Source organism: Streptomyces sp. NPDC046860 (assembly GCF_040645115.1).
Taxonomy (GTDB): Bacteria; Actinomycetota; Actinomycetes; order Streptomycetales; family Streptomycetaceae; genus Streptomyces.
The window spans coordinates 1-113283 of record NZ_JBEYXQ010000010.1 but is presented as its reverse complement, the minus strand read 5'-3'; the positions used below and the strand labels follow the sequence as shown (position 1 = coordinate 113283).

General features: G+C 72.7%; 101 protein-coding genes, 5 pseudogenes and 1 riboswitch (1 of these 107 only partly in view). Of the genes and pseudogenes, 61 read left to right on the top strand and 45 right to left on the bottom strand.

Annotation, left to right across the window (positions count from 1 at the left end):
- On the bottom strand, positions 1–514 hold the 5' portion of the coding sequence (locus tag ABZ898_RS16870; protein WP_361658688.1) for a C40 family peptidase. 587 nt of this gene lie to the left of the window's left edge; the window shows 514 of its 1101 coding nt (coding positions 1–514); its start codon is at positions 512–514; its stop codon lies beyond the left edge, outside the window.
- 435 nt (positions 515–949) lie between these two features.
- On the opposite strand from ABZ898_RS16870, the gene ABZ898_RS16865 reads away from it, so the two are divergent.
- On the top strand, positions 950–1303 hold the full coding sequence (locus tag ABZ898_RS16865; protein WP_361658685.1) for a hypothetical protein: 354 nt from the start codon (positions 950–952) through the stop codon (positions 1301–1303).
- Here the strand turns inward: ABZ898_RS16865 and ABZ898_RS16860 are convergent.
- Positions 1281–2288 (bottom strand): hypothetical protein, encoded by a 1008-nt coding sequence (locus tag ABZ898_RS16860; protein ID WP_361658682.1) that lies wholly within the window; start codon positions 2286–2288, stop codon positions 1281–1283. The genes ABZ898_RS16865 and ABZ898_RS16860 overlap by 23 nt on opposite strands.
- 350 nt (positions 2289–2638) lie before the next feature.
- On the opposite strand from ABZ898_RS16860, the gene pcrA reads away from it, so the two are divergent.
- Positions 2639–5119, top strand: a complete 2481-nt coding sequence (gene pcrA, locus ABZ898_RS16855) for a DNA helicase PcrA (RefSeq protein ID WP_361658679.1) — start codon at positions 2639–2641, stop codon at positions 5117–5119.
- A gap of 57 nt (positions 5120–5176) precedes the next feature.
- On the opposite strand, the gene ABZ898_RS16850 is transcribed toward pcrA, so the two are convergent.
- Together ABZ898_RS16850 and ABZ898_RS16845 are read right to left on the bottom strand one after the other, a co-directional pair.
- The gene (locus ABZ898_RS16850) at positions 5177–6652 is read right to left on the bottom strand and encodes a peptidoglycan DD-metalloendopeptidase family protein (RefSeq protein ID WP_361658677.1); all 1476 of its coding nucleotides are present in this window, start codon (positions 6650–6652) and stop codon (positions 5177–5179) included.
- A gap of 479 nt (positions 6653–7131) precedes the next feature.
- Positions 7132–7986, bottom strand: a complete 855-nt coding sequence (locus tag ABZ898_RS16845) for an alpha/beta fold hydrolase (RefSeq protein ID WP_361658675.1) — start codon at positions 7984–7986, stop codon at positions 7132–7134.
- 239 nt (positions 7987–8225) lie between these two features.
- Here ABZ898_RS16845 and ABZ898_RS16840 point away from each other — a divergent pair, with 239 nt between their 5' ends.
- Complete coding sequence (locus tag ABZ898_RS16840) at positions 8226–8645, top strand: cobalamin B12-binding domain-containing protein (RefSeq protein WP_361658672.1); 420 nt, start codon at positions 8226–8228, stop codon at positions 8643–8645.
- 6 nt (positions 8646–8651) lie between these two features.
- On the opposite strand, the gene ABZ898_RS16835 is transcribed toward ABZ898_RS16840, so the two are convergent.
- Complete coding sequence (locus ABZ898_RS16835) at positions 8652–10274, bottom strand: DUF5691 domain-containing protein (protein ID WP_361658669.1); 1623 nt, start codon at positions 10272–10274, stop codon at positions 8652–8654.
- Between the two features lie 47 nt (positions 10275–10321).
- Positions 10322–11677: an SWIM zinc finger family protein gene (locus ABZ898_RS16830; RefSeq protein WP_361658667.1), complete on the bottom strand. Its 1356-nt coding sequence runs from the start codon at positions 11675–11677 to the stop codon at positions 10322–10324.
- 132 nt (positions 11678–11809) lie between these two features.
- On the opposite strand from ABZ898_RS16830, the gene ABZ898_RS16825 reads away from it, so the two are divergent.
- The 5 genes from ABZ898_RS16825 (at position 11810) to sucD (ending at position 18859) form a co-directional block, all read left to right on the top strand.
- Positions 11810–12940 carry an AAA family ATPase gene (locus ABZ898_RS16825; protein WP_361658664.1) on the top strand — a complete coding sequence of 377 codons (1131 nt, stop codon included), beginning with the start codon at positions 11810–11812 and terminating at the stop codon, positions 12938–12940.
- Positions 12937–15291 carry a DUF5682 family protein gene (locus ABZ898_RS16820; protein WP_361658661.1) on the top strand — a complete coding sequence of 785 codons (2355 nt, stop codon included), beginning with the start codon at positions 12937–12939 and terminating at the stop codon, positions 15289–15291. Before ABZ898_RS16825 ends, ABZ898_RS16820 begins: the two co-directional genes overlap by 4 nt.
- On the top strand, positions 15288–16466 hold the full coding sequence (locus ABZ898_RS16815; RefSeq protein WP_361658658.1) for a VWA domain-containing protein: 1179 nt from the start codon (positions 15288–15290) through the stop codon (positions 16464–16466). Before ABZ898_RS16820 ends, ABZ898_RS16815 begins: the two co-directional genes overlap by 4 nt.
- 265 nt (positions 16467–16731) lie before the next feature.
- Positions 16732–17913, top strand: coding sequence for an ADP-forming succinate--CoA ligase subunit beta (gene sucC, locus ABZ898_RS16810; protein WP_361658655.1), 1182 nt, complete (start codon positions 16732–16734; stop codon positions 17911–17913).
- 28 nt (positions 17914–17941) lie between these two features.
- Entirely contained in the window at positions 17942–18859 is a 918-nt protein-coding gene (sucD, locus tag ABZ898_RS16805) for a succinate--CoA ligase subunit alpha (protein ID WP_361658651.1), read from the top strand.
- 81 nt (positions 18860–18940) lie between these two features.
- Here the strand turns inward: sucD and ABZ898_RS16800 are convergent.
- Positions 18941–19741, bottom strand: a pseudogene (locus ABZ898_RS16800) (RNA polymerase subunit sigma-24); the annotation flags it as partial.
- A 189-nt stretch (positions 19742–19930) separates the two neighbouring features.
- Between ABZ898_RS16800 and ABZ898_RS16795 the strand changes: the two are divergent.
- Entirely contained in the window at positions 19931–21640 is a 1710-nt protein-coding gene (locus ABZ898_RS16795) for a DUF6350 family protein (RefSeq protein WP_361658648.1), read from the top strand.
- 28 nt (positions 21641–21668) lie between these two features.
- Here the strand turns inward: ABZ898_RS16795 and ABZ898_RS16790 are convergent, their stop codons facing one another.
- On the bottom strand, positions 21669–22424 hold the full coding sequence (locus tag ABZ898_RS16790; protein WP_361658646.1) for a hypothetical protein: 756 nt from the start codon (positions 22422–22424) through the stop codon (positions 21669–21671).
- 282 nt (positions 22425–22706) lie between these two features.
- Between ABZ898_RS16790 and purN the strand changes: the two genes are divergently transcribed.
- Together purN and purH are read left to right on the top strand one after the other, a co-directional pair.
- The gene (gene purN, locus ABZ898_RS16785; RefSeq protein WP_361658643.1) at positions 22707–23345 is read left to right on the top strand and encodes a phosphoribosylglycinamide formyltransferase; all 639 of its coding nucleotides are present in this window, start codon (positions 22707–22709) and stop codon (positions 23343–23345) included.
- Positions 23342–24913: a bifunctional phosphoribosylaminoimidazolecarboxamide formyltransferase/IMP cyclohydrolase gene (gene purH, locus ABZ898_RS16780; protein ID WP_361658641.1), complete on the top strand. Its 1572-nt coding sequence runs from the start codon at positions 23342–23344 to the stop codon at positions 24911–24913. The genes purN and purH overlap by 4 nt, the downstream gene beginning before the upstream one ends.
- A 69-nt stretch (positions 24914–24982) precedes the next feature.
- Here purH and ABZ898_RS16775 read toward each other — a convergent pair whose 3' ends face one another.
- Positions 24983–25579, bottom strand: a complete 597-nt coding sequence (locus tag ABZ898_RS16775; protein ID WP_361658638.1) for an RDD family protein — start codon at positions 25577–25579, stop codon at positions 24983–24985.
- A gap of 262 nt (positions 25580–25841) precedes the next feature.
- Here ABZ898_RS16775 and ABZ898_RS16770 point away from each other — a divergent pair, with 262 nt between their 5' ends.
- From ABZ898_RS16770 to ABZ898_RS16755, 4 genes are all read left to right on the top strand, one after another.
- Positions 25842–26696, top strand: a complete 855-nt coding sequence (locus ABZ898_RS16770) for a bifunctional methylenetetrahydrofolate dehydrogenase/methenyltetrahydrofolate cyclohydrolase (RefSeq protein ID WP_161191042.1) — start codon at positions 25842–25844, stop codon at positions 26694–26696.
- Positions 26686–27150 (top strand): DUF3017 domain-containing protein, encoded by a 465-nt coding sequence (locus ABZ898_RS16765; protein WP_361658635.1) that lies wholly within the window; start codon positions 26686–26688, stop codon positions 27148–27150. Before ABZ898_RS16770 ends, ABZ898_RS16765 begins: the two co-directional genes overlap by 11 nt.
- Positions 27151–27460: 310 nt before the next feature.
- Positions 27461–28501 carry a DUF2690 domain-containing protein gene (locus ABZ898_RS16760; protein WP_361658632.1) on the top strand — a complete coding sequence of 347 codons (1041 nt, stop codon included), beginning with the start codon at positions 27461–27463 and terminating at the stop codon, positions 28499–28501.
- A gap of 312 nt (positions 28502–28813) precedes the next feature.
- A complete protein-coding gene (locus ABZ898_RS16755) occupies positions 28814–29803 on the top strand; it encodes a malate dehydrogenase (protein ID WP_361658629.1) in 990 nt (329 codons plus the stop codon).
- Between the two features lie 66 nt (positions 29804–29869).
- Here ABZ898_RS16755 and ABZ898_RS16750 read toward each other — a convergent pair whose 3' ends face one another.
- Positions 29870–30556 carry a siderophore-interacting protein gene (locus ABZ898_RS16750; protein ID WP_361658626.1) on the bottom strand — a complete coding sequence of 229 codons (687 nt, stop codon included), beginning with the start codon at positions 30554–30556 and terminating at the stop codon, positions 29870–29872.
- Between the two features lie 221 nt (positions 30557–30777).
- Between ABZ898_RS16750 and ABZ898_RS16745 the strand changes: the two genes are divergently transcribed.
- The 8 genes from ABZ898_RS16745 (at position 30778) to ABZ898_RS16710 (ending at position 41527) form a co-directional block, all read left to right on the top strand.
- Positions 30778–32493, top strand: coding sequence for a hypothetical protein (locus ABZ898_RS16745; protein ID WP_361658623.1), 1716 nt, complete (start codon positions 30778–30780; stop codon positions 32491–32493).
- Position 32494: 1 nt separating this feature from the next.
- The gene (locus ABZ898_RS16740; RefSeq protein ID WP_361658620.1) at positions 32495–32854 is read left to right on the top strand and encodes a hypothetical protein; all 360 of its coding nucleotides are present in this window, start codon (positions 32495–32497) and stop codon (positions 32852–32854) included.
- Positions 32855–32879: 25 nt separating this feature from the next.
- On the top strand, positions 32880–34145 hold the full coding sequence (locus ABZ898_RS16735; RefSeq protein ID WP_361658615.1) for a hypothetical protein: 1266 nt from the start codon (positions 32880–32882) through the stop codon (positions 34143–34145).
- 222 nt (positions 34146–34367) lie between these two features.
- On the top strand, positions 34368–35888 hold the full coding sequence (locus ABZ898_RS16730; RefSeq protein ID WP_361658612.1) for an aldehyde dehydrogenase family protein: 1521 nt from the start codon (positions 34368–34370) through the stop codon (positions 35886–35888).
- A 54-nt stretch (positions 35889–35942) separates the two neighbouring features.
- A complete protein-coding gene (locus tag ABZ898_RS16725; RefSeq protein WP_361658610.1) occupies positions 35943–37475 on the top strand; it encodes a GMC oxidoreductase in 1533 nt (510 codons plus the stop codon).
- Positions 37472–38617: a glycine betaine/L-proline ABC transporter ATP-binding protein gene (locus tag ABZ898_RS16720; protein WP_361658607.1), complete on the top strand. Its 1146-nt coding sequence runs from the start codon at positions 37472–37474 to the stop codon at positions 38615–38617. The genes ABZ898_RS16725 and ABZ898_RS16720 overlap by 4 nt, the downstream gene beginning before the upstream one ends.
- On the top strand, positions 38617–40563 hold the full coding sequence (locus ABZ898_RS16715) for an ABC transporter permease subunit (protein ID WP_361658605.1): 1947 nt from the start codon (positions 38617–38619) through the stop codon (positions 40561–40563). Before ABZ898_RS16720 ends, ABZ898_RS16715 begins: the two co-directional genes overlap by 1 nt.
- Before the next feature lies 1 nt (position 40564).
- A complete protein-coding gene (locus tag ABZ898_RS16710) occupies positions 40565–41527 on the top strand; it encodes an ABC transporter substrate-binding protein (protein WP_361658602.1) in 963 nt (320 codons plus the stop codon).
- A 71-nt stretch (positions 41528–41598) separates the two neighbouring features.
- Here ABZ898_RS16710 and ABZ898_RS16705 read toward each other — a convergent pair whose 3' ends face one another.
- Positions 41599–42099, bottom strand: a complete 501-nt coding sequence (locus tag ABZ898_RS16705; RefSeq protein WP_361658599.1) for a carboxymuconolactone decarboxylase family protein — start codon at positions 42097–42099, stop codon at positions 41599–41601.
- 46 nt (positions 42100–42145) lie between these two features.
- Here ABZ898_RS16705 and ABZ898_RS16700 point away from each other — a divergent pair, with 46 nt between their 5' ends.
- The 6 genes from ABZ898_RS16700 (at position 42146) to ABZ898_RS16675 (ending at position 48648) form a co-directional block, all read left to right on the top strand.
- A complete protein-coding gene (locus tag ABZ898_RS16700; protein WP_361658596.1) occupies positions 42146–43540 on the top strand; it encodes a PLP-dependent aminotransferase family protein in 1395 nt (464 codons plus the stop codon).
- Positions 43541–43623: 83 nt separating this feature from the next.
- Positions 43624–43980: a hypothetical protein gene (locus ABZ898_RS16695; RefSeq protein WP_361658593.1), complete on the top strand. Its 357-nt coding sequence runs from the start codon at positions 43624–43626 to the stop codon at positions 43978–43980.
- A 20-nt stretch (positions 43981–44000) separates the two neighbouring features.
- A complete protein-coding gene (locus tag ABZ898_RS16690; RefSeq protein WP_361658590.1) occupies positions 44001–45188 on the top strand; it encodes a glutathionylspermidine synthase family protein in 1188 nt (395 codons plus the stop codon).
- Between the two features lie 37 nt (positions 45189–45225).
- A riboswitch (ZMP/ZTP riboswitch) is annotated at positions 45226–45312 on the top strand.
- A 36-nt stretch (positions 45313–45348) separates the two neighbouring features.
- Positions 45349–46806, top strand: a complete 1458-nt coding sequence (locus ABZ898_RS16685) for a glycine hydroxymethyltransferase (protein ID WP_361658587.1) — start codon at positions 45349–45351, stop codon at positions 46804–46806.
- 66 nt (positions 46807–46872) lie between these two features.
- Positions 46873–47886: a tryptophan--tRNA ligase gene (gene trpS / locus ABZ898_RS16680; protein ID WP_361658584.1), complete on the top strand. Its 1014-nt coding sequence runs from the start codon at positions 46873–46875 to the stop codon at positions 47884–47886.
- A gap of 183 nt (positions 47887–48069) precedes the next feature.
- Positions 48070–48648: a 2'-5' RNA ligase family protein gene (locus ABZ898_RS16675; RefSeq protein ID WP_361658581.1), complete on the top strand. Its 579-nt coding sequence runs from the start codon at positions 48070–48072 to the stop codon at positions 48646–48648.
- 10 nt (positions 48649–48658) lie between these two features.
- On the opposite strand, the gene ABZ898_RS16670 is transcribed toward ABZ898_RS16675, so the two are convergent.
- The gene (locus ABZ898_RS16670; protein ID WP_361658579.1) at positions 48659–49414 is read right to left on the bottom strand and encodes a decaprenylphospho-beta-D-erythro-pentofuranosid-2-ulose 2-reductase; all 756 of its coding nucleotides are present in this window, start codon (positions 49412–49414) and stop codon (positions 48659–48661) included.
- Positions 49415–49575: 161 nt separating this feature from the next.
- On the opposite strand from ABZ898_RS16670, the gene ABZ898_RS16665 reads away from it, so the two are divergent.
- Positions 49576–50484 (top strand): YihY/virulence factor BrkB family protein, encoded by a 909-nt coding sequence (locus tag ABZ898_RS16665; protein WP_361658576.1) that lies wholly within the window; start codon positions 49576–49578, stop codon positions 50482–50484.
- Here ABZ898_RS16665 and ABZ898_RS16660 read toward each other — a convergent pair.
- Positions 50432–51718: a D-alanyl-D-alanine carboxypeptidase gene (locus ABZ898_RS16660; protein WP_361658574.1), complete on the bottom strand. Its 1287-nt coding sequence runs from the start codon at positions 51716–51718 to the stop codon at positions 50432–50434. The two genes, ABZ898_RS16665 and ABZ898_RS16660, sit on opposite strands and share 53 nt — an antisense overlap.
- A 91-nt stretch (positions 51719–51809) precedes the next feature.
- Between ABZ898_RS16660 and ABZ898_RS16655 the strand changes: the two genes are divergently transcribed.
- Both ABZ898_RS16655 and ABZ898_RS16650 read left to right on the top strand, forming a co-directional pair.
- Positions 51810–52049, top strand: a complete 240-nt coding sequence (locus ABZ898_RS16655) for a hypothetical protein (RefSeq protein ID WP_361658572.1) — start codon at positions 51810–51812, stop codon at positions 52047–52049.
- A gap of 13 nt (positions 52050–52062) precedes the next feature.
- Positions 52063–53337 (top strand): metallophosphoesterase, encoded by a 1275-nt coding sequence (locus ABZ898_RS16650; RefSeq protein WP_361658570.1) that lies wholly within the window; start codon positions 52063–52065, stop codon positions 53335–53337.
- A gap of 14 nt (positions 53338–53351) precedes the next feature.
- Here ABZ898_RS16650 and ABZ898_RS16645 read toward each other — a convergent pair whose 3' ends face one another.
- Positions 53352–54185: a PIG-L family deacetylase gene (locus tag ABZ898_RS16645; RefSeq protein ID WP_361658567.1), complete on the bottom strand. Its 834-nt coding sequence runs from the start codon at positions 54183–54185 to the stop codon at positions 53352–53354.
- Between the two features lie 171 nt (positions 54186–54356).
- Positions 54357–55136, bottom strand: coding sequence for a VOC family protein (locus ABZ898_RS16640; RefSeq protein ID WP_361658565.1), 780 nt, complete (start codon positions 55134–55136; stop codon positions 54357–54359).
- Between the two features lie 127 nt (positions 55137–55263).
- Between ABZ898_RS16640 and ABZ898_RS16635 the strand changes: the two genes are divergently transcribed.
- The gene (locus tag ABZ898_RS16635) at positions 55264–55941 is read left to right on the top strand and encodes an alpha/beta hydrolase (protein ID WP_361658562.1); all 678 of its coding nucleotides are present in this window, start codon (positions 55264–55266) and stop codon (positions 55939–55941) included.
- 164 nt (positions 55942–56105) lie between these two features.
- Here the strand turns inward: ABZ898_RS16635 and ABZ898_RS16630 are convergent, their stop codons facing one another.
- The 11 genes and pseudogenes from ABZ898_RS16630 to ABZ898_RS16580 form a co-directional block, all read right to left on the bottom strand.
- A complete protein-coding gene (locus ABZ898_RS16630) occupies positions 56106–56597 on the bottom strand; it encodes a hemerythrin domain-containing protein (protein WP_361658559.1) in 492 nt (163 codons plus the stop codon).
- Between the two features lie 85 nt (positions 56598–56682).
- Positions 56683–57411 carry a TetR family transcriptional regulator gene (locus ABZ898_RS16625; RefSeq protein WP_361658556.1) on the bottom strand — a complete coding sequence of 243 codons (729 nt, stop codon included), beginning with the start codon at positions 57409–57411 and terminating at the stop codon, positions 56683–56685.
- Positions 57412–57422: 11 nt separating this feature from the next.
- Positions 57423–57911, bottom strand: coding sequence for a DUF393 domain-containing protein (locus ABZ898_RS16620; protein WP_361658993.1), 489 nt, complete (start codon positions 57909–57911; stop codon positions 57423–57425).
- Between the two features lie 5 nt (positions 57912–57916).
- Positions 57917–58324: a hypothetical protein gene (locus ABZ898_RS16615; RefSeq protein ID WP_361658554.1), complete on the bottom strand. Its 408-nt coding sequence runs from the start codon at positions 58322–58324 to the stop codon at positions 57917–57919.
- Positions 58325–58419: 95 nt separating this feature from the next.
- Positions 58420–58830, bottom strand: a complete 411-nt coding sequence (locus ABZ898_RS16610) for a VOC family protein (protein ID WP_361658551.1) — start codon at positions 58828–58830, stop codon at positions 58420–58422.
- A 9-nt stretch (positions 58831–58839) separates the two neighbouring features.
- A pseudogene (locus ABZ898_RS16605) lies at positions 58840–58956 on the bottom strand (Uma2 family endonuclease); the annotation flags it as partial.
- Between the two features lie 88 nt (positions 58957–59044).
- Entirely contained in the window at positions 59045–59806 is a 762-nt protein-coding gene (locus ABZ898_RS16600) for a succinate dehydrogenase iron-sulfur subunit (protein WP_361658549.1), read from the bottom strand.
- Positions 59806–61560, bottom strand: coding sequence for a succinate dehydrogenase flavoprotein subunit (sdhA, locus tag ABZ898_RS16595; RefSeq protein ID WP_361658546.1), 1755 nt, complete (start codon positions 61558–61560; stop codon positions 59806–59808). The genes ABZ898_RS16600 and sdhA overlap by 1 nt, the downstream gene beginning before the upstream one ends.
- Before the next feature lie 19 nt (positions 61561–61579).
- Positions 61580–61960 (bottom strand): annotated as a pseudogene (locus tag ABZ898_RS16590) (succinate dehydrogenase hydrophobic membrane anchor subunit); the annotation flags it as partial.
- Between the two features lie 98 nt (positions 61961–62058).
- On the bottom strand, positions 62059–62439 hold the full coding sequence (gene sdhC / locus ABZ898_RS16585) for a succinate dehydrogenase, cytochrome b556 subunit (protein WP_037774792.1): 381 nt from the start codon (positions 62437–62439) through the stop codon (positions 62059–62061).
- 188 nt (positions 62440–62627) lie between these two features.
- Positions 62628–63176 carry a 2-oxo-4-hydroxy-4-carboxy-5-ureidoimidazoline decarboxylase gene (locus ABZ898_RS16580; RefSeq protein ID WP_361658543.1) on the bottom strand — a complete coding sequence of 183 codons (549 nt, stop codon included), beginning with the start codon at positions 63174–63176 and terminating at the stop codon, positions 62628–62630.
- A 229-nt stretch (positions 63177–63405) separates the two neighbouring features.
- Here ABZ898_RS16580 and ABZ898_RS16575 point away from each other — a divergent pair, with 229 nt between their 5' ends.
- From ABZ898_RS16575 to ABZ898_RS16550, 6 genes are all read left to right on the top strand, one after another.
- The gene (locus ABZ898_RS16575; protein WP_361658990.1) at positions 63406–64980 is read left to right on the top strand and encodes a glycoside hydrolase family 20 protein; all 1575 of its coding nucleotides are present in this window, start codon (positions 63406–63408) and stop codon (positions 64978–64980) included.
- A gap of 115 nt (positions 64981–65095) precedes the next feature.
- Positions 65096–65764: a DUF4328 domain-containing protein gene (locus ABZ898_RS16570; RefSeq protein ID WP_361658540.1), complete on the top strand. Its 669-nt coding sequence runs from the start codon at positions 65096–65098 to the stop codon at positions 65762–65764.
- A gap of 92 nt (positions 65765–65856) precedes the next feature.
- The gene (locus tag ABZ898_RS16565; RefSeq protein ID WP_361658537.1) at positions 65857–66459 is read left to right on the top strand and encodes a hypothetical protein; all 603 of its coding nucleotides are present in this window, start codon (positions 65857–65859) and stop codon (positions 66457–66459) included.
- Positions 66460–66598: 139 nt separating this feature from the next.
- Complete coding sequence (locus ABZ898_RS16560) at positions 66599–67015, top strand: hypothetical protein (protein WP_361658535.1); 417 nt, start codon at positions 66599–66601, stop codon at positions 67013–67015.
- Positions 67016–67315: 300 nt separating this feature from the next.
- Positions 67316–67978 carry an RNA polymerase sigma factor gene (locus ABZ898_RS16555; protein ID WP_361658532.1) on the top strand — a complete coding sequence of 221 codons (663 nt, stop codon included), beginning with the start codon at positions 67316–67318 and terminating at the stop codon, positions 67976–67978.
- Entirely contained in the window at positions 67978–69105 is a 1128-nt protein-coding gene (locus ABZ898_RS16550) for a hypothetical protein (protein WP_361658529.1), read from the top strand. The genes ABZ898_RS16555 and ABZ898_RS16550 overlap by 1 nt, the downstream gene beginning before the upstream one ends.
- Before the next feature lie 99 nt (positions 69106–69204).
- Here ABZ898_RS16550 and ABZ898_RS16545 read toward each other — a convergent pair whose 3' ends face one another.
- Entirely contained in the window at positions 69205–69996 is a 792-nt protein-coding gene (locus ABZ898_RS16545; RefSeq protein ID WP_361658526.1) for a L,D-transpeptidase family protein, read from the bottom strand.
- Positions 69997–70079: 83 nt separating this feature from the next.
- Here ABZ898_RS16545 and ABZ898_RS16540 point away from each other — a divergent pair, with 83 nt between their 5' ends.
- On the top strand, positions 70080–71660 hold the full coding sequence (locus ABZ898_RS16540) for a methylmalonyl-CoA mutase family protein (protein WP_361658523.1): 1581 nt from the start codon (positions 70080–70082) through the stop codon (positions 71658–71660).
- Here the strand turns inward: ABZ898_RS16540 and ABZ898_RS16535 are convergent.
- Positions 71639–74638: a COR domain-containing protein gene (locus ABZ898_RS16535; RefSeq protein ID WP_361658520.1), complete on the bottom strand. Its 3000-nt coding sequence runs from the start codon at positions 74636–74638 to the stop codon at positions 71639–71641. The genes ABZ898_RS16540 and ABZ898_RS16535 overlap by 22 nt on opposite strands.
- Positions 74639–74768: 130 nt before the next feature.
- On the opposite strand from ABZ898_RS16535, the gene leuE reads away from it, so the two are divergent.
- Positions 74769–75419: a leucine efflux protein LeuE gene (leuE, locus tag ABZ898_RS16530; protein ID WP_361658517.1), complete on the top strand. Its 651-nt coding sequence runs from the start codon at positions 74769–74771 to the stop codon at positions 75417–75419.
- 1 nt (position 75420) lies between these two features.
- On the opposite strand, the gene ABZ898_RS16525 is transcribed toward leuE, so the two are convergent.
- Positions 75421–76803 (bottom strand): FAD-dependent oxidoreductase, encoded by a 1383-nt coding sequence (locus tag ABZ898_RS16525; RefSeq protein WP_361658514.1) that lies wholly within the window; start codon positions 76801–76803, stop codon positions 75421–75423.
- 71 nt (positions 76804–76874) lie between these two features.
- Between ABZ898_RS16525 and ABZ898_RS16520 the strand changes: the two genes are divergently transcribed.
- Positions 76875–77525, top strand: coding sequence for a TetR/AcrR family transcriptional regulator C-terminal domain-containing protein (locus ABZ898_RS16520; RefSeq protein WP_361658512.1), 651 nt, complete (start codon positions 76875–76877; stop codon positions 77523–77525).
- 2 nt (positions 77526–77527) lie between these two features.
- Here the strand turns inward: ABZ898_RS16520 and ABZ898_RS16515 are convergent, their stop codons facing one another.
- From ABZ898_RS16515 to ABZ898_RS16505, 3 genes are read right to left on the bottom strand one after another with little or no spacing between them, the layout of a single operon-like run.
- A complete protein-coding gene (locus ABZ898_RS16515) occupies positions 77528–78640 on the bottom strand; it encodes an acyltransferase (RefSeq protein ID WP_361658508.1) in 1113 nt (370 codons plus the stop codon).
- A gap of 40 nt (positions 78641–78680) precedes the next feature.
- The gene (locus ABZ898_RS16510; RefSeq protein ID WP_361658505.1) at positions 78681–80015 is read right to left on the bottom strand and encodes an alpha-2,8-polysialyltransferase family protein; all 1335 of its coding nucleotides are present in this window, start codon (positions 80013–80015) and stop codon (positions 78681–78683) included.
- A complete protein-coding gene (locus ABZ898_RS16505; protein WP_361658502.1) occupies positions 80012–80989 on the bottom strand; it encodes a glycosyltransferase family 2 protein in 978 nt (325 codons plus the stop codon). Before ABZ898_RS16505 ends, ABZ898_RS16510 begins: the two co-directional genes overlap by 4 nt.
- A gap of 198 nt (positions 80990–81187) precedes the next feature.
- On the opposite strand from ABZ898_RS16505, the gene ABZ898_RS16500 reads away from it, so the two are divergent.
- From ABZ898_RS16500 to ABZ898_RS16485, 4 genes are read left to right on the top strand one after another with little or no spacing between them, the layout of a single operon-like run.
- Positions 81188–82498, top strand: a complete 1311-nt coding sequence (locus tag ABZ898_RS16500) for a DUF6716 putative glycosyltransferase (protein ID WP_361658499.1) — start codon at positions 81188–81190, stop codon at positions 82496–82498.
- Between the two features lie 35 nt (positions 82499–82533).
- On the top strand, positions 82534–83814 hold the full coding sequence (locus ABZ898_RS16495) for an N-acylneuraminate cytidylyltransferase (protein ID WP_361658496.1): 1281 nt from the start codon (positions 82534–82536) through the stop codon (positions 83812–83814).
- 11 nt (positions 83815–83825) lie between these two features.
- Complete coding sequence (locus ABZ898_RS16490) at positions 83826–84764, top strand: N-acetylneuraminate synthase family protein (RefSeq protein ID WP_361658493.1); 939 nt, start codon at positions 83826–83828, stop codon at positions 84762–84764.
- Positions 84765–84807: 43 nt separating this feature from the next.
- Positions 84808–85899 carry a hypothetical protein gene (locus tag ABZ898_RS16485; protein ID WP_361658490.1) on the top strand — a complete coding sequence of 364 codons (1092 nt, stop codon included), beginning with the start codon at positions 84808–84810 and terminating at the stop codon, positions 85897–85899.
- Between the two features lie 32 nt (positions 85900–85931).
- Here ABZ898_RS16485 and ABZ898_RS16480 read toward each other — a convergent pair whose 3' ends face one another.
- On the bottom strand, positions 85932–86582 hold the full coding sequence (locus ABZ898_RS16480; RefSeq protein ID WP_361658487.1) for a class I SAM-dependent methyltransferase: 651 nt from the start codon (positions 86580–86582) through the stop codon (positions 85932–85934).
- 233 nt (positions 86583–86815) lie between these two features.
- Between ABZ898_RS16480 and ABZ898_RS16475 the strand changes: the two genes are divergently transcribed.
- The 9 genes from ABZ898_RS16475 to ABZ898_RS16435 all read left to right on the top strand — a co-directional run bounded on the left by ABZ898_RS16475 (position 86816) and on the right by ABZ898_RS16435 (position 96356).
- A complete protein-coding gene (locus tag ABZ898_RS16475; protein ID WP_361658485.1) occupies positions 86816–88042 on the top strand; it encodes a M20 family metallopeptidase in 1227 nt (408 codons plus the stop codon).
- Between the two features lie 297 nt (positions 88043–88339).
- Positions 88340–89392, top strand: a complete 1053-nt coding sequence (locus tag ABZ898_RS16470) for a BMP family ABC transporter substrate-binding protein (protein WP_361658482.1) — start codon at positions 88340–88342, stop codon at positions 89390–89392.
- 149 nt (positions 89393–89541) lie between these two features.
- Entirely contained in the window at positions 89542–91128 is a 1587-nt protein-coding gene (locus ABZ898_RS16465; RefSeq protein WP_361658987.1) for an ABC transporter ATP-binding protein, read from the top strand.
- Positions 91125–92252 carry an ABC transporter permease gene (locus tag ABZ898_RS16460; protein ID WP_361658479.1) on the top strand — a complete coding sequence of 376 codons (1128 nt, stop codon included), beginning with the start codon at positions 91125–91127 and terminating at the stop codon, positions 92250–92252. The genes ABZ898_RS16465 and ABZ898_RS16460 overlap by 4 nt, the downstream gene beginning before the upstream one ends.
- Positions 92252–93538, top strand: a complete 1287-nt coding sequence (locus tag ABZ898_RS16455) for an ABC transporter permease (protein WP_361658476.1) — start codon at positions 92252–92254, stop codon at positions 93536–93538. Before ABZ898_RS16460 ends, ABZ898_RS16455 begins: the two co-directional genes overlap by 1 nt.
- The gene (locus ABZ898_RS16450; RefSeq protein WP_361658473.1) at positions 93535–93930 is read left to right on the top strand and encodes a cytidine deaminase; all 396 of its coding nucleotides are present in this window, start codon (positions 93535–93537) and stop codon (positions 93928–93930) included. Before ABZ898_RS16455 ends, ABZ898_RS16450 begins: the two co-directional genes overlap by 4 nt.
- Before the next feature lie 70 nt (positions 93931–94000).
- On the top strand, positions 94001–95284 hold the full coding sequence (locus ABZ898_RS16445) for a thymidine phosphorylase (protein WP_361658984.1): 1284 nt from the start codon (positions 94001–94003) through the stop codon (positions 95282–95284).
- 96 nt (positions 95285–95380) lie between these two features.
- Positions 95381–95965 carry a Uma2 family endonuclease gene (locus tag ABZ898_RS16440; RefSeq protein ID WP_361658470.1) on the top strand — a complete coding sequence of 195 codons (585 nt, stop codon included), beginning with the start codon at positions 95381–95383 and terminating at the stop codon, positions 95963–95965.
- A 10-nt stretch (positions 95966–95975) separates the two neighbouring features.
- Complete coding sequence (locus ABZ898_RS16435) at positions 95976–96356, top strand: STAS domain-containing protein (protein WP_361658467.1); 381 nt, start codon at positions 95976–95978, stop codon at positions 96354–96356.
- Here ABZ898_RS16435 and ABZ898_RS16430 read toward each other — a convergent pair.
- On the bottom strand, positions 96240–97253 hold the full coding sequence (locus tag ABZ898_RS16430; RefSeq protein ID WP_361658464.1) for a sigma-70 family RNA polymerase sigma factor: 1014 nt from the start codon (positions 97251–97253) through the stop codon (positions 96240–96242). The two genes, ABZ898_RS16435 and ABZ898_RS16430, sit on opposite strands and share 117 nt — an antisense overlap.
- 130 nt (positions 97254–97383) lie before the next feature.
- A complete protein-coding gene (locus tag ABZ898_RS16425) occupies positions 97384–98712 on the bottom strand; it encodes an MFS transporter (protein ID WP_361658461.1) in 1329 nt (442 codons plus the stop codon).
- Positions 98713–98775: 63 nt separating this feature from the next.
- Between ABZ898_RS16425 and ABZ898_RS16420 the strand changes: the two genes are divergently transcribed.
- The gene (locus ABZ898_RS16420; RefSeq protein ID WP_361658459.1) at positions 98776–99729 is read left to right on the top strand and encodes a LysR family transcriptional regulator; all 954 of its coding nucleotides are present in this window, start codon (positions 98776–98778) and stop codon (positions 99727–99729) included.
- Positions 99730–99735: 6 nt separating this feature from the next.
- Here the strand turns inward: ABZ898_RS16420 and ABZ898_RS16415 are convergent, their stop codons facing one another.
- The gene (locus ABZ898_RS16415) at positions 99736–100497 is read right to left on the bottom strand and encodes an alpha/beta hydrolase (protein WP_361658456.1); all 762 of its coding nucleotides are present in this window, start codon (positions 100495–100497) and stop codon (positions 99736–99738) included.
- 466 nt (positions 100498–100963) lie between these two features.
- Here ABZ898_RS16415 and ABZ898_RS16410 point away from each other — a divergent pair, with 466 nt between their 5' ends.
- A complete protein-coding gene (locus ABZ898_RS16410) occupies positions 100964–101317 on the top strand; it encodes an ATP-binding protein (protein WP_361658453.1) in 354 nt (117 codons plus the stop codon).
- A 102-nt stretch (positions 101318–101419) separates the two neighbouring features.
- Here the strand turns inward: ABZ898_RS16410 and ABZ898_RS16405 are convergent, their stop codons facing one another.
- The 5 genes and pseudogenes from ABZ898_RS16405 to afsQ1 all read right to left on the bottom strand — a co-directional run bounded on the left by ABZ898_RS16405 (position 101420) and on the right by afsQ1 (position 105443).
- Positions 101420–101623: a PspC domain-containing protein gene (locus ABZ898_RS16405; protein WP_217461068.1), complete on the bottom strand. Its 204-nt coding sequence runs from the start codon at positions 101621–101623 to the stop codon at positions 101420–101422.
- A gap of 398 nt (positions 101624–102021) precedes the next feature.
- Positions 102022–102483, bottom strand: a pseudogene (locus ABZ898_RS16400) (VanZ family protein); the annotation flags it as partial.
- 94 nt (positions 102484–102577) lie between these two features.
- Positions 102578–103189 (bottom strand): hypothetical protein, encoded by a 612-nt coding sequence (locus tag ABZ898_RS16395; protein ID WP_361658450.1) that lies wholly within the window; start codon positions 103187–103189, stop codon positions 102578–102580.
- Entirely contained in the window at positions 103186–104769 is a 1584-nt protein-coding gene (locus ABZ898_RS16390) for a HAMP domain-containing sensor histidine kinase (protein WP_361658447.1), read from the bottom strand. Before ABZ898_RS16390 ends, ABZ898_RS16395 begins: the two co-directional genes overlap by 4 nt.
- On the bottom strand, positions 104766–105443 hold the full coding sequence (gene afsQ1, locus ABZ898_RS16385; protein ID WP_217461065.1) for a two-component system response regulator AfsQ1: 678 nt from the start codon (positions 105441–105443) through the stop codon (positions 104766–104768). The genes ABZ898_RS16390 and afsQ1 overlap by 4 nt, the downstream gene beginning before the upstream one ends.
- 260 nt (positions 105444–105703) lie before the next feature.
- Between afsQ1 and ABZ898_RS16380 the strand changes: the two genes are divergently transcribed.
- Positions 105704–106483, top strand: a complete 780-nt coding sequence (locus ABZ898_RS16380) for a SigE family RNA polymerase sigma factor (protein ID WP_361658445.1) — start codon at positions 105704–105706, stop codon at positions 106481–106483.
- A 243-nt stretch (positions 106484–106726) separates the two neighbouring features.
- Here the strand turns inward: ABZ898_RS16380 and ABZ898_RS16375 are convergent, their stop codons facing one another.
- Positions 106727–107362 (bottom strand): uridine kinase, encoded by a 636-nt coding sequence (locus tag ABZ898_RS16375; protein WP_361658442.1) that lies wholly within the window; start codon positions 107360–107362, stop codon positions 106727–106729.
- 146 nt (positions 107363–107508) lie between these two features.
- Between ABZ898_RS16375 and ABZ898_RS16370 the strand changes: the two are divergent.
- Positions 107509–108448, top strand: a pseudogene (locus ABZ898_RS16370) (transposase).
- Positions 108449–108523: 75 nt separating this feature from the next.
- On the top strand, positions 108524–108946 hold the full coding sequence (locus ABZ898_RS16365; protein WP_361658439.1) for a hypothetical protein: 423 nt from the start codon (positions 108524–108526) through the stop codon (positions 108944–108946).
- 58 nt (positions 108947–109004) lie between these two features.
- Here the strand turns inward: ABZ898_RS16365 and ABZ898_RS16360 are convergent, their stop codons facing one another.
- From ABZ898_RS16360 to deoC, 3 genes are read right to left on the bottom strand one after another with little or no spacing between them, the layout of a single operon-like run.
- On the bottom strand, positions 109005–109889 hold the full coding sequence (locus ABZ898_RS16360) for an aldehyde dehydrogenase family protein (protein WP_361658436.1): 885 nt from the start codon (positions 109887–109889) through the stop codon (positions 109005–109007).
- Entirely contained in the window at positions 109882–111318 is a 1437-nt protein-coding gene (locus ABZ898_RS16355) for an aldehyde dehydrogenase family protein (protein WP_361658433.1), read from the bottom strand. The genes ABZ898_RS16360 and ABZ898_RS16355 overlap by 8 nt, the downstream gene beginning before the upstream one ends.
- A gap of 5 nt (positions 111319–111323) precedes the next feature.
- Entirely contained in the window at positions 111324–112283 is a 960-nt protein-coding gene (gene deoC, locus ABZ898_RS16350; RefSeq protein ID WP_361658430.1) for a deoxyribose-phosphate aldolase, read from the bottom strand.
- Positions 112284–112431: 148 nt separating this feature from the next.
- Here deoC and ABZ898_RS16345 point away from each other — a divergent pair, with 148 nt between their 5' ends.
- Positions 112432–113130 (top strand): PH domain-containing protein, encoded by a 699-nt coding sequence (locus tag ABZ898_RS16345; RefSeq protein WP_361658428.1) that lies wholly within the window; start codon positions 112432–112434, stop codon positions 113128–113130.
- Positions 113131–113283 lie beyond the last annotated feature (153 nt).

The following is a 113283-nucleotide window of genomic DNA, read 5'->3' as shown; positions in this document are numbered from 1 at the left end:
GCGACCTGGCCTCGACGCGGGCCGCGCCGCGCAGTTGCTCGATCTCCCGGAGCTGGGCGCGTACCCGGGCCACCTGCCGGGCCCGTCGGTCGCCGGCCCGTTCGGCGAAGGCCGCGCCGTCCAGGTAGCGGTCGGGGCTGCTGGAGAGTGCGAGCTGCCAGCTCGGGGCGATCGCGCCGTCGCGGTACTGCGCGGCGGCGAAGGACCCCAGGGCGCCGCGCGCCTTGTCGAGCCCGGCCTGCTTGCGGGCGGTCTCGTCGCGCAGCGCGTTCAGCCGGTGCTGGGCGGCGTCCGCCTTCTCGCGCGCGCCGTTGTATCTCTCGGTGGCGGCTTCCGCCTCCCGGTACAGCCGGTCCACTTGGCTCTTGACCTGGGCCGCGCCGGGCCGGGGCTCGGCATGTCCCGTCGCGTCGAAGACCGTCGTGGTGGCCGCGCCCGCCAGGGCGAGGGTGGCGGCCGTGCGGGCCGTGTTGCCGCCGAGCGAACGCGCTCGGGGCTTTCGGTGGGCTGCCACCTGGACCGTCACGTCCTTCCATGGGACTCGTGCGGCCGAGAACGCCTGCCCCTGAGGGGCCGGTGTCCGACGGCCGTCCGCACAGGGGAGACGGCGGCCGACGGACGGTCCTCGGCGGTGATGTCCGGCTGCCGCCCATGGTCCGGGCGGCTTGTGGGGAGCCGGTCACCTGGGGGAGGACGCTAGGCCGAATGGTGACAGGTTGGTAACGCGTGTACGGAAGTGTCCCCTGTGGACCGGTCGGTGACCGGGTCCGACCGGAAAGCCGGGCCGGCGGAGTCGCGTTCCCGCGGCGGCTGATCGAAGAGGGGAACAAGGGGCCCGGGGGAGTCAGGGGGTGCTATGGCCACGAGCGGGTGAGATCAGCCCGTGCCGTGCGGGCGACGCGGGCCCGGTGCCGGTCGGGCCGCCCGTACCGAACTAGGCTCGGGTCCCATGACCGTACTCATCCATGTCTTCGTCGGCCTGCACATCATCGGCATCGCCGCGCTGCTCGGCGGCTTCCTCACCCAGATGAAGGCGATGGGCCGGGGTACGGCCCGCTTCGTGCCCGCCATGCTGCACGGCGCGATCACCATGCTGGTCACCGGCGTGATCCTGGTCGGCCTCGACGAGGCGAACGGCCATCACGTCAACAACATCAAGATCGGCATCAAGCTGGCGCTGCTGATCGTGATCCTCGCGCTGGTCTACGTGAAGCGCGACGAGGAGACGGTCGACAAGGGCATGTTCGGGCTGGTCGGCGCGCTGACCACGGCGAACGTCTTCATCGCCGTGCTGTGGACGTGACGTCCGCCGTCCCCGCCTCCCGGACGCCGCGGTTCCCGGCGCGCGCCGCGAGCACCGCGCCCACCGCGGCGGCCGCCCACACCGCGACCGCCACCCACACCAGCACCTTCCCCGGCCCGCTCAGCCACGTCACGCCCAGGGCGGCCCCGACCGCGAGGGTCGCCGCCGCCGTCATCCCCATCGAGAACACCGTCGCCCACCGCAGCAGCCCGTAGCGCGGCCGGGGCCGGGCCAGCTCGGCCAGCAGCAGGACGGCGTAGCAGGCGAGGTCCAGCGCGAGCAGGATCGCGCTCACCTGGCGCAGGACCTCGCTGTCGTCCCTGTTCCACAGGTACAGCCGCGCGCTGTCGGCGGAGATCAGCCGGGCCCCGGCCAGCGCCGAGATCGACAGCGCGCCGCCGGCGATCCAGTGGTCGCCCGGCCCCTCGAGCACCTGCCGGGTGTCGAACCGGGGCAGGGTGAGGGCGTAGAGCAGCAGGCCCAGCCAGAACAGCACCAGGGCGGTGTGCGCGAGCCAGGCCGTCGCCACGGCACCGGCCAGCGTGGCCGCCAGTACCGCGATCGCCTGTGTGGCCACGCAACACATGAACACCGTGCCCGGCATGCGCTGCCCCCAGTTGCGCAGGACGGCCACGAGGAGGACCGGCCAGAGGAGCGCCGCCAGGGCCAGCAGGGCGCCGGCCAGGGGCTGGAGGCCGAGGAGCGAGATCCGGGTGCCGAGCACCGCCGTCGCCGCCACCGCCGTGAGCGCGGCCGGGTCCCGCGCCTCCTCGGCCCAGCGTCCCCGCTGCCCGGTGAGCCGCAGCGCGAAGGCGGCGGCGAGGGTCAGCCAGGCGAGGCAGGCCGCCGCCAGGAAGATCCGGGACACCACCTCGACGCCCGCCAGCCGCAGGCCGATGGAGACGACGGCGGTCGCCATGACGGCGGCTCCGGCCGCCGGAGGACGCTCCGCCACCCACGTACGCACACCCGAGATGCCCGACATGTCCCCGATGCTAGGGGGTGTCTTCCCGATCTTCGTGGATCAGCCCGCGGCGTCTGGTGCGGTGCCTCGGCGTGCGGCCGGGTCGTCCGCGTACTGGACGTACTCGGGCGGTCCGGCCGTGCGGCGAGGTGCCGTGCCAGGGGTGCGGGCCCGCGAAGATCGGGAAGACACTCCCTGGGGAGCGGTGCGTCCCTGGCGGGGACCCCACGCGCGCGGGGGCTCGAACAGAGGACCGGGGCCGGTAGGACGCCCGTACGTCCCGGTGCGCGGAGATCGTCCCCTCGCGCGATCCGGGCGGGTTCCCGGGACCGGGACCGCTTGTCGGCGGGGCGCCCTAGACTCGTAGAGCGATGAGCAGCCTCTTTGACGACAGCTTCCTGGCGAACCTCCAGCCCCCGCGCGGGCCCGAGGAGGAGTCCGCGCCGCCCGAGGACGAGCACGCTCCGGAGCCGGTCCCGGACGACCTGTTCGGGGGGGAGTTCGACCTGCCCCCGGACCGGGACACCCACTACCGCGACGGCGCCCCGCGGCCGCCGGTCGACGCGGCGGCCCTGCTGGAGGGGCTGAACGACAACCAGCGCGCGGCCGTCGTCCACGCCGGCTCCCCGCTGCTCATCGTCGCCGGCGCCGGTTCCGGCAAGACGCGGGTGCTGACCCACCGCATCGCCCATCTCCTCGCCGAGCGCCATGTGCACCCCGGCCAGATCCTGGCGATCACCTTCACCAACAAGGCCGCGGGCGAGATGAAGGAGCGGGTCGAGCAGCTCGTCGGCCCCCGCGCGGGCGCGATGTGGGTCATGACCTTCCACAGTGCCTGCGTCCGCATCCTGCGCCGCGAGTCGAAGAAGCTGGGCTTCACCTCGTCCTTCTCGATCTACGACGCGGCCGACAGCAAGCGCCTGATGGCCCTGGTCTGCCGCGACCTGGACCTCGACCCCAAGCGCTACCCGCCCAAGTCCTTCAGCGCCAAGATCAGCAACCTCAAGAACGAGCTGATCGACGAGGAGGACTTCGCCGCCCAGGCGACCGACGGGTTCGAGAAGACCCTCGCCCAGGCGTACGCGCTCTACCAGTCGCGGCTGCGCGAGGCCAACGCGCTCGACTTCGACGACCTGATCATGACCACGGTCAACCTGCTGCGCGCCTTCCCCGACGTGGCCGAGCACTACCGCCGCCGCTTCCGGCACGTCATGGTCGACGAGTACCAGGACACCAACCACGCGCAGTACGCGCTGGTCCGCGAGCTGGTCGGCACCGGGGCGCACGCGGAGGACGTACCGCCCACCGAGTACGACCTCCCGCCCGCCGAGCTGTGCGTCGTGGGTGACGCGGACCAGTCGATCTACGCCTTCCGGGGCGCGACCATCCGCAACATCCTCCAGTTCGAGGAGGACTACCCCGACGCGACGACGATCCTGCTGGAGCAGAACTACCGCTCCACGCAGACCATCCTGACCGCCGCCAACGCGGTCATCGAGCGCAACGAGTCCCGCCGCCCCAAGAACCTGTGGACCAACGCGGGCCAGGGCGCGGGCATCATCGGCTACGTCGCGGACAACGAGCACGACGAGGCCCAGTTCGTCGCCGACGAGATAGACCGTCTCACCGACGCGGGCGACGCCAAGGCCGGGGACGTGGCGGTGTTCTACCGCACCAACGCCCAGTCCCGTGTGTTCGAGGAGATCTTCATCCGCGTCGGCCTGCCGTACAAGGTCGTCGGCGGTGTGCGCTTCTACGAGCGCAAGGAGGTCCGGGACGTCCTGGCCTACCTGCGCGTGCTGGCCAACCCCGAGGACTCGGTGCCGATGCGCCGCATCCTCAACGTGCCCAAGCGGGGCATCGGGGAGCGCGCCGAGGCGATGGTCGACGCCCTCGCCCAGCGCGAGAGGATCAGCTTCCCGCAGGCGCTGAAGCGGGTGGACGAGGCGTACGGCATGGCCAGCCGCTCCACCAATGCGGTCAAGCGGTTCAACGCGCTGATGGACGACCTGCGCACCGTCGTCGAGTCCGGCGCCGGACCGGCCACCGTGCTGGAGGCGGTCCTCGAACGCACCGGTTATCTGGCCGAGTTGCAGGCGTCCACCGACCCGCAGGACGAGACCCGGATCGAGAACCTCCAGGAACTCGCTGCCGTGGCGCTGGAGTTCGAGCAGGAGCGCGAGGACGGCGAGCAGGGCACGCTCGCGGAGTTCCTGGAGCGGGTCGCGCTCGTCGCCGACTCCGACCAGATCCCCGACGAGGAGGACGGCGACGGCGTCATCACGCTGATGACCCTGCACACCGCCAAGGGCCTGGAGTTCCCGGTGGTCTTCCTCACCGGCATGGAGGACGGCGTCTTCCCGCACATGCGCGCCCTCAGCCAGACCAAGGAGCTGGAGGAGGAGCGGCGCCTGGCCTACGTCGGCATCACGCGCGCGAGGGAGCGGCTCTACCTCACCCGCGCCTCGCTGCGCAGCGCCTGGGGCCAGCCGTCGTACAACCCGCCCTCCCGGTTCCTGGAGGAGATCCCGGCCGCCCACCTCGAGTGGAAGCGGACCGGTGCGTCCGCCGCGCCCGCGTTCGGCAAGGCCGCCTCCTCGGTCGCGTCCACCCTGTCCTCGTCGCGGTCCCGCTCGTCCGCGGCCGGCGCGTCCGGGTTCGCCACCCGCCGTACCGGTGACAAGCCGGTGGTGTCGCTGGCGATCGGGGACCGGGTCACCCATGACCAGTTCGGTCTCGGCACGGTGGTCGCGGTGGCCGGCGAGGGCGACAAGGCACAGGCCACGATCGACTTCGGGGCCGGCAACTCCAAGCGGCTGCTGCTGCGGTACGCGCCGGTGGAGAAGCTGTAGACAGACGACGCGGGCCCCGCCGGAAGGGCGGGGCCCGGTCAGGTCAGGGCGGCGGGATCAGGTCGGGTCCAGGCCGTGGCTGCGCAGCCACGGCAGGGGGTCGACCGCCCCGCCGCCGGCCGGGCGGACCTCGAAGTGCAGGTGCGGGCCGGTGGAGTTGCCGGAGTTGCCGGAGTAGGCGATCGGCTGGCCGGCCTTGACGCTGGTGCCCGAGGGGACGCGGTAGCTGGAGAGGTGGCAGTACCAGGTCTCCGTGCCGTCCTTCGCCGTCAGGACCAGCATGTTGCCGTAGGCGGTGTTGAACTTGGTGGTGACGACGCCGTCGGTGGCGGCCATCACGGTGGTGCCGTAGGACACGGGGAAGTCGATCCCGGTGTGGACGGACATCCAGTTCACACCCGCCTGGCCGAACCCCGCGCTGAGGCCCTTCTGCATCACGGGGATGGCGAACTTGGGCCGCAGTCTCTCCTTGAGCGCGGCCGCGGCGGCGGCCTTCTTCTTCTCCAGCGCCTGCTGCGCCCGCAGGTCGATGCGCTCCTGGGTCCGGCTCACCCGGTCGGTGAAGTCGTCGGCCCCGGCGGACAGGGTCCGCAGCTGGGTGTCGAGCTTGCTGTTGGCGACGGACGGCTTCACGGTGGGGGCGTCGGCCGCGGAGGCGGCGGCCTCCTGGGTGTCACCGGTCAGGTCACCGACCGAGGCGGCGGCGATCCCGGCCACGCCCATCACACAGGCCGAGGGCACGGCCACGGTCAGCAGCGCGGAGCGCTTGGCCGGCGAGCGGCGCCGGGAGCGGGCCGCGGCACGGGAGCCGGGGCGCGGTACGGGGGTGACCTCCTCCTGGTCGTCCAGGAGGACCGGCTCGGCGGGGAACTCGCCCGCGGGGGCCGGCTCGTCCGCCGCGTCGAGGGGTTCGCCGTACTGATGGTCCGCGTACTCGGCGTGGGCGGCGTCGTCCCCGTACGGGTCGTGGATCACCTGGTCGAAGGTGGCCGTCGCCTGCTCGTCGAACGGCTCCTCGGCGCGCTGGTGCTCGGGGGCCGTGCCGTCGGTGTTCCACTGGGTGGCGTCGTAGGCGCCGGTGTCGAGGGTCTGGGTGCCCCATTCCCACTGCTGGGCGAGGTCGGGGGCGGGCTGCTGCCCGTGCTGGGACCAGGAGTTGGGGTCCCAGGCGCCGGTGTCCTCGTGGGTGCCCTGCGCGGGGACGGTCCAGGCGGCGGTCTCGTAGGCGCCCGTGTCGTAGCCGGTGTGCTGCTGGGCCGCGTAGGGGTCGCCCAGGATGTGCCCGCCGTCGCCGGTCTGCCAGTGCGTGGTGTCGTACGCGCCCGTGGTCTGGACGCCGGCCGGATAACCGCCGAGGTGCGGATCGGCGGCGTAGGCCGCCTCGCCCACCGGGAAACCGCTGGCGTCGTAACCGCCGTACGTGGTGGAGTCGTCGTACGGGACTTCCGGTGCTCCGTACGGTGCGTAGTGCGCGTGGGAGGCGTCGGAAGCCGGAGCCGGGGTCATGGTCCCCGACGGGTGACGGTCGTTCACCAACTTCTCTTTCGCCTCGACAACAGGGGCTGCCAGAGCAGTGCGGCGACTGTACCCGGCGGTACGCGGGCGCGACAATCTTCCGCTGGTTTCACGCGGACGGGAAACGGGCATTCGGCCGTGTTTCGGGGTTGGCCGGACGCGAGTTTGGCTTTGTGTTCGAAGAGTGTTCGAGCATCTGTGACACTGCGTCACCCGTGTGCGGCCTGTGGCAGCCCTTTGGAGCCCACTCCGTGTGCCAGGTGTGGAAGTCGGGGAGCGATGGGGTGAAGCCGCTCCGGTCCGGGGCGGGGGACCTGCTTTCACCGGTTCACCGACGAACGGAGTGCTCGCGGCGTGTCCTGGTCCGTACAGGTGACGGGGGTGCGGTGCGCCGGGGGACGGCCGGTGCCGTGAGCGGTGTCCCAGGGGGCTGATGCGCGCCCCGGGCGGCAGGGCTCACGTTCGGTGACCGTACGCATTCGCCCCGAAACGGCCGCTCAGGCCACGGTCAGGCCGCCGCCCTCCTGCCGCTTCATGGCGGACTCGGAGTCCAGGGCCTCCCGTATGCCGGCCGCGACCGCGGGGTGGACGGGGAGGGCGAGGTGGCCGATGCCGCTGACCCGGATGTTGTGCGCCTCCAGGTCGGGGTGGTCGACGCAGGCCGCCTCCAGCGGGGCCATCACGGAGTCCAGGTCGCTCCAGAAGCTCACGAACCGCGTGCGGCAGCCCGGCGCCGGGCGGGCCAGCTCCTCGATCACGGGGGAGTCGGGGCGCATCTGCCGCACGATCGGGTGCGCGTTGGCCAGCGGCACCGCGCGTGTCCCGGAGTGCGGGGTGCCCAGGGTGACCACCGTGCGCACCCGGACGTCACCGCCCAGGCACTGCGCGTAGTACCGCGCGATCAGGCCGCCGAGGCTGTGGCCCACGATGTCCACCTGGGCGCTGCCGGTGCGCTCGCAGATCTCCTCGACATGCCTGCCCAGCAGCTCGGCCGCCGTGCGGATGTCGCAGGTCAGCGGGGAGTAGTTCAGCGACTCCACCCGCTGCCTGCCGTGCTGGGCGAGGCTGCGGCGCAGCAGGACGAACACCGAGCGGTTGTCGATGAAGCCGTGCAGCAGCACGACCGGCGGGCCGGCGGGCACAGGAAGTCTCGCCGTGCCCGCGGGCGCGGGAAGGGCGGCCGGGCGGCGCTCCTGGGTGAGGCCGGTCGGGTACAGCAGCATGTGACCGGCGAGGATCGCGGCCTCCAGGGCGGTGGCCTTCACCAGCGTCACGGACTCGGAGGCCAGTCTGCCGGGCCACAGACGCCGGCAGATCGGGAGGAAGAGTGGCAGTACCCCGGTGACCTTCATTGGCCGACCTCCTGTCGGCACGTGGGGGGCGTCTCTGTCCCCCAGGTGCCCTCATGTCCCACCATGTGATTTCCCCCTCGCGGCCTGCCGTAAAACAGTCCGCTGCGGGATGCTGGAGATAACGTTCGTTCACTTCGCGACAGGTGGCGGAACGTGCCAGGTGTGCGGTACTTGTCGGTACGGGACGGAAGCGGTCGCTTCCGCGGTCCCTTGATGGTGGTCGCTTGATGGAGGCAGTGATGGGTGTGGCAGCCGGTCCGATCCGCGTGGTGGTGGCCAAACCGGGGCTCGACGGCCACGATCGCGGGGCCAAGGTCATCGCCCGCGCGCTGCGCGACGCGGGTATGGAGGTCATCTACACCGGTCTGCACCAGACGCCGGAGCAGATCGTGGCCACGGCGATCCAGGAGGACGCCGACGCGATCGGCCTGTCCATCCTCTCGGGCGCCCACAACACGCTCTTCGCCGCCGTCATCGACCTCCTCAAGGAGCGCGACGCCGACGACATCCTGGTCTTCGGCGGCGGGATCATCCCGGAGGAGGACATCCCGCCGCTGCGGGAGAAGGGCGTCGCCCAGATCTTCACGCCGGGTGCGACCACCACGGCCATCGTGGAGTGGGTGCGGGCGAACGCGCGCCAGCCGGCCGCTTCCGGCTGACCCCGCTCACGCCCGGCCGTCCGGGGCCAGCTCGCGCACCATCGCCGCGCGCAGGCGCAGGGTGGTCGCCAGTCGTTGGAACGCCTCCGTCCAGTAGCCCCCGGCGCCGGGGGAGGCGTCCTCCCGCCGGCCGGGCACGGTCAGCAGGCTGTCCAGCCGGGCCGTCTCGGCGGGGTCGAGGCAGCGCTCGGCCAGGCCCATCACCCCGCTGAAGCTCCACGGGTAACTGCCGGCCTCCCGCGCGATGTCGAGGGCGTCCACGACCGCGCGGCCCAGCGGGGCCGTCCACGGCAGCGCGCACACCCCGAGCAGCTGGAACGCCTCCGACAGGCCGTGTCCGGCTATGAACCCGGCCACCCAGCAGGCCCGTTCGTCCGCGTCGAGCACGGCCAGCAGCTTGGCCCGGTCGGCCAGGGACACCGCGCCCGGCCCGCCCGCGTCCGGCGCCGACGGTGTCCCCAGCAGCGCCTTCGCCCACCTCGGGTCCCGCTGCCGCACCGCCGCACGGCACCAGGCCGCGTGCAGCTCGGCCTGCCAGCCGTCCGTCACGGGGAGCGCCACGATCTGTTCCGGGGTGCGCCCGCCGAACCGGTCCGGCCAGGTGCCGAGCGGGGCCGCCCCCACCAACTGACCGAGCCACCACGACCGTTCGCCCCGGCCCGACGGGGGTCTGGCGGCCACGCCGTCGTGCTCCATGTCCGGGTCGCAGGCCGCCGGTGCCTCCACGACGATCGCCGCCGCGCTGCCGGTGTGGTCCAGGGCCACGCAGGTCGCGGCCCGCTTCGCCATCCGCGCGGCCAGCGCCGATCCGGGCAGCGTGGACAGCAGCTCGGCCGCCGTCGCCCGGACGTTGCGGCTGCGGTCGCCGAGGGCCTGCTCCAGGAAGGGCTCGTCCTCGGCCGACAGGCCCGCGCGCAGCGAGTCCAGGAACATCAGCCGGTCCTCGGCCCGCTCCCGCGCCCAGGTCTCCACGAGCAACTCCCGCGCGGACGCCGGGACACGGGAGCGCAGCGCGCTCAGCAGGGCCACCCGCTCCGCGAACAGGCCCTCCTCCCACAGCTTGCGCACCGCCTCGGTGTCCTCGGGGCCGGGCAGCGCCGAGGCACCGCCCGAGGCCGAGCGCTGGGCGAAGCGCCAGTCCGGGTTCAGCCGGGCCAGCCACAGCGCCCGGGCGCCCGCGAACTCCAGCGCGGCCGGCCGCAGATCCGTACGGGCACGCGCGGCGTCCAGCAGGGCGGGCAGCGCCTGCGCGGGTGCCGCGTACCCGTGCGCGTTGGCCGCCGCGAGCCACTGGGGGAGGAGTTCGGTCAGGTCGGGGGTGCTGCCGCGGCGGCCGCCGCCTCCGCCGTGGCGGTCGGCGAGCAGGAGCGTGAGCCGGTGGGCCGCGGCGGGCGGCAGCGCGGGGCGGGTGTCGGCGGGAGCGGGCTCCGGCCGCGAGGCCACGCGTCCGGGGCGCAGCCCGGCCCGCCGCCGCACGGCCGCCACGGCGGCGGCGTCCAGCAGGGCGACCGGTGCCTCCCGGCCGGCGAGGTCCATGGGGAGGGGGCGGCGGTCGGTGCCGAGGAGCGCGGAGGTCAGGAGGTCCTCCCAGTGGGGTGCCTGGGCGGTCGCGTCCGGGGTCTGGTGCATGGGTTCCCTTCCGGTGAAGGCGTGGGCGGAGGCGGGGACTTCGGCGCTCAGCTGAGGCTCACCGGATCGCCGCCGACCTCCGTCCACGCCGTCAGGGGCGTGAAGCCGCGGTGCCCGCACTCGCCGAACACCGTGAGCGGGGCGCCCCCGGAGAGGGCGACCAGGCGCCACAGGCCGGGGCGGGTCAGGAACGCCGGGGTCAGCGGCAGGGCGGTGTCCGCGTCGGCGTCGGCCAGGTGCCAGGTGCCGGAGCCGTCGTCCGGGACCGGGACGACCGCCTCCAGGGTGACCGGGACGGAGTCGAGCCAGGGGTCCTCGCGGAGTGCCTCGCCGTAGGAGGACAGCGCCCGGGTGACGGTGACGCCGGGCGGGCGGGACGTGGCGGGTGCCGCCTGCGCGTGGCGGGTGCCCAGGGTGGCCCGGACCCGGGCCGCTCCCGGGTGGTCGGACAGGTCCGCGTCCAGGGACATGCCGACCGGCAGGGAGAGTTCGGGGGCCCGGCCCGCCGCGCCGTAGGAGAGGAGCAGGCGGGTGCGGCCGGTGTCCGTGCCGTGCAGCCAGATGCGGCGGGTCGTCAGCCGGGCGTCGGACGAGTCGTACTGCGCGAGAACCTGCCAGCGGTCGCGCACCGGTGTGCCGTCCGCCGGGGCGGGCAGACCGAGGCGGGTGCGGACCGTGGCCGCGAGCGCGTCCGGCAGCCCGTCATGGTGGAGCCAGCCCTGGTCGAGGAGGTGGAGCAGCGCGCACTCCTCCAGCAGCCGGGCCGGCCAGCCCGCGCCCGAAGCCGGTATGGCACCCAACTCCCGCACCCGCGCCGCGAGTCCTGGGGCCTGTGCGTCGACCATGCGGGCCGCGGTCTCCTCCCACATCCCGTATCCCGCCCGTTCGGCCGAGGCCAGGCCGTCGCGGAGCAGGTCGGCGAGGCGCCGCTCCAGCTCGGTGGCGCCCGCGGTGACCCGCTGGTCCCGCCGCTCCGCGCGCCGCCGCGCGGCCTCGGGGTCGGCGGCCGGGCCGCCCGCCGCCTGTGTCTTCCTGGCCTCCGCCCGGCCGCGCCGGCCCGCGAGCCACTGCTCGGCCCAGTCCGGCGCCGCGTCCGCCGCGGGCACCGCGCTCTCGTCCGACGCCTGGAGCAGCAGCAGCCCCAGCGCGTGTTTGCACGGGAACTTCCGGCTCGGACAACTGCACTTGTACGCGGGCCCGGCGGGGTCCGACAGGTCCACCACCGTCTGGTACGGCTTGCTGCCGCTGCCCTTGCACAGCCCCCACACCACCCCCTCCTCGCCGCTGCCCGCACCGGACCACGGCCCCGCCACACCCAGTTTGCTTCCCGCTTTGCGCGACGCTGCGTCAGGCGCCAGAGCCAGCACCTGTTCCGCAGTCCGGCGCACCCCCTGCTGAGTCATGTGAACGACGTTAGAACCCACCACTGACAATCCGTCCGGGCGCGGAGTTCATGCAGGTCAGGGCGATTGTCAGTGGGGTGCTGCATGGTGGTTGCCAGATGACCCGCGGCCGAGCTGGAGGGGGCCTCAGCCATGTCTGTGTCCACGCAGTCCACGAATGTCGAACCGATGCCGAATCAGGCGCCGCAGGCGTTGCGACCGCACGCCGAGGACGCCTTCGCCGCCGAACTCGCGGCGCTCGCCGCGCAGGACGACCGGCCGCGCCCGGAGCGCTGGAAGCTGTCGCCGTGGGCGGTCGCCACGTATCTGCTCGGCGGCACCCTGGCGGACGGCACGGTGATCACACCCAAGTACGTGGGCCCGCGCCGCATCGTCGAGGTCGCCGTCACCACGCTGGCCACCGACCGCGCCCTGCTCCTGCTCGGCGTGCCGGGCACGGCCAAGACCTGGGTGTCCGAGCACCTCGCGGCCGCCGTCAGCGGGGACTCCACCCTGCTGGTGCAGGGCACCGCCGGCACCCCGGAGGAGGCGATCCGGTACGGCTGGAACTACGCCCGCCTGCTCGCCCACGGCCCGAGCCGGGACGCCCTCGTGCCCAGCCCCGTCATGCGCGCCATGGCCGAGGGCATGACGGCGCGGGTCGAGGAGCTGACCCGGATACCGGCCGACGTGCAGGACACGCTGATCACCATCCTGTCCGAGAAGACCCTGCCGATCCCGGAGCTGGGCCAGGAGGTGCAGGCCGTGCGCGGCTTCAACCTCATCGCCACCGCCAACGACCGCGACCGGGGCGTCAACGACCTGTCCAGCGCGCTGCGCCGCCGCTTCAACACGGTGGTGCTGCCGCTGCCGGAGAGCGCTGACGCCGAGGTCGACATCGTCAGCCGCCGCGTCGACCAGCTCGGCCGCTCGCTCGACCTGCCCGGCGCGCCCGAGGGCCTGGACGAGATCCGCCGCGTCGTCACCGTCTTCCGCGAGCTGCGCGACGGCGTGACCGCGGACGGGCGCACGAAGATCAAGTCGCCGAGCGGCACCCTCTCCACCGCCGAGGCCATCTCCGTCGTCACCAACGGCCTGGCTCTGGCGGCCCACTTCGGCGACGGCGTGCTGCGCGCCGGGGACGTTGCCGCGGGCATCCTCGGCGCCGTGGTCCGCGACCCGGCGGCCGACCGGGTCGTCTGGCAGGAGTATCTGGAGACGGTCGTGCGCGAGCGCGACGGGTGGAAGGACTTCTACCGGGCCTGCCGCGAGGTGAGCGCGTGAGCGGGGCCGGGCCCCGGGCCGGGGCGTTCGGGGGAGGCCCGCTGCTGCTGGGCGTCCGGCACCACGGGCCGGGCTCCGCGCGGGCGGTGCGGGCCGCGCTGGACGCCGCCGCGCCCGCCGTCGTCCTCATCGAGGGACCGCCCGAGGCCGATCCGCTGATCCCGCTCGCCGCCGATCCCGCGCTGCGCCCGCCGGTCGCCCTGCTCGCCCACGCCGTGGACGAGCCCGGCCGCGCGGCGTTCTGGCCGCTGGCCGAGTTCAGCCCCGAGTGGGTGGCGATCCGGTGGGCGGTGGAACACGAGGTCCCGGCCCGCTTCATCGACCTGCCGGCGACCCACTCGCTGGCCTGGGAGGAGGACCCGGGCGACCTTGAAGAAGAGGCGGCGGAGGAAACAGAGGCCGAGCACGCGCGCGTGGACCCGCTCGCCGCCCTGGCCGGGGCCGCCGGGTACGACGACCCGGAGCGCTGGTGGGAGGACGCCGTCGAGCACCGGGGTCCGGGCCGGGACGAGCCGTTCGCGCCGTTCGCCGCGCTGGAGGACGCCATGGGCGCCCTGCGGGAGCGGTACGGCGACGGCGGCCGGCCGCGCGACCTGGTGCGCGAGGCGTACATGAGGCTCCAGGTCCGCGCCGCCCGCAAGGAGTTCGGGGACGAGGTGGCCGTGGTCTGCGGCGCCTGGCACGTGCCCGCGCTCCGCGCGAGGACGACCGTCACCGCCGACCGGGCTCTTCTCAAGGGCCTCCCCAAGCTCAAGACCGACCTGACCTGGGTGCCCTGGACCCACCGCAGGCTGGCCCGGTCCAGCGGATACGGCGCCGGGATCGACTCACCGGGCTGGTACGCGCACCTGTTCCGGGCCCCGGACCGGCCGGTGGAGCGGTGGCTCACCAAGGTGGCCGGGCTGCTGCGCGAGGAGGACCGGATCGTGTCCTCCGCCCATGTCATCGAGGCGGTGCGGCTGGCCGACACCCTCGCGGTGATGCGCGGCCGCCCACTGCCCGGCCTCACCGAGACCACGGACGCCGTGCGCGCGGTGCTCTGCGAGGGCTCGGACGTGCCGCTGTCGCTGGTGTGGGACCGGCTGGTGGTCGGGGACGTCCTCGGTGAGGTCCCCGAGTCCGCGCCCGCCGTGCCGCTGCAGCGCGACCTCGCCCGCGAGCAGCGCCGGCTGCGGCTCAAGCCCGAGGCGCTGGAGCGCGAGCTGGAGCTCGACCTCCGCAAGGACACCGACGCCGCGCGCGGCAGGCTGCTGCACCGGCTGCGGCTGCTGGGCGTCGGCTGGGGCGAACCGGCCCGCTCGCGCGGGAGCACGGGCACCTTCCGGGAGACCTGGCGGCTGCGCTGGGAGCCGGAGCTGTCGGTACGCGTCGCCGAGGCCGGGGTGTGGGGCACCACCGTGCTGGGCGCGGCCACCGCCAGGGCCGAGGCGGACGCGGTCGGCGCGCGGGCGCTGGCCGACGTGACCGCGCTGGCCGAGCAGTGCCTGCTCGCCGGGCTGCCGGACGCGCTGCCCGTGGTGATGCGGGTGCTCGCCGACCGCGCGGCGCTGGACGCCGACGTCGGCCATCTCGCCCAGGCGCTGCCCGCCCTGGTCCGCTCGCTGCGCTACGGCGACGTACGCGGCACCGACACCGGCGCCCTCGCCGACGTCGCGGCCGCCCTCGCCGAGCGCGTCTTCATCGGGCTCCCGCCGGCCTGCGCCACCCTGGACACCGACGCCGCCCAGGAGATGCGCGGCCATGTGGACGCCGTGCACGGCGCGGTCGGGCTCCTGGCGGAGACGCTCACCGGGCACGACGGCCTCCGGCCCCGCTGGCGGGCGGTGCTGCGCACCCTGTCCGGGCGGGACACCGTGCCCGGTCTGATCCGGGGCCGGGCGGTCCGGCTGCTGCTGGACGACGGGGTGCTGGAGGCGGAGGACGTGGCCCGGCTGATGGGGCTGGCCCTGTCGCCGGGGACACCGCCCGGGGACGGGGCCGCGTGGGTCGAGGGGTTCGTCGGAGGCGGCGGGGGAGGGCTGCTGCTGGTGCACGACGAGCGGCTGCTCGGGCTGGTCGACGCCTGGCTGACCTCGGTGCCCGCCGACGCGTTCACCGACGTGCTGCCGCTGCTGCGCCGCACCTTCTCGGCGTACGAGCCAGGGGTGCGCAGGACCCTCGGCGAGCTGGTCCGGCGCGGTCAGGGCGGCGGCACCGGCGGGACCGCGCACCCGGTGGCCTCGCCCGGCTTCGCGCCGGAAGCGGACGCCGGACGCGCGGACGCCGTGCTGCCCGTGCTTCACCTGCTGCTCGGCCTCACGCCGGAGCGGCCTCGACCGACGGACGACGACCTCGCGGGGGTGGGGGCATGACGAACGGGACGACACGGCTCGACGGCGACGCCGAGCGGCTGCGCCGCTGGCGGCTGGTGCTCGGCGGGGACCAGGCGGACGGCACCGGTGTCGCCCTGTCCGGCCGGGACGCGGCGATGGACGGCACGCTCACCGCGCTGTACGGCCGGGGCGACAAGGCGGGCAAGAGCCCGGCCGGGCGCGAGCGTTCGGCGGGGCTCGGCGGTTCGGCGCCCTCGGTGGCGCGCTGGCTCGGCGACATCCGCACCTATTTCCCCTCCTCCGTCGTGCAGGTCATGCAGCGCGACGCCATCGACCGGCTGGGCCTGGCCGCGCTGCTGCTGGAGCCGGAGATGCTTCAGGCGGTGGAGGCCGACGTCCACCTGGTCGGCACGCTGCTCTCGCTCAACAAGGCGATGCCGGAGACCACCAAGGAGACGGCGCGGGCGGTCGTGCGCAAGGTGGTGGACGACCTGGAGAAGCGGCTGGCGACCCGCACCCGGGCCACCCTCACCGGCGCCCTGGACCGCAGCGCGCGGATCAGCCGGCCGCGCCACCACGACATCGACTGGAACCGCACCATCGCGGCCAACCTCAAGCACTACCTGCCGGAGTACCGGACGATCGTGCCGGAGCGGCTCATCGGGTACGGGCGGGCCGCGCGGTCGGTGAAGAAGGAGGTGATCCTCTGCATCGACCAGTCCGGGTCGATGGCCGCGTCCGTGGTCTACGCGTCGGTGTTCGGGGCGGTGCTCGCCTCGATGCGGTCGATCAGCACGCGCATGGTCGTCTTCGACACCTCCGTCGTCGACCTCACCGACCAGCTCGACGACCCGGTGGACGTCCTGTTCGGCACCCAGCTCGGCGGCGGCACCGACATCAACCGCGCGCTCGCCTACTGCCAGTCGAAGATCACCCGGCCCGCCGAGACGGTGGTCGTGCTGATCAGTGACCTCTACGAGGGCGGCATCCGCGACGAGATGCTCAAGCGGGTCGCGGCGATGAAGGCGTCCGGCGTGCAGTTCGTGACCCTGCTCGCGCTGTCCGACGAGGGGGCGCCCGCCTACGACCGGGAGCACGCGGCCGCGCTCGCCGCCCTCGGGGCGCCCGCCTTCGCCTGCACCCCGGACCTCTTCCCGGAGGTGATGGCCGCCGCCATCGAGAAGCGCCCGCTGCCCATACCGGACACCGCGTGACAAGCCGGAAGGACACCCAGGTCGAACAAATGGACCCCAGGAGACACGGCGTGTCAGGGAAAGCGGCATCATGTGACAGGTATCACCGCTCGGGTGTGACTCGCGATTTAGAGGCCCCCGGCAAGCAGGGATAACCTGCGAGACGGACATGCCGCGCGCTCGGACACCGTGTGCGCACCCCTTGTGACAAGCGGACGTCACGTTGCCCTTCGCGGCACGCCCACGCATCCAACGACCGCGAGATCACTGATAGGGACGGAAGCGCGTGGACCTGTTCGAGTACCAGGCGAGGGACCTCTTCGCCAAGCACGATGTACCGGTGCTGGCCGGTGAAGTCATCGACACGCCTGAGGCGGCGCGCGAGATCACCGAGCGTCTGGGCGGCAAGTCCGTCGTCAAGGCGCAGGTGAAGGTCGGTGGTCGTGGCAAGGCCGGCGGCGTCAAGCTCGCCGCCACCCCGGACGAGGCCGTCGCCCGCGCGACGGACATCCTCGGCATGGACATCAAGGGCCACACGGTCCACAAGGTGATGATCGCCGAGACCGCTCCGGAGATCGTCGAGGAGTACTACGTCTCCTACCTCCTCGACCGTGCCAACCGCACCTTCCTGGCCATCGCCTCCGTCGAGGGCGGCATGGACATCGAGGAGGTGGCGGCCACCCGTCCGGAGGCCGTCGCCAAGATCGCCATCGACGCCATCGACGGCGTGGACGAGGCCAAGGCCCGCGAGATCGCCGAGGCCGCCAAGTTCCCGGCCGAGGTCGCCGACAAGGTCGCGCACGTCCTCGTCAAGCTGTGGGACACCTTCATCAAGTCGGATGCCCTCCTCGTCGAGGTCAACCCGCTCGCGAAGGTCGCCTCCGGCGACGTCATCGCGCTCGACGGCAAGGTGTCGCTCGACGAGAACGCCGAGTTCCGCCACCCCGAGTACGAAGAGCTGCACGACAAGGAAGCGGCCAACCCGCTCGAGGCCGCCGCCAAGGCGAAGGGCCTCAACTACGTCAAGCTCGACGGCCAGGTCGGCATCATCGGCAACGGCGCGGGTCTCGTCATGAGCACCCTGGACGTCGTCGCGTACGCCGGTGAGAACCACGGTGGCGTCAAGCCCGCCAACTTCCTGGACATCGGTGGCGGCGCCTCCGCCCAGGTCATGGCGAACGGCCTGGAGATCATCCTGGGCGACCCGGACGTCAAGTCCGTGTTCGTCAACGTCTTCGGCGGCATCACCGCCTGCGACGAGGTCGCCAACGGCATCGTCCAGGCGCTGCAGCTCCTCGAGGAGCGCGGCGAGAAGGTCGAGAAGCCGCTCGTCGTCCGCCTCGACGGCAACAACGCCGAGCTGGGCCGCAAGATCCTCACCGACGCCGACCACCCGCTGGTCCAGCGCGTCGACACCATGGACGGCGCGGCCGCGAAGGCCGCCGAGCTGGCCCACGCCGCAAAGTAAGCACTCAGGACGAGGACACCAACACACCATGGCTATCTGGCTCAACAAGGACAGCAAGGTCATCGTCCAGGGCATGACCGGCGCCACCGGCATGAAGCACACCAAGCTCATGCTGGGTGACGGCACCGAGGTCGTGGGCGGCGTGAACCCGCGCAAGGCGGGTCAGACCGTGGACTTCGACGTCCCCCAAGGCCCTAACGGCCAGGGCGGGGCCCCCATCGAGGTACCCGTCTTCGGGACCGTCAAGGAGGCCATCGAGAAGACCGGCGCCAACGTCTCCGTCATCTTCGTGCCGGAGAAGTTCACCAAGGACGCCGTCGTCGAGGCGATCGACGCCGAGATCCCGCTGGCTGTCGTGATCACCGAGGGCATCGCCGTGCACGACACGGCCGCCTTCTGGGCGTACGCCGGCAAGAAGGGCAACAAGACCCGGATCATCGGCCCGAACTGCCCCGGCATCATCACGCCGGGCCAGTCCAACGTCGGCATCATCCCGGGCGACATCACCAAGCCGGGCCGCATCGGCCTGGTCTCGAAGTCCGGCACGCTGACGTACCAGATGATGTACGAGCTGCGTGACCTGGGCTTCTCGACCGCCGTCGGCATCGGTGGCGACCCGATCATCGGCACCACGCACATCGACGCCCTGGCCGCGTTCCAGGACGACCCCGACACCGACCTGATCGTGATGATCGGTGAGATCGGTGGCGACGCCGAGGAGCGCGCGGCCGCGTTCATCAAGGACAACGTGACCAAGCCGGTCGTCGGCTACGTCGCGGGCTTCACCGCTCCCGAGGGCAAGACGATGGGCCACGCCGGCGCGATCGTCTCCGGTTCGTCCGGCACCGCCCAGGCGAAGAAGGAGGCCCTGGAGGCCGCGGGCGTCAAGGTCGGCAAGACGCCGACCGAGACGGCCAAGCTGGCGCGGGAGATCCTGAGCGCCTGAGGCACTCGGCTCCGGCAGCAGCACGACGGCGGGCCCGTCCCCTTTCCGGGGGCGGGCCCGCCGCCGTGTCCGCGCACGGGCTCAGCCGGGCAGCGGCGCCAGCCGTTCCGGGCCGCTGCCCGCCTCGGCGCGCAGCTTGGCGCGCAGTGACAGCTCGGTGGGCGAGAGCGGGCCGAGGGCGGGGGCCGGGGGGACCCCGCGGACGGCCTGGGCGGGGGCGATGGGCGCCTCGTAGTGCGTGGGCGCCGTGCGCAGGGTGAGGCCGGTCGCGCCGATGATGGCGACGGTGAAGGCGATGGCGGCGCGGGTCCAGAAGACGCTGCGGCGCTCGCCGCAGGTGCGGACCGTTTTCGGCGCGTCGGCGCGCAGCCGTTCCGTGGAGGCGAGTTCGGCCAGGCGCCGGTGCAGGGTGGCGGGGTCGGCCAGTTCCGGCAGCTGCGCGGCGACGGCCTCGCGGGCGCGGATCAGCCGGCCCGCCGCCGCCGGGGTGCTCGCCTCGGTCTCGGCCGCCGTCTCGGGCAGGTCGAGGCCGACGCCGTCGTACAGCACGAGCGTGCGGCGGTAGGAGGGCGGGAGCCGCAGCAGCGCGTGCAGCAGGGCGCGGGCGGCCGGGTCGGCGGGCGGGGGCTCGGGGGTGCGGTACCGGGGGCGGAACCCGTGCCAGGGGGAGAGGGCGTACTCGTACGCCGTGGCCCGGACCCAGCCGCCGGGGTCGCGGTCGCGGGCCACCTCGGGCCAGCGCTGCCACGCCGACTGGAAGGCACGCTCCACCGCCTCGCGGGCCAACTCCCGGCTTCCGGTGAGCAGATAGGTCTGCCGGACGAGGGCGGGGGCGCAGAACGCGTACAACGCGTCGAACGCCTGATCGGGGGTCAGGGAAGGTGGGGTCGGCATCGTCTCTCCCCTCAGGGAGGCTTCCTGAGTGCCCGTCGGGCTCGTGGTGAGGGCCCGGCGGGTGGTGGTGCTCCGCGTCACAGCTCACCCCTCTGTGTGAAAAGGCACATAAACATATATTGAGCGACACTTCGGGGGTTCGCCTGTTACGCCGGGAAAGCGCGTGTCGTTGGGAGCATGGCGGGCGTGATGCCGCTGACACTCCGTCGCCTGTCGTCGTCCCTGCGGTCCCGGATGCGGGACCGTTCCCCCGGCCTGGGCGCCGGACTCGCGAGCGGCGCGCTCGCGGCCGGACTCGGCCTCGGCGCGTGCGCGGCCCTGGTGATGCTGCTGTGGGTCAGTTCGCCCTACCCGGACAGCGGACCCGGCGGCGCGCTGCATGTCGCGGCGGCGCTGTGGCTGCTGGCGCACGGGGTCGAACTGGTCCGTGCCGACACGCTGTCCGGGGCGCCCCAGCCGGTCGGGCTGACCCCGCTGCTGCTGCTCGCGCTGCCGGTGTGGCTGGTCTACCGGGCGGCGCGGGACGCCACCGACGCGTCCGGCGAGCCCGACGGTCCGCCACCGGTCCCGGCGCGCACCGCGTGGACGGGCGTCGTCCTCGGTTACCTCGGCGTCGGCGCGGCGGCGACGCTGTACGCCCTCGGGGGTGAACCGCGCCCCGAGTGGCCCTGGGTGACGGCCTGTCTGCCCCTGCTCGCGGGCGGCGCCGCGGCGGTCGGCGTCCGGGCGGGCCGCGGCCGTCCGCACCGGCCCCTCCCGCCCCGGTTCCTGCCGCGCCGGGTGCGCCTCCCGCTGTCCGGCGCGGACGCGCGCCGCCGTCTGGGTACGGCCGCCCGCGCGGCCGGAGCGGCCACGGCCGTGCTCACCGGCGGCGGGGCGCTGCTGCTCGGCGCGTCACTCGTCTGGCACGGCGGCACCGCCCGGCTGGCCTTCACCGAGCTGACGGAAGGCTGGACCGGACGCTTCACGGTGCTGCTGCTCGCCGTCACCCTGATCCCCAACGCGGCCGTCTGGGCGGCCGCCTACGCGCTGGGCCCCGGCTTCGCGCTCGGCGCCGGGCACGTCGTGCACCCGCTCGCCTCGGACCCCGCCCCGCTGCTGCCCCCGTTCCCCCTGCTGGCGGCCGTCCCCGACGCGGGCCCCGGCACCCCGCTGAACTGGGCGGTGGCGCTGGTCCCGGTCGCCGCCGGGGTGACGGCGGGCTGGTACGTGGCGTCGGCGGCCGTGACACCGGCCCGGCCGTGGCTGCACTGGTCGGCGGGGCGTACCGCCGGGGTTCTCGCGCTGGCCGCGCTGGCCTGCGCCGCCGCGCTGACCCTGCTCGCCGCGCTGTCCGGCGGCCCGCTGGGCGCGGCCGCCCTCTCCCGCTTCGGCCCCGCGGCCCGGCTGACCGGTCCGGCGGCCGGGCTCTGGGTCCTCCTGCCCGGTACCCCGGTGGCCCTCGCGGCGCGGGCCTGGCGCCTGCACGCCCTGCGCCGCGCGGGCCTGCTGCCCCCGCGCAAGTCCCGTCCCGCCCCGGAACGCAAGGCCGCGCCGGTCCCGGACGCGCCCGGCCCGGAGCCGGAGGAGGAGCTGTACGACTACCTCCGGGCGGACGCGGAGGCCACCAAGGACCCGGCCGACGCCCCGGCGGTGCCGCGCGCCCCGGAGGAGACACCCCGCCCCCGGAACCCGGAGCCGGAGCCCGCCGTCACCGAACCGGACGGCAGCGCCGACGAGCCCGGGGACTCCGGGTCCGCCGAGCCCGGAGAGTCCGGTTCCGCCGAGCCCTCGGAACCCCCCGGCCCGGTGGTCCCGCCCCGAGACCCGGAGGCCGTCGGAGCACTGACGCCCACCCGGACGCAGGAGGCCGGGCCGGACCCCGAGGGGCCTGACTCCTCCCCCTGAGCCGGGCGGGCGCGGGGCGCGGTGTTTCTCAGGAGTTGGCCGACCCCAGGACCCCGCGCAGGTTCTGCGGCAGGAGCTGGTCGCAGGACTGCTTCGACTGCTGGGTCAGGGCGTCGTTCACGCACGTGTAGTAGTCGCGGTAGACGAGCTGCACGGTGAAGACCGCGCCCACCAGGACCAGGGCGAGGGCGGCGGTGGCCATGCCGGCGACGGCCGCCGTGGTCTGGGGGCGGACGCCCTGGGGCGCGGCCGGCTCGTCGGGCGAGGGGGTGCGGGGCTTGGCGCGCAGCGAGCTGCCGCCCCAGTACAGGGCGAGGGCGCCCAGCAGGAGGGAGACGTAGGGCCAGCCGAGGAGGACGAAGAAGACGGCCCACATACCGGACAGCAGTGCGTACCGCGCACGGCGCTGGGCCGGGTCCGTGGGGTCCCAGCGCTGCCTGCCGCTGCCGCTGCCGCCGCCCTGGCCCTCGGGGCGGGAGCCGGGGCGCTCGCCGAAGCCGCCGGGGGCCCGGCCGGGCTGGCGGTCGCTCCACTGGCTGCCCCAGCGGGAGTCGTCGGAGCCCTCGGGGTGGCGCGGGCGCCAGGGCTGGTCGGGACGGTCCTCGGGCGGTGCCGCGTACGGGTTGTCGTCCTTCTGGCCGTCACTGTGGTCGTCGTCGCCCCGGCCGCCGGAGGGCGTCTGGGGCGGGGAGGCCGGCCGCTCCCGCAGCAGTACGGCGCCACGCTCGCCCTCCAGGCCGGAAAGCGGCGGGAACGTGAGGAGTCGCGGGCTGCGATCGGGCATCAAAGGAGCGCTTTCCCCTAGGTGGTTCAACTCGGTGATCCGGAGTCCGACGTGAGCTGTCATCCCGTGAACGCGCCGCACGGCGACCGCGTTCCCGAGCAGGCTCGTCCCGAACGCTACCTTCCGGCCACGCCCCCGTCCCGTGGGGGCCGTCCGGAGTGCCGGTATCGTTGCTGGCGGCCGGCCGCTTCGTAGACTTCCCCGTATGGCGGGAGGCGAAGCATTCGTACGACCGTACAAACGCCGGCCGGACTCATCGCCGTCCCGAGAAAGGGCCCCATCGTGGCCGCCACCCCCGCCGGTCCAGCGGTCCGGCGACTCGTCGTGCTGGTCTCCGGTTCCGGCACCAATCTCCAGGCCCTGCTGGACGAGATCGAGCGCGTCGGGCCCGAGGCGTACGGCGCGCGGATCGTCGCGGTCGGGGCCGACCGCGACGGGATCGAGGGGCTGGCCCGCGCCGAGCGCGCCGGGCTGCCGGTCTTCGTGTGCCGGGTGAAGGACTTCGCGGACCGGGGGGAGTGGGACGCGGCGCTCGCCGAGGCGGTCGCCGCCCATGAGCCCGACCTCGTGGTCTCCGCCGGCTTCATGAAGATCGTCGGCAAGGAGTTCCTGGCCCGGTTCGGCGGGCGGTTCGTCAACACCCACCCGGCTCTGCTGCCGAGCTTTCCGGGGGCCCACGGTGTGCGGGACGCGCTCGCGTACGGCGCCAAGGTCACCGGCTGCACCGTCCACTTCGTCGACGACGGCGTCGACACCGGGCCGATCATCGCGCAGGGCGTGGTGGAGGTCCGGGACGAGGACGACGAGAGCGCGCTGCACGAGCGCATCAAGGACGTCGAGCGAAGGCTGCTCGTCGAGGTCGTGGGGCGGCTCGCCCGCCACGGCCATCGCATTGAGGGACGAAAGGTAGTTATCCCGTGACCGCCACCGCCGAGAGCAGCAAGCGGCCCATCCGCCGGGCACTCGTCAGCGTCTACGACAAGACCGGCCTGGAAGACCTCGCGCGCGGCCTGCACGAGGCCGGGGTGGAGCTCGTCTCCACCGGCTCCACCGCGGGCCGTATCGCCGCCGCCGGCGTCCCCGTCACCAAGGTCGAGAAGCTGACCGGCTTCCCCGAGTGCCTGGACGGCCGGGTCAAGACCCTGCACCCGAAGGTGCACGCGGGCATCCTCGCCGACCTGCGCCTGGACAGCCACCGCGAGCAGCTCGACGAGCTGGGCGTGACCCCGTTCGACCTCGTCGTCGTCAACCTCTACCCGTTCCGGGAGACCGTCGCCTCCGGCGCCTCGCCCGACGAGTGCGTGGAGCAGATCGACATCGGCGGCCCGTCCATGGTCCGCGCCGCCGCCAAGAACCACCCCTCGGTCGCCGTGGTCACCAGCCCCGAGCGGTACGCCGACGTCCTCGGCGCCGTGCAGGACGGCGGCTTCGACCTCGCCACCCGCAAGCGGCTCGCCGCCGAGGCGTTCCGGCACACCGCCGCGTACGACGTGGCCGTGGCCGACTGGTTCGCCACCGGGTACGCCCCGGCCGACGACTCCTCCTTCCCCGACTTCCTCGGCGCCACCTGGGACCGCGCGCACACCCTGCGCTACGGCGAGAACCCGCACCAGCCCGCCGCGCTGTACGTGCAGCCGGGCGCCGAGGGGCTCGCGCAGGCCGAGCAGCTCCACGGCAAGGAGATGTCGTACAACAACTACACGGACACGGACGCCGCCCGCCGTGCCGCGTACGACCACGACGAGCCGTGCGTGGCGATCATCAAGCACGCCAACCCGTGCGGCATCGCGGTCGGCGCGGACGTCGCCGAGGCGCACCGCAAGGCGCACGCCTGCGACCCGCTGTCCGCCTTCGGCGGGGTCATCGCGGTGAACCGGCCGGTCAGCAAGGAGATGGCCGAGCAGGTCGCGGAGATCTTCACCGAGGTCATCGTGGCGCCGGACTACGAGGAGGGCGCGCTGGAGGCCCTCGCCCGGAAGAAGAACATCCGGGTGCTGAAGGCCCCGCAGGGCCCCGCCGCCACCGTCGAGATCAAGCCGGTCGACGGCGGGGTGCTGGTCCAGGAGGCCGACCGGCTCCAGGCCGACGGCGACGACCCCGCCAACTGGACGCTGGCCAGCGGCGACGCGCTCTCCCCGGCGGAGCTGGCGGAGCTGGCGTTCGCCTGGCGGGCGTGCCGGGCGGTGAAGTCCAACGCGATCCTGCTCGCCAAGGACGGCGCCTCGGTCGGCGTCGGCATGGGCCAGGTCAACCGCGTCGACTCCTGCAAGCTGGCGGTCGAGCGGGCGGGCGAGGAGCGGGCGCGGGGCGCGTTCGCGGCCTCCGACGCGTTCTTCCCCTTCCCCGACGGACCGCAGATCCTGATCGACGCCGGGGTGCGCGCCATCGTGCAGCCGGGCGGCTCGATCCGGGACGAGCAGGTCGTGGAGGCCGCCAAGGAGGCGGGCGTGACCATGTACTTCACGGGCACGCGGCACTTCTTCCACTGAGCGCACGCGAAAGGCGGCCGCTCGCTCCCCTCGCGGAAGGGGAGCGGGCGGCCGCCTCGCGTACGGCGCCTACTTGGTGCGGATGACTATCGAGCCGCAGACCTTGTCGGAGAAGGTCTGGCGCTTGGAGTCCCAGGCCGGCCACAGGTAGCCGAGGTAGCACGGCAGGCTGTCCAGCATGTGGGCGAGCTGGCGGACGAACGCCATGCCGCCGCCGAGCGGCTGGCCGGTGTCCTCCTTCAGCGTGCGGGTGCCGACGACCTTCTTGCCGATCGTCTGTCCCGTCCGGCCCTCCTGGATGACCTGGTAGACCAGGAAGGCGATCATGAAGAGGAAGCCGATGAGCGCGAGCGCCGGGATCTCCGCCTTCGCGCCGATGAGCACGAGCGGCAGGTAGACCACCATGTACAGGACGGTGTCGATCAGCCTGCTGAGGAAGCGCTGGCCCCAGTTCGCGTACGGCGGCTGCTGGTAGCCGTAGCCGGGCTGCTGCGGGTAGCCGTAACCGGCCTGCTGCGGGACCGGGGGCGCCTGCGGGTAGCCGTAGCCGGGCTGCGGCGGCACGCCCTGCGGCGCCTGCGGGTAGCCGGGCTGCTGGGGCTGCCCGTAGCCCTGCTGGGGGTCCTGCGGCTGACCGTAGGGATTCTGGGGCGCGCCGAAGCTCATGGCTGGTTTCCTCCGTTGGTACTGCGGGAACTGCGCGGAAGGCACGGAGGAACGTCAAGAACTGAGCGGTATGCCCCCCACCGGACCGCGATGCATGCGCCGTTCATGGTTGTGGAGCCACAACTTCTTGTCCAGCCGCATTCCAGATGTGTTGTGCAAGTGCAACATCAACGATCAACGCCGGACATCTGGGACGCGACGGTGGCGGAGCCCACGCGGACCGGATTGGAACCGGGGGGCGGTCATCCGCGAGGATGGGTGCATGACCGCCCAGATTCTCGATGGCAAGGCCACCGCAGCAGCGATCAAGTCCGATCTGACCGCCCGCGTGGCGGCGCTGAAGGAGAAGGGAATCACGCCCGGCCTCGGCACCGTCCTGGTCGGGGAGGACCCCGGCAGCCAGAAGTACGTCGCGGGCAAGCACCGCGACTGCGCCCAGGTCGGTATCGCCTCCATCCAGCGTGAGCTGCCGGCGACGGCCACGCAGGAGGAGATCGAGGCGGTCGTCCGCGAGCTGAACGAGGACCCCGACTGCACCGGCTACATCGTCCAGCTCCCGCTGCCCAAGGGCATCGACGAGAACCGCATCCTGGAGCTGATGGACCCGGAGAAGGACGCCGACGGCCTCCACCCGATGAACCTCGGCCGCCTGGTCCTCAACGAGCCCGCCCCGCTGCCCTGCACCCCCAACGGCGTGCTCACCCTGCTGCGTCAGTACGGCGTGGAGACCAAGGGCGCCGAGGTCGTGGTCGTCGGCCGCGGCGTGACCATCGGGCGCTCGATGCCGCTGCTGCTCACCCGCCGCAGCGAGAACGCCACCGTCACCCAGTGCCACACCGGCACCCGTGACCTCGCCTACCACCTCAAGCGTGCCGACATCGTCGTCTCGGCCGCCGGTGCCCCGCACCTGATCCGCGCCGAGGACATCAAGCCGGGCGCGGCCGTGCTGGACGTCGGTGTCTCCCGCAACGCCGAGGGCAAGATCGTCGGTGACGTCCACCCGGACGTCGCCGAGGTCGCGGGGTGGATCTCCCCGAACCCCGGCGGCGTGGGTCCGATGACCCGCGCGCAGCTGCTGGTCAACGTGGTGGAGGCGGCAGAGCGCCGTGCCGGCTGAGGAAACCGGGGAGCCGCAGGTGCGGGACGCGATCAGCGCCCCCGACGCCCAGGGGCGCACGAGGCGCATCACCCGCCGCTTCCCGCTGTTCACCAAGGACACCGCCCGTCCCGAGGGCGGCGGTCGCGCCGCGGCCGGTGACGCCCCGGCGCCCGCACGGCAGTGGCCCGTGCTCGTCGTGCTCTGCGCCGCCGCGCTCGGCCTGCTGCTGGTCGCCCTCGACGTGACCCGCGTCGGCCTCCTGCTGATCGGCTCCGCCCTGCTGGCGGGCGCCGCGATGCGCTGGACGCTGCCCGGCGTCGGCATGCTGGCCGTGCGCTCCCGGTTCACCGACATCGTCACGTACGGGGTGCTGGGCCTCACGATCGTCCTGCTGGCCCTGATGGTCCAGCCCGAGCCCTGGCTGAGCGTCCCGTTCCTCAAGGACACGTTGCACTTCACCGTGGCCGGCTAGTTCCTCTTCACCGTGGCCCGCAAGGCCGGTGACTCGCCCCCACCCCCGATCGGGGGCGAGTCACCGGGACTTCACCCTGGCGTCCGCCGGGTGGGCCGGGCAACGCCTGTCCGTGCGCTGTGGCACGGAAGTGACCGTTCCGCCACCGTGTCCGCGCCCTGCCACACCTGACAACCCGCGCCGCAACAAGGGCAGTTCGCCGGATACGTCATGAAGACCCCCCTCTCGCGGGCTACCTTGGAACCGGGGGCGGGGTGTGACGCGGGGAGGCGTCGCGGTTCCCGCCGGGGGAGCGACGAGGGGGGGACCCATGGCGCGTTGGAAGGCGCTGCCGGACGATCTCGATCCGCAGATCGGGGAGTTCACCGGACAATTGCGGCGGCTCGTGGACCAGGGGGGTCTCGGTGTCGCCGCGCTGGCCGACCGCACGGGGTACAGCAAGACGTCCTGGGAGCGGTATCTGAACGGCCGGCTGCTCGCGCCGAGGGGCGCGATCCTGGCCCTCGCCGAGGTCACCGGCACCAGCCCGGTCCACCTCACCACCCTGTGGGAGCTGGCCGAACGCGCCTGGAGCCGGGCGGAGATGCGGCACGACCGCACCATGGAGCAGATCAGCATCACCCGGGCCCGCGCAGAGCTGGGCGACCTCGGCGGCGCGCGGTCCGAGGCCGGAACCGGGGCAGGGGTGGCCGGTGCAGGGGTGGCCGGGACCGCCGGGGCCGGGGACGCGGGTGCGGAGCCCGGACCGTCGTCCGGTGCCGCGTCGGCCGACGCCGTCCCGCCGGCAGCCGGCGACGCGGGGGACGCGGACGCGCGGCAGCCCTCCGCGACCGCGGGGCCGCGCGGGGACAGACGCCGCCTCCTGCTCTTCGTCGCGGGCGCCGTCACCGCGCTCGCCGTGATCGGCGCCCTCGTGCTGCTCACCGGCCGCGGCGGCGAGGAGGGGGAGAACGGGGCCGCCCGCGGCGCCGCCCCGTCCGCCCCGCCCGCCACCAGGGCCGCCGAACCGCCGCCCGGGGTCAAGTGCGTGGGGTCCGGCTGCGCGGGCAAGGACGCCGAGGCCATGGGGTGCAGCGGTGACGGCCTGGCGAGGACCGCCAAGTCCGTCACGGTCGGCGCGGCGACGCTGGAGGTCCGCTACAGCAGCACCTGCGGTGCCGCCTGGGGGCGGATCACCGGCGCCGGCCGGGGCGACCGGGTGCGCGTGACGGCGGGCCGGGCGGCTCAGCGGGGTGACGTCACCGCCGCCGGGGACACCGACGCGTACACGCCGATGGTCGCGGTGACCGGCGCCGGTGAGGCCGAGGCGTGCGTGACCCTGGCGGCCGGTCCGGCCGGATGCACCGAGTGAGCGCGGGAGTTCGGGACGCGGTGCGCATGAGCCGCCGGAACCGGGGCAGGCGGAGAAGTATCCCCCCACGGGAGTCCGGCGAGCCGGTACCCCCACCGGCGGCCGCCTCGGTCCTCCTCTCCCGGACAGGCGGCCGCCGCCGTGTCCGGGCCCGGTCACGGCGGCCGGTCCTGTGGGGCGGGCCACAGGGCCCCGGACTTCCGGGCTGCCGGATGCGCGATAGCCTGACCGCTGATCTCTCTTGACGCCAAGAGATCGATCATCCGCCCGGGGCAGCGACGCCCCACCGCCAGCTGTCATACGGAGAACGCCATGACCCGCACTCCCGTGAACGTCACCGTCACCGGCGCGGCCGGCCAGATCGGTTACGCCCTGCTCTTCCGCATCGCCTCCGGCCAGCTGCTCGGCGCGGACGTGCCGGTCAACCTGCGCCTCCTGGAGATCACCCCCGCGCTCAAGGCCGCCGAGGGCACGGCGATGGAGCTGGACGACTGCGCGTTCCCGCTGCTGAACGGCATCACCATCACCGACGACCCGAACGTGGCCTTCGACGGCACCAACGTCGCCCTCCTCGTCGGCGCCCGCCCGCGCACCAAGGGCATGGAGCGCGGTGACCTCCTGGAGGCCAACGGCGGCATCTTCAAGCCGCAGGGCAAGGCCATCAACGACAACGCCGCGGACGACATCAAGGTCCTCGTCGTCGGCAACCCGGCCAACACCAACGCCCTGATCGCCCAGGCCGCCGCCCCGGACGTACCGGCCGAGCGCTTCACCGCGATGACCCGCCTCGACCACAACCGCGCGCTGACCCAGCTCGCGAAGAAGACGGGCACCCCGGTCTCCGAGATCAAGCGCCTGACGATCTGGGGCAACCACTCCGCGACCCAGTACCCGGACATCTTCCACGCCACGGTCGCGGGCAAGAACGCCGCCGAGGTCGTGAACGACGAGCAGTGGCTGGCCGACGACTTCATCCCGACCGTCGCCAAGCGCGGTGCCGCGATCATCGAGGCCCGCGGTGCCTCGTCGGCCGCCTCCGCCGCCAACGCCGCCATCGACCACGTGTACACCTGGGTCAACGGCACCGCCGAGGGCGACTGGACCTCCATGGGCATCCCGTCGGACGGCTCCTACGGCGTCCCGGAGGGCCTGATCTCCTCCTTCCCCGTCACCACCAAGGACGGCAAGTACGAGATCGTCCAGGGCCTGGACGTCAACGAGTTCTCCCGCGCCCGCATCGACGCCTCGGTGCGGGAGCTGGCGGAGGAGCGCGACGCGGTCCGCGGTCTCGGCCTCATCTGAGCCCCGCACGCACGAGTGACGGGCCCCCTCCGGTCTTTACGGACGGGGCCCGTTCCCGTGTGTCGGCTACTCCAGGCCGCGCTTGCCCGGCGTCCAGAACGGCTTGGTCAGCACCGAGCGCCGGTCCCAGCCCGCGTCCCGCAGCACATGGCGTACCGCCTGCACGGCGCGCGCCTCACCGGCCACGTAGGCCACCCCGCCCGGCGCGGGCGCCAGCCGGCCCACCGCCTCGGCCAGCGGGACCTCGCCGCGCAGCACCCAGTCGAGCCGTCCCGCGTGGGTCAGCGGCAGCCGGTCGGCCGCCGTCCCCGTCTCGACGCAGCCCGACACCCGCGCCCCGTCGGGCAGCGCGGCGAGCATCGCGCCGAACGCCACGGACGCGGTCTCGTCCCCCACGAAGACGTGGTGAGCGGCGTCGGGGCGCAGCGTGAAGGACCCCTCCGGCTTGCCCATCCGCACCTCGTCGCCGACCGCGGCCTCGCGCGACCAGCGGGCGCCGGGGCCGTCACCGGCGTGGTCCAGCACGCACAACTCGACCGCGCCGGACGGCTCGTAGCGCCACACCGAGTACGTACGGCGGGTGAGCGCGGTGCCCACCAGGACCCGGACCTGCTGACCGGGCAGGACGTCCAGCCCGGCCAGCGCGTCGCCCTCGATGCGCAGCCGGCGCATCCGCGCGGTGAACCGTTCCACGGCGGTCACGGTGCCCCTGAGCATCAGCAGATCGAGGACAGGGTTCAGCAGCGCGGGCATGCACGGCTCCTAGAAGTGGACAACTCGGTGCCAACGGACCGGAGTTGATCATCGGTGGGGGGTGGAGGGCGATGCTACGCGCTCCGCGGCGGGGGTGCGGGCGGGGAGGTCCGGTTCCGGTCGCCGGAATTCCGGTTCCCTGACCACCCGTCACCCCTCTATGCTCGGCGGTCGCGTCCACCTTCTCGTGGGTGCGGGACTTCCATGCATCGGGGGATGGCATGAGCAGTGCTCACGTGCCGGAGCAGGCGGAGCGGTCCGTGGCCGAGGGGGCGCCGGACCATCCGCCGCCCGCGCCGCCCCACACGAGCGAGGCGACCCGGCTGCTGTGCGCGGGTACGTATCTGGACTCCGGCTACCGGGACCGGGTCATCGAGGAACTCCACCTCAACGAGCAGCGGATCGTGGCGCCTTCGCTCGGCTTCGACGCGGCCAGGGTGCTCGCGCACGCCCTGCGGGCCCGGCGCCAGGAGCTGGGGTGGGCGGGGGCCATCGCCGGGCTGTGGCTGGTGGGCATCCCGCTCAGCGGCGGGCTGTTCGCGCTGTACCTGTGGCCCAGCATCTGGCTCGCGCTCGCCCCCTGGCTGCGCGGCCGGGCCGAGCAGCCGCCGCTGTACCGCCTGATCTTCGCCTTCCTGGCGCGGTGGTGGGGGCGCGCGTGGTTCGCCGCGCTGTTCGTCCTCACCGTCTTCGCCGCGTTCGGCGGGGCCTCGCCCGACGAGCCGTCCTACGACCCGTACGGCTACGGCGGCCCCGACGACTTCTCCGACTCCCTCACCCCCGCCGTCGAGGTCTGGCAGGCGTGGTTCGCCCTGGTCGTGCTCGCGCTGATCGCGCTGTGCGTCCACGCCCAGCGCACCCAGTTCAGCCGGGCCCTGACCGCCGAACTCTCCCCGCGGCGCTTCGCGGACGTCTCCTCCGACCCCGCCGAGCAGGCGCCGGGCCCCCGTCTGATGCGGCTGGGGCGGCGCATCCGGCTGGAACAGCACGCCCCGCTGGTCATGTACCACGAGGCGCGCCCCTTCTGCGGCGCCGGAGACGCGTACGACACCTGGGTGTTCGCCGTCGAGCTCAAGCCGGACGAGCTGAGGAAGGAGCGGCAGCCGCTCAGCAACCGGGCGATCCTGGAGAAGGTCCGCCCCCGGCTGGAGCAGCTGCGCGTCCCGGCCGGGTACGCGGGCCCCGGTGTCCGGGACCGGCTGCGCCGCCTGGAGATCGACGAGTGCGTGTTCCTCCCGGTGGAGGGGCTGCTCGACCGCGAGCAGGCCCCGTACACCGCGCAGGCGTTCGAGGAGCACCGGGCGCGGGCGGTGGAGGAGGGCGCCGAGAAGCGGCGGCACTTCCTGCGCGTGCGGGTCGGCGGCTGGGAGGAGGAGCTGGTCGTCACCGTCTACGTCCGCGTCCACACCCAGGGCGGCTTGCTGATGCTGGAGATCGCCCCGCACGTGCTCACGCCGGTGCGGGCGGACTTCAAGGAGGCCGACCGGACGGCCCACCGGTTCCGCAATAACAACACCCTCGGCAAGGCCGCCACCGCCCTCGTCCTGGTGCCGGGCTCGGCGGGCCGCGCGCTCGCCCAGCTCGGCCGGGGCCTGGTGCACGGGTGGCGGCTGCTGACCGGCGGCTACGCGGGCGCCCTCCCGGACGGCCCCGCCCTGTCGGTGCGCGAGCTGGGCTCCACCCCGGTCGGCTCGCTGTTCCAGGAGATGGACGTGGCCCGCTACCTGCGGGCCGTGCAGGACCGGGTGGCCGACGGGGTACGGTCCGCGCTCGCCGAATCCGGTTACGAGACCGGCGAGTTCGTCCGGAAGGTCGTCAACATCAGCAACGGTGACGTGCACATCGGCCGGATCGAGGGCAGCACCTTCGCGGTCGGCAGCCACGCCTCCGCCACCTCCACCGCACCGGGCGCGAGCGCGCCGCAGAAGGGAGCCTGACATGGCCGGTGACCAGCCCAGCGAGCCGAGCGTGCGCATCGGAGACGTGTCGGGGAGCACCTTCGCCGTCGGCAGCCACGCCCACGCCGAGAGCCACCACCACGGCGGCGCCGGGGAGCCGGCCGACAGTGAACTCCTGAAGGCCGTACGTGAGTTGCGGGCCGATCTGGAGCGGGTGCGCAGCACCGAGGGGACGGTCGCGCTGGACGAGGCGCTCGCCGAGACCGAGGCGGAGATCACCCGTACCGGCCAGGCGGGCCCCACGCGCCGCGAGCGCCTGCGGCAGCTGCTGGACGACTCCCAGGCCCTGCTCGGCGTGCTCGCCTCGGCGGGCGCGGTGGCCGGGCTGCTCGGAATGTGACCGGAAGACCAGGAGGGGGGCCGCGATGAGCGGGGGAGAGCGGTACTGGAACGAGGACACCCAGCGGTGGGAGGACGGTACGGGGGCCCGGCCGGCCGGTGACACGCCGGCACCTCCGGACCACGCGCCCCCGGCCCCGGCGTGGCCTCCGGCCGCCGGGCCCCCGGCCGACCCGCCCGCCCCCGTCTGGCCCCCGGCCGCCACCGACGATCCACCCCGCACCTGGCCCCCGGCCGCCCCCACGTCCCCCACCCGGCCCGAGGCCGACTCTCCGGCGGACGCCGACGCACCCGACTCAGCCGCACCGCCTGCCCCCGCCTCCTGGCCCCCGGCCGGCTCCCGGGCGGGCACCGACGCATCGGACGCCGCCCCGACGCGGCCGGACCACGTGACACCCGCCTCCTCCTGGCCCCCCTCCGGCCCCTCCGTGCCCGCGGAGTCGCCGACCGTCGCCTGGCCGCCCGGGGACCGGCCCGCGCCCCCGACCGCCCCCTGGTCGCTCGCGGACCCCTCGCCGGTGCCGTCCGCCACCGCCTCCTGGCCGCCTGCCGAGCCCTCCCCGCCGCCCGCCGGGGGTCCGAGCCGGCGTGTCCTGTGGTCGGTGATCGTCGGCGCGGCGGCGGCCGGGATAGCGGTGAGCCTGGTTCTGGCCCTGGTCGTCGGCAAGGACGACGACGGTGACGGCGACCGGCGCCCCGCCGCCGGGCACACGCCCTCCGCCCCGGCGACGGCCGGGCAGGAGACCTCCGGCACCCCGGAGCCCACCTCCCCGTCGCCCTCGCCCAGCGCCCCGCCCGCCGGGTACGCGCTGCGCGACGACCCCGAGGGCTTCCGCACCGCCGTGCCCGAGGGGTGGACGCGGGCCACGGTCCCCTCCGAGCACGGCATCGCCGTGGTCAGCTTCCGCAGCCCCGACCGCGAGCGCAGGCTCCAGGTGTACGAGGTGTCGGAAGCCTCCCCCGACGCCTCCTTCGAGCTGTACCTGTCGCCCGCGACGGCCAAGCCCCGCGGCTTCGAGAAGCTGTCGCTGAGCAACCTCGACGAGGGCGGCTTCACCGGCTCCCGTCTGGAGTACCTGGCGGACACGATCCGCGACGAGCCCGAGGTCGGCACCTGGCACGTCTACGACGAGCGGTTCGTCGCCGACGACGGCAAGATCTACGCCCTCGCCGCGTACGGTGCCGACGCCGACGGCCGGGAGGACGAGCTGGAGCTCCTCACCACCGCGCTCGCCTGGTTCTGCCCGCCCGGCATGAACTGCGACCCGGCCGGGCACGCGCCGCTGGACTGATCGAATCGACCCGGTTCGCTCCTGTGCGTACCGCCGTCGTGATCCATGCCACTCTCCCGCGCCCGATTCCTCCGCCTTTCTCCCGTAATTTCCGTGACCCAGCACACTTTCGGCCACTGAATGCGCATGCGTTTCGCCGGCCGAGGGCATGCGGTCAACCGCCCGGACGTGGCAGCTCTGTCACTCAGGGCCGCTGAACAGGAACGGAAGGCAAAACCGATCATGGCGGACAGAACGGAACGACTGGCTACGGCCACCATCCACGCGGGGGGCGAGTGGCTGGAAGCAGACTCCAGCGCTACACGCGAGATCCTCGACCCCGCGGACGGCCGGCCGTTCGCCGTGGTCGCGGAGGGGGACGCCAAGGACGTCGACCGGGCGGTCGCCGCGGCCCGCCGGGCGTTCGACGAGGGCCCCTGGCCGCACACCCCGGTCGCCGAGCGCGCCGCCCTGCTGCGCCGCGTCGCCGACCTCCTGGTCCGCGACCGCGAGGAGCTGGGCCTGCTGGAGAGCCGCGACGCGGGCAAGACCGTCGAGGAGGGCCGCGTCGACATCGACTGCGTCGCCGACGCCTTCCGCTACTTCGCCGACCTGGTGGCCGCCGAGGCGCCCGGCCGGGTGGTCGACGCGGGTTCGGCCGACATCCACAGCGTCGTCGTGCACGAGCCGGTCGGCGTCTGCTCGCTGATCACGCCGTGGAACTACCCGCTGCTCCAGGCCAGCTGGAAGATCGCCCCGGCGCTCGCCGCGGGCAACACCTTTGTGATCAAGCCCAGCGAGATCACCCCGATGACCACGATCGCGCTGATCGGGCTGCTGGTGGAGGCCGGACTGCCCGAGGGCGTCGCGGGCCTGGTCACCGGCCCCGGCCACACCGTGGGCGCCCGCCTCGCCGAGCACCCCGACGTCGACCTGGTCTCCTTCACCGGCGGCCTGGTCAGCGGCGTCAAGGTGGCCCAGGCCGCCGCGCCCACCGTCAAGAAGGTCGCCCTCGAACTCGGCGGCAAGAACCCCAACGTGGTCTTCGCCGACGCCTGCGCCACCGAGGAGGGCTTCGACACCGCCGTCGACCAGGCCCTCAACGCCGCGTTCATCCACAGCGGCCAGGTCTGCTCGGCGGGTGGACGGCTCATCGTCGAGGAGTCCGTACGGGACCGCTTCGTCGCCGAACTCGCCAGCCGCGCCCGGAAGATCAGGCTCGGCCGCGGCACCGCGCCCGGTGTCGAGTGCGGCCCCCTCGTCTCCGAGCAGCAGCGCGCCAAGACCGAGGACTTCGTCGCCTCCGCCCTCGCCGAGGGTGCGCGCCTGGTCTGCGGCGGCAAGCGCCCCGAGCCCACCGAGGACCGCCCCGGGTCCGGCTACTTCTACGAGCCGACCGTCCTCGACCACTGCCACCGCGAGATGCGCGTCGTGCGGGAGGAGGTCTTCGGGCCGGTCCTCACCGTCGAGACCTTCCGCACCGAGGACGAGGCCGTCGCCCTCGCCAACGACACCGAGTACGGCCTCGCGGGCGCCGTCTGGACCACCGACGCCGGCCGCGCCCGGCGCGTCGCCGCCCGGCTGCGCCACGGCACCGTGTGGATCAACGACTTCCACCCCTACCTGCCGCAGGCGGAGTGGGGCGGCTTCGGCAAGAGCGGCACCGGCCGCGAACTGGGCCCCGCCGGCCTGGCCGAGTACCGCGAGGCCAAGCACGTGTACCAGAACCTCGCCCCCGGCCCGGTGCGCTGGTTCGCCGGCTGACCCCGGCCCCGAGACCTTCGTACGACCTCCCCGCCCCCAGGAGTCAGACACCCCATGCCCGAACACACCCACGAGTACGACTACGTCGTCGTCGGCGGCGGCACGGCGGGCTCCGTCATCGCCTCCCGCCTGACCGAGAACCCGGACGTCACCGTCGCCGTCATCGAGGGCGGCCCGAGCGACGTCGACCGCGACGACGTGCTGACGCTGCGCCGCTGGATGGGCCTGCTCGGCGGCGACCTCGACTACGACTACCCGACCACCGAGCAGCCGCGCGGCAACTCCCACATCCGGCACAGCCGGGCCCGGGTGCTCGGCGGCTGCTCCTCGCACAACACCCTGATCTCGTTCAAGCCGCTCCCGTCCGACTGGGACGAGTGGGAGCGGGCCGGGGCGACCGGCTGGGGCGCCGTCCCGATGGAGGCGTACTTCGCCCGGCTGAAGAACAACATCGTCCCGGTGGACGAGAAGGACCGCAACGCCATCGCGCGGGACTTCGTGGACGCCGCGCAGTCCGCGCTCGGCGTGCCGCGGATCGAGGGCTTCAACAAGAAGCCGTTCACCGACGGTGTCGGCTTCTTCGACCTCTCGTACCACCCCGAGAACAACAAGCGGTCCTCGGCCTCCGTCGCCTACCTGCACCCGGTGATGGACGAGCGCCCGAACCTCCACCTCTTCCTGGAGACCTGGGCGTACCGGCTGGAGCTGGACGGCACCCGCGCCGAGGGCGTCCACGTCCGCACCAAGGACGGCCGGGAGCTGCTGGTCAAGGCGCGCAACGAGGTCGTCCTGTGCGCCGGCGCCGTCGACACCCCGCGCCTGCTGATGCACTCGGGCATCGGCCCGCGCGCCGACCTGGAGGCCCTCGGCATCCCGGTCGTGCTCGACCTGCCCGGCGTCGGTGAGAACCTGCTCGACCACCCGGAGTCGGTGATCGTCTGGGAGACGGACGGACCCATCCCGGACAACTCCGCGATGGACTCCGACGCGGGCCTGTTCGTGCGCCGCGACCCCGGACACGCGGGCCCGGACCTGATGTTCCACTTCTACCAGATCCCGTTCACGGACAACCCGGAGCGACTGGGGTACGAGCGGCCCGAGTTCGGCGTCTCCATGACCCCGAACATCCCCAAGCCCAGGAGCCGCGGCCGGCTGTACCTCACCAGCGCGGACCCCGAGGTGAAGCCCGCGCTGGACTTCCGGTACTTCACCGACGAGGACGACTACGACGCCCAGACCCTGGTCGACGGCATCCGCATCGCCCGCGAGATAGCGAAGTCGGAGCCGCTGGCCCACTGGCTCAAGCGCGAGGTCTGCCCCGGGCCCGAGGTCCAGGGCGACGAGGAGCTGAGCGAGTACGCGCGCAAGGTCGCGCACACCGTGTACCACCCGGCCGGCACCTGCAAGATGGGCGCCGCCGATGACGAACTCGCCGTGGTGGACCCCGAGTTGCGTGTCCGGGGTCTGGGCGGCATCCGTATCGCCGACGCGTCCGTCTTCCCGACGATGACCGCGGTGAACCCGATGATCGGAGTGCTCATGGTCGGGGAGAAGGCTGTCGAACTGATCGGTGGTGACGCGCGATGACGCTCACCGTGCCCACGCGCAAGCCGCCGACCTCCGCCGAGGGGACGGCCGCGCCGGTCTTCGCCGTCGACGGTCTGTGGAAGGTGTTCGGCCCCAAGCCCGAGCGCGTCCCCGCCGACCCCAGGCTGGCCGCCCTGAGCCCCGCCGAGCTGCGCGCCGAGACCGGCTGCACGGCCGCCGTGCGGGACGTGTCCTTCGAGGTCCGCAAGGGCGAGGTCTTCGTCGTCATGGGCCTGTCCGGCTCCGGCAAGTCCACCCTGGTGCGCTGCCTGACCCGGCTCATCGAGCCCACCGCCGGCACCATCGCCATCGACGGCGAGGACGTGCGCGCCATGGACCGGGGCCGGCTGCGCGAACTGCGCCGCCACCGCGCCGCGATGGTCTTCCAGCACTTCGGCCTGCTGCCGCACCGCACCGTCCTCGACAACGTCGCCTACGGCCTGGAGATCCAGGGCGTCTCGCGCTCCGAGCGGCGCGAGCGGGCCGCCGAGGTCGTCGAGAAGGTCGGCCTCGCGGGCATGGAGAAGCGCCGCCCCGGCCAGCTCTCCGGCGGCCAGCGCCAGCGCGTCGGCCTCGCCCGCGCCCTCGCCGTCGACCCCGAGGTGCTGCTCTTCGACGAGCCGTTCAGCGCGCTCGACCCGCTGATCCGGCGCGACATGCAGGACGAGGTCGTCCGCCTGCACGAGGAGGAGGGCCGGACGATGGTGTTCATCACCCACGACCTCTCCGAGGCCCTCAAGCTCGGCGACCGCATCGCCCTGATGCGCGACGGCCGCGTGGTCCAGCTCGGCACGCCCGAGGAGATCGTCAACTCCCCGGCCGACGACTACGTCCGCGAGTTCGTCCGCGACGTGCCCCGCGAGCAGGTCGTCACCTGCCGTACCGCGATGCGCCCCGCCACCCGCGAGGAGGCCGGCAGCGGTCCCGCCGTGCGCCCCGAGGCCCCGGTCGCCGAGGCCATCGAGGCCGTCGCCCGCGCGGGCGCACCGGCCCGGGTGATGGACGACGGCACCTGCATGGGCGTCGTCGACTCCGACGCGCTGCTGAACGTGGTGGCGGGCACCGGCCCGGCCGCCCCCGAGGACCCCGGCGCCGAGCCGGCGGTCCTCACGCCCCCCGTCCCCGAGCCCGAGGCGGTCTGATGGCCACGATCACCGCCCCCGCCTCCCGGCGCGCCCTGCCCGGCCTGCTCAGGTCCCGCCCGGCCGCCAAGCTCCTGACGCTCGCCGTCGCCGCCGTCGTCCTCGTGCCCCTGCTCGACAGCCGCTGGGGCAGCGGGCACTGGCCGCACGCGCTGACCGTCAGCCTCACCGGCCCGCTCGGCGACGCCAGCGACTGGGTGATGAACAACCGGGACAGCCACCCGCTGTTCCTCTACTTCTTCGGCCACATCAGCAACGCGGTCGTGCTCTGCGTACGCGGTGTCTACCTCGCCCTGCTCGCCATGGGCTGGGTCGGCGTCACCGCGCTCGGCGCCCTGGTCGCCTGGCGGGTGGCCGGGGTGAAGCTGGCCGCCGGCACCACCGTGGCGTTCCTCGCCTGCGGTGCGCTCGGCATGTGGCTGCCCACCATGCAGATCCTCGCGCTCATGGTGGCCGCCGTCCTCGCCTCGGTCGCCGTCGGCGTCCTGCTCGGCCTCGCCGCCGGGCTCTCCGACCGGCTGGACCGCGCCCTGCGCCCGGTGCTGGACACCATGCAGGTGCTGCCTGCCTTCGCCTACCTGCTGCCCGTGGTCCTGGTCTTCGGCATCGGTGTCCCCGCCGCCGTCCTCGCCACCGTGGTCTACGCGGCCCCGCCGATGGCCCGCCTCACCGCGCTCGGCCTGCGCGGCGCCGACCCCGAGGTGCTGGAGGCCGTGCGCTCGCTGGGCGCCACCCCGCGCCAGCGGCTGCTGACCGCGCGCATCCCGCTGGCCCGCAAGGAACTCCTGCTCGGCCTCAACCAGACGATCATGATGGCGCTGTCCATGGCCGTCATCGCCTCCGTCATCGGCGCCGGCGGCCTCGGTGACCGCGTCTACCAGGCGCTCGCCTCCGTCGACGTCGGCGCCGCCCTCGCGGCCGGCATCCCGATCGTGCTGCTCGCCATCGTGCTGGACCGCGTCACCGCCGCCGCCGGCCGGGCCGCCGACGACTCCGGGGAGTCCCGCCGCACGGTGTGGCTGCTCGCGCTCGCGGGCACCGTCGCCGCGGCGGTCGTCGCCCGGCTGCTCGGCGCCGCCGAATGGCCCGGCGCCGTGATCCTGAACATCGCCGAGCCGGTCAACCACGCCGTCAACTGGATGACCGCCCACCTCTACTCCGGTGTCCCCGTCGTCGGCGGTACCGCCGACTGGGCCGCGCACTTCACCACCTGGATGCTGGACCCGCTGCGCGACGGCCTGCGCGCGCTGCCCTGGTGGTCGGTGCTGCTGATCGTCGCCGGCCTCGCCTGGCTGATCGGCACCTGGCGCACCGCGCTGACCGCCACCCTCGCCATGGCCGCGATCGGCGTGCTCGGCGTGTGGGACTCCTCCCTCGACACGCTGTCCCAGGTGCTGGCCGCCGTCGCCGTCACCCTGGTCCTCGGCATCGCCACCGGTATCGCGGCCGCCCGCAGCGACCGGGTGGACCGGATGCTGCGCCCGGTGCTGGACGTGTTCCAGACCATGCCGCAGTTCGTGTACCTGATCCCGGTCGTCGCCCTGTTCGGCGTCGGCCGCGCCCCCGCCGTCGCCGCCGCCGTGGTCTACGCCCTCCCGGCCGTCGTCCGGATCACCGCGCAGGGCCTGCGCCAGGTCGACCCGGCCGCGCTGGAGTCCGCCCGCTCGCTGGGCGCCACCGGCCGCCAGCAGCTCTGGCAGGTCCAGCTCCCGCTGGCCCGGCGCTCGCTGCTGCTCGCCGTCAACCAGGGCGTTGTCCTGGTCCTCGCCGTCGTCATCATCGGCGGCCTGGTCGGCGCCGGGGCGCTCGGCTACGACGTCGCCTTCGGCCTCGCCCAGGGCGACCTGGCGACCGGCCTGGTCGCCGGTGCCGCGATCGTCTGCCTCGGCCTGATGCTCGACCGGGTCACCCAGCCCACCGGCCGCCGCGCGAAGAAGGGAGCGTGACATGCGATTCCGTACGACCCTCTCGGTGAGCGTCGCGGCCGCGTCCGCGCTCGCCCTGCTCACCGGCTGCGGCGCCGCCGACATGACCAAGCAGGCGAGCCCCTTCGCCAACGCGGGCGGCGCCAAGAGCATGACCATCTCCGTGCAGTCCTGGGTGGGCGCGCAGTCCAACGTGGCCGTCGCGAAGTACCTGCTCGAACACAAGATGGGCTACCGCGTCGACACCGTCCAGGTCGACGAGATCCCCGCCTGGGACGCGCTCAGCCAGGGCCGCGTCGACGCCCTGCTGGAGGACTGGAGCCACCCCGAGCAGGAGAAGCGGTACGTCCACGACAAGAAGACCGTCTCCTACGCGGGCGGCCTCGGCGTCACCGGGCACATCGGCTGGTTCGTGCCGACGTACTTCGCCAAGCAGCACCCGGACATCACGAACTGGAAGAACCTCAACAAGTACGCCTCCCGGTTCCGCACCGCCGAGTCCGGCGGCAAGGGCCAGATCATGGACGGCTCCCCGGCCTACGTCACCCATGACAAGGCCCTGGTGAAGAACCTGAAGCTGGACTACCAGGTCGTCTTCGCCGGCTCCGAGGCCGCGCAGATCACCCAGATCAAGCAGTTCGCCAAGGAGAAGAAGCCCTTCCTGAGCTACTGGTACACCCCCCAGTGGCTGTTCAAGAAGGTGCCGATGACGGAGGTGAAGCTCCCGCCGTACAAGGAGGGCTGCGACACCGACACCGCGAAGATCACCTGCGCGTACCCGAAGACCCCGCTGCGCAAGTTCCTCAACGCCGACTTCGCCCGCTCCGGCGGCAAGGGCGCGGAGTTCCTGAAGAAGTTCCAGTGGACGACGGAGGACCAGAACGAGGTCTCCCTCATGATCGCCGAGCAGAAGCTCAGCCCCGAGGAGGCCGCGAAGAAGTGGGTCGACGCCCACCCGGACCAGTGGAAGCGCTGGCTTCCCTGATCCGATGACACCGGACCGCGGACGGCGGCGCGTGCCTGGGGGCCGCGCCGCCGTCCGCTTCCGGTTTCCGGTTACTTGTGCTGCCCCGGCGTGTAGTGCCCCGGCACCATCCGGGTCGACACGGCGAACCGGTTCCAGGCGTTGATCACCGTGATCGAGGCGATCAGCTGCGCCAGCTCCGCCTCCTCGAACTCCTTGGCGGCGCGCTCGTACACCTCGTCCGGCACGAAGCCGTCGGTGAGCACGGTGACCGCCTCGGTCAGCTCGATCGCCGCCAGTTCCCTCTGGGTGTAGAAGTGCAACGACTCCTGCCAGGCGCTGAGCTGGACGATCCGCTCCAGGCTCTCCCCGGCCGCCAGCGCGTCCTTGGTGTGCATGTCCAGGCAGAAGGCGCAGTGGTTGAGCTGGGAGGCGCGGATCTTCACCAGCTCCAGCAGCGTCGGGTCGAGGCCCTTCCGGGCGGCGGCGTCGAGGCGGACCATCGCCTTGTAGACGTCCGGCGCGTGCTCGGTCCAGGCCATGCGGGCGGGGTGCTCGGGGGCGTAACCGCCTGTGTTCTCCGTGGTGTCCATACGGGAAGCCTAGGAGCGAAGCAGCCCAGGAGTATGGTCCATTCCCATGGCGGATTCATGGGCCAATCTGGGCATCGACCTGCACCTCGAACCGGCCGGGAGCAGCGGCCTGCGCCGGGGGCTGACCGACGCGCTGCGCGACGCCGTACGCACCGGCAGGCTCGCCCCCGGCACCCGCCTGCCGTCCTCCCGCACCCTGGCGGCGGACCTCGGCATCGCCCGCAACACCGTCGCCGACACCTACGCCGGCCTGGTCGCCGAGGGCTGGCTCACCGCCCGCCAGGGCTCCGGCACGCGCGTGGCCGACCGGGCGGTGTCCCCGGCCGGCGCGGAGGCCGCGCCCGCCCGGCGCCGCCCGCCGGGCCGCCCCGCCCACAGCCTGGTCCCCGGCACCCCCGACCTCGCCGCCTTCCCGCGCGCCGAGTGGCTCAGGGCCGCCCGCCGCGCCCTGAACCGGGCCCCCAACGACGCCCTGGGCTACGGCGACCCGCGCGGGCGCCCCGAACTCCGCGCCGCCGTCGCCGGATACCTCGCCCGGGTCCGGGGTGTGCGCGCCGACCCCGGCTCGGTGCTGATCACCGCGGGCTTCTCGCACGCCCTGCGCCTGCTGGGCGGGGTGCTGCGCGGCCGGGGTGCCCGCACGGTCGCCGTCGAGTCGTACGGCCTCGACGTGCACCACGACCTGCTCGCCGGGGCGGGCCTGACGACGACCGCGCTGCCGTACGGCGAACTGGGCACCGAAACGGGGGCGTTGAGCCGCGAGGGCGCCGTGCTCCTCACCCCCGCGCACCAGTTCCCCATGGGCACCCCGCTGCACCCCGACCGGCGGGCCGCCGTCGTCGACTGGGCGCGGCGCACCGGCGGGCTGATCCTGGAGGACGACTACGACGGCGAGTTCCGCTACGACCGCCAGCCCGTGGGCGCCCTCCAGGGCCTCGACCCCGGCCACGTCGTCTACCTGGGCACCGCCAGCAAGGCCCTCGCCCCCGGTCTGCGCCTGGGCTGGATGGTGGTGCCCCCGGCGCTCATGGCGGAGCTGACCGCGGCCAAGGGGCACAGCGACACCGTCGGCGTGCTGGACCAGCTGACGCTGGCCGAGTTCCTCGCCTCCGGCGCCTACGACCGCCATGTCCGCGCCGCCCGGCTGCGCTACCGGCGCCGCCGTGACGCCCTCGCGGCCGCCGTCGCCGACCGGGCGCCCGAGGTGACGGTCACCGGCATCGCGGCCGGGCTGCACGCGGTGCTGCGGCTGCCGCCCGGCACCGAGCAGACGGTCCTGCAGGCCGCCGGCTGGCAGGGGCTCGCCCTGCACGGCCTCTCCTTCTACCGCCACCCGCTGGCCGTCGCCGACCCGCTGGACGCCCTGGTCGTCGGCTACGGCACCCCGCCCGACAGCACCTGGTCCACCGTCCTCGAGGCCCTGTGCCGGGCCCTGCCGTAGAAAACGACCGGGGGTACCGGTGCGCACCGGCGCGCCGGTCTCTAGGGTGGGTCGAACGCACTACCGACGGGGGAGAACAGAACATGCCTGACACCCGCGCACAACTCAGGTCCACCACAGTCGTCCTGGGCGGCATGGGGCTGCTCGCCGTGGCCCTCACCGCCTGCTCGTCCGACCCGGACAAGCGCTGCGTGGACCGGGACAGCTACAACGTGGCCAAGGGTTACCACATCGTCTCCGACAAGAACTGCAAGTTCACCACGGGTGCCAACGGCGCCTACTACTACGGCGGCAAGAAGAAGGGCTCCTGGGTCCGCGGCGGTTCCTTCACCCGGCCCGGCAAGTCCAGTGGTTCCTCCGGCGGTTCGCACTACGACGACGACAACCACAGCGTGCACCGCGGCGGCTTCGGCAGCGGCCACGGCAGCTCCGGCGGCTGACCGGACCGGGAAGCACGCACATGGAACGCCGTACGATCACGCCCCGGCCCGACTGGCAGCGCACCGTCGAGGAGCAGGGGATCGTCTACCCGCTCACCCGCCATCCCGACGGCAGCCTGCGCCCCTACTGGGACGAGAGCGCCTACTACGTCTTCTCGCTTGCCGAGGTGGAGGCGCTGGAGGAGACCGTCGAGGAACTGCACGCCATGTGCCTGGCCGCCGCCGGGCACCTGGTGGAGCGCGGCCGCCTCGCCGACCTCGGCATCACCGACCCGCGGGTGGCGGCCGCGGTCACCGAGGCATGGCACCGCCGCGACGAACTCCCGTCCGTCTACGGCAGGTTCGACCTGCACTACGACGGCACCGGCCCGGCGAGGATGCTGGAGTACAACGCGGACACCCCGACCTCCCTGGTCGAGGCCGCCTCCGCGCAGTGGTTCTGGATGGAGGACCGCTTCCCCGGCGCCGACCAGTGGAACTCGCTGCACGAGCGGCTGGTCGACGTCTGGCGCAAGCAGGCGAAGCTGCTCCCGCCGAACGCCCCGCTGCACTTCGCGCACTCCTCGGCCGACGAACTGGGCGAGGACCTGATGACGGTCGCCTATCTCAAGGAGACCGCCGAGCAGGCCGGGCTCGCCACCGACTGGCTCGCCATGGAGGAGATCGGCTGGGACACCCTCTCCGGCCGCTTCGTGGACAACCGGCTGAAGTTCATCCGCGCGATCTTCAAGCTCTACCCCTGGGAATGGCTCACCACCGACGAGTTCGCCGGGCACGTCCTGGACACCCTGGACAACGGCGGCGGCACCGGCAGCACCCTGTGGATCGAGCCCGCCTGGAAGATGCTGCTCAGCAACAAGGCCCTGCTGGCGATCCTCTGGGAGCTGTACCCCGGCCACCCGAACCTCCTCCCGGCCCACCTGGACGGCCCCCGCGAGCTGGCAGGCACCACCGGCTACGCCGCCAAGCCGCTGCTCGGCCGCGAGGGCGAGGGCGTCACCCTGCACCCGCCCGGCAGCCCGCCGCCCGCGCCGCACGAGGAGCCCTGCTGCTACCAGGCGCTCGCCCCGCTGCCCGCCTTCGACGGCAACCACGTCGTCCTCGGCGCCTGGGTCGTCGGCGACGAGGCGGCCGGCCTCGGCATCCGCGAGTCCTCCGGCCTGATCACCGACTCCTACGCCCGCTTCCTGCCGCACGTCATCCTCTGAGACGGCGCGCCGTCCGCCCCGTACGGCCGGTAGGCTGGTCGTGGGCCGTGACTGGCGCGCTGGGATGGGACCAACCATCGGGGAGCGGCCCGGAAGATCAGTGCCGTGCGCCTGGGCCGAACCGAACACGACGACACAGACGCCCTGTCCGGAGGCCCCGATGCCCGAGAACCCCGCCCCGTCCGGCTCCGCCGAGTCCACCGCCTACCGCGCCGCCCTCGACGTCATCCGCGCGGTCGAGCCGCGCGTCGCCGACGCGATTGGCCAGGAGGTCCACGACCAGCGCGACATGCTCAAGCTGATCGCGTCCGAGAACTACGCCTCCCCGGCCACCCTGCTGGCGATGGGCAACTGGTTCAGCGACAAGTACGCCGAGGGCACCGTCGGCCGCCGCTTCTACGCGGGCTGCCGCAACGTGGACACCGTCGAGGCCCTCGCCGCCGAGCACGCCCGCGAGCTGTTCGGCGCCCGGCACGCCTACGTCCAGCCGCACTCCGGCATCGACGCCAACCTGGTCGCCTTCTGGGCGGTCCTCGCCGACCGGGTGGAGGTCCCCTTCCTGGAGAAGGCGGGCGTGCGCCAGATGAACGAGCTGTCCGAGGCCGACTGGGCCGAGCTGCGCCAGGCCTTCGGCAACCAGCGCATGCTCGGCATGTCCCTGGACGCGGGCGGCCACCTCACCCACGGCTTCCGGCCCAACATCAGCGGCAAGATGTTCGAGCAGCGCTCCTACGGCACCGACCCGGCCACCGGCCTGATCGACTACGAGGCGCTGCGCGCCCAGGCCCGCGAATTCCGGCCGCTGATCCTCGTTGCCGGGTACTCCGCCTACCCGCGCCTGGTGAACTTCCGGATCATGCGGGAGATCGCGGACGAGGTCGGCGCGACCCTCATGGTCGACATGGCGCACTTCGCCGGTCTGGTCGCGGGCAAGGTCCTCACCGGCGACTTCGACCCGGTCCCGCACGCCCAGATCGTCACCACCACCACGCACAAGTCGCTGCGCGGCCCGCGCGGCGGCATGGTGCTGTGCGACGACTCGCTCAAGGACCAGGTCGACCGGGGCTGCCCGATGGTGCTCGGCGGCCCGCTGCCGCACGTGATGGCCGCCAAGGCGGTCGCCCTGGCCGAGGCCCGGCAGCCCTCCTTCCAGGACTACGCCCAGCGGGTCGTGGACAACTCCCGCGCGCTCGCCGAGGGACTGATGCGGCGCGGCGCCACCCTGGTCACCGGCGGCACCGACAACCACCTCAACCTGATCGACGTCGCCGCCTCCTACGGCCTCACCGGCCGTCAGGCCGAGGCCGCCCTGCTGGACTCCGGCATCGTCACCAACCGCAACGCCATCCCCGCCGACCCCAACGGCGCCTGGTACACCTCCGGCATCCGCATCGGCACCCCCGCCCTGACCACCCGCGGTCTCGGCACGCCGGAGATGGACGAGGTGGCCGGCCTGATCGACCGCGTGCTGACGGCCACGGAGCCGGGCACCACCAAGTCGGGCGCCCCCTCCAAGGCCCAGCACGTCCTGGACCCGAAGACGTCGGACGAGATCTCCCGGCGGGCCACCGACCTGGTGGCGGGCTTCCCGCTCTACCCGGAGATCGACCTCGGCTGACAGCCGCCCCCGCGCGGGGCCGGTGCGGTGCCGTCACCACTCTCCACACCTGAGACAATGGTGTGCATGGCGACTGACCGACCCCGCGTGCTTTCCGGTATCCAGCCCACCGCAGGCTCGTTCCACCTGGGCAACTACCTGGGCGCCGTCCGCCAGTGGGTGGCCCTCCAGGAGACGCACGACGCCTTCTACATGGTCGTCGACCTGCACGCGATCACGCTTCCGCAGGACCCCGCGGAGCTGCGGGCCAACACGCGCCTTGCGGCCGCCCAGCTCCTCGCGGCGGGTCTGGACCCGGACCGCTGCACCCTCTTCGTGCAGAGCCAGGTGCCCGAGCACGCCCAGCTCGCCTGGGTCATGAACTGCCTCACCGGCTTCGGCGAGGCGTCCCGCATGACCCAGTTCAAGGACAAGGCCGCCAAGCAGGGCGCCGACCGGGCCAGCGTCGGCCTCTTCACGTACCCGATCCTCCAGGTCGCGGACATCCTGCTCTACAACGCCGACGAGGTCCCCGTCGGTGAGGACCAGCGCCAGCACGTCGAGCTGACCCGTGACCTCGCCGACCGCTTCAACGGCCGCTTCGGCCAGACCTTCACCAGCCCGAAGCCGTACATCCTCAAGGAGACGGCGAAGATCTACGACCTCCAGGACCCGGCGGTCAAGATGAGCAAGTCGGCGTCCACGCCGAAGGGCCTCATCAACCTGCTGGACGACCCGAAGGTGACGGCGAAGAAGGTCAGGAGCGCGGTCACCGACACCGACACGGTGATCCGCTTCGACCGGGAGAACAAGCCCGGCGTGAGCAACCTCCTCACCATCCACTCCACGCTGACCGGCACGCCGGTCGCCGATCTGGAGCGGGAGTACGAGGGCAAGATGTACGGCGCCCTGAAGACCGACCTCGCCGAGATCGTCACCGGGTTCGTCACCCCCTTCCGCGAGCGCACCCAGCAGTACCTCGAGGACACCGAGACGCTGGACTCGATCCTGGCCAAGGGCGCGGAGAAGGCCCGTGCCGTGGCCGCCGAGACCCTGGCGCTGGCCTACGACCGGGTCGGCTTCCTGGCGGCGAAGCACTGACCGGCGCGGCGGGGGCGCACAGCCGCCCCCGTCCGTGCGACCGCACGCGTGTCCGGTGGGGCAGAGCGCCGTACATCACTTCCGTTGCGCCTGCCCTGGGGGCACCCGTGGTCGTACAGTCGATAGCCGAGGGCCGTACGCGAAGACGGCCGCAGTAGACAGCACGCGATGACAGGAGACGACGTGGGGATCGTAACGATCGGCGTGTCGATCGCGGTCCCGGAGCCTCACGGCAGCCTGCTCCAGCAGCGGCGCGCGGGCTTCGGCGACACCGCGGCGCTCAGCATCCCCACGCACATCACGCTGCTGCCGCCCACCGAGGTGGAGGAGGCGGACCTGTCCGCCGTCGACGCCCACCTCGCCGAGGTCGCGGCGGCCGGCCGCCCGTTCCCGCTGCGGCTGTCCGGCACCGGCACCTTCCGCCCCCTCTCCCCGGTCGTCTACGTCCGGATCGAGCAGGGCGCCGAGGAGTGCGCCTCCCTCCAGGCCCACGTCCGGGAGACCTCCGGGCCGGTGCCGCGCGAGCTGCAGTTCCCGTACCACCCGCACGTCACCGTGGCGCACGGCATCGACGAGGCGGCGATGGACCGCGCCTTCGAGGAGCTGGCCGGCTTCGAGGCCGCCTGGCCGTGCACCGGGTTCGCGCTGTACGAGCAGGGCCCGGACGGCGTGTGGCGCAAGCTGCGCGACTACCCGTTCGGCAGCCCCGTGGTGCCGCCGCAGGCCGGAGCGGCCGAGCGCGACACCATCGCCAGCCGCTGACGGGTCCCGCTCAGACCGGCAGCCTGCGGAACAGCGCGCGGGGCGCGTGCCGCAGCACCGACATCACCGGGCGCAGCGCGCCGGGCACCCACACCGTCTCCGAGCCCCGGCGCAGGCCGAGTTCGACGGCGGCGGCCACCTGTTCCGGGGTGGTGGAGAGCGGCCCCGGCGCCAGGTGGGCGGTGTGGGGGGTGCGCACGAATCCGGGGCGCACGACCATGACCTGCACCCCGGTCCCGTGCAGCGCGTCGCCGAGACCCTGGGCGAAGGTGTCCAGGCCGGCCTTGCTGGAGCCGTAGATGAAGTCGGAGCGGCGGGCGCGTTCGGCGGCCACCGAGGAGAGCACCACCAGCGCGCCGTGCCCCTGGGCCTGGAGGGCCGAGGCGGCGACCAGGCCGGAGGAGACCGCGCCGGTGTAGTTGGTGGCGGCGACCCGCACCGCGCGCAGCGGCTCGCGTTCGTCCCGCGCCTGGTCCCCGAGGACCCCGAAGGCGAGGAGCACCATGTCGACGTCGCCCTCGGCGAACACCTTGCCGAGGGCGGTCTCGTGGGACTCCGGGTCCAGGGCGTCGAAGGCGACCGTGCGCGCGTCGGCGCCGAGCGCGGCGAGGCCGCGGGCCGCGCGGTCCAGGGCGGGGCCCAGGCGCCCCGCGAGCCAGACGGTGCGGGTGCGGCGGGCGACCAGGCGGCGCGCGGTGGCCAGCGCGATCTCCGATGTGCCGCCGAGGACGAGGAGGGACCGGGGAGGGCCGCAGACAGCAGACATGCGGGTGACCGTATCGTCCGCATATGGGGGAAGAGTCGCAAGGCGGCGCCGGGCTCCCCGCAATGGGTGATTAATGGGACGCGGCCCCCGGTGGCTGCCGGGTCCCCGCTGATCCGGGGTATCGGCACATGGAGTCCCGGCGACGAGGGCAGAGGCGGATCATGGACTGGCTGAAGAAGCTGCCCGGCATCGGGCCGATCGTGACCTGGCTGATGACCACGCACGCGTGGCGCTCGTACGCGCGCCTGGACCGGGTGAACTGGACCTGGCTCGCCGCCGCCATCACGTTCGTCAGTTTCGTGGCGCTGTTCCCGCTGCTGACGGTCGCCGCCGCGATCACGGCGGCCACGATGAGCCCGGCCCGCCAGCGCACCGTCCAGCACGAGATCGCCGACCAGTTCCCCGGGCTCGGCGACCAGCTGGACCTCGCCTCCCTGGCGCAGAACGCCGGCACGGTCGGGATCATCGCCGGTGCCGCGCTGCTGTTCACCGGCATCGGCTGGGTCGGCCAGGTCCGGGACTGCCTGCGCGCGGTGTGGGAGCTGCCCGAGCGGGACGGCAACCCGGTCGTGCTGAAGCTGAAGGACGCCGGAGTCCTCGTCGGGCTCGGCGGCGCCCTGCTGGTGACCCTGGCCGCCTCCACGCTGGCCTCGGCCGCCATCGGACGCCTCGCGGGCTCGATAGGGCTGGACGAGCACAGCTGGGGGACCGTCCTGCTGCGGGTGGCCGCGTTCGCCGTCGCCGTGCTCGCCGACTTCCTGGTGCTGCTGTACGTGCTGAGCCTGCTGCCCGGTGTCGAACCGCCGCGCCGCCGCCTGGTGGTGGCCGCCCTGCTCGGCGCGGTCGGGTTCGAGCTGCTGAAGCTGCTGCTGAGCGGCTACATCCAGGGCGTCGCCACGAAGAACGTGTACGGCGCCTTCGGTGTCCCCGTCGCCCTGCTGCTGTGGATCAACTTCACCTCGAAGCTGGTGCTGTACTGCGCCGCCTGGACGGCGACGCGCAGCGAGGAGGGGAAGGTCACCGGCGCGTCCGGCGACGCATCAGGTCAGGCAGCGGCCAGCGGCGGTTGATCAGGAAGGCGCCGCCCGCGAGCAGCACCAGCACGCCCGCGGTGACGGCCAGGGCGGTGCCCGCGCCCCGGGAGCCGCCCTGGGCGGCGGCTGCGCCCTTCACCGGCTCGGACCCGGCGCCCGCGGTGCCCTGCGGGGCGCCGGTGACATCGGCGCTGGGCGCCCCGCTGGGCCGGGCGCTCGGGGTGGCGTTCAGCGGCGGGACGAGCGTGCCGACCGGCTTGACCTTGCCCGAGGCGCCGAAGCCCCAGTCGAGGAGCCGGGCGGTCTCCTTGTAGACCTCGTTGTGCTCGTGCTTCTCCGGGTTCATCACGGTGACCAGCAGCACCTTGCCGCCCCGCTCGGCGACGCCGGTGAAGGTGGCGCCCGCGTTGGTGGTGTTGCCGTTCTTGACCCCGGCGATGCCCGGGTAGACGGAGATGTCCGCGTCGCCGCTCAGCAGGCGGTTGGTGTTCTGGATCTCGAACGCCTCACGGGTCCCCTTGCCCTTGCCCTTGTGCGTGGTGGCGCCGGGGAACTTGGCCCGCACGGTGGAGCAGTACTCCCGGAAGTCCTTCTTCTGCAGCCCGGAGCGGGCGAACAGCGTGAGGTCGTACGCCGAGGAGTACTGCTGGGGGGCGTCGTAGCCGTCGGGGCTGACCACGTGGGTGTCGCGGGCCTGGAGGGCGTCGGCGTGGGCCTGCATGTCCTTGACGGTCCGCGCGACGCCGCCGTTCATCGCGGAGAGCACGTGGACGGCGTCGTTGCCGGAGCGCAGGAAGACGCCGAGCCACAGGTCGTGGACGGTGTAGGACTCCTTCTCCTTTATCCCGACCATGCTCGAACCTGCGCCGATCCCGGCCAGGTCCGTGGGCAGCACCTGGTGGCGCTGGTCCTTGGGGAAGCGGGGCAGCACGGTGTCCGCGAACAGCATCTTCAGGGTGCTCGCCGGGGGCAGCCGCCAGTGCGCGTTGTGCGAGGCGAGGACGTCGCCGCTCTCGGCGTCGGTGACGATCCAGGACCGGGCGGTCAGGTCCTTGGGCAGCACCGGGACGCCCGGGGCGAGGTTCACCTGCGTGCCGGGGACACCGAGGCGCGCGCCGCCCACCTGGGACATCCGGGCGGGGGGTGCGGTGGTGGGGCTGGTGGAGGGCTTGGGGGCGGCGAGAGCGGCCGGTGCGGTGACGGAAACGGTCAGCAGCGCGGCCGATGTGATCAACAGGGATCGCTTGGCGATCTTCTTCGGAGCGGACACGATCGAGAACGTACCTGCCACGGGCTGTGAAGTCCCGCCTCCCGCTCCACCCCGGCCACGGAACCGGACAGCGGGCGGCGATACTGGAGTCATGAAGCTCAGCCGCCCGGTCTCCTGGTTCCTGCTCGCCTTCGGGGTGTGGAGCTGGGTCATCTGGGTCACTTTCGTCAAGAACCTCGTTGCGGACGGCAGTGGTCTCGCCTTCGACGACGGTCGTCCCACGGCCTACTTCTGGGTGCACCTGCTGCTGGCGGTCGTGTCCTTCGTACTGGGGACGGTCGTCGGGGTCATCGGGTTGCGCGGACTGCGCGCATTGCGTCGGACGTCATAGGGGATCGCGTCGGGTGGTCATCGTCTTCGTGTTCGTCGCCCTGGCCGTACTGGCCCTCGTGGCGGGCCTCCACTGGTATGTCTGGCGCCGCCTCGTCCGCGACACCACCCGCCCGCGCGGTGTGGGCCGCCGGGCGGGCACGGCCCTGTTCGTCGCGGCTCCGCTGTTGATGATCGCCGCCCTGGTCGCCGAACGCTCCGGCGCCCCCTTCTGGCTCCAACGCGCCCTGGCCTGGCCGGGGTTCCTGTGGATGGCGCTGGCGCTGTACCTGCTGCTGGCGACGGTCGCCACGGAGCCGGTGCGCGTCTGGGCGGGGCGGCGCGCCCGGCGGGCCACGCGGGAAGCCGTGTTCGCCGGTCTTGACCGGGTGCCGGTGCCCGCGGCGGAGCCGCCGGCCGACGAGGCGCCCGCCGCCCCGGTCCCGCCCGCGGAGCCGGACGCCATGGCACTCGCCTCCGCGGCCCTCACCCGCCGCCTCTTCGTCTCCCGCGTCGCCGGAGGCACCGCGGCCGCGGTGGCGCTCGGAACGGCGGGCTGGGGGACGTACGGGGTGCTGCGGGGCCCGCGGGTGAAGCGGGTGACCGTGCCCCTGGCCAAGCTGCCGCGGGCCGCGCACGGCTTCCGTATCGCCGTCGTCAGCGACATCCACCTGGGCCCGGTGCTGGGCCGGGGCTTCGCGCAGACGGTCGTCGACACGATCAACTCCACCCGGCCGGACATGATCGCGGTCGTCGGCGACCTGGTGGACGGCAGCGTCAAGAACCTGGGACCGGCGGCGGCTCCGCTGGCGGGCCTGGAGTCCCGGCTCGGCACGTTCTTCGTCACCGGCAACCACGAGTACTTCTCCGGCGCCGAACAGTGGCTCGAAGAGGTCCGCGCGCTCGGGATGCGCCCCCTGGAGAACGCCCGCACCGAGCTGCCCCACTTCGACCTGGCCGGAGTGAACGACCTCCAGGGCCGCGGCGAGGGTCACGGCCCGGACTTCGCCAGGGCCCTCGGCGACCGCGACACCGCCCGCGCCTGCGTCCTCATGGCCCACCAGCCGGTCCAGATCCACGACGCCGTGCGCTACGACGTCGACCTCCAGCTCTCCGGCCACACCCACGGCGGCCAGCTCTGGCCCGGCAACCTGATCGCCAAGGCGGCGAACCCGACGGTGGCGGGCCTGGAACGCTACGGCGACACCCAGTTGTACGTCAGCCGGGGCGCGGGCGCGTGGGGTCCGCCGACGCGCGTCGCCGCCCCGTCCGACATCACGGTGATCGAACTGGCGTCACGGGAGGCGTAGTCGGGGGCGCGGCCTCAGCGCAGTCCGGCGAAGAGGTCGTCCTCCGGGGTGGGCGCGCCGGTGGTGTCCCGGACCCGTACGAAGGTCTCCGTGCCCATCATGTCGCCGAACCGCTCCCTGCCCATCCGGAGGAAGAAGATGTTCTCGCCCTGGCTGGCGTGCGCGGCCAGCGCGTCGTACTTCTGACCGCTGAACGCGGCGGTGTCCACCCAGGTGGTGATCTCGTCGTCGGGAAGGCCGATCTCGGCCAGAGCGGCGGCCTCGGCGGGGTCGGGCTCCGGCATGTCCGCCCCGAACTCGCGCATGACCTCGCCGAAGCGGGCCATCTGCGAGCGGGGGACGGTGGTCCAGTACACCTTGGGCGTCAGCCCGCTCATCTCCACCGCCGCCATCGTGATGCGGTGGGCCTGGATGTGGTCGGGGTGGCCGTAGAAACCGTTCTCGTCGTAGGTGACGACCACATCGGGGCGGTAGTGCCGCATCAGCTCCGCCAGGCGGGCCGCGCCCTCCTCCACCGGGGTCCGCCAGAAGGAACCGGGGGCGTCGTTGCTCGCCCAGCCCGTCATCCCTGAGTCGGCGTAGTCCAGCGTCTCCAGATCGCTGATCTTCAGGACCTCGCAGCTCGCCTCGAGTTCCTGACGGCGCATCCGGACGACCGCCGCCGGATCGTGGCCGGGCTCGCCCGGCTTCACGCCGCCCGGCCCGTCACCGCACCCGCCGTCGGTACACGTCACGAGCACCGTCCGGACGCCTTCGGCCGCGTACCGCGCGAGGACGCCTCCGGTTCCGGTCGCCTCGTCGTCGGGGTGGGCGTGCACGGCCATGAGCGTCAAGGGCCGGTCGGTCATGAGGGTCCTCCTGCGGAACACGTCTCGGTCCGGATGCGCGGCGGACACCGCGATCCCGACCGTCACAACCGCGCCGACCGGACCGCCTGTTCCCCGCGCCGGGACGGACTCGGCGCCGAGCGGCCGGCGGAGGCCGGCAAGGTCCTCCGCCGCGCCGGAGGCGCTACGGGGTCACGGACGGCCCGGCTTGATCATCGCGAACGGGGCGCCCTGCGGGTCGGTGACCACCGTCATGCGGCCCGCGGCCATGTCGAACGGCGGGACCAGGACATTGCCGCCCCGCCTGACCAGCGCGTCCACGGTGGAGTCCACGTCGTCCACCGCGAAGTACGTCAGCCAGTGCGCCGGGGTGCCCGGCGGGTCGTTGGCGAGCAGCGTCGCGCCGCCGACCGTACGGCCGCCCACGCGCAGCTCCCAGTACGAGTCGTGGCCCTCCATCGGCATGATCTCGATGCCGAACGCCTCGCCGTAGAAGGCGGTGGCGGCCTCCACGTCGCTGGTGTGCAGCTCGTTCCAGGTCAGCGCGCCCGGCTCGTTCACCACCCCCGCGCCGAAGAAGTCGCCCGGCTGCCACACCCCGAACACCGCGCCCTGCGGATCGGCGGCGACCAGCATCCGGCCCAGGGTGCCGACGTCCATCACCGGCGCCAGCAGGGTGCCGCCCGCGGCCACGATCTGGTCCTGGGTGGCCACCGCGTCGGTGGTGGCCAGATAGCTGGTCCACACGGTGGGCGGCTCCGGCGCGCCCTCGGGGGCCATCGTCGGGCCGACACCGGCGACGGGCCGGTCCTGCAGCTCGCAGACCGCGTAGCCGCCGAACTCCGCCGGGCCGGGCGCGCCCTGCCAGCCGAACAGGTCACGGTAGAAGTCCAGCGCGGCCTGCTGGTCCCGCGCCATCAGATCGACCCAGCAGGGTGTGCCGGTCGCGTACGGGGTGGTGACTTCGGGCATCGTTCGCTCCCTGGTGCTATGTCGGGGGTGGACACCCTTCCGTCCCGGCACGGAAGCGTCCCTCCGACACGCCGCGAGGCACTGACCGGCTCTTCCCGCCCGCCTCGGCCCGGCCTACGATCACTCGATGAAGTACGTGATGGTGCCGGGTGGTTGGCAGGGTGGCTGGGTGTTCGAACCGGTCGCCGCCGAGCTGCGCCGGGGCGGCCACCACGTCGAGGCGGTGACCCTGTCGGGACTGGAGCCGGACGGCCCGGCCGATGCGGACCGGCCGCCGAACCTCGATGCCCACATCGACCAGGTGGCAGAGGCCATCGACCGTGGCGGCGGAAGGCCCGTCGCACTGTGCGGGCACAGCTACGGCGGGATGGTGATCGCCGGTGTCGCGGACCGGCTCGGCGACCGCCTCGAACAGCTCGTCTTCATCGACGCGTACGTCCCGGACGACGGGGATTCCTGCTGGTCCCTGACCAGCGACACCTTCCGGGAACTGTTCATCGCCGGCGTCCGTGCCGACGGTCGATGGGTCGCCGTCCCCGAAGGGCTCGACCCTCGCGCACGACCGCACCCGCTGGCGAGCTTCGTCCAGTCGATCAGCCTGGGAGGCCCATCCCACCCCGCGCTCGGCCGCACGTTCATCAGTGGGGGCGCGTGGCCGGGCAGCCCGTTCGTGACCCTGACCGAGCGGCTGCGCGACGACCCGGACTGGCGGGTCCACGAGATCCCCGTCGGCCACAACATCGCCCGCCGCGCCCCGCAGAGCCTCGCGGCGGTTCTCGGCGCGTTGCAGAGCGACTCCGCCTGACGCGGAGGCTTGCGGACAGGGCGCTCGCTTCTCAGCGCATGGACGCGGGCAGCGTTGCCCGTGCCTGGTGGCAAGCGGCAGGCGTCCCCGCCTGACCGCGGCGGCGTACGCGACGGGAGGTGGCGCGGGCCTTGGCCGGGGCCCGCACCCCTGTGGCGGCGAGGTCAGGAACCGACGATCCGGCGCAGGTTCTCGACCGAGCCCGGCTCGTCCTTGAGGCGGCGGTCGCGGTCCGCGACGAAGGCCGCGCCCAGTTCCTCGCGCCGTTCCATCGCCACGTTCTCGCGGGCGCCGTTGAGGATGGTGCGCTCCTCCTCGTCGGTGTGGTGGGTGATCGCCTCCACCAGCTCTTCCAGCCTGGAGTCCCACTCCTCGGAGCCGACCTCCTTCACCTCCAGCAGGTGCAGCAGGGCCTCGTTCCCCTCGTCGTGCTCGTGTTCGCCGTGCTCGACCTCTTCGTCGTCGATGTTCCGGTACCGCTTCAGGGCGGGGTAGACCTCGGCCTCCTCGGCCAGCGCGTGCGCGACCAGCAGACCGGCGAATTCCTGGAGCGCCCCGGCCCGGTCGGCCTCGACGCTGCGCATCTGCCGGAACAGGTCCTCCATGCGGCGGTGGTCCTGGAGGATGAGTTCGACGACGTCCTGGGTCTCGGCCATGAGGGGCACCACTCTCGTGCGAAGTGTTCGGGTGCCCACCGTGTACCCCGGCCCCGCGCGGGGATGACTCGCCGCGCGGGCGGGATCAGCTCCGGCCGCGCGGTGCCGGCAGGGCCTTCGTCATCCCCGGCAGGAAGTCGTTGAAGAGTTCGTGGACCTCCAGGACCAGCGGCCGCAGGACCCGGAAGCGGGACAGGGCTACGCCCCGCGCCGTGAGGCGGGCGCCGCGGCGGGCCAGGCGGTAGCTGCGCTCGCGGTTCTCCGTACGGTCGAAGACCCAGTAGAGGACCAGCCCCATCTGGGAGAGCCACATCAACTCGGGCAGCGCGTCGCGCAGTTCGGGGGAGACCTTGGACTTCGAGCCCGACAGCACCTCGCGGTGGACGCTGATCGCCTGCTCGCGGGCGTGCGCGCTCTCGGGGGAGAAGGGGCTGAGCGGGCTGTCCGGGTCGGCCGCGTTCTTGAAGAACTGCACGGCGAACTCGTGGTACGGCTCCGCGATGTCCAGCCAGGCGGTGAGCACGCCCGCGAGGCGCGCCTCCAGCTCCGTCTCCCGGGCGAGCACCGACCGGACCGCCACCTGGTGCTCGGCGGCGATCCGGTCGTAGAAGCCCTGGATCAGGTGCTCCTTGCCCGCGAAGTAGTAGTAGGCGTTGCCGACCGAGACCCCGGCCTCCTTGGCGATGGCCCGCATCGTGGTCTTGTCGTAGCCGTTCTCCTGGAACAGCCGCATCGCGGTCTCGAGGATCAGCGCGCGGGTCTGCTCCGACTTGCTCTGGGGTCCGGCCTCGGGGCCGTCGTTCTTGGCGGGCACGGTAGGAGAGCCTAACCAGTGGGGCAGGAGCCGTCCGAGCAGGACGGCGGGTCGTACACCCAGCCCTGCTCGGGCAGGTACCGCCAGCCGTCCGCGCGGCTGTACGTCCGCCGCCCGCCCCACTGCGCGCCCCGGTACTTCGCCGCGGCCAGCACCGCGCCCCGGGCCAGCACCGCGCCGGTGGGGGAGCTGAGCCGGTGCGCCAGCGGGCGGTGCTCGCGCAGCGCCCACAGCACCACGATCCAGGCCGCCGTGCCCCGGTACACCTGCCCGGAGTCCCCGACCACGGTGATCTCCTCCAGCGTGCCGGCGGGGTCGAGGCCGGGGAACCGGCCGCGGGCCTCGGCCGACCCGGCGGGCACCAGCTCCAGCGGGACCGACTGCGGCTGCCGCAGCAGCCAGTCGCGCAGGTGGGCGCAGAGGCCGCACTCGGCGTCGTAGAGGACGGTCAGCCCCCGGACCGGGGCGCTCGTGACGCCCCGGTCCGCCGCGCCGGTCACGGTGCTCACGCCCCGGCCGTCGGCGGGAGCCAGCCCTGCGGGGCGACCGGCGGCTGCGTCTCCCGCTCCATCAGGCCGCGCCGGCGGATCTTGTTGAGCACGAAGACGTTGCCCAGGTGCATCGCGCCGAGCACGAGCAGCACCACGCCGAGCTTGGCCGACAGGGTCTCGAAGATCCCCCGGGTGTCGTCGATCGTGCCGTCGTCGCTCAGGTAGAGCGTCACGAAGCCGAGGTTGACGAGGTAGAAGCCCACCACCAGCAGGTGGTTGACCGCGTCGGCGAGCTTCTCGTTGCCGTGCAGCACGTCGGACAGGAAGACCCGTCCGTTGCGGCTGAGCGTGCGGGCGACCCAGACGGTCAGCCCGATGCTGACGGCCAGGTAGATCACGTAGGCGATGACGGTGCGGTCCATGCCCCACCCCTTCTTGAACGCGTTCAAAACGCTGACAGGGATGACTGTAGACCTGTTTTTGAACGTGTTCAACCAAGTGGTGCGAGACCTGGATCTCAAGCCCTGCGGGCGAGTTCGGGGCGCTTGGTGTAGTCGGTGAACCCGAAGACGTTGCCCCACGGGTCCGCGAACTCGACGGTCCGTCCGGTCGCCGTCGACATCGCCTCGTCCATCGGCTCGATCCCGGCCTCCGCCAGCCGCCGCGCCGCCGCCCGCGCGTCCGGCACCTCCAGCCACAGGCGCGGCGAGGGCCAGGAGGGCGGCCGGCGCCCGAGCCCCTCCTCGTGGCGCAGCAGGATGCCGGGCGTCTCCCCGCCCACCTTCAGCAGCGCGATCCCGCCCTCGTCGAACCGGAACCCCACGTCGAACCCGGCCCGCTCGTAGAACCCCACAGCCTCCCCGAGGTCCCCCACGGGCAGTACGGCGTTGTCGAACCCCAGCAGCTCATGCGCTTCGTCGTCTGACATGGCGTCAGGTTAGCGACGAGGGCATCCCGCCTCGATGATCGCGGCCACGTCCAGGGTGACCTTCGCCCCGATGGAGTCGGGCAGGGTGATGGTCTCGCCGGGGGAGTGGATGCGGTGGGTGCCGTACGTTCCTTCACCCGGACGTGTCCACAGACGCCAGAGGGCCCCGTCCCGGAAACCGGAACGGGGCCCTCGAAACCGTCGGGGACGGATCTCAGAAGCGGCGCGTGATCAGTGCCCGCTTCACTTCCTGGATCGCCTTCGTGACCTCGATGCCGCGCGGGCAGGCGTCCGTGCAGTTGAAGGTCGTGCGGCAGCGCCACACGCCGTCGCGGTCGTTGAGGATCTCCAGGCGCTGCTCGCCCGCGTCGTCACGGCTGTCGAAGATGAAGCGGTGCGCGTTCACGATCGCGGCCGGGCCGAAGTACTGGCCGTCGTTCCAGAACACCGGGCACGACGAGGTGCACGCGGCGCACAGGATGCACTTCGTGGTGTCGTCGAACCGCTCGCGGTCCTCCGCGGTCTGCAGCCGCTCACGGGTCGGCTCGTTGGTGTCGTTGGTGACCAGGAACGGCATGACGTCCCGGTACGCCTGGAAGAACGGCTCCATGTCGACCACGAGGTCCTTGAGCGCGGTCAGGCCCTTGATGGGCTCGACCGTGATCGGCTTATCGGGGTTGACGTCCTTGATCAGCGTCTTGCAGGCCAGACGGTTCTTGCCGTTGATCCGCATCGCGTCGGACCCGCAGATGCCGTGGGCGCAGGAACGGCGGAACGTCAGCGTGCCGTCGTGGTCCCACTTGATCTTGTTGAGCCCGTCGAGGACGCGCTCCTTGGGGTCCATCTCCAGCTGGAAGTCTTCCCAGTGGTGCTCCGGCGAGACCTCCGGGTTGAACCGGCGGATGCGGAGGGTGACCGTGATGTAGGGGGAAGCGGCGGACGCCGCCTCGGCCTTGTCCAGAACAGGGGTAGCCATCAGTACTTACGCTCCATCGGCTGGTAGCGGGTCTGGACGACCGGCTTGTAGTCGAGACGCACGGTCTCCGAGCCGTCGTCGCCCACCTCGCGGTACGCCATCGTGTGACGCATGAAGTTGACGTCGTCGCGGTTCGGGTAGTCCTCGCGGTAGTGACCGCCGCGGGACTCCTTGCGGGCCAGCGCGGAGACCGCCATGACCTCGGCCAGCTCCAGCAGGTTGCCCAGCTCGATGGCCTCCAGCAGGTCCGTGTTGAACCGCTTGCCCTTGTCCTGGATCGACACGTTCTGGTACCGCTCGCGCAGCTCGGCGATCTTCTCGACCGCCGTCTTGATCGTCTGCTCGGTGCGGAACACCATGACGTTGGCGTCCATGGTCTCCTGCAGATCCCGGCGGATGTCGGCCACCCGCTCGGTGCCGGTGGCGTCCCGCAGCCGCTCGATCTGCGCGACGACCATCGCGGCCGGGTTCTCCGGCATCTCCACGAAGTCGACCGTGTGGGCGTAGTCGGCGGCGGCGATGCCCGCGCGGCGGCCGAACACGTTGATGTCCAGCAGCGAGTTGGTGCCCAGGCGGTTGGCGCCGTGCACGGAGACACAGGCGACCTCGCCGGCCGCGTACAGACCCGGCACGACGGTGGTGTTGTCCGAGAGGACCTCACCCTCGACGTTGGTCGGGATGCCGCCCATGGCGTAGTGCGCGGTGGGCTGGATCGGGATCGGGTCCGTGTACGGCTCGATGCCCAGGTAGGTGCGCGCGAACTCGGTGATGTCCGGGAGCTTGGCGTCCAGCTGCTCCGGCGGGAGGTGCGTGAGGTCGAGGTAGACGTGGTCGCCCTCGGGACCGCAGCCCCGGCCCTCGCGGATCTCCGTGTAGATGGATCGCGAGACGACGTCACGGGACGCGAGGTCCTTCATGACGGGCGCGTACTTCTCCATGAAGCGCTCGCCGTCCTTGTTGCGGAGGATGCCGCCCTCACCGCGGGCGCCCTCCGTCAGCAGGATGCCCATGCGCCAGATGCCGGTCGGGTGGAACTGGAAGAACTCCATGTCCTCCAGCGGCAGGCCCCGGCGGAAGCACGCGGCCTGGCCGTCACCGGTCAGGGTGTGCGCGTTCGACGTCACCTTGAAGAACTTGCCCGTGCCGCCGGACGCGTAGATCACGGACTTCGCCTGGAAGACGTGGATCTCGCCGGTGGCCAGCTCGTACGCCACCACACCGGCGGACGTCTTGACGCCGTCGACCTCGGTGATGAGCTGGTCCAGGACGTAGAACTCGTTGAAGAACTCCACACCCTCCTTGACGCAGTTCTGGTACAGCGTCTGGAGGATCATGTGGCCGGTGCGGTCCGCGGCGTAGCAGGACCGGCGGACCGGGGCCTCGCCGTGGTTGCGCGAGTGACCGCCGAAGCGGCGCTGGTCGATGGTGCCGTCCGGCGTCCGGTTGAACGGCAGGCCCATCTTCTCCAGGTCGAGGACGGCGTCGATGGCCTCCTTCGCCAGGATCTCGGCGGCGTCCTGGTCGACCAGGTAGTCACCGCCCTTGACCGTGTCGAAGGTGTGCCACTCCCAGTTGTCCTCCTCCACGTTGGCCAGCGCGGCGGCCATGCCGCCCTGCGCGGCGCCCGTGTGGGAGCGGGTGGGGTAGAGCTTGGTCAGCACGGCGGTGCGGCTGCGCTTGGTGGACTCGATGGCCGCGCGCATGCCCGCGCCACCGGCGCCGACGATGACGGTGTCGTACTTGTGGATCTTCATGATTCTCGCAGCCCCGTGCCTAGCGGATGTTCGGGTCGAAGGTGAAGATCACCAGCGTGCCCAGCAGGATGGTGAACACCGTGGCCGTGTAGAGCAGGCCCTTGAGCCACAGGCGGGTGTTCACGCGCTCCGCGTAGTCGTTGATGACCGTGCGCAGGCCGTTCGCGCCGTGCAGCATGGCCAGCCACAGCATCAGCAGGTCCCAGACCTGCCAGAACGGGGACGCCCAGCGGCCGGCCACGAAGGCGAAGCCGATCTTGGAGACACCGCCGTCCAGCACGAGCTGGATCAGCAGGTGGCCGAGGACCAGGACGACCAGCACGATGCCGGACAGGCGCATGAAGAGCCACGCGACCATCTCGAAGTTGCCGCGCGTGGACTTCGGGGTCTTCTTGGTACGGGTGCGCGAGCGCGGGGCGTCGAGCGAGAGCGCGTAGGCGTCCTCGGCGGCGTCCGCGGAGGAGCCCGTCAGATTGATCTCAGAGGTGGACATCGGCGTCAGCTCCCGAACAGGACACGAGCGGCGTGGCCGAGGACCGGGTACAGGGCGCCGGCCATCAGGATGATCCAGACGCCGAGGACGCTCCACAGCATCTGCTTCTGGTAGCGCGGGCCCTTCGACCAGAAGTCGACGGCGATGACGCGCAGACCGTTGAGCGCGTGGAAGAGGATGGCGGCCACGAGGCCGTACTCCAGCAGCGCGACGATCGGGGTCTTGTACGTGGCTACGACCTTGTCGTAGTCCTCGGGGGAGACACGCACGAGAGCGGTGTCCAGCACGTGAACGAACAGGAAGAAGAAGATGAGGACGCCGGTGACTCGATGAGCCACCCAGGACCACATACCTTCCCGGCCGCGGTACAGCGTTCCAGCCGGCACGGAAGAACCCTCCGGATGCGGGGACTAGGGCCGCGCCGGCTTCACTGTCGGTCGGGCCCGGCCGGGTACGGTCCACCGGCCCTCAGCATCGTATCCATGAGGTGCGGTGCGGCCGACGGGGGGCCTGTTTCGGGTGATCCGGCCGGTTCCGTGCTCCCGGCTCGTGCGCATCCGGGACGGTTCGCCCGCTATACGCCGGGCCGGGGCGCGTAGTGGCTGGTCGCGCGGGTGCCCGCGGAGCCCAGGTGGGCGGCGAGGCGGTGCCGGGCCAGGCCCCGCAGTTCCTCGGCGGCGACCACGCGCTCGTCCTCGGGATCGTTCGCCAATCGTGACCGGATTCCCTCCAGGACACGGTCCAGCGCTTCCTGGGGTGAGGAGCCGCCCGGCGCGATGACGAACACGTGCCCGAAGCGGGCCTCGTAGGCGGCGTGTGCCGCGCTCAGCGCCGTGTGGGCGGCGGAGTAGGTGTCCTCGGGCAGCTCGGGCAGGGACTCGCCCGCCAGGGCGTCGGCCAGGTCGACGACCCGCAGGTCGTAGGCCGCCTCGTCCGCCGCCGCCAGCAGGGCGCCCAGGTCGGGATAGGGGCGGTGCTCGGCGAGCCGGTGCGCCCAGCGGGCGTTGCGCAGGCAGCGCAGGAGCAGCGCGCGGGCCTCCTCGGCCGGCGCCAGGTTGAAGGCGTCGAGCGGGGTGGGGAGATACGGCGAACGGTGCGCAGGCAGCGTGGGTCCTCGCGTCACTGAGATGCGGCAGGGGGGAGCCGTGATGGCAGGGGGTGCTGTGAAGGATGTGCCGACACGTTATCGAGAGTGGTCACTGTGTGTCCGACGGATGCCCGAATTTCACTCGGACGGGAGAGTTTCGGAACGGCTCGGTGACGAAAGATCGGCGTATCGGTCGTACGTTGGGAGTGTGAGCCAGCACAGACACCGTGCTTCGGCACGGCAGCTCGAACGGAAGCGGGCCCTCATGGCCGCCGCGGTCGTCGGGACCGTGGTGACCGGGGTGGGCGTCGGAGTGTGGGCAGCATCCGGAGGGGGTGGTTCCGGTGGGGGCTCGGAGGCGGGCGCGGTCGGCGCCTCCCGGCAGGCCGGCACGCCGACCCCGTCGCCCAGCCGCTCGTACCCCATGTCGAGGGCGCCGCAGACCATCCCCGCGGTGCGCGAGCACACCGCGGCCCGGGGGCCCGGCTGGAAGCCGGGGGACGGCGGGCGGGTGATCGTCACCGACCCGGACCTGGCCGACGAGGGCAAGCTCGTCGCCGGTGAGCTGGGCCTTGCGTACGGCGGCGAGAAGAACGACACGCGGGCCGGCGACATCCGGCTCGGCCTCGGCGGGAGCGGCAACCCGGAGTCGTACACCATGACCGTGCGCGACGGCCGGGTCGACATAAAGGGGCCGGCCGAGGCGGGTGTCTTCTACGGCACCCGGACCCTGAAACAGGAGGTCCACGGCGGCGGCACCGCGCCCGAGGGCGTCGTCAGGGACGAGCCCGCCAAGCAGTCCCGCGGCTTCATGCTCGACATCGCGCGCAAGCCGTTCTCCGAGACCTGGATCGAGGACCGGATACGCGAGCTGGGCGATCTGAAGTACAACGAGCTGGGCCTGCACTTCTCGGACGACCAGGCGTTCCGCATCCAGTCGGACAGCCACCCGGAGATCGTCTCCAAGGACCATCTCACCAAGGCGCAGGTCAAGAAGATCGTCGACCTGGCGGCCGCCCGGCACATCCAGATCGTGCCCGAGATCGACTCGCCGGGGCACCTGGGCGCGGTCATCGCCGCCCACCCCGACCTCCAGCTCCGCAACGTCAACGGCAAGGCGACGCGCGGCGCGATCGACATCTCCAAGCCCGAGTCCGCGAAGATCGTCGACGATCTGCTCGACGAGTACGCGGACCTGTTCCCGGGCCGCAAGTGGAACCTGGGCGGCGACGAGTACCAGGCGCTGGTCGTACCTGATCCTGAGGCGTCCTACCCGCAGCTCGCCGCGGCCGCCCGCGACGCCTACGGCGCCGACGGCAACGTCGCCGACCTCACCACCGGCTGGCTGAACGGCCGCGCGGACACCATCCGGGCCCACGACCGCACCATGCGCGCGTGGAACGACGGCTTCCTGCGCGACTCCTCGGTCCAGCCCGCCAAGGACATCCAGGTCGCCTACTGGACCGGCAAGGAGATCGGCGCCCGGCCTCCGGTGGACTACCTGAGCGCGGGCCGCGAGGTCTACAACTACAACGACGAGTACCTGTACTACGTCCTCGGAGAGCCGAACGCCTTCGTCTACCCGACCGGGCAGCGGATCTACGAGCAGTGGACCCCGCGCGTGATCCGGGGCACCAGCCCGGTCCCGGCCCGGTACGACGGCCAGATCCTCGGCGGCTCCTTCGCGGTGTGGTGCGACTTCCCGAACGCGCAGACCGAGAGCCAGGTCGCGTCCGGCATCCGGATGCCGCTGCGGGCCACCGTGCAGAAGCTCTGGGACCCGGGGCAACCGCCGCTGTCCTGGCCCGCGTTCAAGGAGCTGGCGAACAACCTCGGTTGAGTAGCCGGATAGACGGATGGGGGCGTAGCACGTAGGTTTTCGTGTTCGCTCGTGTGTACGCGGCTCTGGGGAGGGCCGCGTACGCCTTTTGACGTCGTACGGGGGGAACACCGCCATGATCTGCGCCAGTTGCCACAGCAACGAGGCCGTCACCGGGGAGACGCGGTGCGCCCGCTGCGCGCCGGCCGACTCCTTCGCGCCCTTCGTGCCGCCGGGGCCGCCGCTGCGGTCGCCGGTGGGGCTGGGGCGGGCGACGGTGGTGATGCTCGGGCTGGCCGGCGCCGTCGACCTGGTCGCGCTCTGGCTCGACTTGCGGCCGCCGTCCGGCCGGGTGACGGCGGCGGTCGGCATCGCGCAGGGGGGACTGATGGCCGCCACGGCCGTCGTCTACCTGCGCTGGCTGTGGCGGGTGCGGGCCAACGCCGAGGTCTTCGACGCGAGTTCGCAGAGCAAAGCGCGGTGGTGGACGATCGGCGGCTGGTTCGTCCCGGTCGTGAACCTCTGGTTCCCGCGCAGGGTCGTGCTGGACGCGTGGGACGCCAGCGCGCCGCAGGGCCGGCCGGCCGGGCACGGGCTGGTCGACCTGTGGTGGACGCTGTGGGTGGCCGGTCTGGTCGTCGACCGGCTGCTTCGCGTGGACTCCCGCTGGGGGGTGCTCGCCGCGGCGGACGCCATCGACCTCGCCGCCGCCGTGTCCGCCGCCGTGGTGGTCCTGAGGCTGAGCCGGATGCAGCACGAGAAGGCTCTCGGGGGGCCGCTGCTGCCGTCCGCCGCTCTTGGCTGAAAAACGGTGACTGTGACACTCCGGGCCCGTCGCACGCAGTAAGGGGAAATGCGGGCTCCGTACAGGCGGTGCCCAGGCGAGGGAGGAATTCCATGAGCCTGGTGGATCTGATCGCGCAGGCCGACGCACGCGGGCTTGCCGCGAGCGGACTGGCTTGTTCGGATCGGTGCGTTTCCCTGCTCGTCGAGGACGACGAGTTGCTGCGCCCGCTGTGGGCGCACCTCGTGGACGACTCCGACTGGTCCGCGAGCCTGGACAAGGCGCGCGCTGCGCTCGGTCCGGCGGACCCCGGTGCGGACGAGGCCGAGCGGCTGGCCCGGGGGATGCTGGAGTCGGCTCCGGCCGAGCGGACCGGCGAGGCGCTGCGCGCCTGGGCCGACGCCTGCTCGCTGGCCTCGCTGCGCCTGCACCGCCTGCTGGACCCCGCCGATCCCGCGGACCCCGCCGATCCCGCCGGGCCGTCCGAGCCGTCCGGGGGTGTGCCCGCGGCGGAGGACGACCGGGCGGTCCGGGGCGCCGACGGGGCGGACGAGGCGCCGCCGCTGGTCGCCGCCGAGCTGGCACGGCAGACGGTCGTCCTCCAGCTCCTCGCCGAGCACGGCCCGCAGGGGCTGCGGCGCGCCCTGGACGTCTCCGGGGAGGGGCGCAGAGTGCTGCGCGCGGTGGTGTCGCGGCGGGCCCGCGGACGCGGCTGAGCGGCCTCGGGAGGTTAAAACCCGATCCTGGGGCGGGTTCTGTGTCCGTCCTGGGAGCGCGGTGGGGCGGTCCTGCGCCGGTTGCCGTAACACCGCCGAATCGTGTTACGCCGGGCCCCTCAGGACCGCTTTCTCCTATGTGACGACCCAGTTTGCGACAGCGCAGTACGAGACAGCACAGACGGAGCACCGCCCCTCCGCCGCGGCGCGGCCCGTGCGGTGGGCCGCGGACGCGGTGGCCACCATGCGCGAGGGCGCCCGGCTCCGGCTCGACTACTCCCCCCGGAGCCTGTGGCGGGTGGACCGGGTGATCGAGGAGATACGCCGCGACCTGCCCCCGCTGGAGGCGGTCGACCGCGCCCTGCGCGGCTTCGGCGCCTACGCGGGCGAGGTGATCGTCCGCCAGACCGGCGGGGAGTGGTGGGCATCCGGCGAGGAGCACTGGCTCCGCACGCCGGACGGGCGCCTGTGGGACCCGGTGGAGGAGGCCCGGATGGCCTTCGCCGGCCAGGGATCGCTGCGGGGGCTCTGCCGGGAGGCGACGGGCGTGTCCTGAACCGGCCGGGAGGCGGCCTCCGCCGCGCCGCGCACGCCGGCCCCCGGGGTCACGCGCGCGGGCGACGCCCTGACGCCAGGGCAACGGCCGGGGCCGCCACCCCCCACAGGAGAGACCCCGGCCGTCGCGTGGTGCGGACCGCGGGGCGGTCCGTACCTCCTTCTGCGTCATGACTGCGTCATGTGTCACACCCTGCCCTTGTCACGAGTCAGTTGCATCTTCCACAGACATGGACGAGCAGCGGTTTCAGGCCGTAACGTGCCTTTCGCGCCGACCGAGGACGGGCGTAAAGGGAGTGCGGTGCAGGGGGACGACGCGGAGTTGACGGCCGCGGTGCGCGCGGCCCAGGCGGGGGACGAGACCGCGTTCCGCACGGTGTACCGCGCGGTGCATCCACGGCTGCTCGGCTATGTGCGCACACTGGTGGGCGACTTGGACGCCGAGGATGTCGCTTCCGAGGCGTGGCTCCAGATCGCGCGCGACCTCGACCGGTTCGACGGCGACGCGGACCGGTTCCGGGGCTGGGCGGCGCGGATAGCCCGCAACCGCGCCCTGGACCACATACGCATGCGTGGCCGCCGCCCGCTGATCGGCGGCGACGAGACCGAACTGACCGGCCGGGCAGCGGAGTCGGACACCGCCGGTGAGGCCATGGAGGCCCTGGCCACCGACGGCACCCTCTCCCTGATCGCCCGGCTCCCGCAGGACCAGGCCGAGGCCGTGGTGCTGCGCGTGGTGGTGGGCCTGGACGCCAAGACCGCCGCCGAGACGCTCGGCAAGCGCGCGGGTGCCGTCCGCACCGCCGCGCACCGGGGTCTGAAGCGGCTCGCCGAACTGCTCGGCGCCGAGACGGATTCGGCGGGAGGGCTCGACGCGCTCCCGCCCCAGCGGACGCCACGCGGTGGCGCGAAGAGGTCCGTGAGTGTGACGCATCCGCGTACGCGGACGCAGAAGGACATGTGATGGCCGACGAGCACGACAAGTGGCTGGACGGCGAGACGTCGGAACGCCTGCTGCGCGGTGAGCCGTTGGACGGCGCCGGCGCGGACGTCCGGGACCGGGCCGACCGGCTCGCGGGACTCCTCGGCTCACTGGCCGCCCAGGCGGCCCCCGCCACCGGGGAACTTCCCGGAGAGAAGGCCGCGTTGGCCGCCTTCCGGGAGGCGCGTGAGTCCGTCCCCGCACAGAGCGCTTCCGGCCACGGCGCCGACGCCGGGGTGTTCCGCATCGGTGCCGCCGTCCCCGCCCGCCGCGCCCGCTGGGGTGTGCCGGTCCGGCTGGGGCTCGCCGCCGCGCTGGCCGCCTGCACGCTGGGCGGGGTCGCGGTGGCCGCGGGCAGCGGGGTGCTGCCCGGGCCGTTCGGGCACGGCACCCCCCGGCCGGGTGCCTCCGTCTCCGGCGCCGCGACCACGGACCGCTCCGGCGGTCCGGCGTCCCCGACCCCCTCGCCCGCCACCCCGGCCACCCCGGACGCCACCCCCGGCGCCCCGGCGCCGGACGACTCCCGCGCCGAGGCCGGGGGCGGGAGCGCGGGCGAGCGCACCGCGTCCCCCGGCCGGCGTGCCTCGGCCGAGCCGTCCCGCCGTCCCGGCACCCGCTGGTGGGCGGCCGCGCTGGCCTGCCGCGACCTGCGCCTCGGGCGCGAACCGGCGGACCGGAACAGACGGACCCTGGAGGGTCTGGCGGGCGGTCCGGCGCGGGTTCCCTCGTACTGCCGGGCCCTGCTCACGGCCGTCGAGTCGGACGCCTCCGGCCGGGACCACGACGACCGGGACACGGACGGCGGGACCCGCGGCCACGACGGCGGCGCGGACGACGACGGCGGGCACGGCCACGGAGGGCACGACGACGGCTCCGGCGACGGGAACGGCGACCGGGACGGCAGCGGGGACGGCAGTGGCGGGGACGGCCGGGGCGGCGACGGCCATGCGCTGCGTCCCCGGACGCACCTGAACCTTCCCTCGGCCCGCCAGATCCCCTCTGACCTGCGACTTTGCGAGTTCCGAAAATTTGTTTCGGAAAGGTGTGACGTTTCCGCGCCGGGCGGCGCAGTACTGAGTGAGCCGACTGGTCATCGGCCGTCGCACTGAGCCGGGGTTCCCCCCGTACCTCCAGGCTCGTGCACCGGCGCGGGCGGGACACGTTCCCCCGGTCCCGCCCGCGCCCTCAACTCGACCGGTGGTCCGCCGTCACCTGGAGACCACGACCCGGTCGCCGTCGCGCACCTGGGCGAAGAGCGAGGCGATGGCCCCCTCGTCCCGGACGTTCACGCAGCCGTGCGAGCCGCCCGCGTAGCCGCGCGCCGCGAAGTCGTAGGAGTAGTGGATCGCCTGGCCGCCGCTGAAGAACATGGCGTACGGCATGGGGGAGTCGTAGAGCGTCGACACATGGTGCCGGGACTTCCAGTAGATGCTGAACACACCCTCGCGGGTGGGGGTGTACTGCGAGCCGAAGCGGACCGAGACGGTGGTGAGCGTGCGGCCGTCGATCATCCAGCGCAGGGTGCGGCTGGTCTTGCTCACGCACAGCACCCGCCCGGTCAGGCAGCGCGGGTCGGGCGGGGCGGCCGGCTGGCCGCCCATCAGGTACAGCTCCCACGTGCCGGGCCGGTGCGTCATCGCCAGGAGCCGCTGCCAGGTGACGGTGTCCGTGCGTCCGGTCCTCGGCAGCCCGCGCTTGCCCTGGAACCCGCTGACGGCCTTCTCGGTGAGGTCGTCGTACTCCCCGGTCGGGCCGTCGTACAGCCACTGGACCTGCCGCAGCCGGGCCTGCAGCTCCCGCACCCCCGCCCCGGTGTCCCCGCGCGAGTAGAGCGCCCGCGTGCCCGCCGGGGTGTGCGGGCGGGCGGACGGGGTGTCGAAGCGGACCGGGTAGCGCGGCTTCCCGTCGGCCCCCTCCTCGGGCGGCTCGCACCCCGCGAGCGCCACCGCGACGGCGGCGGCCGAGGCGAGCAGGGCGGCGGTTCTCCCCGGAATCCTCATGCCGGGGATGCTTCCCCCGCGCGCCCGCCGCCGAACAACGGGGCATCGTGGGAGGGGGCGCATCCCTCTCCCGGAGGCAGGCCATGGCGCGAGAGTCGGAGTCGGGCACGCCGGTCGAGCCGGTCTACGGCCCCGGGGCACTGGCGGGCTGGGACCCCGCCACCGAGCTGGGCGAACCGGGCGCGTACCCCTACACCCGCGGCGTGTACCCGACCATGTACACCGGCCGCCCCTGGACCATGCGGCAGTACGCCGGTTTCGGCACCGCCGCCGAGTCCAACGCGCGCTACCGGGACCTGATCGCCCACGGGGTCACCGGCCTGTCGGTCGCCTTCGACCTGCCGACCCAGATGGGCCACGACTCCGACGCGCCCCTCGCGCACGGCGAGGTCGGCCGGGTCGGCGTGGCGGTCGACTCGGTCGAGGACATGCGGGAAGTGTTCGACGGCATCCCGCTGGACCGGGTCTCCACCTCGATGACGATCAACGCCCCGGCGGCCGTACTGCTGCTCCTGTACGAGCTGGTGGCCGAGGAACGCGGCATACCGGGCGACCGTCTCACCGGCACCGTCCAGAACGACATCCTCAAGGAGTACATCGCGCGCGGCACCTACATCTTCCCGCCCCGCCCCTCGCTCCGGCTCACCTCCGACCTCTTCGCGTACTGCGCGCGCGAGCTGCCCCGCTGGAACACCATCTCCATCTCCGGCTACCACATGGCCGAGGCCGGAGCCTCGCCCGCGCAGGAGATCGCCTTCACGCTGGCCGACGCCATCGCCTACGTCCGCGCCGCCCTCGCGGCCGGCCTGGAGGTGGACGACTTCGCACCGCGCCTGTCCTTCTTCTTCGTGGCGCGTACGACCCTGCTGGAGGAGGTCGCCAAGTTCCGTGCCGCGCGCCGGATGTGGGCGCGGATCATGCGGGAGGAGTTCGGGGCGCGCGACCCCAGGTCGTGCATGCTGCGCTTCCACACCCAGACGGCGGGCGTCCAGCTCACCGCGCAGCAGCCTGAGGTGAACCTGGTCCGGGTGGCCGTGCAGGCGCTCGCCGCGGTCCTGGGCGGCACCCAGTCCCTGCACACCAACGCCTTCGACGAGGCCATCGCCCTCCCCACCGGCACGAGCGCCCGCCTCGCCCTGCGCACCCAGCAGGTCCTGGCCCACGAGACCGACCTGACCGCGACCGTCGACCCCTTCGCCGGCTCGTACGCGGTGGAACGGCTCACCGACGACGTGGAGCGGGCCGCGCTGGAGCTGCTGCGCCGGGTCGAGGAGCTGGGCGGCGCGGAGGCGGCCATCGAACTCGGCTTCCAGAAGGGCGAGATCGAGCGGAACGCGTACCGGATCACCCGCGAGACCGAGTCCGGGGAGCGGGTGGTGGTCGGCGTGAACCGCTTCCGCCTGGACGAGGAGGAGCCCTGCACCCCCCTCCGCGTCGACCCCGCGCTGGAGACCCAGCAGCGCGACCGCCTGGCCCGCCTGCGCGCCCACCGCGACCCCCGCACCACCGACACGGCCCTGCTCGCCCTCCGCGAGGCCGCCGAGGGCACGTCCAACGTCCTCCCACCCATGAAACGCGCCCTGCGCGCCCGAGCGACACTGGGCGAGATCTGCGACACGCTCCGCTCGGTGTGGGGGACGTATCAGCCGGTGGACGCGTTCTGACCTCCCGGTGCGGGCAGCGCGGATGTGCCGCTCGTCTGCGCGGGCAGCGCGACCGTCTCCCGGCCGGTGCCCACGCCGAGGCCCCCCTGCCGGTAGAAGCGGGCGTGCTCGGCGCACAGCCAGTAGGTCGGCCCCTCGGGCGTCGTTACCTTGTTCAGCCCGCCCCAGCGCTCCTCCGGGTCGAGCTGCTTGAGCAGGGCGAACATCTCCCGGTACTCGGCATGGTCGTTCGCGATCACCGTCGAACGCGACTCCCGGTCGCTGAGCTGCCTGCGGGTCTCGTCGGGCAGCCCGTCCAGCAGAGCCTTCATGAGCTCCAGGTCGTCCTTCATCACCTTGCTCAGGTCCTCGGAGGCCGTACCGAGCGCGGCGCCGAAGACGGGGACGACGTACTTCAGCACCTTGAGCGTGTGATGCACGTACGGCAGCACCGTGTTCGTGAACTCCGAGTTCGCGGGCAGCTCGTACGGCTCCACCCCCTCCAGCAGGTGCCATTCGCCGGGGGCCTCGCAGCACAGGTGCAGATGGAAGACGTCACCCGGCCGGAACCGGTGGCCCGCCTCCCGGCGCGACACGCGCCGCACCCACACCACGCTCGGGCAGACCGCCTCCGCCCGGCTCTGTTCGCGACGGAGCACGTCGAGGAAGCCGCGCTGTTGCTCCGCCACCATGGCCGAGACCTCGGCACGGGCCTGCTCGATGCCGCCGCGCACCTCGTCGTGCCGTCGCTGCCCGGCGATCTCCAGCCGGTCGAGCCGTTCCAGCACCTGGCCGGCCATCTGGTCGGCGGCCGGCCGCTCGATGCCCTGGAGCAGATACGCGACCTCGACCTCCTCCAGATGCTCGGGACACTCGATGGTCTCCAGCGGGGGACGGCGGTCCAGCCGCGCGCGCAACTGCTCGTGCCGGAACTCGTGACGGCAGGCGGTGCCGTCCTCGCCGCGGTGGGGACACGGCACGAGACGGGTGATGTCGAGGCCGGGATAGCGCTGGAGGGTCTGCTCGAAGCCGTCCTTGAGCACCGCGAAGAAGTCGTGGGGGTACGAACCCCGCACGCGCAGCTCGGCGGTCTTGGCGTGCCGGTCCACGGTGATCAGCGCGGCGTGCACGCCGTCCGGATGCTTCAGCAGGGCGCCGGAGCGCCAGCGCACGGGGGTGGAGAACCGGTGCTCGCGGGCGATGAACCAGGTGGGGATGCCGGGCGGGACCGTGTGCAGGCGGTACTTGAGCCGCAGCTCGCGCTGCTCCAGCCGCTCCGGGGAGTTCCAGTCCTCCTGGTAGGAGGGGGCGTTCCACGGCAGCAGTTCCACCACGAGGCTCGCCTTCCGGTCCTCGGTCCGGTACGAGAGGTCGAAGTTCTCCATCATCCGGATCAGGTGCCGCCGCATCGACCGCTCGACGTCCTGCCAGAGCGTGTTGCCGAAGCTGTGCCGGAACAGGCCGCCCTCGTTGAGCACGTCCTCGGAGTCCAGCACGCGGCTGATGTAGGCCGTCAGCCACTGGGGACGCAGGACGACGAGATCGCACAGCTCCTCGTCGTCCGGATAGTGCAGGAGGTCGCCGAGGCTGTGCAGGGCGGCGGTCAGCGACGCCTGGTGGGACGGTTCCCGGACACCGGCTTCCGCCAGCAGGCCGCCCAGCGCCTCGGGGGTGATGTGCTTGTCCTCGGCCGCCCGTACGGCGTCCGCGGCGCGCAGCCAGGTGCGGGGCCAGGTCACGCCCATGAGGGGGAGCCGGGCCACCTGCTGCCGGATGACCTCGCGCACCTCCTCCACGCCCTCACCGCTCGCACTGTCCGCGCTCAGGCTCTCCACGATCAGCCCCGGATACGTTTCCCGCAGCTCGTCCAGCGGCAGGTCCGGGGGGCGTGGGCCGAGGTGGGTGGCGACCAGCACGACGGGGGCGTGCGGGGCCCTGGCCTTGATCATGTCGAGCCAGTAGTGCAGCTTGCTGCCCTCCCAGCCGATCTGCGCGTCCCACAGCAGGAGGAAGAGGGAGCGGTCGGTGAGGAAGAACTGGTGGGTGGCGTGGTAGATCTCCTGGCCCCCGAAGTCCCAGGTGCTCAGCCGCATGTCCACGCGCTCGCCGGCGGGCGGATGCGGATGGGGCATGTCCAGGGAGCCGACGGTCAGCCCGTGCGTGCTGTCCTCGTTCGGATTGTGGTCCTCCCCGCGCAGGGCACGCAGCAGCGAGGTCTTCCCGACCCGGCCCTCGCCGACCACGACGACTTTGGAGGACCACTGGCGGACGGAGTCCTCCTGGGTCGCGGCGAGGAAGGTGACCACTGCGCGGGCTCCGGCGGCCACTACTTCGGGAGGCGGGCTGGACAATGGGTTTCCGTCGAGGCTGAGGCTGCCCAGGCGGCTGAGGTTGGCGAGGCTTGTGGGCAGCTCAGTCAGTTCGTTCCCGGACAACGACAGCCACTCCAGTGACCTCAAACGGCCGATGTCCTCGGGCAGCGCGCTAAGCCTGTTGCCTTCGAGCCACACGTCAGTGAGACCGGTGAGCCTGGGAAACCAGTCGGGCAGGGAACTCAACGCGTTGAAGCCGAGTGGTAGTTCTTTGAGCGAGGTGAGGTTGTGCAGAGTGTCTGGAAGGGCGGTCAGCCTGTTGCGGTAGAGCCTGAGGGTGTTCAGCCTGATCAGGCTGCCCAGGCTGTCCGGAAGTGCATTCAGATGGTTGTAGTCCAGGTCCAGTTCCTGGAGCCACGTCAGTCTGCCGATGGATTCGGGTACGGTGCGAAGGCGGTTCCTGTTGAGCAGCAGCCTGGTGAGTCCGGAAAGATCGCCGAGCCATTCAGGCAGCTCGCGTAATTCGTTGTTGCCGAGATCCAATTCGCTGAGGTGGGTCAGGTCGGCCAACCCCGCTGGTATCGACCGCAGCCGCAGGTTGGCGAGATCGAGTTCGGTCGCTCCTGTCTCCCGGCATTCCTGAATGCGCTCAAGGGCCCGGGCAGGCCCATCCTCAACCGACCCCACGCCTCGCACCGCCCCGTTCGTCCCCTGGCACCGCACCGACCGAGCACTCAATGTAGGCACCGGGCAGTCGCAGAGTCCGGCGTTTGGACAGACTCAAGCCGTGGCCGCCGCGCATGCGACACTCGCTCTCATGTTCGGCGTCATCGATCTCCCCGCCTACCTGGCCGGGCTGCTGCTCATCGTTCTTCTTCCGGGGCCCAACTCCCTGTACGTGCTGTCCGTGGCCGCCCGTAAGGGGATCAGGCCGGGGTACACGGCGGCGGCCGGGGTGTGGTGCGGGGACACCGTGCTGATGACGTTGTCCGCGGCCGGGGTGGCCTCGCTGTTGCAGGCCAACGCCGTGCTGTTCGGGATCGTGAAGTACGCCGGGGCGGGCTATCTGACCTGGATGGCGGTCGGGATGCTGCGAGCCGCCTGGCAGATGTGGCGGACCCGGCGTGAGGCGGTCGTGGCGGAGGCCGTCGAGGAGACGCCGGAGGCCGAGCGGCCGTTCCGGCGGGCGCTGGTGGTCAGCCTGTTCAACCCCAAGGCGATTCTTTTCTTCGTGGCCTTCTTCGTCCAGTTCGTCGATCCGGGCTACGCCTACCCCGCGCTGTCCTTCGTCGTCCTCGGCGCCTTCGCCCAGATCGCCAGCTTCCTCTACCTCAGCGCCCTGATCTTCAGCGGCACCAAGCTGGCCGCCGCGTTCCGCCGCCGCAGGCGGCTCTCGGCGACGGCCACCTCCGCGGCCGGGGTGCTCTTCCTCGGCTTCGCGGTGAAGCTGTCGCTGGCGGCCGGGTAGTTCAGCCCAGGCCGACACGGGTGAGGTAGCCGTCCAGGCCCTCGGCCGAGTCGCCCGCCCAGCCCACGTATCCGTCCGGGCGGACCAGGAACACGCCGGGGCCGTACGCGGCGGGCAGCGAGCGTATGCCGGGGTGCTCGGCGCCCAGCAGGGTCCAGTGCGGGCCCCGGAAGGCGTCGAAGAGGCGGACGCCGTCCACCGTGGCGTCCGGGGCGCGGTCGCCCGCGCGGACGCCCGTGGGCTCCGGCCGGGTGTCCTCGCTCAGGGTGGAGTCCGGGTATCCCAGGCCGAGCTGGACCGTGGCCTTCCCCCGCTGGATCTCGCCCCGGTGCACGCCCGTCGAGAGGTCCAGCATCGCGGCGGCTACCGCCCGGCGCTCCTCCTCGTAGGTGTCCAGCAGGGCGTCCGGGGCGCCGTCGCGCAGTACCGCGCCCAGCTTCCAGCCCAGGTTGTAGGCGTCCTGGACGCTGGTGTTCAGGCCCTGTCCGCCCGCCGGGGAGTGGACGTGGGCCGCGTCCCCGGCGAGGAACACCCGGCCCGCCCGGAACCGGTCCGCGAGCGCGGCCCGCGGCCGGAACTCCGAGGCCCAGCGCACCTCGGTCACGTCCTCGGGGTCCAGATGCGTCCCGGCGCCGACCAGCTTGCGCAGGCCCTCCAGGGAGAGGTCCGCGCTCGCGCCCTCGGGCAGGCGCGCGGCGAGCTGGAAGTCGTCGGTACCGGCCAGCGGGCACAGCATCAGGCCGGTGCCGTCCTCGCCGGGGAAGGCGTGCCAGTACTCCCGGTCCAGCCCGCACACCCGTACGTCGGCGACGAGGAACGGGCTCGGGTCGACCGTCTCCCCGGTCATGCCGACGCCCACCGCGCGCCGCACCGCCGAGCGGCCCCCGTCGGCCGCCACCAGATACCGGGCGCGGACCGCCGTACCGTCCGCGAACCGCGCCGTCACGCCCTCGGCGTCCTGCTCCAGGCCGGTCAGTTCGCGGACGAAGGCGACCCGGCCGCCGAGTTCCGTCAGCCGGGCGTGCAGCACCTCCTGCGTGCGCCACTGGGCGACCATCAGCGGGTCGGTGTGAGGAGCGCCCTCGGTCGCCTCCACCGGCTCGAACATCGTTTGCACGCCGACCTGTTCGCCGTCCCGCCAGATCATCCGGGGCGGGTACGGGCCTCCGGCCGCGCGGATCGCGTCCAGCACGCCGAGGTCGTCGAAGACCTCCTGGGTGCGCGGCTGGACGCCCTTGCCGCGAGAGCCGGGGAACAGCGCGCCGGCCCGCTCCACCACCAGCGCGTCCACCCCGCGCCGGGCGAGGTCCACCCCGAGGGTCAGCCCGGTCGGACCGGCCCCCACCACCAGCACGTCCACATCCGCATCCATCGGGGTATTCATCGCAGATCTCCTTAACGTTGTTAAGTGCTGTCCCTCAGGAGCGTGCCCTTAACGTTGTTAAGCTGTCAAGCGTGAGTACGGAACGACGCGCCCCCCTCGACCGCCGCAAGGTCGCCGACACCGCGCTGCGGCTGCTGAACGAGACCGGCCTGGACGGGCTGACCCTGCGCGCCATCGCCCGCGAGCTGGACGTCAAGGCACCCGCGCTGTACTGGCACTTCAAGGACAAGCAGGCGCTGCTCGACGAGATGGCGACCGAGATGTACCGGCGGATGGCGGCCGACGTGGTGCTCGACCCCGCCGACAGCTGGCAGGACCGGCTGCTGGCGGCCTGCCGGGGCCTGCGCGACGCGCTCACCGGCTACCGCGACGGCGCCAAGGTCTTCAGCGGCTCCCGCTTCACCGGCACCGAGCACGCCCCCGCGATGGAGGACCACCTCCGCGTCCTCACCGGCGCCGGCTTCACCCTGGCCCAGGCCGTGCAGGCGATGCGCACGGCGAACATGTACACCATCGGCTTCGTCACCGAGGAGCAGGGCGTACGGCCGCTGCCCGGCGAGCGGCGCGAGGGGTACGACATCGGGGAACGCGCCCGCCGCATGGCCGAGTTCCCGCTCGCCGCCGAGGCGGGGAAGCTGCTCTTCGAGGGCTACGACGAGCAGTTCGAGGAGGGGCTCGGGCTGGTCGTGGCCGGGATCGAGGCGACGTACGGCATCCGCTGACCTCAGCTCTTGAGCGCCCGGCGCAGCCGGGGCCCCAGCGGCTTCTCCACGAACCGGTGCAGCAGCCACGCCAGCACCAGCATCCCCGCCACCGTCAGCCCCAGCGTCGGCCAGGGCGCGAGCCCCAGCCCCCGGTGCAGCACCCGTACGGCGAACCAGCCCAGGTGCTCGTGCACCAGGTAGAACGGGTACGTCAGCGCACCCGCCGTCACCAGCCAGGGCCAGGACGCCCACCGGGTCCACCCCAGCGCGACCGCCGCCACCGAGGCGAAGGCCAGCGTGACCACCGCGACGATCACCACCGGATGCCGGGTGAAGTCGCCCTGCGCCCCTGGATGCCACAGCCCGCGCACGGCGGCGCTCTGCCCGAGCAGCCAGGACATCGCCACCAGGCCCCACGGCAGCGGACCGCTCCCGAAGCGGTGGACCAGGTACAGCGCGAGTCCGCCGATGAAGAACGGCGCGTACTCCGGCATGACCACGGCGTCGGTGAGGGCGTTGCCGGAGGTGGTGGAGATCGCGGCGGCCAGCGTCCAGACGGAGGCGAACAGCACCACCCGCCGGTAGGTCGCCCCGCGCCACACCACGAACAGGGCGAACAGCGCGTAGAACCGGACCTCCGCCCACAGCGTCCAGCACACGCCCAGCACCCGGGAGGCCCCCATCGGCTGCTGGAGCATGGTCAGGTTGACCAGGAACTCGTCCACCCGGACCGGGCGCACCACCACCGGCAGTACGCAGGCCGCCCCGGTGACCAGCACCAGTGCCACCCAGTACGCGGGGTACAACCGGGCCACGCGGGAGCGGAAGAAGTCGCCGAGGGTGCGGCCCCAGCCGCTCATGCAGATCACGAAACCGCTGATCACGAAGAAGAACTGCACGCCCAGACAGCCGTAGGGGGCGATCTGGGACAGGCGGGGGAAGACCTCGGACGGGCTCTGGTGCCAGGACTCCGAGATCGTGCCGCCGCGCCCGGCGTAGTGGTACAGGCACACCATCAGCGCGGCCACGAGCCGGAGCCCGTCCAGGGCGAGCAGCCGCCCCCGCGCCCCGGTGGCAACCGGCTGAGAGAGGTTGGGGGACGGGGCCGGGGCGAGCGGTGACGTGGCGGTCATCTGTGCAGTCCTAGGCGTGAGTCGGTCGGCGGCGGGCGGCTCAGCCGCGGGCGGTGCGGCGCAGCCCGCGCGCCCGGCGGGCCACCCGGCGGACGGTGGCGTTGCGCGGGATGAACGCGAGCTGCGCGGGCACCCCGCCGGGCAGCCCCAGCACGGTCAGCCGGCGGCGCTTGAAATAGCGCAGGGTGGCCGGACCCGGGCGGCGGGCGAGGAAGCTCTCCGCGTCGCCGCGCAGCCGGGGCAGGATCTTCGGCTGCATGGCGAAGCCCACCGCGCGTACCAGCGCGCCGAGTTCGGCCACCTCCGTCCCGCGCCGCCCCTCGGTGACGGCCGCCCGGTCGCTCAGCTCGGGCAGTAGCGCGTCGACCACGGTGACCGGGACCCGGTTGCTGTTCTCGTACGGCGCGAGGCGCTCCAGCAGGGTCGCCGTGCCGACCCGCGCCACCGGCAGGCCGTACAGGGTGGCGGCGGTCAGCAGGGCGGTGGAGAAGCAGCCGACGACCAGCGCCGGGCGCGTCCGCTGGTACAGCACCTCGGCCAGCACCGGGGTGTCCAGCACCGTGAGGTCGGCCCCGAGCCGCTCCGCCTCCTCCTCCAGGGTGCGGGCGTAGCGGGCCGGTGCGGTGGGGTGCGGCTTGAACACCACGCGGCGGTGGCCCAGTTCGACCGCGCCCCGCAGCATCCGGACGTGCAGTGCCTCCTCCTCGTCCGGGGTGAGGATGTCCAGCGCGGACAGGTACTGGCCGAGCAGCAGGGCGGGTTCCCCGACCGGGGGCACGTCGTCGGCGGTGTACGCCAGTTCGGCCAGCACCTTGGTGAAGGCGGCCGAGGGCACGATCTCGGCCGGGACCCCGAACTCGGTGAGCAGCAGGGGTTCCAGGCCCGGCACCAGGTCGAGGTGGAGCAGCCGGTCCACGCGGGTCCCGACCAGCGGGTCGATCTTGTTGCGGGTGGGGCCGTAGCTCATCAGGCCGTCGGCGTAGACCGTGACCGGGGCGCCGGTGAAGATCTGCGCCAGCGCCAGCGACGGGTTGACCTGGATCGACTCGACCGCCAGCTCCACATGGTCGTCGCCCAGTTCCCACTCGTGGCGGAAGTACCGCTGCCACAGCGGCATGTCGTCCACGCGGGGCAGCCAGCCGCCGGGGTGGAAGGGGTGGATGGCCGCGTTGTACGACAGCACGTCGTCGAAGCGGTCGCGCAGCCGCTCGAAGCCGGGCATCTCGTCCAGCGCCGGTGTGGTCTCCGGGGTCGCCGCGTTGTTGCAGACCAGCAGCACGCGCCGGTCGGCGGGAGGGAAGCAGCCTGAGTCGAGGGCGGCGGCCAGCGTGGCGACGCCGTACAGCGTGGACGCCTGGAAGATCTGGGTGGTCACGCGGCGGCCCCGGCGGGGGAGGGGCGGCGGCGCAGCCGGCGCAGGCGTCCGGCGCGTTCGAGGTCCATGGAGTCCAGTGCCTCGTTCAGCACGTCCTGCGGCATGCGCCGCAGCGCGGCCGCGCTCAGGGATTTCAGTTTCCGTGCCACCGGGGCCTCGAACCTTTCGATGCTTCCCAGATGGTGGGAAATGATCGCGCAATAGGTGCGCACGGCTTTCGGCAGCAGTTCTTCCGCGTCCCGGTCGGCGGCCGTCTCCGCTATGACCTGGTCGAACGCGCGCAGGAAATCGAGCTGGCGCACATCGCCGATCTGGGTCAGCGAGGAGGCGACCCCGCGCCGGTAGAAAACGCCGAGCAGCCCGATGACGGCGAAGGATTCCGCCTCCCGGTGCAGCCGCCAGATCCACGGCCGGTCCTCCGCCGTGCGCAGCCCGTCCGTGAAGTGCAGCAGCCCGCGTTCGGCGAGCCGCCGGTGGTAGATCCCGGCCCAGGCGTACGCGTAGTCCACCGACGTGGACCGGTCGGCGGGCAGGATGGCCGCCCTCGGGTCCAGGACGACACCGCGCCGCCCGTGCGGCACCCGGTGCACGGACCGGGCCCGCGCGGTGCACTGGACGTGGTCGGTGCGCAGGAAGTCGCAGCCCAGGTCGTCCATGTGCGCGACCAGCCGGTCGTAGTAGCCCGGGGCGAGCCAGTCGTCCCCGTCGAGGAACGTCAGGTACTCGCCGCGCGCCCGGTCGATCCCGGTGTTGCGGGCGGTCGCCAGTCCGCCGTTGCGCTCGTGCCGGACCAGGACCGCGCCCGGCAGTTCGCGCCCGGCGCGTTCGAGAACACCCGGCGTCCCGTCGCGGGAACAGTCGTCCACGAGAATGAACTCGTAATCGTCCCGCGCGTTCGCACGAAGACTCCTCAATGTGTCCGGCGCGTATTGCTGCACGTTGTAGAACGGCACGATGACCGAGAGCTTGACCACGCCGAGGACGTTAGGGCGGGGCCCGGCATTCGCGTCGACGCACGCCTTGATACCGGGTGAACGACGTGTGGCGAAGCCGTGAACCGGGTTTCCGGCACGGCAGTTCCGGGCCCGAATCCCCAAGCGTCGATGTGCTGTTAACCATTTGTTGAGTTCTGGTTGGGCGGGACCTACGAATGGCTTCCTAGCGTCTCCGGCGTGCCAGCAAGTGCAACGAAGTCCCTCAGGATCGCCGTCCTCGCGGATTCCGACACCCGGTGGAAGTGGGGCGCGCTCACCGCGCGCCGCCTCGCCCCCGCCGGCGCCGGTGTCCGGCTCGACGGCCACCTCCTGCGCGGACGAGCCACCCCGACCGCCCGCCAGCTCGGCGAAGTGGGCGTACGCGCCGACTCCCTGCGCGAGGTGACCGGCGTCGAGTTCCTGCGCGCCGTGAGCGAGGAGCCCTACGACCTCCTCGTGCTCGCGCTGGTCGGCGGCGGTGTGCAGGCGATGCTGCACGGGCTGCGCCACGGCCAGGGCCCGGGCAGGCGTCCCGTGGTCGTCACCGGCTATGTCGGCGTCGTCTACGAGAAGCTCGCCGACGGGCTGCTCCTGCGCCACGGCGCGGACCTGGTCCTGGCCAACTCCGCCCACGACGCGGACCGGTTCCGGGCCGTGTACGAGGGGGTGGGCGCCGACGCCTCCGCGGTGACCGAGGTCGCGCTGCCGTTCCTCGGCGGGGCGCCCTACACCGGCCCGTACGAGCCCCGCACGGTGGTGTTCGCCGCCCAGCCCTCCGTCCCGGACCGCCGCGAGGACCGCGCCTACCTGCTCGACCGGCTCATCGGGCACGCCCGCGCGCACCCCGAACGCGAGGTGCTGCTCAAGCTGCGCTCCAAGCCGGGCGAACACACCACCCACATCGAGGAACTGCCGTACCAGAAGCTGGCGCAGGGCAGGGACCTGCCCGCCAACTTCCGCCTCGTGTACGGGCACATGGGCGAAGTGCTCGACCGCACCGACCTGCTGGTGACGGTCAGCTCCACGGCCGCCCTCGAAGCCCTGCACCGGCGGGTCCCGACGGCCGTCCTCACCGACCTCGGAGTGCGCGAGGCGCTCGGCAACCACCACTTCACCGGCTCCGGGTGCCTCGCCTCCTGGGACCAGCTCGACGCCGGCCACCTCCCGGCGCCGGACGATCAATGGCTGGCCCGGCAGGGGGTCGCCGCCGACGGCTCGTACGAGAACGCCTTCGACGCGGCCCGCGCGCGCATCACCGCGCTGCTCGCGCGGCCCGGCGGCCTGCCGCCCCTCGCCCCCTACTACACCCGTGAGACCGCGCCCGGCTATCTGCCCGGCATCCTCGCCCGCCACCACCTCGGCCCCGACGGCGCACCGCTGCCCGGCGCGCCCGCCGCCGACAAGGCGCCGGGAGCCGTCCGGCAGGTCGTGCGCCGCGCCGCCCGCGGCGCCTACCGGCACGGCGTCCAGCGGGTCGCCCCGGTGATCCGGCGGATGGGCGAGCTGTGACCACCGCACCCTCTTCCTCCCAAGGAGCTGACCCCATGACCCACTGGCCCGCCGATCCGGGCGACCCGCCGCGCCGGGTGCTCGCCGTGATCCCGGCGCGCGGCGGCTCCAAGGGGGTGCCCGCCAAGAACCTGGCCCCCGTGGGAGGCGTCCCGCTCGTGGCCCGCGCGGTGGGCGCCTGCCTGGCCGCCCGCGCCGTCACCGACGTGGTCGTCTCCACCGACGACCCGGCCGTCGCGGCGGCCGCCCGCGCGGCCGGCGCCGAGGTCGTCACCCGGCCCGCCGCCATCGCCGGGGACACCGCCACCTCCGAGGCCGCCGTCCTGCACGCGCTGGACGCCTTCGAGGAGCGCGCCCGGGCCAGTGCCGACGTGGTGCTGCTCGTGCAGTGCACCAGCCCCTTCCTGCTCGCCGACGACATCGGCCGGGTCGCCGAGGCGGTCACCCTGCACGGCGCGGACACCGCCGTCACCGTCGCCCCCTTCCACGGCTTCGTCTGGCGGGACGGCGCCCCCAACGAGCCCGCCGGCCCCAGCGAGCCCGGCGTGTCGGGCGGCTTCGGCGTCAACCACGACAAGGCCGTACGCCCCCGCCGCCAGGACCGCCCCCAGGACCTGCTGGAGACCGGCGCCGCCTACGCGATGGACGCCGCCGGCTTCCGCGCCCACCGGCACCGCTTCTTCGGCCGCACCGAACTCGTGCGCACCGATCCCGCCCGCGTGCTGGAGATCGACGACCCGCACGACCTGGCCCGCGCCCGCGCCCTGGCCCCGCTGCTCGACACCGCCCCGGCGGGCGCGCTGCCCACGCTGGCCGACGTCGACGCGGTCGTCCTCGACTTCGACGGCACCCAGACCGACGACCGGGTGCTGATCGACACCGACGGACGGGAGTTCGTCTCCGTGCACCGGGGCGACGGGCTCGGCATCGCCGCGCTGCGCCGCGCCGGGGTGCCGACGCTGATCCTGTCCACCGAGCGGAATCCCGTCGTCGCCGCCCGCGCCCGCAAGCTCAGCCTTCCGGTGCTGCACGGCATCGACCGCAAGGACATCGCCCTCAAGCAGTGGTGCGAGGAGCAGGGCATCGCCCCCGAGCGGGTGCTCTACGCGGGCAACGACGTCAACGACCTGCCCTGCCTCGCCCTCGTCGGCTGGCCCGTCGCGGTCGCCGACGCCCACGACGCCGTACGCGGCGCCGCCCGCGCCGTCACCACCGTCCCCGGCGGCCGCGGTGCCGTGCGGGAGATCGCGGGCTGGCTCCTCGGGCCCTCCCTCGACACCCTTCCCGACCCCCTCCCCACCTCCCACAGCAAGTAAGGAACCCCCTCATGAGCACCAACTCCCGCATCCGCAGCTTCGGTTCGCGCGAGGCCGGCCCCGGCCGCCCGGTCTACGTCACCGGCGAGATCGGCATCAACCACAACGGTGAGCTGGAGAACGCCTTCAAGCTGATCGACGCCGCCGCCGAGGCCGGCTGCGACGCCGTGAAGTTCCAGAAGCGCACCCCGGAGATCTGCACCCCGCGCGACCAGTGGGACATCGAGCGCGACACCCCCTGGGGCCGCATGACCTACATCGACTACCGCCACCGCGTGGAGTTCGGCGAGGACGAGTACCGCCAGATCGACGCGTACTGCCGGGAGAAGGGGATCGACTGGTTCGCCTCCCCGTGGGACACCGAGGCCGTCGCCTTCCTGGAGAAGTTCGACGTCCCCGCCCACAAGGTGGCCTCCGCCTCCCTCACCGACGACGAGCTGCTGCGCGCCCTGCGCGCCACCGGCCGCACGGTGATCCTCTCCACCGGCATGTCGACCCCGCGCCAGATCCGGCACGCGGTCGAGGTGCTGGGCAGCGACAACATCCTGATGTGCCACGCCACCTCCACCTACCCGGCGCAGGCCGAGGAGCTGAACCTCCGCGTGATCAACACGCTGGAGAAGGAGTACCCGAACGTCCCGATCGGCTACTCCGGCCACGAGACCGGCCTGCAGACCACGCTGGCCGCCGTCGCGCTGGGCGCCGTCTTCGTCGAGCGCCACATCACCCTCGACCGCGCCATGTGGGGCTCCGACCAGGCCGCCTCCGTCGAGCCGCAGGGCCTGGTCCGCCTCGTCCGCGACATCCGCGCCATCGAGGCGTCCCTCGGCGACGGCGTCAAGAAGGTCTACGACTCCGAGCTGGGCCCGATGAAGAAGCTGCGCCGGGTCTCCGGCGTGGTCGCCGAGGCGGAGATCGCCGCCGCCGCGGGCGAGCCGGTCGCGGTCTGACCCCGCACACCCGACTGCTCTACGACGGGACGGTCGCACCCCCATGAGCCCTCGCGCCGGACATCCCGGCCCCGCTGCCCGCACGCTCGCCTTCGTGGAGAGCCCGGTGCAACTGCTGAACGTACTGGAGTGGGCCCACGCGGGCGGGGTGCCCGCGCGCGAGGGGGCCGGGGCGGAGCTGACGCTCGTCGTGCTGGCCCCCACCGACCCCATGACCCGGGGCCAGCTGCGCCGCATGGCCGACCTGGCCCGGGACGAGGGGTACGACGTGCGCTGGGAGGAGGCGCGGGGCGGGGCGACCGCGCCGTTCCGCACCGTCGGCGCGCTGGCCGGGGCGCTCAGGCGGGCCGGGCGGATCGTCATGGGCGATCCCTTCTCCCGGTACGTGCAGCTCCTGCTGACCGTCACCGGCGCGCCCGAGCTGGTCGTGGTGGACGACGGCACCGCCACCATGGAGTTCGTCGCCCAGCTCGCCCGCGGCGAGCGTCTGGTGCGCTGGCACCGCAAGGGCGGCACGCCCGGCCCCCGCGACCTGCTGTTCGCCCCGGTCGCCGCCACCGCCCGGCGCCGCCTCAGCCCGAGCGGCGGCCGGCGCGTGGAGGTCTTCTCCGCGATGCCGGTGACCGAGGCCCCGGACGGTGTCACGGTCACCGTCAACGACTTCGCCTGGACCCGCGCCCGCTTCGGCCCGCCGCGCGTCACCCGGAGCGCCGACATCGTCGGCACCTCCCTGGTGGAGACCGGCGTGGTCGACGCCGACCGCTACCTCGCGGCCGTGGCCGCCCTGGCCGTCGCCCACGGCGCCACCCGCTATTTCGCCCACCGCCGCGAGAGCACCGCGAAACTGCACCGCCTGGCCACCGGGACCGGCCTGGAGATCGTCCGCCCCGACCTCCCCCTGGAGCTGATCGCCCGCCGGGGCCCCATCGGCGCCGCCGTGCTCAGCTTCCCCTCGACGGTCGTCCACACCCTCCCCCTGGCCCTGCGGGGCACCGGTGTCCGGGTGGCGGTCTGCGACATCGACCCCGCCTGGCTCACCGCCCACGCCTCCCCCCGGGCCCAGGGCTTCCTGTCCGGCGTGACGGGCACGGCCCGGAACACCCACCACCTGACGACGGTGACCCCGGGGAACTGAGTACGGGCCCCCAGCCCTCGGCCCCCGAGACCTCAGCCCTTGCGCGCCAGTACGAACCCCCGGGCGCGGGACTCCGTGCCCTGTGGCTCCCGTACCACCGACGCGACCAGGCCGAGGCCCGCCGCCGTGAGCGCGGCGGCGACGGTGGCCGGGGCGCGGAAGTGGTAGTCGAGGTCGATCTCGTGGCCGAAGCGTTCCGTCAGGTGCATATGGCCGGCGTCACCGGTCTGGAAGGCCAGCAGGACGGGCGCGCCGGGCCGCAGCGTGCGGTGGAACTCGGCGAACGCCCTGGGCAGCGCGTCGTCGGGCACGTGGATCGTGGAGTAGAGGGCGAGGATGCCGCCCAGGGTGGTGTCCGGGAGGTCCAGGGCGGTCATCGAGCCGACGTGGAAGCGCAGGTGCGGGTGGGCCCCGCGGGCCAGGGTCACCATCGCGGGGGAGAGGTCCACCCCGAACACCGGCACGCCGAGGCCGTCCAGCAGCGCGGTGACATGCCCCGGCCCGCTGCCCAGGTCGGCCACCGGGGCCGGGCCGTTGTCCTTGACCAGCTCGGCGAAAGCGCTGATCAGGGAGCGGTCCAGGGGGTGGGCGAGGCCCGAGGGGAACCGTTCGGCATAGTCCTCGGCGATCGCGTCGTAGGACGAGCGGGTGGTGTGCAGGAAGTCCGCTGCGGTGTCGGTCACGCCGCCGCACCCTACCGGCGCCGCTCGGCCGCACGGGTCCGGTCCCTGGACAAACCGAGCGCGAGAGCGGGAGGCGTGGTATCCGTGGAAGGAGAAAGAAAGGTTTTACCCACCCCAGTCCGCCGCCATGCGTCCGCCGGTCAGATTTTCTTCCCTCTCCAGGGCTGAACTTTTGTTGATCGAGGGTCAGTTGACCGTCCGGGCGTCCTACCCTTCAGAGGGTGAACCGATTGATGACCCGAGAGACCGTTGCCGACCTCCCCGGTGCTGTGCTCCCCGGCGCGCTCAGCGAATCACTGCACGCCGAACTCGTGGCCTTCCGCCGCGACTTGCACATGCACCCCGAGCTGGGCAACCAGGAGTTCCGTACGACCGCCGCCATCAAGGAGCGGCTGGAGCGGGCCGGGCTCAAGCCCCGCGTCCTGATCACCGGAACCGGGCTCATCTGCGACATCGGGCACGTGGAGGGCGAGCGCTCCGACGTACCGCTGCTGGCGCTGCGCGCCGACATCGACGCGCTGCCCATCCCGGACACCAAGGACTGCGCGTACCGGTCCACCGTGCCCGACCGCGCCCACGCCTGCGGCCACGACGTGCACACCACCGTGGTGCTCGGCGCCGGCCTGGTCCTCGCCGACCTGCACGCCAAGGGGCTGCTGTCCCGCCCGGTGCGGCTCATCTTCCAGCCCGCCGAGGAGCAGCTCCCCGGCGGTGCCCTGACCGCCATCGCCGACAACGCCCTGGAGGGCGTCGGCCGCATCCTCGCCCTGCACTGCGACCCCCGGGTGGAGTGCGGCAAGATCGGCCTGAGGCACGGCCCGATCACCAGCGCCTGCGACCGCCTCGACGTCGCCCTGGACGGCCCCGGCGGCCACACCGCCCGCCCGCACCTGACCACCGACCTGGTCACGGCCGCCGCCCGGGTCGCCACCGACGTGCCCGCGGTCATCGCCCGCCGCGTCGACACCCGCAGCGGCCTCGCGCTGACCTGGGGCCGTATCGAGTCGGGCCACGCGCCCAACGTCATCCCGCAGCACGCCGAACTCTCCGGCACCGTCCGCTGCCTGGACCTCGACGCCTGGCGGGACGCGCCCGACATCGTGCACGCCGCCATCGACGAGGTGGCCGCCCTGCACGGCGCCAAGTCGGAGATCACCTATGTGCGCGGGGTGCCGCCGGTCGTCAACGACCGCGACTCCGCCGAGCTGCTGCGCCGCGCGATGGTCACCCGCTGCGGGCTGGACTCGGTGGAGGGCACCGAGCAGAGCCTGGGCGGGGAGGACTTCTCCTGGTACCTGGAGCACGTGCCCGGCGCCATGGCCCGCCTCGGTGTCCGCCGCCCCGGCGAGCGGACCGTGCGCGACCTGCACCAGGGCGACTTCGACGCCGACGAGAACGCCATCACCATCGGCGTCGAGCTCTTCACCGCGGCCGCGCTGATGGCGTCGCCCGACGTGTGAGCAGGCCCCTCGCCGCACTGCCCGGACGTCCCCCGCACGCACGCGGGGGCCGTCCGCGCAACACATCCGCAGGCCATTCGTATCCGCCCCGCAACAAAGGGGCCCAGGGCTTGGTAGATCGAGTTCAAGTGCCGTTTGCCTCGGTTCGATAACGGCTGCCCGAGAGGTGTTTTTCTGACATCTACGCGCGTTACGATGCCGCGAAGCCGACGCCGACGGGGCGTCTCGGCCGGGGCGTCGTCAGACGCTCCCACCAAGCGCCATGGTGGCGCTCAGGTCAGGTGAAGGAGCCTTCCCGTGCGCCGGGTAGCCAAGCTTTCCGCTGCGTGTATAGCCACCGCAGCCCTCGCCCTTTCTGCCACGGCCTGTGGCAGCACCTCCTCCGAGAACGACAAGGACTCCTCGTCCGGCGACGGCAAGGGCGTCAAGATCGGTCTCGCCTTCGACGTCGGCGGCCGTGGTGACCGTTCCTTCAACGACTCCGCCGCGCGCGGTGCCGACAAGGCGAAGGACGAGTTCGGCGGTTCCGTCAAGGAGCTGACCGCCAAGACCACCGACACCGAGGCCGACCGCGAGCAGCGCCTCTCCGACCTGGCCGACGCGGGCTACAACCCGATCATCGGTGTCGGCTACGCGTACGCGCAGTCCATGGGCAAGGTCGCCAAGAAGTACCCCAAGACCAGCTTCGGCATCGTCGACTCGGTCGTGGACGCGCCCAACGTCGACAGCATCACCTTCACCGAGGAGCAGGGCTCCTACCTGGCCGGTGTCGCGGCCGCGCTGAAGACGAAGAAGTCGTACGTCGGCTTCATCGGCGGCGTGGACGTCCCCCTGATCAAGAAGTTCGAGGCGGGCTACGTCCAGGGCGTCAAGGACACCAACCCCAAGATCAAGGTCGACACCCAGTACCTGAGCCACGGCACGGACACCTCCGGCTTCGCCAGCCCCGACAAGGGCAAGGAAGCCGCGCAGGGCATGCTGGACAACGGCGCCGACGTGATCTACTCCGCGGCCGGCTCCTCCGGCAACGGCGCGATCGAGGCCGTCAGCGGCAAGAAGGGCGCCTGGGCCATCGGCGTCGACTCGGACCAGTACAACATCCCGGGTCTCGCCAAGTACAAGGCCTCGATCCTCACCTCGATGGTCAAGAACGTCGACCTCGGCGTCTTCGACTTCGTGAAGTCCGTCCACGACGGCAAGTCGCTGGCCGGCGTCAACAGCTACTCCCTCGCCAAGAACGGCGTCTCGCTGTCCACCAGCGGCGGCTTCATCGACGACATCCAGCCCAAGCTGGACGCCGCGAAGAAGAAGATCGTCGACGGCTCCACCAAGGTCAAGACCACTCCGTGACCTGATGGGTCCAGCAGGACCTCGGCTCGGCGTGGGGGCGCCACTCGGTGCTCCCCGCCGGGCCGTAACAATGTGTCAACTCTACGCGTGTAGTACCGAGTTGTCGCGCTAGCGTCGCCGACGCCCGGCTTCCCTGCCGCATCCCCCGCATCCCCCTTCCCCGAGGAGAGTGCGCCATCAACGCGTCCAGCCCTCCCGCTGCCGTCGAACTGCGCGGCATCACCAAGCGTTTCCCCGGCGTCGTCGCCAACCGCGACATCGACATCACCGTCCGCGCGGGCACCGTCCACGCCCTGTGCGGAGAGAACGGCGCCGGCAAGTCCACCCTGATGAAGATCCTCTACGGCATGCAGCAGCCGGACGAGGGCACCATCACCATCCACGGCGAGCAGGTCACCTTCGGTACCCCCGGTGACGCCATCGCCCGCGGCATCGGCATGGTGCACCAGCACTTCATGCTGGCCGACAACCTCACCGTGCTGGAGAACGTCGTCCTCGGCGCGGAGAAGCTGCACGGCATCGGCGGCAAGGCCCGCAAGAAGATCAGGGAGATCTCCGAGGCGTACGGCCTCGGCGTGCGCCCCGACGTGCTCGTGGAGCAGCTCGGCGTCGCCGACCGCCAGCGCGTGGAGATCCTCAAGGTCCTCTACCGCGGCGCCAAGACCCTGATCCTGGACGAGCCGACGGCCGTGCTGGTGCCCCAGGAGGTCGACGCGCTCTTCGACAACCTGCGGGAGCTGAAGGCCGAGGGCCTCACCGTCATCTTCATCTCGCACAAGCTGGGCGAGGTGCTGTCGGTCGCCGACGAGATCACCGTCATCCGGCGCGGCACCACGGTCGGCACGGCCGAGCCGCGCACGACCACGCCCAAGCAGCTCGCCGAGCTGATGGTAGGCAGCGAGCTGCCCACGCCCGAGACGGAGGAGTCCACCGTCACGGACGTCGCCCTCCTCGAGGTCGCCGGGCTGCACCTGGCCCAGACCGACCTGGACGGCATCGAGCGCGTCATCCTCGACGCGATCTCCTTCACCATCCACAAGGGCGAGGTCCTCGGCATCGCCGGTGTGGAGGGCAACGGCCAGTCCGAGCTGGTCGAGGCGATCATGGGCATGCGCGCCCCGGACGCGGGCACCGTCGTCCTCGACGGCGCCGACGTCAGCCACGTCCCCACCCGCCGCCGCCGCGAGGCCGGCATCGGCTACATCCCCGAGGACCGCCACCGCCACGGCCTGCTGCTGGAAGCGCCGCTGTGGGAGAACCGCATCCTCGGCCACGTCACCGAGCGCCCCAACTCCCGCCGGGGCCTGCTGGACCCGAAGGCCGCCCGCGCCGACACCGAGCGCATCGTCGCCGAGTACGACGTGCGCACCCCCGGCATCGACGTCACCGCGGCCTCGCTGTCCGGCGGCAACCAGCAGAAGCTGATCGTCGGCCGCGAGATGAGCCACGCACCCAAGCTGCTCATCGCCGCCCATCCCACGCGCGGTGTGGACGTCGGCGCGCAGGCCGCGATCTGGGACTACATCCGCGCGGCCCGCCGCGACGGACTCGCGGTCCTGCTGATCTCCGCCGACCTGGACGAGCTGATCGGGCTCTCCGACACCCTGCGGGTGATGTACCGGGGCCGTCTGGTCGCCGACGCCGACCCCGCCACCATCACGCCCGAGGAGCTGGGCTCCGCCATGACGGGAGCGGCCTCCGGCCACCTGGAGCACATAGAGGACGACGCGCGATGAAGAAGCTGACCTCACGGATCGACAAGGAGCGGCTGCTCCTCGGGATCGCGGCGCCGCTGCTGGCCGTCGTCGCCGCGCTCCTCGTCACCGCCCTGGTGATCCTCGCGACCGGCAAGAGCCCCGGCGCCGCGTTCAGCGACATGGTGACGTACGGCTTCGCGGCCGACAGCCAGGTCTACATCCTGAACAAGGCGACGACCTACTACCTCGCGGGTGTCGCGGTGGCCATCGGCTTCCGCATGAACCTGTTCAACATCGGTGTCGACGGCCAGTACCGGCTCGCCGCGTTCGTCGCCGCCGTCCTCGGCGGCGCGCTGACCGTGCCCGGCTGGCTCGCCATCCCGCTGATCATCCTGGCCGCCATGGCGACCGGCGCCCTGTGGGCGGCCATCGCCGGCATCCTCAAGGTGACCCGCGGTGTCAGCGAGGTCATCGCTACGATCATGCTGAACTCGATCGCCACCGCGATCATCGGCTACCTGCTCCAGCCCAGCCAGCTCGGCCAGCTCGACGAGGCCGGCACGCTGGTCTCCACCAAGCCGCTGCCGGAGTCCTCCTGGTTCTTCCAGATCGACACCGGCCCGGCCGGCATCCTGTGGGGCTTCATCGTCGTCGCGGTGATCGTCGGCTTCGGCTACTGGTTCGTGCTCGGCCGCACCCGGTTCGGCTTCGACCTGCGCACCGTCGGCCAGTCCGAGACGGCCGCCGCCGCGAGCGGTGTGGGCGTGAAGAAGATGATCGCCACCAGCATGATCATCTCGGGTGCGGTGGCCGGCCTCATCGGCATGCCGACCCTGCTCAACGACAGCCACCGGTTCAGCAACGACTTCCCCGCGGGCATCGGCTTCACCGGCATCGCCATCGCGCTGCTCGGCCGCAACAACCCGGTCGGCATCGCGCTGGGCGCCCTGCTGTGGGGCTTCCTGGAGCGCACCACCAACCACCTGGAGTTCCAGGGCTACGACAAGGAGATCCTCGGCGTGATCCAGGGCGTCATCGTCCTGTGCGTCGTGATCGCCTACGAGGTCGTGCGCCGCTACGGCCTCAAGCGCCAGCAGCAGCGGGTCGGCGCCGAGCTGGCCGCCCGCGCCGCCGCCCCGAACGAGATGCAGGAGGTGGCGTGATGACCGCCACGATGACGGACGCGCCGCCGCCCGCGGCGCCCAAGGCGGACGACGCCGCCCGGCCCGCGGGCCGTTCCCTCAGCCGGATTCTCATGGTCGTCGGCGGCGCGCTGCTGCTCGTCGCCGTGGTCCGCCTCATCACGGGCGCCGACCAGCTCACCTCCGAGGGCCAGGTCAGCGCGGCCCTCGGGCTCGCGGTGCCGATCGGGCTCGCGGGTCTGGCGGGCCTGTGGTCCGAGCGGGCCGGCGTGGTCAACATCGGCCTCGAGGGCATGATGATCCTCGGAACCTTCGGCGCCGGCTGGATCGGCTGGCAGTCCAGCCCCTGGCTCGGCCTGGTGTGCGGCATCGGCTTCGGCGTCATCGGCGGCCTGGTGCACGCGGTCGCCACCGTGACCTTCGGCGTCGACCACATCGTCTCCGGTGTGGCGCTCAACCTGCTCGCGCTGGGTGCCACCCAGTACCTGGCCAAGATCTTCTTCGCCGAGGGCCCGGCCGCCGAGGCGGGCGGCAACCCGAAGCAGTCCCCGCCGGTGGAGTCGCTCGGCGACGTCACGGTGCCCGGACTCTCCGACGCGCTGCACTCGGTCGAGCAACACCACTGGTTCCTCATCTCCGACATCGCGGGCATTCTCGGCGGTATGGTCACCGACGTGTCCGTGGTCACGATCCTCGCCGTGCTGCTCTTCGTGGGCAGCTGGTGGGTGCTGTGGCGGACCTCCTTCGGCCTCCGGCTGCGCTCCTGCGGTGAGAACCCGGTCGCGGCGGAGTCCCTCGGCGTGAACGTGTACCGGTACAAGTACGCGGCCGTCGCCGTCTCCGGCGGTCTCGCCGGGCTCGGCGGTGCCTTCCTCGCGCTGGTCACCTCGCACACCTACCTGGAGGGCCAGACCGGCGGCCGCGGTTACATCGGTCTCGCCGCGATGATCTTCGGCAACTGGCGTCCGGGCGGTCTCGCCATGGGCGCCGGCCTGTTCGGCTACTCCGACGCCCTCCAGCTCCGCAACGGCGGCGTCACCGTGCACGCCCTGCTGCTCCTGCTGGTCGTGCTGCTCGCCGCCCTCGCGGGCTGGAAGCTGTACCGCAAGGCGTTCTGGCAGGGTGCGATCAGCGCGGTCATGGCCGTGGCGGTCCTGGCCTGGTACCTGCTCACCGACGAGGTCCCGAGCGACTTCGTCGGCGCCACCCCGTACGTCGTCACGCTGCTGGTGCTGTCGCTGTCCGCGCAGCGGCTGCGGATGCCGAAGGCGGACGGCATGCGGTACCGGAAGGGACAGGGCAAGTGACGACCGGGTTCGACTGGGAGGCGCTGCGTGCCGAGGCCCGCGAGGCCATGGCCCACGCGTACGCCCCCTACTCGGGCTACCCGGTCGGCGTGGCCGCCCAGGTCGACGACGGCCGCACGGTCACCGGCTGCAACGTGGAGAACGCCTCCTACGGGCTCGGCCTGTGCGCCGAGTGCGGGCTCGTCTCGCACCTCCAGCGCACCGGCGGCGGCCGCCTGACACACTTCACCTGTGTGGACGGCACCGGCGCCCTCCTCGTGCCGTGCGGCCGCTGCCGCCAGCTCCTCTTCGAGTTCGGCGGGCCCTCGCTGCTGCTGGACACCCCCGAGGGCGTCCTCCCGCTCTCCGAGATGCTTCCGCAGGCGTTCGGCCCGGACCATCTCACCAAGTAAGTCCGTGCGGCCCCCTTGCTCGTTTCGCGAGCACGGGGGCCGTACATCTGCACCTCCCGGAAGGAACTCCCTGGCCATGGACGCCATCTCCGTCATCCGCAGCAAGCGGGACCGCGCCGCACTGACCGACGAGCAGATCGACTGGGTCATCGACGCGTACACCCGCGGCGAGGTCGCCGACTACCAGATGGCCGCCCTCAACATGGCCATCCTGCTCAACGGCATGGACCGCCGGGAGATCGCCCGCTGGACCGCCGCCATGATCGCCTCCGGCGAGCGCATGGACTTCTCCTCGCTGTCCCGCCCGACCGCCGACAAGCACTCCACGGGCGGCGTCGGCGACAAGATCACGCTTCCGCTGGCCCCGCTGGTCGCCGCGTGCGGCGCGGCCGTCCCGCAGCTCTCCGGACGCGGCCTCGGCCACACCGGCGGCACCCTGGACAAGCTGGAGTCCATCCCCGGCTGGCGCGCGCTGCTCTCCAACGAGGAGATGCTCTCCGTGCTGGACGGCGTCGGCGCGGTGATCTGCGCGGCCGGCGACGGTCTGGCCCCGGCCGACAAGAAGCTGTACGCCCTGCGCGACGTGACCGGCACGGTGGAGGCGATCCCGCTGATCGCGTCGTCCATCATGTCGAAGAAGATCGCCGAGGGCACCGGCTCGCTGGTGCTGGACGTGAAGGTCGGCTCCGGCGCCTTCATGAAGAACATCGAGGACGCCCGTGAGCTGGCCTCCACCATGGTCGGCCTCGGCACCGACCACGGCGTGAAGACGGTCGCCCTGCTCACCGACATGTCCACCCCGCTCGGCCTCACCGCGGGCAACGCGCTGGAGGTCCGCGAGTCCGTCGAGGTCCTCGCGGGCGGCGGCCCGGCGGACGTCGTCGAGCTGACCCTCGCGCTGGCCCGCGAGATGCTGGACGCGGCCGGCCTCAAGGACGCCGACCCGGCGAAGGCGCTGGCCGACGGCTCGGCGATGGACGTGTGGCGCCGCATGATCGCGGCCCAGGGCGGCGACCCGGACGCGGCCCTCCCCGTGGCCCGCGAGCAGCACGTGGTCGTGGCCCCCGCCTCCGGCGTCCTCACCCGCCTCGACGCCTACGACATCGGCATCGCCGCCTGGCGCCTGGGCGCGGGCCGCGCCCGCAAGGAGGACCCGGTGCAGGCGGGCGCGGGCGTCGAGCTGCACGCGAAGCCGGGCGACCCGGTGACCGCGGGCCAGCCCCTGTTCACCCTGCACACCGACACCCCGGACCGCTTCGGCTACGCCCTGGAGGCGACGGAGGGCTCCTTCGACATCGCCCCGGCCGGCACCGGGTTCACTGCTTCGCCGGTGGTGCTGGGACGTATCGCCTGATCAGGGGACTTCTTCGTTCGGGTGAACGGGATCGGTGGACCTCCGCCGGTCCTGTTCGCCATGCTGGGATCGGTGACGCACTGATTGGAGACCGCCATGAGGGGACTCACCGTGAGCCAGGACCCCGACCGGATTTGGGACGACCTTGTCCGGTTCTGGGACGAGTCGGACTGGCCCGAGGGCAGCAGGGTGGAGATCATCGAGGGGATCGTCACCGTGTCGCCCACTCCCGAGAACCAGCACAATTCCATCGTCGAGCTGATTCAGAGCCGCTTGTACCGGGAGATCCCGGACGGGTGGGGGATCTACCAGACGCAGTCACTCGCCGTGCCGTCCCGGTTGGGCATGTTCATCCCGGACCTCGTGGTCGCCCCGAGAAGCGTGGTGAAGGCACCGGGCAACTACATTCCCGCTGCTGCGGCAGACCTCGTCGTCGAAGTCACCTCGAAGTCCAACGCGCGTCACGATCGGGTCGGCAAGCCCGCCGCGTATGCCTCGGCCGGCATTCCCTACTACCTGCTGATCGACCGCTGGGCGCAGGGCGGACCGACCATCACGCTCTATGGCGAGCCACAGAGGGACGTGTACCGGGTACTGCACGCGGGCAAGTTCGGGGACGAGTTCCACCTGCCGGAGCCCTTCAACCTCAGGCTCGACACCAGCGAGTTTCCCGTGGACTGACCGCCGTGCGATGAGTTACGGATGTCCCCCCGGTCTACCCGACGTGGACCCCAAGACCGACCCCGTGCTCGTGCTGCGTGGCCCCGTCACCCGGGATGGGGTGGCGGGGCTGTGTGATGTGGTGCGGGGGCTGGTGATCAGGGGCGGGGTCGTCGTGTGTGACGTGGCCGGGCTGGGGCCGCCCGGGCTCGGGCATGTCGATCTGCTCGCCCGGCTGGAGCTGGCCGCCCGCCGGGGAGGTGGGCGGATACGGCTGCGGGACCCCGACCCCGCGCTACGCGCCCTGCTCGGTCTCGTCGGGCTCGGCCTCCAGGTGGAGGGGGAGGTCGAAGAGGGGGAACCAGCGGGGGGTGTCGAGGAAGCAGTGGAAACCGGTGATGCGGCCTCCTGAGATCTCCAGGACCTGGACCGCCCACGGGCTGAAGCCGCCCTTCTCGGGGTCGGGCTTGTAGTGGGCGAAGCCGGGGAGGCCGTTGACCTCGACCGGGACGAGGCGGGAGCCCGCGCAGGAGGCGCCGATGGTGGACATGAAGCCGGTGATGTCGGTGGGGCCGAGCAGCCAGAGGTCGAACGGCGGCATCGTCATCACCGCGTCCTCGTGGAGCAGCGCGGTCAGAGCCGTCATGTCGTACCCCTCGAACGCCTTCACATAGCGCTCCAGGAGCTGCTTCTGCTCCTCGTCCAGCGGGTCGGAGACGGCGGCCTCGGCGCCGGTGTCCGACCGCTCGGCGAGGGTGGCCCGCGCCCGCTGGAGGGCGCTGTTGACCGAGGCGACCGTGGTGTCCAGCAGCTCGGCGACCTCGCTGGCCCGCCAGGCCAGGACCTCGCGCAGGATCAGCACCACCCGCTGCTTGGGCGGCAGCTGCTGGAGCGCCGCCATGAACGCCAGCCGGATCGACTCGCGGGCCACCGCCGCCTCCGCCGGGTCGGTCACCGCGGGCAGCACCCGCGCGTCTGGCACCGGCTCCAGCCAGGTGTGGTCCGGGCGCGGGGAGAGCGCGGCCCGCGCGAGCGGGCTCGGCTCGCTGAGGTCCATGGGGCGGGCCCGCTTGTTGCCCGCGGCCAGCATGTCCAGGCAGACGTTGGTGGCGATCCGGTACAGCCACGACCGCAGACTGGAGCGGCCCTCGAACTTGTCGTAGCTCCGCCAGGCCCGCACCAGCGTGTCCTGGACGGCGTCCTCGGCCTCGAAGGACGAGCCGAGCATGCGGTAGCAGTACCCGGTCAGTTCGGTCCGGTGCTTCTCCAACGCGACATCGAGGTCCGCCGTCGCCGTGCCGTCACCCATCGTCCACCCACCCCTGTGGCCGTCCCGTACGCGCGCCGTCGCGCCCCAGTACTCCGGAAGCTACCGCAGCCCACTGACAATGGCCCCCGGAGTGGGGAAACCCGCAGATCCGGCGGGTGCGCGCACCGGGTCAGTGCGCCGGTACGGCCTCCCGGCGCGCGGCGGTGCGGGCCGCCAGGGTGCCCAGCGCGGTGATGGCGACGACACCCAGGACCGCGAGCAGGCCGACGCCGACCGTGCCCGTCCAGCCGCCGGAGTGGAAGGCGAGCGCGCCGACCGTGCTGCCCGCGCTGGAGCCGATGTAGTACGACGACTGGTACAGCGCGGTGGCCTGCGCGCGGCCGTGCGTGGCCGTCTTGCCGACCGCCGAGGAGGCGACCGCGTGGCCCGCGAAGAAGCCGGCCGTGATCAGCACCAGGCCCAGCAGGACCAGCGGCAGCGACGGCGCCAGCGACAGCAGCAGGCCCGCCGCCGTGGTGCCGCCCGCCGCGTACAGGGCGCCCCGGCGGCCGAGACGGCCCACCAGGCGGCCCGCCGACGACGCGGAGACCGTGCCGACCAGGTACACCAGGAAGATCGAGCCGATGATGCCCTGCGGGAGCGAGAACGGCGCCGCGGTCAGGCGGTAGCCGATCACCGTGTACACCCCGCCGAACACCGTCATGAACAGCGCGCCGATCGCGTACAGGCGGCGCAGCAGCGGCGAGGAGAGGTGGTCGCGGACCGCGCGGGCGAGCACACGGGGGCGCAGCGAGCCCGCCTCGAAGTGCCGGGGCGCGGGCAGCAGCAGCCGGAACGCCACCGCGCAGCCCACCGCGACCACGCCGATCGCGCCGACGGCGACGCGCCAGCCCCACTCCTGCGCCACCCAGCCGGTGATCACCCGGCCGCTCATGCCGCCGACGCTGTTGCCCGCGACGAACAGGCCGATCGCCGTGACCAGCGCCTTCGGCCGGACCTCCTCGGCCAGGTACGCCGTCGCGGAGGCGGGCAGCCCGGCCAGCGCCGCTCCCTGCAGGGCCCGCAGCGCGACCAGCGCGCCGATGGACGGCGCGAACGGCACCAGCAGCCCGATGCTCACGGCGACCAGCAGGGACGCCGTCATCACGGTCCGGCGGCCGAACCGCTCCGACAGCGCGCTCATCGGCAGCACGAACAGGGCCAGCCCGCCGGTCGCGGCCGCCACGGTCCAGCTCGCCTCGCCCGCCGCGACGCCGTAGTCGTCGGAGATCAGCGGCAGCAGGGCCTGGGTGGAGTAGAGCAGCGCGAAGGTCGCCACGCCCGCGAGGAAGAGGGCGAAGCTCATCCGGCGGTAACCGGGGCCGCCGGGCGTCAGCCGCGAGTCGGTGGCCGGGGCCGGGTTCGGGGCCGGGGCCGGGGCCGGGGAGGGGGTCTCGGGGGAGGGGAGGGGCGTGCGGGCGTCCACGCGGATGGACGCCTCGGTACTGGCGGGAGACATGCCTCGAAACTAAGGACGCGACCACTCATCCGTCCAATGCATGGAATCGTCATAATCGTTCCCATGGAGCATCAGCACAGGTCACAGCGGCGCCTGTCACCATCCGGTGACACAGAAGACATGGCGCTGCTGCTCGCGCCGCGCCTCGCCTACTTCGCCGGGGTGGCCCGCACCGAGCACGTCACCCGGGCCGCGCACGAGATGAACGTCCCGCAGTCCACCCTGTCCCGCGCGATGGTCCGGCTGGAGCAGGACCTCGGGGTGGACCTGTTCACCCGGCACGGCCGCACGGTCTCCCTCACCCCGGCCGGCCGCACCTTCCTCGGCTCGGTGGAGCGCGCCCTCGCCGAGGTCGAGCGGGCCGCCGAGGAGGTGCGCGCGGACGCCGACCCGGCCACCGGCAAGGTCGCCTTCGGCTTCCTGCACACCATGGGCCCCGAGACCGTGCCCGGTCTGCTCCACGCGTTCCGCGCCGACCATCCGCGCATCCGCTTCAGCCTGGTGCAGAACTACGGCGAGGCCATGCTGGAGCGGCTGCGGGCGGGCGAGCTGGACCTGTGCCTGACCTCCCCGGTGCCGGACGCGCCAGACCTGGTCGCCCGGCGGCTGGACGAGCAGAAGCTCCGCCTGGTCGTCCCGGCCGACCACCGGCTGGCCGGGCGCCGCCGCATCCGCCTCGCCGAGGCGGCCGACGAGACCTTCGTGACCCTGGAGCCCGGCTACGGCCTGCGCCGCATCACCGACGACCTGTGCCGCGAGGCGGGCTTCGGGCCGAAGGTGGCCTTCGAGGGCGAGGAGACGGAGACCCTGCGGGGTCTGGTCGCCGCCGGTCTCGGGGTCGCCCTGCTGCCGCCGCCCACCGTGCCCCGGCCGGGCGTGGTGGAGCTGACGGTGACCGCGCCGAGGGCGGTCCGCGAGATCGGCGTCGCCTGGCTGGCGGGCCGCCCGGACACCCCGCCGGTGGCCGCCTTCAAGAAGTTCCTCCTCTCCAGGAGGGGCAGCCTGCTGCCCTCCTGAACCCGCCTACCTGCGCAGCGACTTGCCGAACCCCGACGCCAGCGGCATCCGCAGCCCTATCGGCGGCGGTGCCGCGAGCGCGTCCTCCACCGGGCGGGAGAGCGGGTTGCCGAACAGGGCGCCCAGGGTGAAGTCCACGGTCAGGGCGAGGACTTCGTCCCGGTGCTGGTGCAGTCCGTGGCCGTCGGAGTGGACCTCGAAGCGGCACACCTCCCGGTTCACCTTCTTCGCGCGGGCCGCCAGGCGGAACGACAGCTCCGGATCGCACCGTTCGTCGTTGGTGCCGTGCGCGATCAGTACCCGGCGCCCCACCAGCTGCTTGACCGGCTCGTCGGCCGCCGCGCCCTCCTCGGGAAGCCAGGGAGCGATGGCCACCACGGAGTTGACCGCCTCGTGCCCCCCGGCGCCCAGCGCGGCCCGGCCGCCCATGTCGAGCCCCACCAGGCACACCGGGACGTCGCCGTAGCGCCGCACCACCTCGTCCGCGGCCCAGGCGGCGTCCGAGGCGAGGTGGGCCTCGGTGCCGTTCCAGCCGCGGTAGCGGTAGTGGACCGGGTGGACGGCGAGTCCCTCGGCGCGGCCCGCGCGGGCCAGGCTGCGGGCCAGGGCGCGGACGAGGTTGCCCGGCAGGGGCGGGAACGGACGGCGGGTGGAGACCTCGTCCCCGCCGGGGAGCAGCAGCACCGCTCCGCTCACCGCGGTCGGCACGGGTCCGACCGCCTTCCCGAGCCTGGCCGTCCGGACCGGCGTCGTCGCTTGCTGTCCCATGGCAGAACACTGTCAGAAGGCGAGGTGTACGAAACCCTTCCCGGCGGTCACCGTTGCGTATCGACGCGCACGGGGTACGGATCGCGCCACTGTGTGAACGGCCGGAATTCGAGCGCCCCGCCGAGGGGTTCGACCGTGTACTCGATTCGCGGGCCCCGTGTGCGAAGTCAATGCGATGAGAACAAGGTTCATTCCTTTCGATGAACGGGCCAGGGCGGCAACGGACTTCACCCGCCCTCGAAGTGAAGAGTGGCCGCTCGAATGACTGTTCCCGAATACCGCTTCCACCAGCGCTTACAGGGAAACGGGATGGCTGTATTACTTATCGGGCGGCCGAAGAATACGTACACGGATTCACAGGTCGTCCGCATTTCGGTGATTGCGGCGGGCGGTCCGTGATGTTTACGGTCGTGGACCGCTCGGATCAGTACTGATCCATGTCTCCGCATTCAAGGACGCATTCACCATGAAGCAGTCTGCTGCCAAGACCCTCGGTGTCGCCGCCCTCGGTGCCGCTTTCGCCGCCGCCGGCGCGGGCGCGGCCGAAGCGGCCCCGGCCGTCCCCGACGCCCTCCCCGTCGTGGGTTCCGTCGCCCAGAAGCTGCCGGCCGCGAACGTCACCGAGGCGCTGCCCGGCGCCGCCGAGGCCGTCTCGCACGGGCAGGGTGTGGTCGGCGGCGGGCTGGCCACCGCGCGCCCCGCCGTGCAGAAGGTGCTCGCCCAGGGCCCGACCGCGCCCGTCGCCGGACTGCTCGGCGGTCTGCCGGTGCAGGGCCTGCCCACCCACGGCCTGGGGCTCAACGGCATCCCGCTCGGCTGACACCGCCCGCGCACACGGCACCGCCGAGGCCCCCGGCACCCTCCGGGACGGCCTCGGCGGTTCGCCGTCCGCCCGGCGTCAGGCCGGGCGGACGGTCCGTCGTCACCAGGCGGTGGCGCGGGCCTTGTCCTCGGAGGGCAGCAGTATCCACAGCGCTATGTAGAGCAGGAACTGCGGGCCGGGCAGCAGGCAGGACACCAGGAAGATCACCCGCATCGTCCCCGCCGAGGTGCCGAATCGCCGCGCCAGCGCGGCGCACACGCCGCCGATCATGCGGCCGTGGGTGGGGCGGGCAATGGCGGTCATGGCTGGCTCCTCCGTCGTCTTCGGCCCGGTGACGGGCCGCGTGCCGGGGCCGGCCGAGTGCCGCGCCCCCGTCTTTCGTCGTATGCCCAACGGTACGGAGACGAAGCGGGAGAAGCATCACTCTAAGGGGCGATACCGACCCTGGGAATCGTCGGGGTCCGCCCCTGAGACAGCTCCCCGCGCAGCACCCCCGACCCGCCGGACGCCCCGGAGCTCCGCGCCCCCGCGCCCCGGCCGGAACCCCGCGACTCCCCGGCCCGGTACCCCTCACAACCCCCGGCCACGCCTTGCGGGATGCCCCTGGGGACACCCCCGAACCCCCCACGCCCGCCGAACCCCCCGCGCCCGCCGAACCCCCCTCGGGTGCCGTGCCCCTCGCGCACCCCGGCCGCGCCGAGCCGGCGCCGCAGCCACGCCCGGCCCGCCGGCACGACCGCGAGGTGGGTCAGGAGGACACCGGCGGTGTTCAGCAGCAGCACGTCCACGTCGACCACGCGTCCCGGAACCCCCGTCTGCAGCAGGGCGATGCCGAGGGAGGTCAGGGCCCCGGCGGCGACCGTGCGCAGCAGGGAGGCCAGGGGGGAGACGGAGAGCCTGCCGTCGGCCATGGGGAGCAGGACGCCGAGCGGGGCCAGCAGGGCCAGCCCCTCGCCGACGCGCAGGCCCGCCTGCGGCCAGCCCAGCGCCAGATCGGCGCGCAGCCCGGCCAGCGGGCGCAGATTCACGGGCCGTACCCACGGCACGTCCAGCGGCCGCAGCGTCAGCCAGGCGACGAGCGCGAGATGCGCGACGAGGAGGATCGCCCCGGTCACTCGGATGCGGTTCGCGGTGTTGCCGCCGATGGAGCCTTGACGCTGCACGTCGACCAAGACGCGCCGCCGCGCGCGAACGGTTCCGCTTCCCCGCCCTCCGCCCGCGTGAGGCGTGCGCCACACCGGCGCCCGGCAGGGGGCTTCAGTGCGACGCGACGGCGGCGGACGGAGGTTGGACCCGCCCGGGGTGATCACGTACGTCCTCGGTGCACTCGTAGCGGCGCGGTGCGGCCGGAGCCGGACCGGCGAGGACCACCGAGCCGTCCCCCTCCGCCGCCGCCGAGTCGGAGAAGGTGCACACGACTTGGGCGAGCGCCAGGGAGCCGAGCCTCTCCGGGGCGGTGCTCAGCCGCAGCGCCTCCTCGGGCTCGTCGCGGCCCGGACCGGTGACGTCGAGGCCGCCCGGTACCCGGGTCTGGTAGCCGGCCGCCCGCTCCCCGGCGGACGGCGCCGAGGCGAGCTGGTCCAGCAGGCCCTGCGCGACCATGACCCGGCGCCGCGCGTCCGGGGTGCCCTCCGGCACCCGCACCGTACGGTCCACGGTCACCAGGGAGGCCCCGCACAGCAGGAAGACCTGCACCGCGACCCCCTCCGGGGATTGCGTGGCCCGCCCGGAACCGGCCGGTGAGCACGGCACCCGCGACGGAGCCCCGCCGAAGTCGGTCGGCACCTCGGTCGGCCGGATGCCGCACCCGGTGAGCAGCGCGCCCAGCAGCGGCAGCGCCAGCAGCCCGCGCACCGCCCGCCCGCTCACGGGGCCTCCCCGTGGCCGTCCCGGGCCGGTGTGCCGTCCTTCTCGTCGTCCCCGGGTTCCTCGGTGAGGCTGGAGGCGTCCAGCGGCAGCCGGAGCGTGAACACCGCGCCCCCCTCCTCGGAGTTGGCGGCCGTGATCTCGCCGCCGTGGATGTGGGCGTTCTCCAGCGCGATGGAGAGGCCGAGCCCGCTGCCCTCCGAGCGCGGCCGGGAGGCGCTGGCCTTGTAGAACCGGTCGAAGACGTGCGGCAGCACCTCTTCGGGGATGCCGGGGCCGTGGTCGCGCACCGCCACCAGCAGGTCGTCGCCGTCGATGCGGACCGAGACCCGCACCGGGGAGCCGCCGTGCTTGAGGGCGTTGCCGATCAGGTTGGCGAGGATGACGTCCAGGCGGCGCGGGTCCAGGCGGGCGTGGATGCCGCGCTCGGCGTCCAGCTCGACCGCGTCCAGCCACGCGCGGGCGTCGATGCAGGCGGTGATCTGGTCCGCGAGGTCCACGTCGTCCAGGACCAGACGGGCGGTGCCCGCGTCGAAGCGGGTGACCTCCATCAGGTTCTCGACCAGGTCGTTCAGGCGCCGGGTCTCGCTCACCACCAGGCGCACCGCGGGCTCGATCATCGGGTCGATGCCGCCGCCCTCGAACTCCAGCTCGTCCTCCAGCACCTCCGTCACGGCGGTGATGGCGGTGAGCGGGGTGCGCAGTTCGTGCGACATGTCGGCGACGAACCGGCGGGACGCCTCGTCCCGGGCGGCCATGTCCGCGACTCGCTTCTCCAGCGCCTCGGCCGCGTTGTTGAACGTCCGTGACAGGTCGGCGAGTTCGTCGGTGCCGGAGACCCGCAGCCGGGTGTCGAGCCGGCCCTCGCCGAGGCGCCGGGCGGCCACCCCGAGCCGGTGCACCGGCTTGAGCACGGTCGTCGCGGCGGCCTGCGCGAGCAGGGCAGAGCCGATCAGGGCGAGACCGGTGGCGATCCCCAGCGACCAGGCCAGGGAGTTGAGGTCCTTGGCCTCCGGCTCCAGCGACTTCGCCATGTAGCCCGTCGAGCCGCCGCCCACCACCCTGGTCCCGGCCACCAGGAACGGGGTGCCCCGGTCGGTGACCCGCTGCCAGTACAGGTGGTAGGGCGACTTGTTGGAGCCGGTCTCCTTCTGCCGCTTGTTCACCGCCGTCCGCAGCGAGGGCGGCACGTCCTTCAGCGAGAAGCCGCTCAGACCGCCCGAACCGCCGTACACCGTGCGGCCGTCGGGGTCGCGGGCGACCAGCAGCACGCTGAAGCGCTGGCTGCTGCCCGCCATCTGCCCGGCCGCGCGCTGGAGTTCGTCCTGCGTGGGACGCGCGGGCAGGGCGCCCGCGCGGTTCTGCATCTCCTGGCGGAAGTCGCGCAGCACCGCGTCCTGGGCGCGGGTGAGCACCGCCTCGCGGTTGAGCCAGTACGCGATGCCCGACGCGCTCACCGCGGCCGTCAGCGCGACCAGCCCGAAGACCAGCACCAGCCGCAGCCGCAGGCTGGTGAACCGCAGCCCGGCCAGCTTCCTCCCCCGTCCGGCCGTCCAGCGGCCGAATCCCCCGCGCTCGCTCACTGAGGGGCGTCCAGGCGGTAGCCGACACCGCGGACCGTGCGGATCAGGGTCGGGGAGGACGGCACGTCCTCGACCTTCGCCCGCAGCCGCTGCACGCACGCGTCCACCAGGCGCGAGTCGCCCAGGTAGTCGTGCTCCCAGACCAGCCGCAGCAACTGCTGCCGGGACAGCGCCTGACCCGGGCGGCGGCTCAGCTCCAGCAGCAGCCGCAGCTCGGTCGGGGTGAGCTGGAGGTCCTCGCCGTTCTTCGTCACGGTCATCGCGGACCGGTCGATCACCACGTTGCCGAAGGTCGCCGAGTCGCTGGACTCGCGCTCCCCGCGCCGCAGCACGGCCCGGATGCGGGCGTCCAGGACGCGGCCCTGCACCGGCTTGACCACGTAGTCGTCGGCGCCGGACTCCAGCCCGACCACCACGTCGATGTCGTCGTTGCGCGCGGTCAGCAGGATGATCGGCAACTGGTCGGTGCGCCGGATGCGGCGGCACACCTCGAACCCGTCGATGCCGGGCAGCATCACGTCGAGCACGATCAGGTCCGGGCGCTGCTCACGCAGCAGCTTCAGACCGTCCTCGCCGCTCGCGGCGGTGGCGACCCGGTGCCCCTGGCGCGTCAGGGACAGCTCAAGGGCCGTACGGATGGCGTCGTCGTCCTCGATCAGCAACAGGGAAGGCACGGGCTCATTCTGGCCCATGCACCGCCTGTCGTACGACCCGTGCCGCGCCCCGTCCGCCCGGCGCCGGACACCGGGTGACAAAGCGGCCCCTGCCACCTCCCGGCCCCCCGGCCCGGTCACGACCCGCCCCCGCCGGCCCCTGTGACAGGTCTGTGACAGTCGGCGGACACGGCCATGAAGGTCGATCGGCAAGCTTTTCTGCAGGCGGGAGAGCACACCGGCCACGCAGAGCACCGGAAGTCCACGACGGGGAGCGCGAGATGAACACGCCGCACGGCATGAGCACCAGCGCAGTGGTCACGCGTCTGCACGACACCTACCGGGGGACCGAGAATTCCGGGAAGTCCGGTGCCGGGACCACGCAGCCGCCCCGCGGCCGCGAGTCCCAGGGCGTACGGGGGTGTGCCCGCGGCACCGGGCGTCAGCACACCGGTTACATGTCGGTGGTCGACGCCCGCACGGGGGAGGGGCACGGGGGAAGCGCGTACAGGGGGGACCAGGGAGAGCGCCGTCCGCTGACGGAGGCGGAGTTCACCGCCTACGTCCAGGAGCGCCGGGCCTCCCTGTACGCGACGGCCTACCACCTGACCGGCGACCGCTTCGAGGCCGAGGACCTGCTGCAGAGCGCGCTGTTCTCGACCTACCGGGCGTGGGAGCGGATCAGCGACAAGGCCGCGGTCGGCGGTTACCTCCGCCGGACCATGACCAACCTGCACATCAGCGCGTGGCGCCGCCGCAAGCTGAACGAGTACCCGACCGAGGAGCTGCCGGAGACGCCGGCCGGCACGGACGCCATGCGCGGCACCGAACTGCGCGCCGTCCTGTGGCAGGCGCTCGCCCGGCTGCCCGAGCTCCAGCGCACCATGCTGGTGCTGCGGTACTACGAGGGCCGGACCGACCCGGAGATCGCCGACATACTCGGCATCAGCGTCGGCACGGTGAAGTCCAGCATCTGGCGCTCGCTGCGGCGCCTGCGCGAGGACGAGGTCCTGAGCTTCGGCCGGGACCACGAGGACGCCTTCGGCGAGCTGGTGGCCTGAAGGACGGGTCCGTCGGGGGACGGACCCACGGGGGAACGGGGGGAACGAGCCGTCACGGCTCGGCCCGAGGGGATACGGGCGATCGCGGGGGCTCACCGGGGGGAGGGTCCGCGCGAGAGCCCGTAAGGGGAGAACACGGGAGAACCACGGGGGAACGGGGGACACGGGGGAGTACCGGGAAGCGGGACCGGACGGCTGGGGGGCCGTGCGGTCCCGCTTCTCGTCGTACGCGCCGGTGACGCCTCACACCGCCGTCTGCTGCCGTTTCTGGCGGCCCGCGGCGGCCGCCGCCATCCGGCTCAGCGCCTCGTCCCGGCCGCACGGGTGCGCGCCCAGGGACACCTGACGGGTCACGATCGTGCGTTCCGCGCGCATCAGGCGCCAGCCCCGGCGCAGCAGGAACGGCACCGACTTGCGGCCCTCCCTGAGGTCCCGCAGGAAGCGGCGCCGGAAGGTGGTGGCCGGGCCCCTCGTCAGGCACAGCGCGTCCGCCAGCAGCCCGAGTTCGCGGCAGCGCCCGATGATCTCCGCCGCGAAGATGCCCTCGGCGATGTACAGCGGGGTGCGGCCGATGCGCAGGGTGTCCTCGCCGGTACGGGCGCTCAGCGAGATGTCGTACACCGGCACCGGTGTCGAACCGGACGCGCACAGCCGGGCTATCGCCGCGACCGCCACGTCCGCGTCCCAGGACAGCGGGTGGTCCCAGTCGATGTCCGAGCTTCCGTCCACCACCGGCAGGGTGGGGTCGTCGCCCTCCTTGTAGAAGTCGTCGAGGCGCAGCACGGGCAGCCCGGAGAGGGCGGCGACGAGTGACTTGCCCGAACCGGAGGGGCCGCTCAGCAGCACCACTCGGGCGGGGGACGGGGGATGGATGCTCACGGAACACCAGTTTGACGCATGGCGGCCGTCCTGCCGACCCCGCGGGTCGGCTTTGGGGCGCGCGTCACAAGCCGCCTCTCATGTGGTGGGGGCAGGAGACGGCGAACAACTGCCTGCCATCACTCGCCAAGCGCTAGTTTGACACCATGACGACACTGGCTGAGGCAGGTGCTGGGCACGCTCGGTACACCTACCGCCTACGTGTGTCGTCGACCGCTCGCACCGCATTGCTCGCCGAGTGGGATCGCTGCCGGTGGGTGTGGAACGAGTGCGTGGCCAAGTCTCGCGTCCCGCAGCAGCAGATCGTCCGGGACTTCGCCAAATCCCGCTCCAAGGCGCTGAAGGACATCGAGAAACGGCTGCCGATGCGGCAGCGCGCAGGAGTGCCGGGTCACAAGAAGAAGCGCGAGGCGCTGCCCACGTTGAACTACACCGGCCGGGGCTTCCGCCTGAAGGGCGGGCGCCTCTGCCTGGCAGGCGGCATCGTGCTGACCGTGGTGTGGTCCCGTGCACTCCCTGCGGCGCCCTCCTCGGTGCGCGTGTACCGCGACGCGCTCGGACACTGGTACGCCTCATTCGTCGTCGCCGCCCAGACACGGTCACTTCCCGCGACCGGCGCCGTCCTGGGCGTGGACTGGGGCGTGAAGGAGGTCGCTACAACCACCTCCGACGCTCAAGTGGGCCAAGCGCGTCGTGCGTGGCCACGACGCGATCGCTGTGGAGGACTTCAAGGCGAAGTTCCTCGCGAGAACCCCCATGGCCCGCAAAGCCGCTGACGCGGCGATCGGCACCGCCAAGAAGGCCCTGATCGAGATGGGGCGTAAACACGGACGGGACATCCGCCTCGTTCACCCCGCGCACACCACCATGGACTGCGCGTCGTGCGGAGCGAGAACCAAGCACGCACTTCCGCTGCCGGAACGTACCTACACCTGCACCGCGTGCGAAACGGTGTCCCCTCGGGACAAGAACTCCGCGCGCGTCATGCTGGTCCGGGCTGGTCTCAACCCGGCTGGTGCCGATCGTGTAAGAGCCATCGGACCGCTGGTCCGCGGCCGACGTGAGCCAGAGATCCCTGCCGTTTAGGCGGGGAGGACGTCAAATCTCAACTACCCTACGTGTCGACCGTATTACCCTGCGCACCAGAAGGCGGCACCAGTGATGGCCCGACACTCCGCACCCCGGTCTCCCCGTCAGCCCGCCGCACGGCGCGCCCTGATCGCCCTCGCGTCGGCCGGCGCGGCCCTGGCGGCGGGCGCGAGCACGGCCCACGCCGCGTCGGCCGCCCCGCTCGTGGACGTGCCGCCGCTGCGCTCCGCCGACGTCGGCGACATCAACGCCCGGTCCGGGGTGGACGCGCTGGCCACGTCGGTCGGCTACGCCACCGGCACCATCGCCGGCCTCAAGCCCAACCCGCTGGCCGGCACCGGCACCGACCCGCTGAACAACGGCATCGGCACCACCGTCGCCGACTTCAAGCCGCTCAACACGCTGGCGCTGACCGGCCCCATCGCCCAGGCCCCGTCCTTCGGGGCCGTCCCGGTCGTCGGCCAGGCGCTGGACCTGCTCACCCCCAAGGGCTGATCAGCACGGAGCCGCGCCGCCCCTTCGAGGTGAAGGGACGGCGCGGCTCCGGGTGCGCTCAGTACGAGGAACCCGACGCGCCCAGTGCCCCGGTGGGGTGCCAGACCGTCTTGGTCTCCAGGAACGCGGTCATCCGGTCGATGCCCGGCGTCGCGGTGTGGTCCACAGGCTGTGGACGGAGTACCCGCTTGAGGTTGTCCGCCGCCGCGATCTCCAGCTCCTTGGCCAGCTCCGGGTCCGCGCCCGCGAGGTCGATCGCGTTGACGTCCTGGTGCGCGGCGAGCGGCGCGGCCAGCTCGGCCGTGCTGCCCGACAGGATGTTGACGACACCGCCCGGCACGTCGGAGGTGGCGAGCACCTCGCCGAGGGACAGGGCGGGCAGCGGGGCCTTCGCGGAGGCGACGACGACCGCGGTGTTGCCGGTGGCGATCACCGGGGCGATCACCGAGACCAGACCCAGGAACGACGACTCCTGCGGGGCCAGCACGGCGACGACGCCGGTCGGCTCGGGCGAGGAGAGGTTGAAGTACGGGCCCGCGACCGGGTTGGCGCCGCCCACGACCTGGGCGATCTTGTCGGTCCAGCCCGCGTACCAGACCCAGCGGTCGATCGCGGCGTCCACGACCGCGGCCGCCTTCGCCTTGGACAGGCCCTCGGCCTCGGCGACCTCACGGACGAACTGGTCCTTGCGGCCCTCCAGCATCTCCGCGACGCGGTAGAGGACCTGACCCCGGTTGTAGGCGGTCGCGCCGGACCAGCCGCCGAACGCCTTGCGCGCGGCGACGACCGCGTCACGGGCGTCCTTGCGGCTCGACTGCGGAGCGTTGGCCAGCCAGTTGCCCTTGGAGTCCGTCACCTCGTACACCCGGCCGCTCTCGGAACGCGGGAACTTCCCGCCCACGTACAGCTTGTAGGTCTTGAAGACGCTCAAACGGTCAGACATCGAGGTACGCCTCCAGGCCGTGGCGACCGCCCTCGCGGCCGAAGCCCGACTCCTTGTAACCGCCGAAGGGCGAGGTCGGGTCGAACTTGTTGAACGTGTTGGACCAGATGACACCGGCGCGCAGCTTGCTCGCCACGGCCAGGATGCGGGAGCCCTTCTCGGTCCAGATGCCCGCCGAGAGGCCGTACTGCGTGTTGTTGGCCTTGGCGACGGCCTCGTCCGGGGTACGGAAGGAGAGCACCGACAGCACCGGGCCGAAGATCTCGTCGCGGGCGATGGTGTGCGCCTGGGTGACGTTGGTGAAGAGCGTCGGGGCGAACCAGTAGCCGGACGAGGGCAGTTCGCAGGCCGGGGACCAGCGCTCGGCGCCCTCCGCCTCGCCCTTGTCAGCGAGCGCGGTGATCCGGGCCAGCTGCTCGGCGGAGTTGATCGCGCCGATGTCGGTGTTCTTGTCCATCGGGTCGCCCAGGCGCAGCGTGGACAGGCGGCGCTTGAGCGCGTCCAGCAGCTCGTCCTGGACCGACTCCTGGACCAGCAGCCGCGAGCCCGCGCAGCAGACCTGGCCCTGGTTGAAGAAGATGCCGGTGACGATGCCCTCGACGGCCTGGTCGATGGGCGCGTCGTCGAAGACGATGTTGGCGCCCTTGCCGCCGAGTTCGAGGGTGACCTTCTTGTCGGTCCCCGCGACCTGGCGGGCGATCGCCTTGCCGACGGCGGTGGAGCCGGTGAAGGCCACCTTGTTCACGTCCGGGTGCGCCACCAGCGCGGCGCCCGCGTCGCCGTAGCCCGGAAGGATGTTGACGACACCCTTGGGCAGGCCGGCCTGGCGGCAGATGTCCGCGAAGAACAGGGCGGACAGCGGGGTGGTCTCGGCGGGCTTGAGGACGACCGTGTTGCCGGTCGCCAGCGCCGGGGCGATCTTCCACGCCAGCATCAGCAGCGGGAAGTTCCACGGGATGACCTGGCCGGCGACGCCGAGGGGGCGCGGCGAGGCGCCGAACCCGGCGTGGTCGAGCTTGTCGGCCCAGCCCGCGTAGTAGAAGAAGTGCGCGGCGACCAGGGGGAGGTCCGCGTCGCGGGTCTCCTTGATCGGCTTGCCGTTGTCCAGCGTCTCCAGGACGGCCAGCTCGCGGCTGCGCTCCTGGATGATCCGGGCGATGCGGAACAGGTACTTGGCGCGCTCGGAGCCGGGCAGCGCCGACCACTTCTCGAACGCCTTGCGGGCGGCCTTCACCGCGCGGTCCACGTCCGCCTCGCCGGCCTGCGCGACCTCGGAGAGCACCTCCTCGGTGGAGGGGGAGACGGTCTTGAAGACCTTGCCGTCGGCGGAGTCGGTGAACTCGCCGTCGATGAAGAGGCCGTAGGAGGGCGCGATGTCGACGACCGAGCGGGACTCCGGCGCCGGTGCGTACTCGAAGAGGGATGCCATGGTGATCAGTCCACCGTCACGTAGTCGGGGCCGGAGTAGCGGCCGGTGGCCAGCTTCTGACGCTGCATCAGCAGGTCGTTCAGCAGCGAGGAGGCGCCGAAGCGGAACCAGTGGTTGTCCAGCCAGTCCTCGCCCGCGGTCTCGTTGACCAGGACCAGGAACTTGACGGCGTCCTTGGTGGTGCGGATGCCGCCCGCGGGCTTCACGCCGACCTGGACGCCGGTCTGGGCACGGAAGTCGCGCACCGCCTCCAGCATCAGCAGGGTGTTGGCGGGGGTGGCGTTGACCGCGACCTTGCCGGTGGACGTCTTGATGAAGTCCGCGCCCGCCATCATGCCCAGCCAGCTCGCCCGGCGGATGTTGTCGTACGTCGACAGCTCGCCGGTCTCGAAGATGACCTTCAGCCGGGCGCTCGTCCCGCAGGCCTCCTTCACGGCGGTGATCTCGTCGTACACCTTGAGGTAGTCGCCCGCGAGGAACGCGCCCCGGTCGATGACCATGTCGATCTCGTCGGCACCCGCCGCGACGGCGTCGCGCACGTCGGCCAGCTTCACGCCGAGCGCGGCGCGGCCGGCCGGGAAGGCGGTGGCCACCGAGGCGACCTTGACGCCCGAACCGGCGACGGCCTCCTTGGCGACGGCCACCATGTCGGGATAGACGCAGACGGCGGCGGTGGTGGGGGCCGTACGGTCCGTCGGGTCCGGGTGGACCGCCTTGGCGCCGAGCGCCCGGACCTTGCCGGGGGTGTCCGCGCCCTCCAGCGTGGTCAGGTCGACCATCGAGATGGCGAGGTCGATGGCGTACGCCTTCGCGGTGGTCTTGATGGAACGGGTGCCGAGGGACGCGGCACGCGCCTCCAGGCCGACCGCGTCGACGCCGGGCAGCCCGTGGAGAAAGCGGCGCAGCGTGCTGTCGGACGCCGTGACGTCGGCGAAAGCCTGTGCGGGGGATGCAGTGGTGGGCATGGTCACCAGACGAGCATATCTACGCGCGTAGCGGCTGTATAGCCCCGGGGGCGGGGTTGTGCGGGGTCACACCGCCGCAGGTCACGGATGCGTTCCTCTCTTGGGCCAGGTGGTGATGGGCGCGTCCCGTTCGTGCAGAATCGGGGCCATGACGACCCCGGACCACCAGTCACCCGCGTCGCGGCCCGTGGTGCCCGCCGCCAGGGACCGGATCTACCGCTCGCCCATGGGAATCGTGGGCGGGGTGCTCGTGCTGGCCCTCGTCGTCTGGCTCGGCTGCGACGCGCTGTTCCGCGGCACCGGGCGGGTGCCGTGGCTGGCGCTGGCCGTGATGATCCTGATCGTGCCGCTGGTGACGGCCTTCACCCTGCGCCCCGCGGTCTTCGCGGGCGAGGAGCGCCTGCGGGTCCGCAACCCCTTCCGCGTGATCGTGCTGCCCTGGAGCCGGGTCGGCTCCCTGCGTTCGGGCTACTCCAACGAGGCGCTTGCCGACTCCGGGACCAAGTACCAGCTCTGGGCGATCCCCGTCTCGCTGCGCGCCCGCAAGCGCGCGGCCAACAAGCGGGCCCGCGCCGCGGCGCAGGCGGCCCGCGGCGCCCAGGACCGCAACCGCTTCGGCGGGGTCTTCGGCAGCGGGGGCGCGGGCGCCTTCGGCGCGGCCGAGGCGGCGGACGCGCCCGCTCGCGCGGAGACCGACAAGGTCATGGACGACCTCCGCGACCTCCACGAGCGCCACGGCGAGGCCGAGCACGCCCAGGGCGAGATCACGGTCCGCTGGGCCTACGAGATCCTGGTCCCGGCGCTGGCGGGGGCCGTGCTGCTGGCGGTTCTGCTGATCACGGGCTGAACACCGCGACGGGCTCAACACTGCAACGGGCTCAACACCCGAACTGGCCGAACACCGGAACGGGCTGAACACCGCGACGGGCCGGCGGCGGACGGATCCGTGATCAGCAGAACCGCCAGCAGCACGGCCCCCGCCAGCGCCGGGACCAGGATC

Coding starts and splice junctions, on each gene's coding strand:
- ABZ898_RS16865 (WP_361658685.1), top strand. CDS start 950: ATGACCGTACTCATCCATGTCTTCGTCGGCCTGCACATCATCGGCATC.
- ABZ898_RS16860 (WP_361658682.1), bottom strand. CDS start 2,288: ATGTCGGGCATCTCGGGTGTGCGTACGTGGGTGGCGGAGCGTCCTCCG.
- pcrA (WP_361658679.1), top strand. CDS start 2,639: ATGAGCAGCCTCTTTGACGACAGCTTCCTGGCGAACCTCCAGCCCCCG.
- ABZ898_RS16845 (WP_361658675.1), bottom strand. CDS start 7,986: ATGAAGGTCACCGGGGTACTGCCACTCTTCCTCCCGATCTGCCGGCGT.
- ABZ898_RS16840 (WP_361658672.1), top strand. CDS start 8,226: ATGGGTGTGGCAGCCGGTCCGATCCGCGTGGTGGTGGCCAAACCGGGG.
- ABZ898_RS16835 (WP_361658669.1), bottom strand. CDS start 10,274: ATGCACCAGACCCCGGACGCGACCGCCCAGGCACCCCACTGGGAGGAC.
- ABZ898_RS16830 (WP_361658667.1), bottom strand. CDS start 11,677: ATGACTCAGCAGGGGGTGCGCCGGACTGCGGAACAGGTGCTGGCTCTG.
- ABZ898_RS16825 (WP_361658664.1), top strand. CDS start 11,810: ATGTCTGTGTCCACGCAGTCCACGAATGTCGAACCGATGCCGAATCAG.
- ABZ898_RS16815 (WP_361658658.1), top strand. CDS start 15,288: ATGACGAACGGGACGACACGGCTCGACGGCGACGCCGAGCGGCTGCGC.
- sucD (WP_361658651.1), top strand. CDS start 17,942: ATGGCTATCTGGCTCAACAAGGACAGCAAGGTCATCGTCCAGGGCATG.
- ABZ898_RS16795 (WP_361658648.1), top strand. CDS start 19,931: ATGGCGGGCGTGATGCCGCTGACACTCCGTCGCCTGTCGTCGTCCCTG.
- ABZ898_RS16790 (WP_361658646.1), bottom strand. CDS start 22,424: ATGCCCGATCGCAGCCCGCGACTCCTCACGTTCCCGCCGCTTTCCGGC.
- ABZ898_RS16775 (WP_361658638.1), bottom strand. CDS start 25,579: ATGAGCTTCGGCGCGCCCCAGAATCCCTACGGTCAGCCGCAGGACCCC.
- ABZ898_RS16770 (WP_161191042.1), top strand. CDS start 25,842: ATGACCGCCCAGATTCTCGATGGCAAGGCCACCGCAGCAGCGATCAAG.
- ABZ898_RS16760 (WP_361658632.1), top strand. CDS start 27,461: ATGGCGCGTTGGAAGGCGCTGCCGGACGATCTCGATCCGCAGATCGGG.
- ABZ898_RS16755 (WP_361658629.1), top strand. CDS start 28,814: ATGACCCGCACTCCCGTGAACGTCACCGTCACCGGCGCGGCCGGCCAG.
- ABZ898_RS16750 (WP_361658626.1), bottom strand. CDS start 30,556: ATGCCCGCGCTGCTGAACCCTGTCCTCGATCTGCTGATGCTCAGGGGC.
- ABZ898_RS16745 (WP_361658623.1), top strand. CDS start 30,778: ATGAGCAGTGCTCACGTGCCGGAGCAGGCGGAGCGGTCCGTGGCCGAG.
- ABZ898_RS16740 (WP_361658620.1), top strand. CDS start 32,495: ATGGCCGGTGACCAGCCCAGCGAGCCGAGCGTGCGCATCGGAGACGTG.
- ABZ898_RS16735 (WP_361658615.1), top strand. CDS start 32,880: ATGAGCGGGGGAGAGCGGTACTGGAACGAGGACACCCAGCGGTGGGAG.
- ABZ898_RS16730 (WP_361658612.1), top strand. CDS start 34,368: ATGGCGGACAGAACGGAACGACTGGCTACGGCCACCATCCACGCGGGG.
- ABZ898_RS16725 (WP_361658610.1), top strand. CDS start 35,943: ATGCCCGAACACACCCACGAGTACGACTACGTCGTCGTCGGCGGCGGC.
- ABZ898_RS16720 (WP_361658607.1), top strand. CDS start 37,472: ATGACGCTCACCGTGCCCACGCGCAAGCCGCCGACCTCCGCCGAGGGG.
- ABZ898_RS16715 (WP_361658605.1), top strand. CDS start 38,617: ATGGCCACGATCACCGCCCCCGCCTCCCGGCGCGCCCTGCCCGGCCTG.
- ABZ898_RS16710 (WP_361658602.1), top strand. CDS start 40,565: ATGCGATTCCGTACGACCCTCTCGGTGAGCGTCGCGGCCGCGTCCGCG.
- ABZ898_RS16705 (WP_361658599.1), bottom strand. CDS start 42,099: ATGGACACCACGGAGAACACAGGCGGTTACGCCCCCGAGCACCCCGCC.
- ABZ898_RS16700 (WP_361658596.1), top strand. CDS start 42,146: ATGGCGGATTCATGGGCCAATCTGGGCATCGACCTGCACCTCGAACCG.
- ABZ898_RS16695 (WP_361658593.1), top strand. CDS start 43,624: ATGCCTGACACCCGCGCACAACTCAGGTCCACCACAGTCGTCCTGGGC.
- ABZ898_RS16690 (WP_361658590.1), top strand. CDS start 44,001: ATGGAACGCCGTACGATCACGCCCCGGCCCGACTGGCAGCGCACCGTC.
- ABZ898_RS16685 (WP_361658587.1), top strand. CDS start 45,349: ATGCCCGAGAACCCCGCCCCGTCCGGCTCCGCCGAGTCCACCGCCTAC.
- trpS (WP_361658584.1), top strand. CDS start 46,873: ATGGCGACTGACCGACCCCGCGTGCTTTCCGGTATCCAGCCCACCGCA.
- ABZ898_RS16670 (WP_361658579.1), bottom strand. CDS start 49,414: ATGTCTGCTGTCTGCGGCCCTCCCCGGTCCCTCCTCGTCCTCGGCGGC.
- ABZ898_RS16665 (WP_361658576.1), top strand. CDS start 49,576: ATGGACTGGCTGAAGAAGCTGCCCGGCATCGGGCCGATCGTGACCTGG.
- ABZ898_RS16655 (WP_361658572.1), top strand. CDS start 51,810: ATGAAGCTCAGCCGCCCGGTCTCCTGGTTCCTGCTCGCCTTCGGGGTG.
- ABZ898_RS16645 (WP_361658567.1), bottom strand. CDS start 54,185: ATGACCGACCGGCCCTTGACGCTCATGGCCGTGCACGCCCACCCCGAC.
- ABZ898_RS16640 (WP_361658565.1), bottom strand. CDS start 55,136: ATGCCCGAAGTCACCACCCCGTACGCGACCGGCACACCCTGCTGGGTC.
- ABZ898_RS16635 (WP_361658562.1), top strand. CDS start 55,264: ATGAAGTACGTGATGGTGCCGGGTGGTTGGCAGGGTGGCTGGGTGTTC.
- ABZ898_RS16630 (WP_361658559.1), bottom strand. CDS start 56,597: ATGGCCGAGACCCAGGACGTCGTCGAACTCATCCTCCAGGACCACCGC.
- ABZ898_RS16615 (WP_361658554.1), bottom strand. CDS start 58,324: ATGGACCGCACCGTCATCGCCTACGTGATCTACCTGGCCGTCAGCATC.
- ABZ898_RS16610 (WP_361658551.1), bottom strand. CDS start 58,830: ATGTCAGACGACGAAGCGCATGAGCTGCTGGGGTTCGACAACGCCGTA.
- ABZ898_RS16600 (WP_361658549.1), bottom strand. CDS start 59,806: ATGGCTACCCCTGTTCTGGACAAGGCCGAGGCGGCGTCCGCCGCTTCC.
- sdhA (WP_361658546.1), bottom strand. CDS start 61,560: ATGAAGATCCACAAGTACGACACCGTCATCGTCGGCGCCGGTGGCGCG.
- ABZ898_RS16575 (WP_361658990.1), top strand. CDS start 63,406: ATGGCCGCCGCGGTCGTCGGGACCGTGGTGACCGGGGTGGGCGTCGGA.
- ABZ898_RS16570 (WP_361658540.1), top strand. CDS start 65,096: ATGATCTGCGCCAGTTGCCACAGCAACGAGGCCGTCACCGGGGAGACG.
- ABZ898_RS16565 (WP_361658537.1), top strand. CDS start 65,857: ATGAGCCTGGTGGATCTGATCGCGCAGGCCGACGCACGCGGGCTTGCC.
- ABZ898_RS16550 (WP_361658529.1), top strand. CDS start 67,978: ATGGCCGACGAGCACGACAAGTGGCTGGACGGCGAGACGTCGGAACGC.
- ABZ898_RS16545 (WP_361658526.1), bottom strand. CDS start 69,996: ATGAGGATTCCGGGGAGAACCGCCGCCCTGCTCGCCTCGGCCGCCGCC.
- ABZ898_RS16540 (WP_361658523.1), top strand. CDS start 70,080: ATGGCGCGAGAGTCGGAGTCGGGCACGCCGGTCGAGCCGGTCTACGGC.
- leuE (WP_361658517.1), top strand. CDS start 74,769: ATGTTCGGCGTCATCGATCTCCCCGCCTACCTGGCCGGGCTGCTGCTC.
- ABZ898_RS16525 (WP_361658514.1), bottom strand. CDS start 76,803: ATGAATACCCCGATGGATGCGGATGTGGACGTGCTGGTGGTGGGGGCC.
- ABZ898_RS16515 (WP_361658508.1), bottom strand. CDS start 78,640: ATGACCGCCACGTCACCGCTCGCCCCGGCCCCGTCCCCCAACCTCTCT.
- ABZ898_RS16495 (WP_361658496.1), top strand. CDS start 82,534: ATGACCCACTGGCCCGCCGATCCGGGCGACCCGCCGCGCCGGGTGCTC.
- ABZ898_RS16490 (WP_361658493.1), top strand. CDS start 83,826: ATGAGCACCAACTCCCGCATCCGCAGCTTCGGTTCGCGCGAGGCCGGC.
- ABZ898_RS16485 (WP_361658490.1), top strand. CDS start 84,808: ATGAGCCCTCGCGCCGGACATCCCGGCCCCGCTGCCCGCACGCTCGCC.
- ABZ898_RS16475 (WP_361658485.1), top strand. CDS start 86,816: ATGACCCGAGAGACCGTTGCCGACCTCCCCGGTGCTGTGCTCCCCGGC.
- ABZ898_RS16460 (WP_361658479.1), top strand. CDS start 91,125: ATGAAGAAGCTGACCTCACGGATCGACAAGGAGCGGCTGCTCCTCGGG.
- ABZ898_RS16455 (WP_361658476.1), top strand. CDS start 92,252: ATGACCGCCACGATGACGGACGCGCCGCCGCCCGCGGCGCCCAAGGCG.
- ABZ898_RS16440 (WP_361658470.1), top strand. CDS start 95,381: ATGAGGGGACTCACCGTGAGCCAGGACCCCGACCGGATTTGGGACGAC.
- ABZ898_RS16435 (WP_361658467.1), top strand. CDS start 95,976: ATGAGTTACGGATGTCCCCCCGGTCTACCCGACGTGGACCCCAAGACC.
- ABZ898_RS16430 (WP_361658464.1), bottom strand. CDS start 97,253: ATGGGTGACGGCACGGCGACGGCGGACCTCGATGTCGCGTTGGAGAAG.
- ABZ898_RS16425 (WP_361658461.1), bottom strand. CDS start 98,712: ATGTCTCCCGCCAGTACCGAGGCGTCCATCCGCGTGGACGCCCGCACG.
- ABZ898_RS16420 (WP_361658459.1), top strand. CDS start 98,776: ATGGAGCATCAGCACAGGTCACAGCGGCGCCTGTCACCATCCGGTGAC.
- ABZ898_RS16415 (WP_361658456.1), bottom strand. CDS start 100,497: ATGGGACAGCAAGCGACGACGCCGGTCCGGACGGCCAGGCTCGGGAAG.
- ABZ898_RS16410 (WP_361658453.1), top strand. CDS start 100,964: ATGAAGCAGTCTGCTGCCAAGACCCTCGGTGTCGCCGCCCTCGGTGCC.
- ABZ898_RS16405 (WP_217461068.1), bottom strand. CDS start 101,623: ATGACCGCCATTGCCCGCCCCACCCACGGCCGCATGATCGGCGGCGTG.
- ABZ898_RS16380 (WP_361658445.1), top strand. CDS start 105,704: ATGAACACGCCGCACGGCATGAGCACCAGCGCAGTGGTCACGCGTCTG.
- ABZ898_RS16365 (WP_361658439.1), top strand. CDS start 108,524: ATGGCCCGACACTCCGCACCCCGGTCTCCCCGTCAGCCCGCCGCACGG.
- ABZ898_RS16360 (WP_361658436.1), bottom strand. CDS start 109,889: ATGTCTGACCGTTTGAGCGTCTTCAAGACCTACAAGCTGTACGTGGGC.
- ABZ898_RS16355 (WP_361658433.1), bottom strand. CDS start 111,318: ATGGCATCCCTCTTCGAGTACGCACCGGCGCCGGAGTCCCGCTCGGTC.
- deoC (WP_361658430.1), bottom strand. CDS start 112,283: ATGCCCACCACTGCATCCCCCGCACAGGCTTTCGCCGACGTCACGGCG.
- ABZ898_RS16345 (WP_361658428.1), top strand. CDS start 112,432: ATGACGACCCCGGACCACCAGTCACCCGCGTCGCGGCCCGTGGTGCCC.